Source organism: Sphingomonas sp. MA1305 (assembly GCF_016107325.1).
In the GTDB taxonomy this organism is placed as follows: domain Bacteria; phylum Pseudomonadota; class Alphaproteobacteria; order Sphingomonadales; family Sphingomonadaceae; genus Sphingomonas.
The window spans coordinates 1,343,542-1,457,263 of the sequence record NZ_RCVT01000001.1 but is presented as its reverse complement, the minus strand read 5'-3'; the positions used below and the strand labels follow the sequence as shown (position 1 = coordinate 1,457,263).

Genomic DNA, 113,722 nt, shown 5'->3' with positions numbered 1-113,722 from the left:
GGTGACGCTCGATCCCAATGCGCCGCTCGCACCGATGCCGGACATCGGCGTCGCCTGGCCCGATCTCGGTACCGCACCGGCAGTCTCCGCCAAGGGCGGCACGCATGCCGTGACCGACGCGGCGGCGGAGGCGCGCTACGCATGGCGCATCGATGGGATCGATGCGGTCGCGACGCCGCTGCTGCGCCGGCGTTTCGCCGAATTGTCGACGCTCGACGCCAATGACGGCCAGCCGGCCAATGCCGCGCAGCTCGACCGGCGCGCGCGCGAGGACGCCGATTTGCTCGTCACGCTGTTGCGCGGGGAAGGCTATTATGACGCGCGCGTGGCGACGCGGGTCGAGCCGGGCGCCAAGCCGCTGGTCGTGCTCGCCGCCGACCCCGGCGCGCTCTATCGGTTGAAGACGGTGACGGTGGACGGCCTGGCCGCCGCCGGAACGCAGGCGCCGGCGTTGCGCGACGCGCTCGGCGTGCGCCCCGAGGACGCCGCCAATGCCGACACGATCACCGCCGGCGAAGCGAAGCTGAAGGCGCAGATCGCACAGCGCGGCTTCCCCTTCGCCAAGGTCGGCGAGCCGGTGCTGACCGTCGATCATGCCACGCAAACCGCGACGCTCGACCTGGCGGTGCAGCCGGGCGGCGCCAAAAGGTTCGGCCAGGTCGTCGCGCTCCCCGGCAACCGCGTGTTCGACGCCGATCACGTCGCCGAGATCGCGCGCTTCTCGCCCGGCGACCCCTATAATGCCGCATCGGTCGACGACCTGCGGCGTGCGCTGATCCAGACCGGGCTGATCTCGTCGGTCGAGGTCAAGCCGGTGCCGGCCGCCGATCCCGACACGGTGGATATCGGCGTCAAGCTGGAGCCGGCGCCGCCGCACACGATCGCCGGCGAACTCGGCTATGGCACCGGCGAGGGCGCGCGGGCCGAGCTCAGCTGGACGCATCGCAACCTCTTCCCGCCGGAGGGCGGGCTGACCCTGCGCAGCGTGCTCGGCACCCAGGAACAGCTCGGCAGCGTCACCTTCCGCCGCAACAATTTCCAAGGCCGCGACCGCGTGCTCACCGCGCAGATCGCCGCCGCCCATACCGTCCGCGACGCCTACGAGGCGAAGACCTTCTCGCTTTCCGCCAATCTGGAGCGGCAGACGAATATCTTCTTCCAGAAGGCCTGGACCTGGTCGCTGGGCGGCGAGCTGCTGACCTCCGACGAACGCGACGTGATCGAGACCACGGGCCAGCCGCGCCGCCGCACCTTCTTCATCGGCGCCCTGCCGACCAGCCTCAACTACGACGGCTCGGACGATCTGCTCAATCCGACCCGTGGTTTCCGTCTCGGCGGCCGGATCAGCCCGGAACTGTCGCTGCAGGGTACCGCCTTCGGCTATACCCGCATCCAGCTCGACGGCAGCGCCTACCGCACCGTCGCGGACGGGGTCGTCCTCGCCGGTCGCGTCCGGCTCGGCTCGATCCTAGGTGCTCCGCGCGACCAGATCGCGCCGTCGCGGCGCTTCTATGCGGGCGGCGGCGCGTCGGTGCGCGGCTATGGCTATCAGGCGATCGGTCCGCGCGACGTTAACAACGATCCGATCGGCGGCCGCAGCCTGGCCGAATTCTCGATCGAGACGCGGGTCAAGGTGAAGGGCAATTTCGGGCTCGTGCCGTTCCTCGACGGCGGCAACATCTACACGGGCGCGCTGCCGACGCTGGGACGTTTCCAATATGGTGCGGGGGTCGGGGCCCGCTATTACTCGAATTTCGGCCCGATCCGGCTCGACGTCGGCACGCCGCTCAACCCGCAGGCGGGGGATAGCCGCATCGCCGTCTACGTCTCGCTGGGGCAGGCGTTTTGAAGCGGGTTTGGCGCTGGCTGGCGGGGGGCCTGATCGCGCTACTGCTGGTCTTCGGCCTCGCGCTGGCGGTGGTCGATACCGACGTCGGCCATCGCTGGGTGGCGCAACGAATCGGCGCGATCCGCACCGCCAACGGCCTGCGCTTCGCAGTCGGGCGGATCGACGGCTCGCTCTATGGCGCAGCCCGTTTGCGCGATGTGCGCGTCTACGACCTCGACGGGCTGCTGCTGCAGGCGCCGGCGGTGCAGCTGGACTGGCGACCGTGGCGCTGGGCGCGCAACACGCTCGACATCCGGACGATGGCGGTGCCGCAGGCGGTGCTGCTGCACGCGCCGCATACCCGGCCAAGCGGCCGGTCGGGGCCGCTGCTGCCCGATTTCGACATCCGCATCGGCCGCCTCGCGATCGATCGGCTGGTGCTGGCGCGGCCGGTGCTGGGCAGCGTCCGCGTCGCGTCGCTGGTCGCGCGGGCGGACGTGCGGCGAGGACGCGCGATGCTGGTCGCCGACGGCGCGGTCGCGGGCAGCGATCGGCTGGCGCTGCGGCTCGACGCGGAGCCCGACCGCGACCGTTTCGATCTGATGGTCAAGGCGGAGGGACGGACCGGCGGGGTGCTGGCGCGCGCGATCGGTCGCGGGCGGCCCGTGGCGATGGTGATCGACGGCCGGGGCAGCTGGAGCCGCTGGCATGGCCGCGCCCTTGCGCGTGCCAACGGTACCCCGATCGCCGATCTCGCCCTGACCGCACAAAGCGGCCGGTATCGCCTCAACGGCATGGCGGCGCCCGCGCCGCTGCTCACCGGCAAGGCGCAGCGGCTGACCCAGCCGCGTATCGCCCTCGACGGCGCCGCGACCTTCGTCGATCGCCGCCTCGCGGGGACAGTGGCGATGCGCAGCGCGGCACTGAGCGCGCAGGCGGAAGGCACCGTCGATTTCGCCGCCAACCGCTGGCAGGCCGTGCGCATCCGGGCACGCCTGCTGCGGCCGGCGGCGCTGTTCCCCAACATGTCCGGTCGCGACATCGTCGCGCGGGCGATTCTCGATGGGCCGTTCGCGCAGCCGCGCCTCGATTTCCGGGTCGCCGGGGCGCACGTGCAGTTCGACAACACCGGCTTCGATTATGCCCTGCTCACCGGCAGTGGCCGGCTCGGGGACGCGCCCTCGCGGCTGACCGCACGCTTCGCGGCGCGTCAGGTGACCGGCGTCGGTGCCGTCGCCGGCGGCATCCTGCGCAACCTGTCGGTCGACGGGCCGCTGCTGCTGATGCCCGGTCTATTGCGCGGTGAGGCGTTGCGGCTGCGGTCCGACCGGCTGCAGGGCCGGATCATGCTCGCGCTCGACCTGCGCACCGGACGCTACGAGGTCGGCCTTGCCGGGGCGCTGGGCCGCTATCTCATTCCGGGGCTTGGTATCGTCGACGTTCGTTCGACCCTGCGCGTCGTGCCGGGGCCGAACGGTCACGGCACGCGCGTCGTCGGGCGCGGTGAGGCGACGATGCTCCGCTTCGACAATGCCTTCCTCCGTTCGCTCGCCGGCGGTCTGCCGCGGCTCGCCACCGGGCTGGAGCGGACGCCGGACGGGATCCTCCACTTCACCGATTTGCGTCTCGTCGCGCCGGCGCTGCAGCTTCGCGGTAGTGGCTATCGCCGCCGCGACGGCAGCTTCCATATCGAGGCGGCGGGGCGGCAGGCGAAATACGGGCCGCTGACGATGATTCTCGACGGCCGGATCGAGCGGCCGACCATCGACCTCGTCCTTGCCAGCCCCGCGCCAGCATTGGGCCTGGCGAATGTGCGCGCCCATCTCGACCCGAATCCGGGCGGCTATGCCGTCACTGCCAACGGCGGATCACGCCTCGGCGCCTCCACCGCGACAGGGGCGATCCTGCTGCCGTCGGGGGGGCAGGCGGCGGTCGATATCGCCCGGCTGACGATCGGCGCGACGACCGCGCGCGGTCGGCTGGCGATCGTCCCGGCCGGCTTCGACGGGCAGCTGGCGGTACAAGGCGGTGGGATTGACGGGACGGTGACGCTCCGCCCGCTCGATACGGTGCAGCAGGTGGCGCTGGCCCTCAGCGCCGGCGATGCCCGCATCGCCGACACCACGCTGCGGCGTGGCCGGCTGGAGGCGACGATCGCTCTCGACCCCGCCGGCGCCACGATCGACGCAACCGCAACGGGCGCGGGCGTGCGCCGCGGCCGGCTGGTGCTGGCGCGCTTCGCCGGCAACCTGCGCTTGCGTGGCGGGACGGGTACGGCGCGGGTGGCTTTGTCAGGGTCGCGTGGCCGCGGTTTTGACATCCGGGCCGAAGCGGATATCGCCCCGGAACGGATCAGCGTCGCGGCGCAGGGCATGGTCGACCGGCGTCCGCTGCAACTGCTCTCCCCGGCCGTGTTCCACCGCGATGGCGATGGCTGGCGGCTCGCGCCCGCCCGGCTCAGCTTCGCCGGCGGGACGGCCGAGATCGGCGGCCGGTACGGCGGCGATGCGCTGCAGGTCGATGCGACGTTGGCCGCGATGCCGCTCGCCATCCTCGACATCGGCTATCCTGGGCTTGGACTGAGCGGCGTCGCGTCCGGGCGTTTCAGTTTCGCCGATACCGCCGACGCCATGCCGACCGGTCGGGCCGAACTGACCGTCCGCGGGCTGAGCCGCGCCGGGCTGGTGCTGCAATCCCGCCCGCTCGACGTCGGCATCGCCGCCGTGCTGACCGCCGACCGGCTCGGCATCCGGGCAGTGATGGCCGCCGACGGACGTACCGTCGGGCGTGCGCAGGCGCTGTTGAAGCCGCTCGGCGGTGGTGACCTGCCGACCCGGCTGGCGCAGGCGCCGCTGGTCGCGCAATTGCGCTATCAGGGACCGGCGGACACCCTGTGGCGCTTGACCGGCGTCGAGCTGTTCGACCTGTCGGGGCCGGTGGCGATCGGGGCCGATGTCGGCGGCCGCCTGTCCGCGCCCGCCATTCGCGGCATCGTCCGGGCGGATGGCGCGCGCATCGAAAGCGCGACCACCGGCACCGTGCTGACCGGCGTGACGGCGAGCGGCCAGTTCGCCGGATCGCGGTTGCGCATCGACCGGTTCGCCGCCGACGCGGGCAAGGGCGGTCGCGTCACTGGCACCGGCAGCTTCGATTTCGCCGCCGCGCATGGCGTTGGCCTCGATCTGTCCCTGCAGGCGGATCACGCGGTGATGATCAACCGCGACGACATCGGCGCGACCGTCACGGGGCCGCTGACCTTCGTGTCCGATGGCGGGGGCGGGCGGATCGCCGGCAACGTCGTGCTCAATCGCAGCCGCTATCGCCTCGGCCAGGCGAGCGCCGCCGCGGCCCTGCCCAAGCTCAACCTGCGCGAGATCAACCTGCCCGGCGGTGGCAGCGAGGACGAGATGCCGGCAACCCCCTGGTCTCTCGCCATCAAGGCACACGCGCCCGGCAACTTGCTGGTCAGCGGCCTCGGCCTGTCGAGTGAATGGTCGGCCGACCTCAATCTCGGCGGCCAGCCCAACAATCCCGCGATCAGCGGCCAAGCGACGCTGATCCGCGGCGACTATGAATTCGCCGGGCGCGAGTTCGAACTGCAGCGTGGCGTCATTCGCTTCGGCGGTGAGGTGCCGGCCAACCCCGCGCTCGACATTGCCGCCGATGCCAATACCACCGGGCTGAACGCGACGATCCGCGTCACCGGCACCGCGTTGAAGCCGGAGATCGGCTTCACCAGTACGCCGGCTCTGCCACAGGACGAGCTGTTGTCGCGCCTGTTGTTCGGCACCTCGATCACCAACCTGTCCGCGCCAGAGGCATTGCAGCTCGCCGCCGCGGTGGCGGCCTTGCAGAACGGCGGCAACGGCCTGAACCCGATCAACGCGGTGCGCCGTGCGGCGGGCCTTGATCGCTTGCGCATCCTACCGGCCGACCGGCAGACGGGGCAGGGAACCTCGATCGCGGCGGGCAAATACGTCACCCGGCGCCTGTATGCGGAGATCGTCACCGACGGGCAGGGCTATTCCGCCACCCAGGTCGAATTTCAGGTGACACGCTGGCTGTCGCTGTTGTCGAGCATCTCGACACTCGGCCGGCAAAGCGCCAACGTCCGCGTGTCCAAGGACTATTGATCGCCCACGTTGCCGGGAGGCATCGGCGCAACCGCCCTCGACCGATGGGCGTTTGCGCCGCGGCGTAAAGGAGACGGACATGGAACGGGTCGCACGCATCGAACGGACCGGCGGGCCTGAGGTGATCGAATGGGTCGACGTCGACCTGCCGCCGCCCGCCGCGGGCGAAGTGCGGATGCGCAACCGGGCGGTCGGGCTCAACTATATCGATACCTACCATCGCGCCGGCGTCTATCCGATCGATCTGCCCTCAGGCCTCGGCAGCGAGGCGGCTGGCGTCGTCGAGGCGGTGGGGGAGGGCGTGCACGGCTTTTCCGTCGGCGACCGTGTCGGTACCTTCGGGCCGCTGCGGGGGGCCTATGCGACCGCGCGCAACGTTCCGGCGGCGCAGCTCATCCACCTGCCCGACGAAGTCGATGCCCGTACCGCGGCGGCGCTCCTGTTGAAGGGCTGCACGACGGAATGCCTCGTCGAGCGCTGTGCCGAAGTTCGGCCGGGGCAGACCGTGCTCGTCTGGGCGGCGGCCGGCGGCGTCGGCCAGCTGCTGACCGGCTGGCTGAAGGCGATCGGCGCGCACGTCATCGGGACGGTCGGAACGGCGGAGAAGGCCGATCACGCGCGGGCCGCCGGGGCGGACCACGTCATCCGCTATCGCGACGAGGATGTCGCGGCCAAGGTCCGCGAACTCACCGATGGCGAGGGGGTGCCGGTGGTTTTCGACGGGGTCGGTATGGCCAGCTGGCAGGCTTCGCTCGATTCGGCGGCGCGGCGCGGACTGATCGTCAGCTACGGCAATGCCGGCGGTCCGGTGACGGGCGTGGCGCTCGGCACGCTGTCGGCCAAGGGATCGCTGTTCGTCACCCGGCCGACCCTGTTCGATTATTACACCGACCCGGCGGAACGCCGCCACGGTGTCGACCGGGTCTTCGCCATGCTCCGGAAGGGAGCGATCAAGCCACAGATCGGCCAGACCTTTCCGCTGCAACAGGCGGCGGAGGCGCATCGCGCGCTGGAAGCGGGAGAGACGCGCGGCAGTACAGTGCTGCTGCCCTAATGAATGACGGGGCGGTCGGCTGAACAACCGTCCTCGGTTTCGAAACGTTGCCGATCCTCATCGCAGTGACATTTTTGTCATGGCGGTGACTTGATCCTGCAACCGCGCTGCGGGCATGGGTACGCCCGGAGTTCTATCGATGTCGCAACGGCCCATTTTCTACGACGCCAGCGGACGGCGCAAACGCCGGTTCACCTTCGCGGTGGCGGCGTTCGTCCTGTTGCTGCTGCTCGCCCTCTCGGTATTCGCGGTGTCGATCGGCGCCGTGCCGGCGGCGCCGTTGCTCCCCGTCCAGGCCGAGCATCCGACCTTGCGCAAGCTGCCGCCGCCGCACGGCCTGATCGGTCGTACCGAACGCAGTCTCAATTATTACGCGCGCAAGCTGTTCGGCACCGCCAGCGCCAAGCCGAACGGCGGCATCAACAATCCGTCGCTGGCGATCGGCTTCTACACGCCCTGGGACTCGTCGAGCGCATCGAGCCTGTCGCGGCATATCGACCAGCTCGACTGGGTGATCCCCGGCTGGATTTCGGTGACCGGGGTCAACCACCAGATCACCGTCTTCCGCGATGTGGCGGGACGCGAGATCATCAATCGCGCGACGCGGCGACCGATCGTCACGCCGATGATCCAGAACGTGCTCAACGGACAATGGGACAGCCAGGGCATCGCCGCGCTGCTCGCCGATCCCAAGGCGCGGACCGCGTTCCTCGACAAGCTGACGCCCTGGCTGGCGCAGAACAACGCCAACGGCGCCTTCTTCGATTTCGAGGAACTGCCACCCAGCGCCCATGCCAATTACCGCACGTTCCTGGCGGAGGCGCAGCGCCGTTTCGCGCCGCGCGGCTGGACGGTGTCGATCGCCGCCCAGCTTGGCAATCCGGACTGGGATCTGCCGGCCTATGCGAAGGTGACCGACAAGGTCTTCCTGATGGCCTATGACGAGCACGAGAGCAGCGGCCCCGCCGGCCCGATCGCCTCGCAGCATTGGTTCGCCCAGGTCGTCGCCGAGGCCGCGCGGGGCATCCCGCCGTCGAAGCTCGTCGTCGCCTTCGGCTCCTACGCCTATGATTGGCACGACGGCACCGGCGATCCGGCGACGGTCGAGGAAGCGTGGCAGGACGCCGCCGACAGTTCGGCGATGCCGACCTATGACCGGACCAGCGGCAACACCGGCTTCGCCTATATGGAGGGCAGCAGCCGGCATGTGGTGTGGATGCTCGACGCCGCCTCCGCCTACAACCAGATCGGGCTGCTGCACCGCGCCGGCATCCGCAGCGTCGCCTTGTGGCGGCTGGGGTCGGAGGATCCCGGACTCTGGTCGATCTTCGGCCGCGATCACCGCCAGCTTCCGCCGCCGTCCGCGATCAACGCCATTCCCGCCGGCACCAATACCGACATCGAGGGTGCGGGCGAAATCCTGAAGATCTCGGCGGAGCCCGTCGCCGGGGCGCGGCGCGCGACCGCGAGCCCGGACGGGCTGCTCGCCAACGTCGTCTTCGATCGGCTCCCGTCGCCCTATGTCGTCGAGCGTACCGGCTATCGCCCCGGTCTGCTGGCGCTGACGTTCGACGACGGTCCCGACCCCAAATGGACGCCGCAGATCCTCGACGTGCTGAAACGCGAACATGCGCCCGGCACCTTCTTCATCGTCGGCGAGAATGCGCTGACGCAGCGGCCGCTGTTGCAGAGGATGGTGGCCGAGGGGCATGAGATCGGCAGCCACACCTATACCCACCCCAATCTTGCCACCGTCGGTCCGGCGCAGGTGCGGTTCGAACTTAACGCCACGCAGCGGCTGTTCCAGGCATTTACCGGCCGCTCGCTGCGTCTGTTCCGCGCGCCCTACTTCGGCGATGCCGAGCCGAGCACCGCGGACGAGATCCAGCCGGCGCTGATGGCGCAGAACCGCGGCTACATCTCGGTCGGCCTGCACGTCGACCCCGACGATTGGAAACGGCCCGGGGTGCAGGCGATCATCGACCGGACGATCGACAAGATCGTCAACGGTCCCAAGACGTGTGACGACCAGTCCGAGGCTAATTGCAGCCGCAACATCATCCTGCTTCACGATGCGGGCGGCAACCGCCAGGAGACCGTCGAGGCGCTGCCGGTGATCATCGAGCGGCTGCGGGCGCTCGGTTATCATTTCGTGCCGGTGTCGACGCTCGCCGGGCTCAGCCGCAACGCCTCGATGCCACCGATCTCGGCCAGCGACCAGCTCGCGGCGCGTGCCGATCTTGCGCTGTTCTCGCTGCTGGGCGGCATCGTTATCGCGATGCGCTGGCTGTTCGGCATCGCCATCACGGTCGGCATCCTGCGCGCCGTGGCGCTGTCGGCGCTCGCCCTGATCCAGGCGCGGCGCGAGGGACGGACCGTCTTCCCGCCGATCGACCCCGGCCGCTTCGTGACGGTGATGATCCCCGCCTACAACGAGGAACGCGTGATCGAGCGGGCGGTGCGCGGCGTGCTGGCGTCCACCGAGGTCGAGATCGAGGTGATCGTCATCGACGACGGGTCCAAGGACGCGACCAGTGCGATCGTGGCCCGTGCCTTTGCCGACGATCCCCGCGTTCGGCTGCTGACCCTGGAGAATGGCGGCAAGGCGCGCGCGCTCAATCGCGGGCTGGAGCTGGCGCGGGGCGAGATCGTCATCGCGCTCGACGCCGATACGCAGTTCGAGCCGCCGACGATCGCGCGCCTGGCCCGCTGGTTCGCCGACCCGACGCTCGGCGCCGTGGCCGGCAATGCCAAGGTCGGCAACCGCGTCAATCTGGTCACCAAATGGCAGGCGCTGGAATACATCACCGCGCAGAACCTCGAGCGGCGCGCCCTCGCGCGGCTGGATGCGATCACCGTCGTCCCGGGCGCGGTCGGCGCGTGGCGGCTGGCGGCGATCCGCAGCGTCGGCGGCTATCCCGACGACACGCTGGCCGAGGACCAGGATCTGACCATCGCGATCCAGCGTGCCGGCTGGAAGGTCCGCTACGACCAATATGCGATCGCCTGGACCGAGGCGCCGGAGACGTTCCGTGCGCTGGCCAAACAGCGTTTCCGCTGGGCGTTCGGCACGCTGCAATGCCTGTGGAAACACAGTGGCGCGATCGGCCGGTCGACCCCGCGTGGTCTTGGCTGGATCGGTCTGCCGCAGGCGATCGTCTTCCAGATCCTGCTCGCCGCCATCTCGCCGATCATCGATCTGGCGCTGCTGGTCAGCTTCGTCGTCACCTATCTCGACGTGCAGGCGCATGGCTGGGCGCAGACCAGCCACGACATCTATACCATGCTCGCTTTCTGGATCGTGTTCACGACGATCGACCTGCTGGCGGCGACGATCGCCTTTGCCCTGGAACGGCGGGAACAATGGCGGCTGTTGTGGCTGCTGATCCCGCAGCGGGTCGGCTATCGCCAGGTCATGTATTACGTCGTGCTCAAGGCGATCGCCCAGGCGCTGCGGGGGCCGATGGTCGGCTGGGGCAAGTTGCAACGCACGGGGCGCGTCCAGACGGCGGATAGGCCAGCTTCCTGACGCATCAAATGGAAAGTGGTTGTGCGGTTGCGCGCAATGACGCTACGGGCGCGCTCTGCTTACGGAGAAGGTCATGGGGTATCGGGTCGTCGTCGCGGGTGCGACGGGCAATGTCGGTCGCGAGATGGTCAACATCCTCGCCGAGCGTGAGTTTCCGGCGGACGAGATCGCGGTGCTCGCCTCGTCGCGCAGCCAGGGCGATGTGATCGACTATGGCGAGACCGGCAAGAAGCTGACCGTCAGAAACATCGAGCATTTCGACCCGACCGGCTGGGACATCGCGCTGTTCGCGATCGGCAGCGAGGCGACGCGCGTCTATGCGCCCAAGTTCGCCGCCGCCGGCTGCACGGTGATCGACAATTCGTCGCTGTACCGCATGGACCCGGACGTGCCGCTGATCGTACCGGAGGTGAATGCCGCCGCGATCGACGGCTACACCCGTAAGAACATCATCGCCAACCCGAACTGCTCGACCGCGCAGATGGTCGTCGCGCTGAAGCCGCTGCACGATGCGGCGACGATCAAGCGCGTCGTCGTCGCGACCTATCAATCGGTGTCGGGCGCCGGCAAGGTCGGCATGGACGAACTGTTCGAACAGAGCCGCAACATCTTCGTCGGCGATCCGGCTGAACCGAAGAAGTTCACCAAGCAGATCGCCTTCAACGTCATCCCGCACATCGACAGCTTCCTCGACGACGGTTCGACCAAGGAGGAATGGAAGATGGTGGTCGAGACCAAGAAGATCCTCGATCCCAAGATCAAGGTGACCGCGACCTGCGTGCGCGTGCCGGTGTTCGTCGGCCATTCGGAAGCGATCAACATCGAATTCGTCGACGAGATCAGCGCCGAACAGGCCAAGACGATCCTGCGCGAGGCGCCGGGGATCATGCTGATCGACAAGCATGAGGACGGCGGCTACGTCACCCCGATCGAGAGCGCGGGCGACGACGCCACCTTCGTCAGCCGGGTGCGCGAAGACCCGACCGTCGAGAACGGCCTGTCGCTCTGGTGCGTCAGCGACAATCTGCGCAAGGGTGCGGCGCTGAACGCGGTCCAGATCGCCGAACTGCTCGGCCGGCGCCACTTGAAGAAGGACGATACCGCCCTGGTCGACGCGCTGACCGACGAGGCCGACGACGCCTGATCGACGGCGGTAGGGAAATGAGCGTCGGGCGCCAGCGCCCGGCGGCTCAATGTCCGATGTACAGGCCCGGCCGGTGCCAGGTTACCAGCACCAGGCTCATCGCCGCCGCGCTGAGCGCTGACCAGGCAAGATGCGCCGCGCTGACCACGGGGATCGCGGCGGCGAGGATCACCACGTCGAACGCCGCTTGCGTCCGCCCGGCGTTCCAGCCGCGGCTTCGCTGCAGCCACAGCGTGACCACGCCGGTACCGCCGACACCGGCGCTATGCCGCGCCAGCGCCAGAATGCCCATGCCGATGACGGTGCCACCGAACACCGCGGCGAAGGCCGGATGGATGTCGACGACATGGAAGGAGGCGCGGGCGAGCATCGACAGCCCCGCGATACCGAGGTTGACGAGCAGCGATTTGATCGCAAAGCGGCTGCCCATCACCCGTTGCGCGAAGGCGAAGAAGGGGATGTTGATCAGCGTGAACAGCACGCCGACCGGCATCGGCACCAGATAGGACAGCAGCAGCGCGATCCCCGCCGTGCCGCCCGTCGTCAGCCCGGCCGATTTGAGCAGCACCAGGCCGAGGACGATCAGGATGCAGCCGATGACCAGGGCATAGGCGTCCTCGAGCAGGCTGTGCTGGCGACCGGTGAAGGCGGTTTGCGAAGGCGCTGGCATCGACTCTCGACAGATTGGGGGTGGCGCTCTCCTGTCCTGTCGCTCTGCTGGCGTGGGGCTGCTATACCCGAGCCTGTCATGGTTGGGAATGAACCTTTCGGAGAGGATGACGACGCCGCGACGATCATGGCCGGAGGCTGCCAATGCGGACGCATCCGCTATGCCCTGATCGTACGGGACGACGAGGCCTATCTTTGCCATTGCCGGATGTGCCAGCGCGCGACCGGCGGTGTCGCCGCTGCGCTGAAGGCGGTGGCGGCGGGCGATCTGCGCTGGGCGGGTGCGGAGCCGGACCGCTATCGTTCGTCGCCGTTCGCCCGGCGCGGTTTCTGCGCGGCCTGTGGCACGCCGCTGACCTACGAACCCGATGACGGCGAAGGCCTCGACGTGACCGTCGGCAGCCTCGACGATCCGTCGCGGTTCCGGCCGGTCGCCCATGCCGGCGTGGAAAGCTGGCACACGGCATGGCTGGACACGCGCGACCTGCCGACGCAACGCACGGATCAGAACAGCCGCATCACCAACAAATGGATCGACAGCCTTGGACGTATCCCCGACTGACCGTTTCGCCAGCTTCGACGGCACGCACATCGCCTGGCGGGAGGTCGGTGAGGGTCGCCCCGTGGTGCTGATCCACGGCTATTTTTCGACCGCGGAGGTGAATTGGATCAAATACGGCCATGCCGCCCGCATCGCAGAGCGGGGCTTTCGCGTGATCATGCCCGATCTTCGCGGTCACGGGGCCAGCGACAAGCCGCATGAGCCGGCCGCCTATCCCGCCGACGCGCTGATGCGCGACGGCTTCGCGCTGGTCGCGCATCTCGGCCTGAGTGACTACGATCTGGGTGGCTATTCGCTCGGCGGACGGACGGTGATGCGGATGCTCGCCAATGGCGCGACGCCGCGGCGGGCGGTGATCGCCGGCATGGGGCTCGACGGGATCGTGCGGACCGCCGGCCGCGGCGGCTATTTCCGCAACGTGCTGACCAGCCTCGGCAGTTTCGCGCGCGGGACGCCCGAATGGATGACGGAGGCCTTTCTGAAGACCACGGGGGGCGACCCGGTTGCGCTGCTCAACGTGCTCGAAACCTTCGTCGACACGCCGATCGACGCGGTGGAACGCATCATCGTTCCGATCGCGGTGGTCACCGGCGTCGATGACGACGACAACGGCTCCGGCGCGGCGCTGGCCGATGCCCTGCCACGGGCCGTCTACCGCGAGATCCCCGGCAACCACATGAGCGCGGTGACCAAGCCGGAACTGGGGCAGGCGATCGCCGACTTCCTGGCGGCTTGACCGCAGCGGCGGTCCGCGGCCATTCTCCCTCGCAACAATCGAACCGAGAGGGATTTTGATGTTGCGTACCGCCGTTTCGTTCCTTGCGCTGGCCGGGGCGCTGACCGCCGGGCCCGTGCTCGCGCAGACCGCCCCCGCCGCCGCCACGGCCGGCACGCCGACGGCGGCGCAGGCCGACGCCTGGGTCGCCGGTGTCGAGAAGGAGGCGGCGCAGCTCGGCGTTGACGCTGCCCGCGTCTCCTGGGTCAATGCCACCTACATTACCGACGATACCGATGCGCTGGCCGCCAAGTCCGGCGCGGAGATGACCGAAAAGGCGGTCGAATGGGCCAAGGGCGCGGCACGCTTCAACGGCACGCCGGGCCTGTCCTACGACACCAAGCGCAAGCTCGACCTGTTGCGCAACGGCGTCGGCCTGCCCGCGCCGACGACGCCCGGCGCGGCCGACGAACTGTCGACGCTGACCACGCGCATGTCGTCCAGCTACGGCAAGGGCAAGGGCAGCCTGAACGGCCAACCGATCAACGGCTCGGACATCGAGGCGGCGATGGGGACGGAGCGCGATCCTGCCAAGCTGAAGGAGATGTGGACCAGCTGGCACGACAATGTCGGCGCGCCGATGCGCAAGGATTATGCGCGGATGACCGCCATCTCCAACGCCGGCGCCAAGGAGCTCGGTTTCGCGGACGTCGGCGCGATGTGGCGGTCCGGCTATGACATGACGCCGGAGCAGTTCGCGGTGCTCACCGACAAGATCTGGGCGGAGGTCGAGCCGCTCTACAAGTCGCTGCACACCTATGTCCGCTGGAAGCTCAACGCGAAGTACGGCGATGCGGTGCAGCCCAAGACCGGACCGATCCGTTCCGATCTTCTCGGCAATATGTGGGCGCAGGAATGGGGCAACATCTACGACCTGGTCGCGCCGCCGGGCTCGGGCGATCTCGGCTATGACACCGGCGAATTGCTCAAGGCCAAGGGCTATGACCCGGTCCGCATGGTCAAACAGGGCGAGGCCTTCTACTCGTCGCTCGGCTTTGCGCCGCTGCCGCAGACCTTCTGGGAACGGTCGCAGATCACCAAGCCGCGCGACCGCGAGGTGATCTGCCATGCCAGCGCCTGGGATATCGACAATATGGACGATATCCGCATCAAGATGTGCACGAAGGTCAATGCCGACGATTTCGTCACCATCCACCACGAACTCGGCCATAATTACTATCAGCGCGCCTACAAGAACCAGCCGTTCCTCTACAAGAACGGCGCCAACGACGGCTTCCACGAAGCGATTGGGGATACCGTCGCGCTGTCGATCACGCCGGATTATCTCGTCAAGATCGGGCTGCTCGACCAGAGCAAGGTGCCGAGCGCGGACAAGGACATCGGCCTGTTGCTGCGGCAGGCGATGGACAAGGTCGCCTTCCTGCCGTTCGGCCTGCTGGTCGACAAATGGCGCTGGGGGGTCTTTTCCGGGCAAATCCCGGCCGGTCAGTACCAGGCCGGCTGGGATGCGCTGCGCCTGAAGTATCAGGGCGTCGTGCCGCCGGTCGCGCGTGACGAGAGCAAGTTCGATCCGGGCGCCAAATATCACATCCCGGCGACGGTGCCCTACACGCGCTACTTCCTGGCGCGGGTGCTGCAGTTCCAATTCTACAAGGCGGCGTGCCAGCAGGCCGGCTGGAAGGGGCCGCTGCACCGCTGCTCCTTCTACGGCAACAAGGCGGTCGGCGAGAAGCTCAACGCGATGCTGAGCATGGGCCAGTCCAAGCCCTGGCCGGATGCGCTGCAGGTCTTCACCGGCAGCCGCGAGATGTCGGGCAAGGCGATGATCGAATATTTCGCCCCGCTCAAGGCATGGCTGGACAAGCAGAACCAGGGCAAGCCGAGCGGCTGGTAGGTTCGGCAGGAGAACGTGGTGATGAAGCGGGTGGTGCTGACGATGCTGGCCATGCCGGCGGTGACCTCGGCGCAGACTACGCCCGTCACCACGTTACAGCCGGGCGAGACGTTGCTCGAGGTGCAGGCGGACGGGCAGGCCAAGTTCCGGCCCGATGCCGCCTTTGTCTCGATCGGCGTGGTGTCGACCGGCACGACCGCCCGCGAGGCGACGGACGCCAATGCGGCGCAGATGACCGCGGTGATCGCGGCGGTGAAGAAGGCCGGTGTCGACGGGCGCTACATCCGCACGCAGCAGATCAGCGTCGAGCCACGTTTCGCCCGCTCCGGGCAAAACGACTGGCAGGGGCTGGCGCAAATCACCGGCTATGTCGCGCGCAACAGCGTTGCGGTGACGGTGGTCAAGCTGGCGAGCGCCGGCGACGTCATCGCGGCGGCGTTCGGTGCGGGCGCCAATTCGGTGAACGGCCCCAACCTTGGATCCGAGGACCCGGCCAAGGGGCTCGCGGAAGCGCGCCGCGCCGCGATCGCCAACGCCCGCCACGAGGCGGACGACTATGCTGCCGGCCTGGGCATGCGGGTGTCCCGCGTCTTGCAGGTCAGCGAACGCGGCAGGCAGGCGCGCGTGGTCGACTATGTACGCCCGGACGGTATCGTGTTGACGCCGATAGCGGCACCGCCGGCGCCACCGCCACCGGTGGCGCCGGGAGAGATGGAGCGGACGGTCAGCATCTGGATTGATTACGCGCTGGTTCCGGCGCGCTGACGCGGCTCAGTCTCCCCAAAAACTTTGGCGCTCTGCTGCCCTCATCCAGTCCCGCCGGCCTCGGCCGGCGGGCCCGTCTCATCCGTTCGGGATCGAGTTTTCGTCGGCGATGCCGGCCTCGAACGATTTGGAGGCATCCTGTCCGTCCGGGCTGTGGGCGCCGCGGCCGTCGGTTGGTGCCTTGTCCTTGGGCGTGCTGCTCCGCAGGGACAGCAAGGCGGCGGCGGCGGCGGCACCGGCGGCCGCGACCCCGGCGCCGATCGCCGCGATCCCCCAGCCGGTCTTGCCCGCTGCGGCCGGCGCCGAGCCAGCCTTGCCGCCACGCTTGCGCTCGGTGCTGGGGCGCGGCGTCGCCCGCCGGGCAGCGCGCGGCTTGACCGCCTTGGCCGTCGACACGACCGCGCCCTCTGCGGTCGTCGCGGCGCTGCGCACGCGCCGGGCTGTGCGTTTCACCGTGTCGGCTGCGGCCGTCTCGACCTTCTCGACGGTGGTCGGCGCGCTCGCCTTGCTGGTGCTGCGGCGGCGCGCGGTCCCGGTCGCCGTCTTCGTCGCCGGGCTTTTCGCCGCGGTGGCACGCGTCGTCGTCGTCTTGCGCGGGGCGCGGCGCCGCGGCTTGGTGCCGGCGTCGGCTTTGGCGGTGTCGGTGTTCGGCGTCTCGGTGTCATCGGCCATGATGCGGCTCCCTGATGCGTTGGCCCCGCCGACCCGGCACGCTTCCGTACCAGGGTCGGTTCGCAACCGTAACGCATTATCGGCCGATGGTTTCCTACGCGTCGCTACGGCATAGGATTTGCCGAGCAGTCGTGGCGGCTTAGCGGAAGGGTGGTTCGTCGAACGCGCGCAGCTTGCGGCTGTGCAACCGGTCGCCCTCGCGGCGCAGCTGCTCGCACGTCTCGATGCCGATCCGCATATGCTCGCTGATCGCACGTTCGTAGAAGCGGTTGGCCTGCCCCGGCAGCTTGAGCTCGCCGTGCAGCGGCTTGTCCGACACGCAGAGCAGCGTGCCATAGGGGACGCGGAAGCGATAACCCTGCGCCGCGATCGTCGCCGATTCCATGTCGATGCCGACCGCGCGGCTCAGCGAAAAGCGCAAAGCCGACGCCAAATAGCGCAATTCCCAGTTGCGGTCGTCGGTGGTTACGATCGTCCCCGTCCGCAACCTTCTTTTCAACTCCTCGCCAGACTGGCCGGAAATGATCTCCGACGCCTTGGCGAGGGCCTGCTGCACCTCGGCGATCGCCGGCACCGGAATCTCCGGTGGCAAGACGTCATCCAGAACGTGGTCGTCGCGCAGATAGGCATGGGCGAGGACATAGTCGCCAATCCGCTGGCTGGGGCGCAGGCCGCCGCAATGGCCGATCATCAGCCACGCTTCCGGCCTCATCACCGCGAGATGGTCGCAAATCGTCTTGGCGTTCGACGGGCCAACGCCGATGTTGACCAGGGTGATGCCGGTGCCGTCCGCCGCCATCAGGTGATACGCGGGCATCTGGTGCCGGCGCCAGGCGCTGTCGGTGACGAGCTTGTCGACGTCCGCCGGGCTGGTGATGATGATATTGCCCGCGCCCGACAATGCGGTGAAGCGCGATCCCTCACCCAGCTGCGACGCGCCCCAGCGGACGAATTCGTCGACGTAGCGGTGGTAGTTGGTGAACAGCACGAACCGCTGCGTGTGCTCCGCGGGCGTGCCCATATAGTGGCGCAGGCGCGCGAGGCTGAAGTCGGTGCGCAGCGCGTCGAACAGGGCCAGCGGGCGCGCGTCGGCATCCGCGATCCACAGGCCGTCCGCGATCTCGTCGCCGATGTGCGACAATTCGGTGGCGGGGAAATGCCGGGCGAGTTCGGTCGCAGACACGGTGTCGAGGCTCAGCGCATGGCCGGGATCGAGCACATAGGGGAAGGGGATCTCCTGCCGTCCGGGCGCCGCCTCGACAGTGACGTCATAATCCTCGATCAGCAGGGTCAGCTGCTCGGTCAGATAATCGGCGAAGAGGCCCGGTTTGGTGACGCTGATTGTATACGTGCCAGGCGAGACGAGCCGGCCGAATGATCGCGGGGGCACCGGACGGTTGACATCGCCGGCATAGCGCAATCGGATGATGGGATAAGCGAACGAGCCGTCGTGGCGGCTTTCGGGCGCTGGCGGCGTACCGTCGGTAAGATAGGCGTTGAGCGCGGCCTGCAGGCGGTTGACGGAGGCGCGATAGAGGCGGTCGAGTTCGCTGACGATCTGGGATGCAGTTGACATTACGGATGGTTACGCGCCGTGCATGACGCTGGCAAGACGGCCCCGCCTATCCCCCGCTGGCGGGGAATAGGACTAGCGAAGCTGGCGGAGGGGGTATGCCGTATGCCTTGCAATACATGGAAGCCCTCCTCCGTCAGCGTTGGCGCGCTGCCACCTCTCGGCGCGCGGAGCGGATCGTTAAATCGCGGTGAGCAGATGCTCTGCGCTGCTGACCTTGAATTCGCCCGGCTGTTCGACGTGCAGCTGCTTCACCACGCCGTCTTCGACCAGCATCGCGTAGCGCGCCGAGCGGGTACCCATGCCAAACCGGCTGGCGTCGATTGCGAGGCCGATCGCGTCGGCGAAGGCAGCGTTGCCGTCGGCCAGCATCGTGATGCCCTCCGCGCCGGCGGACTTCGCCCAGGCGGCCATGACGAAGGCGTCGTTCACCGCGGTGCAGGCGATCTCGTCGACGCCCTTGGCGAGCAGTTCGTCCCTGCGCTCGACGAAGCCGGGGAGATGCTTGGCGGAACAGGTCGGGGTGAACGCACCCGGCACCGCGAACAGCGCGACGGTGCGGCCCGCGAAATAGTCTTGCGACTGGACCGTATCAGGACCGTCCGCGGTCACCTTGACGAGCGGGACGGACGGGATGGTGTCGCCGATGGAGATGGTCATGGTGGCAGGCCTCTGAGCGGAAGGGAGCGCGACTGGTCGGCGAAAGCGCGGACGATTTCAACCTTGGGTTTTGCGCGGGCGACGCCCTATGTTCGACGGCGATGAGCGATCCCACCTATCTCACCGGTCAGTTCCTGCTCGCCATGCCGGGCATGATCGATCCGCGCTTCGACCATGCCGTGATCGCCATGTGCTCTCACGATGCCGCCGGCGCGCTCGGCATCGGTATCGGTGCGACGATCGATGGACTGGGGCTGCACGATCTGCTCGACCAGTTCGAGATTCCGCACGGCGCCGCGCCCGACGTGCCGATCCATTTCGGTGGCCCGGTCGAGCCGCGGCGCGGCTTCGTGCTCCATTCCACCGACTGGGGCGGCCAGGATACGATCGACGTCGCCGGTCGCTGGGCGATGTCGAGCACGATCGACGTGCTGCGCGCGATCGCCGGCGGCGAGGGGCCGACCCGCTACGTCGTCGCGCTCGGCTATGCCGGCTGGGGCGAGGGGCAGCTCGACGGCGAACTGACCCGGCCGGGCTGGTTCAACGTCGCGGGCGACGACGGCCTGCTGTTCGCCACGGCCGCCGAAGACCGCTGGAACCGCGCCTTCGCCCTGGCGGGGATCGACCCGCGCCTGCTCGTCGCCGACACCGGGACCGCTTGAACCAACGAGATATAAAGATATCTTTATATTTGATCGGCGGCGGCAAGCGGGCTAAGGGCGCCCCATCCATCCTGTCTGAGGAGCCTGTCGCGTGGCCACCGCTATCGCCGTCGAGAACAACGATTACGTCATCAAGGATATCGGTCTGGCCGATTTCGGCCGCGCCGAGATCAAGATCGCCGAGACCGAGATGCCCGGCCTGATGGCCCTGCGCGACGAGTTCGGCGCATCGCAGCCGCTCAAGGGCGCTCGCATCACCGGCTCGCTGCACATGACGATCCAGACCGCGGTGCTGATCGAGACGCTGACCGCGCTCGGCGCCGACGTGCGCTGGGCGACCTGCAACATCTTCTCGACCCAGGACCATGCCGCCGCGGCGATCGCCGCCGCCGGCATCCCCGTCTTCGCCGTGAAGGGCGAGACGCTGGCCGAATATTGGGACTATGTCGGGTCGATCTTCGATTGGGACGACGGCAACGGCCAGACCGCCAACATCATCCTCGACGACGGCGGCGACGCGACGATGTTCGCGCTGTGGGGCGCCAAGCTTGAGGCCGGCCAGAGCTTCGGCGAGCCGGAGAATGAGGAAGAGGTTGAGTTCCAGCGTTCGGTCAAGGCGTTCATCGCCAAGAAGCCGGGCTATTTGACCGAGACCGTCAAGAACCTGAAGGGCGTGTCGGAAGAAACGACGACCGGCGTCCACCGCCTGTACGAGATCGCCAAGAAGGGCGAGCTGCCGTTCCCGGCGATCAACGTCAACGATTCGGTCACCAAGTCGAAGTTCGACAACCTCTATGGCTGCAAGGAATCTTTGGTCGACGCGATCCGCCGCGCCACCGACGTGATGCTGGCCGGCAAGGTCGCCACCGTCGCCGGCTTCGGCGACGTCGGCAAGGGTTCGGCCGCCAGCCTGCGCAACGGCGGCGCCCGCGTCCTGGTCACCGAGATCGACCCGATCTGCGCGCTGCAGGCGGCGATGGAGGGCTATGAGGTCGTGACGATGGAGGAAGCAGTGAAGCGCTCCGACATCTTCGTTACGGCGACCGGCAACGCCGACGTCATCACCGCCGATCACATGAAGGCGATGAAGCCGATGTCGATCGTCTGCAACATCGGCCACTTCGACAGCGAGATTCAGATCGCCGCTCTGTCCAACTACAAGTGGACCGAGGTGAAGCCGGGCACCGACCTGGTCGAGTTCCCGGACGGTAAGCAGATCATCGTCCTCGCCAAGGGCCGCCTGGTGAACCTGGGCTGCGCGACCGGCCACCCGTCGTTCGTGATGTCGGCGTCGTTCACCAACCAGACGCTCGCGCAGATCGAGCTGTGGACCAAGGGCGAGAACTACAAGAACGAGGTCTACGTCCTGCCCAAGCACCTCGACGAGAAGGTGGCGGCGCTGCACCTCGAGAAGCTGGGCGTCCAGCTGTCGAAGCTGACGCCGAAGCAGGCAGGCTATATCGGCGTGCCGGTCGAGGGTCCGTTCAAGCCGGATCACTATCGCTACTGATCGCCGACGCGATTGCAGCAACGGGGGGCGGCGCCGCGAGGTGCCGCCCTTTCCGTTTCCGGTCTTCAACGATTGCCGCAATCCGGCAATCCGTTCTACAGCTTGGCCCGGCGAGCGCCCGGTCGGGCAGGCGAGGGGTAAGCGTTGATCCAGCTTTCGGTGATGGCGGCGGTCGTGACGGGGGTGGTGCTCGCGCTGCTCGTCGGCGGCGGCAGCTACGCGCTCTACCTGGGTTGGCGGTGGCGGGGCGAAGCCGCCCAGGCCTTGGCGCGGGTGCGCGAGACGGAGGCGCTTCGTCAGGTATCCCCCGCCATGGCGACGCTGATCCGCGCCGACGGCCGCATCGAAATGCCGCCGCGTCTGGTCGACTGGTTTGGCCTGGCGGCGGCGCCGCGCTTTCTGCAGGACCTGACCGGCGACGGCGGTGGCCTTCCCCCGGACGAGGCGCAGGCCCTGGCGGCGGAGGTCAAGGCGGCGCAACGCGCCGGCCGTGGCTTCGTCCGGACGCTGCATCCCCAAGAATCGGGGCGCAGTTTCACCGTGCGCGGTGCGCGCGCACCCGGCGACCTGGGCGCCACCGGCGCCGTGGTGCTGTGGGCGATCGACGCGACCGAAGCGGAGGCGGAGACGGCGCGGTTGAGCGCCGAGGTCGACGAGCTATCGGTGGCGTTCGACGCACTGACCGGACTGATCGAGGCGGCGCCGCTGCCCATGTGGTACCGGGGACCCGATTTCCGGCTGGCGATGGTCAACACGGCCTATGTGCGGGCCGTGGAGGGCGTCGATGCGGCGGACGTGATCGCGCGGCAGCTCGAGCTGATCGAGGGGTCCGGGCGCGGTGGCCCCAATGCCGGCGCACGGACGGCGCGCGAATCGGGGCGTCCGCAAGCGGCGATCCTGCCCGCGACGATCGATGGCGCGCGCCGCGCCTTGCATATCCACGACGTGCCGCTGCCGACCGGCGGGGTTGCGGGCTTCGCGGTCGATGTCGAGGATCTCGAACAATCCCGCGCCGCCGCCAAGCGTTTCGCCGAGGCGCAGCGCGCGATGCTGGACCGCCTGTCGGCCGGCGTCGCGCAATTCGGCCCGGATCGCGGGCTGGTGTTCTGTAACCAGCCGTTTCGCCGCATGTTCGCGATGCGCGCCGAATGGCTTGCCGACCGGCCGGAGTTCGACCGCGTGCTGGAGCGGATGCGTGAGGCCAGCCGCCTGCCGGAGGTGCGAGACTTCCCGAGCTGGAAGGCGGAACGGCGCAGCTGGTTCGTCCCCGGCGAGGACGCGATCGAGGAGAATTGGCATCTGCCGGGCGGTACGCATCTGCGCGTCGTTGCGCAGCCGCTGCCGGATGGCGGCCTGCTCGTCATCTTCGAGGATCGCACCGAGCAGGTGCAGCTGGCTAGCGCGCGCGACACGCTGCTGCGGGTTCGCACTGCGACCTTCGACAATTTGTTCGAGGCGCTGGCGGTATTCGCCGCCGACGGCAAGCTGCAGCTGTGGAACAACCGGCTGCGCAGCGTCTGGGGCTTCGAGGAGGAATTCCTCGCCGGCCACCCCCGGGTCGACAGTTTCGCGGAGGCCGCGGCCTCGCGTCTGGCAACGCCGAACCGCGCCGTGCTGATCCCCGAACTGGTCCGCTCTGCGACCAGCGAGCGCCAGCAGCGCGGCGGACGCGTCGCCTTCGCCGACGGCCGCCATTTCGAATTCGCCGCGGTGCCGCTGCCGGACGGCAATGCGCTGCTGACGATGCTCGACATCACCGACAGCCGCCGCGCCGAACAGGCGTTGCGCGACCGGGCCAACGCGCTGGAGGCGGCGGACAAGGTCAAGACGCAGTTCGTCGCCAACATGAGCTACGAATTGCGCACGCCGCTGACCTCGATCAGCGGCTTCGCCGAGATGCTGCACGCGGGCTATGCCGGCGCGCTGAGCCCCGCGGGCGACCAATATGTGCAGGCGATCCTCGATTCGGTCGAGCGGCTCGGGCTGCTGATCGACGACGTGCTCGATCTGACCCAGGGCGGCGACGATACCGACGTCGAGCGGATCGACGTCGATCTGGCGGCGGTAGCGCGGCAGGCGGCGGAGACGATCCAGCCGGCGGCGAAGCGGCGCAAGCTCGACTTCGCGATCGAGCTGGCACGGTCCGCCGGGCGCGTCACCGGTGATCCCAAGCGGCTGAAGGAGGTGGTCGAGCATCTGCTGCGCCACGCGGTGGCGGCGACGCCGGAGGGCGGCCGCATCCTGCTGCACGCCGACGGCAATGCGACGCGGGCGCGGATCATCGTGTCGGACGACGGCTTCGGCATGGACGCGCAAGCGGTGGCGCATGCCTTCGACCGGTTCGCCGAACCCGGCATGCAACCGACCGGCGAACGTGCGCTCGGCCTCGGCCTGCCGCTCGCCCGCCAGTTTGTCGAGGCGCATGGCGGCACCATCGACCTCGTCTCCGAACCGGGGCAGGGGACGCTGGTGACGGTGGAGCTGCCGCGGCGATGACGGTCGTCGCCCTCGCCGATCCGGCCGCGACCGAGGCGTTCGGCGCTCGGCTGGCCGATCGGCTCGCCCCCGGCGACGTCATCGCCTTGCGCGGCGATCTCGGCATGGGCAAGACCAGCCTGGCGCGCGGACTGCTCGCCGCGCTCGGCCTGGCCGGCGAGGCGCCGAGCCCGAGCTTCGCGATCGTCCAGCCTTATGCGCCGCCCGACGTGCGGCTGCCGGTGCTCCATGTCGACCTTTATCGGATCGACGATCCCGCTGAGATCGACGAACTCGGCCTGGACGACGCGCTCTACGATTCCGCGCTGTTGATCGAATGGCCGGAGCGGGCCGGCGACCGATGGCCCGATGCACTCGTCCTGACGCTGGCGCCGGCCTCGGACGGCGGACGAATCTTGACAGCGGACGTCCCCGCGGCATGGAGGCGGCGATGGCCGATATGACCCCGCCAGGCGGCGCCGCCGCCTTTCTCGCACGCCACGGTTGGGCGGGGGAGATCGTCCCGCTCGCCGGCGACGCTTCCTTCCGTCGCTATTTCCGGGTGCATGCGGGCGAGCGGCGGGCGATCCTGATGGACGCACCGCCGCCGCACGAGGATCCGCGCCCGTTTCTCTCGGTCGCCGGCTGGCTCAGCGCGCACGGCTTCGCCGCGCCGGCGATCCATGCCGTTGATCTCGACCAGGGTCTCGTTCTGATCGAGGATTTCGGTGACGCCCGACTGCGCGAGACCGCGGATGCGGAAGGCGAGGCGGCGGTGCCGCTGTACGAGGCGGCGATCGACCTGCTCGTCGCGCTCGCCCGCCATCCCGCCGAGGGGCTGGCCCCCTATGACCGCCAGGTCCTGCACCGCGAGGCGGCGCTGTTCGTCGAATGGTATTGCCCGGCCGTGGGGCTGGCGGTCGACGTGGACGGCTATCGCGCCGCCTGGGACGTGGTGTTCGATCATGCCCTGACCGACGCGCCCGTTACCGTGCTGCGCGACTATCATGCCGAAAATCTGATGCTGGTTGGTGCGCAGCGGCAACTCGGCCTGCTCGACTTCCAGGACGCGCTCGCCGGCCATCCGGCCTATGATCTCGTCTCGCTGCTGCAGGATGCCCGCCGCGACGTCGAACCGTCGCTGGAGGACAGGATGCTGGCCCGCTATCGCGCCGCGACCGGGGCGGGCGACGCCTTCCTCGACGCCTATCACGTGCTCGGCGCGCAGCGGAACGCCAAGATCATCGGCATCTTCACCCGGCTGTGGCAGCGCGACGGCAAGCCGCGCTACCCGTCGCTCTGCCCGCGGGTCTGGGCCTATCTGGAGCGCGACCTGTCGCAGCCGGTGCTGCGCCCCGTCGCCGCCTGGTTCGACGCCAACGTGCCGCCGGAAAAGCGCGGCGATCCGCTGGTGATCGGCGCATGACCCGGCTGCGCTCGCTGCGCCCCGACCCCGGCGCCCGCGTGCCCGCGACCGCGATGGTGATGGCGGCGGGCCTCGGCAAGCGGATGCGCCCACTCACCGCGACGCGCCCCAAGCCGTTGGTCGAAGTCGCCGGCAAGCCGTTGATCGATCACGTCTTCGATCGGCTGCGCGCGGCCGGCGTGCAACGCGCAGTGGTCAACGTCCATTATCTCGGCGACGTACTGCAGGCGCATCTGACCGATCGCTACGACGATATCGAGGTGGTCTTCTCGGACGAGCGGGCTCAGCTGATGGAGACGGGCGGCGGCCTGGTGAAGGCGCGGCATCTGCTCGGCGACGATCCGGTGCTCGTCGTCAACAGCGACAATCTCTGGCTCGACGGGCCGGTGGACGCGCTGAAGCTGCTCGCCGCGCGCTGGGACGATGCGGACATGGACGCGCTGCTGCAGGTCGTTCCCTATGCGCGGGCGAACAACCACAAGGGACAGGGCGATTTCCGCCTCGGCCCCGACGGTCGCATCACCGGCCGCCGGCGGGAAGGCGCGACCGCGCCCTTCGTCTATACCGGGGTGCAGATCCTGCATCCGCGGCTGATCGTCGACTGGCCGGAGGGACCCTTTTCCACCAATCTGTTCTGGAACCGCGCGATCGAGGCGGGTCGCGCCTTCGGGCAGGTCCATCAGGGTCTGTGGTTCGACGTCGGCACGCCGCAGGCGATCCCCAAGACCGAGGCGCTGATCGCGGATGGCTGAGCCGCGCCGGCCGCAGCTGTTCACCATCCCCTCGCACAAGGCGTTTGCGGATACTTTGGTCGCGGGGCTGCTGCGCCGCGCCGGCGACGATCCGATGGCGTTGGCGCGCGGGCTCGTGCTGCTGCCCAACAATCGTGCCGTCGTCGCGGTCACCAACGCCTTCGTGCGGGCGAGCGGCGGCGGGCTGCTGCTGCCGCGGCTGGTGCCGCTCGGCAGTGCCGACCTCGGCGAGGCGGTCGGGGCGGCGCTGGACCCGGCCGACGACCTCGATCCGCCGCCGCCCGCGGTGGCACCGATGCAGCGGCGGATGATCCTTGCCCGGCTGGTGCAGGAGGAACGGGCACGAGCCGGCCAGCCCGTCGACGCCGCCGAAGCGGTGCGGCTGGCGGGCGACCTCTGCCATACGCTCGATCAGCTGCTGGTCGAGGAGGTGCCGCCGGCGGCGTTGCGCGTCATCGACCTGGCGCCGGAGCTCAGCGAGCATTGGCAGCGCGCGCTGTCGACCTTCGCCATCGTGCTCGAGCGCTGGCCAGCGGAGCTGGCACGGCTCGGCATGATCGACGCGGCGACGCGGCGGCGGATGCTGCTCGACCGGCTGGCAAGGCGCTGGCGGCAGGCGCCGCCGACAGGCTTCGTCTGTGCCGCGGGCATCACCGATCCGGCGCCCGCGGTGGCGCGGCTGCTGCGCTGCGTCGCGGAGGCGCCGGCGGGGATGACCGTCTTTGCCGGGCTCGATCTTGCCATGCCGGAGGCGGAATGGGACGCGCTGGGTCCCCATGCGCCGGACCCGGTCACCGGCCTCGTCCGGCGATCAATCGAGACGCATCCGCAATTCCACATGAAGCAGCTGATGGAGCGGATGGGCGTCGGCCGCGGCGAATTCGCCAATTGGCCGGGCACCGCTGGGCCCGACGCCGGCGCGATCCGTGGGCGCGCGGTCGCCAATGCCCTGGCGCCTGCCGCCTTCACCGGCAAATGGACCGCGCTGAAGGCGGAGGAGCGGCGGCTGACCGGGGTCACCGCCGCCGAGCTGGCGACGCCGGCGGAAGAGGCGCAGGCGATCGCGCTCGCGCTACGCGGCGCGCTGGAGGAGGGGGCGCGCACCGCAGCGCTCGTCACCCCCGATCGGGCGCTGGCGCGGCGCGTCGCGGCGCATCTGGAGCGCTGGGGCATCACCGCCAACGATTCGGCCGGCCGGCCGCTGTCGCTCTATGCGTCGGGCACGCTGCTGCTCGCGCTGGCGGAGGCGGCCGCGCAGCGGTTCGCGCCGCTCGCCTTGCTCGCGCTGCTTAAGCATCCGTTGGTGCGCACCGGCGAGCGGCGACTAGCGTGGCTCGACGGCGTGCGCCGGCTCGACCGCGCCTTGCGCGGCCCGCGGCCGGCGCCGGGGCTCGACGGCATCGCCGCGCATCTAGAACGCAACGGCCGCAAGCAGGCGCTGGCCTGGTGGCAGGAGGCGGCCGCGCTGCTGCGTCCGATCGAGCGGACGTTCGACGATGGCGCCCAGCCGATGGCGGCGATGCTCGCCTGTGTGCGGGAGACGGCGCAAAGTCTGTGCGGCGACGATCTCTGGGCGGGCCTGCCGGGGCGGGCGGCGGCGCAGTTCATCGACGATCTGGAGGCGGCCGCCGCCGCCGGGCCGCCGCGCGTCGATCCGGCCGGGCTCGCGCCCTTGCTGCGCGGGCTGCTCGACGAGGTGGCGGTCCGCCTGCCGAGCGGACGCAACCACCCGCGCATCGCCATCTACGGCCTGCTCGAGGCGCGATTGCAGACCGCGGACCTGATGGTGCTGGGCGGCCTCAACGAGGGCGTGTGGCCGGGGCGGCCGGCACCCGATCCCTGGCTGGCGCCGCGTATCCGCATGGCGCTGGGGCTGCCGGGTCTCGAATATGCGGTGGGCGTCGCAGCCCACGAATTCGGCCAGGCGCTGGGGGCGCCGGCGGCGCTGGTCACGCGGGCGCGGCGCGATGCAGCGGGGCCGACGCTGGCGTCGCGCCTATGGTTGCGGCTGCAGGCGATGGCGGGGGATCGCTTCACCCGCGCACACGATCTGGAACGCTGGGTCCATGCGCTCGACGCGCCGGGGGAATATCGTCCCGCCGACCGGCCCGCACCGGTGCCGCCCGCCGCGCTGCGGCCCAAGGCGATTTCGGTCACCGAGATCGACCGGCTGAAGGCGGACCCCTATGCCTTTTACGCCCGCCGGGTGCTGGCGCTGATGCCGCTCGACCCGGTCGATGCGGACCCGACGGCGGCATGGCGCGGTACCGAGGTGCACCGTATCCTGGAGGAATGGTGGCGGCAGGATCGCTGCGCACCGGCGACGCTGATCGCGCGGGCCGACGCGATGCTGGCTGACGAGCGCACCCATCCGATGATGCGGGCGCTGTGGCGGCCGCGGCTGATGGAGGCGATCGACTGGATCGCGCGCCAGGTCGAGGCGCAGGCGGCGGACGGGCGCCAGGTCGCCAGTGCGGAAGGGGCGGGCAAGGCGGAGATCGCCGGCATCGTGCTGACCGGCCGCTACGATCGCGTCGACCGGCTAGCCGACGGCAGCCTCGCGATCGTCGATTACAAGACGGGCAAGCCGCCCTCCGCCGCCGCGGTACGGGCAGGCTACAGCCTTCAGCTTGGCCTGCTCGGCGCGCTGGCGGAACGGGGCGGTTTCGCCGATGTCCGCGGCAAGGCGGCGGCGTTCGAATATTGGTCGCTTGGCAAGAAGCGCGACCAGTTCGGCTATATCGATACGCCGGTTCATCCCGACGGCCAGCGCGACCGGATCGTCACCGCCGACTTCACCACCATTGCCGTCGCCAATTTCGTCGAGGCGGCGGGGAATTGGCTGACCGGGGACGCCCCCTTCACGGCCAAGCTGGTGCCCGAATACGCCCCTTATGCCGAATTTGACCAATTGATGCGCCGGGACGAATGGTATGGCCGCGATTGACACGCTCGCCACCCTGCCGCGGCTGAAGGGTGCGCAGGCCGCCGCCAGCGATCCGCAGGCGCATGTCTGGCTGTCCGCCTCCGCCGGGACGGGCAAGACGCAGGTTCTGGCCGCGCGCGTCTTTCGCCTGTTGCTGCGCGACGTCCAGCCCTCGGCGATCCTCTGCCTGACCTTCACCAAGGCGGGCGCGGCGGAAATGGCGCAGCGGATCAACACTCGGCTTGCCGCCTGGGTGCGGATGGCGCCGACCCAGCTGGCCGCCGACCTGGAGGCGCTCGGCGAGCGGGCAACGCCGGCGTTGCAGGATCGCGCCCGTACCCTGTTCGCGCGCGTGCTCGACGCGCCGGGCGGCGGCCTGCGCATCCAGACGATCCACGGCTTCTGCCAGAGCCTGCTGGCCGCCTTCCCGGTCGAGGCGGCGCTGACCCCCGGCTTTCGCCCGTTGGAGGCGCGCGAGGAGGCGGTGCTGGCGCGCGAGACGCTCGCCCAGCTGCTCGCCGACGCGGAGCGCGAGGGGCGGCTGACCCCGATCGACACGATCGGCGCGCTGTCGCTGCGTCTCGGCGAGGGCGGGGCGGAAGCCTTCCTGCTCGCCTGCGCGCGGTCGCTGCCGGCGCTGGAGGTCTTGCCGAGCGGCATCCAGCCGTGGCTGCGCCGCGCACTCGACCTGCCCCAGGGCGACATCGGCGACGCGCTGGCCTCGGGCTGCGACCTGATCGACACAGGGGTGATCGAGCGGCTGGCGGCGGCGAACCGCGCCTGGGCGACGGCGACGGGGCTCGGCCATGCCGCGCGCTTCGATGCCTGGCTGGCGGCGTCGCCCGCATCTCGCGCGCAGACGCTGGAGGATTTGGCCGGTACGGTGTTGACCGGCAAGAACGAGCCCCGCAAGGCGTCGAAGAAGCTGGTCGATGCCGAGCCCGACTATGAGGATCTCGCCGCCGAGCTCGGCGCGCATTGCCTCGACCTGCTGTCGTTGACCAGCCGCGCCGCCTATGCCGATCTGCTCGCCGCAGGGCTGGCGGTCGGGCGCGACTATGCGCGCGCCTATGCGGCGGCGAAGCGGCGGATCGGCGCGGTCGATTTCGACGATCTGATCGCGGTCACCGTCCGGCTGCTCGAACAGCCCGGCATCGGCGAATGGGTGCGCTACAAGCTCGACCAGGGCACGGAACATGTGCTGATCGACGAGGCGCAGGACACCAACCTCAACCAGTGGCGGATCGTCACCGCGCTGGCGTCGGAGTTCTTCGTCGGCCGCGGCGTGTTCGCGCCGGCGACGCGGACGCTGTTCACCGTCGGCGACTATAAGCAGGCGATCTTCGGCTTCCAGGGCACCGATCCGATCAACTTCCGCTGGGCGGAGGGTCATTTCGCGCAGCGCGCCGCGGCGGTGGCGGGCGACCTCGACTGGCCGGAGCAGGAACGCGGCCTGCCGTTCAACCAATTGTCGTTGACCCATTCCTTCCGCTCGACCCGGCCGGTACTCGAATTCGTCGATGCGGCGGTGGCGGCGATCGGCGATCCCGGACTCGGCATCGCCGGCGATCTCGAACGCCACGCCAGCGAGGTCGCCGGCCCGGGCCGGGTCGACCTGTGGCCGCCGGTCGTCGCCGGCGGCAGCGAGGAGGACGAGGAAGCCTGGATCGACGATGCGGTGCGCGAACAGGCGGTCCGCATCGCGCGTGCGGTGCGCGACTGGCTGAAGGGCGGGCTGATGCTGGAAAGCAAGGGCCGGCCGCTGCGCCCCGAGGACGTCATGATCCTGGTCAAGCGCCGCGGCGACCTTGCCTCGCTGATCGTCGCGCGCCTCTACGCGGAAGGCGTGCCGGTCGCCGGCGTCGATCGGTTGCGGCTCAATGCGCCGCTCGCCGTGCAGGACCTGCTTGCCGCCATCCGCTTCGTGCTGCAGCCCGACGACGATCTGTCGCTCGCCAGCCTGCTCGTCTCGCCGCTGATCGGCTGGACGCAGGATGAGCTGATGGCGGCCGCTCCCCGCGCCGCGGGCAGCCTGTGGTCGCGGTTGACCGACACGCAGTCCGACGAGCGGCTCGCGCCGTTGCGCGCCATGCTCGGCCGCGCCGACATCGACACGCCCTATCAATTCCTCGAGGCGCTGCTGTCGGGGCCGCTCGATGGCCGGCGCAAGCTGATCCGCCGGCTGGGCGAGGAGGCGCGCGACCCGATCGAGGAATTGCTCAACGCCGCCCTGCTGTTCGAGACCAGTTCGACGCCGTCGCTGCAGCGGTTCCTTGATTGGTTCGACCGCGGCGACGTCGAGATCGTCCGCGATCCCTCGGCGCCACTCGATGCGGTGCGGGTGATGACCGCGCACGGCGCCAAGGGTCTGCAGGCGCCGCTCGTCATCCTTGCCGATGCCACGGTCGATCCCACCGCTGCGCCACGTACGCTGGTGCGCTGGTCGCCCGAGCCCGGTGCCCAGCCGATCCCGATCTTCCGCCCCCGCTCGGCCGAGCGGGGCGGGCCGCTCGACACGGCGATCAGCGAACTCGAACGGCGCGAGCTCGAAGAGCATTGGCGGCTGTTCTACGTCGCCGCGACACGCGCCGAGGAACGGCTGGTGATCAGCGGGGCACTCGGCCCGCGGGCCAAGGGCGTGCCGCCCGAGGCGAGCTGGTATGCCGCCGCCGCCCGCGCCTTCGACGCGCTCGGCGCCGTAGGGGAGGGCGCGCGCAGCTTCGCCGGCAGCGAGCCGCAACCGCCGGCCAAGCCGCGCCCGCCCGTGGTCAGCGAGGCGACCGAGCGTGCCGCGGTCCCGGCATGGGCACGCCGGGCCGCGCCGCAGGAAAGTCGACCGCCGCGCCCGCTCGCCCCATCCGCGCTCGGCGAGGACGAGGTCAGCGATCCGCCCCCCGCCGCCGCGATGCGCGCCGCGGCGGAGCGTGGCCGGCTCTACCATGCGCTGTTCGAACGATTGCCGGCGTTGGCGCCGTCGGACCGGGCGGGTGCCGCCGATCGCTGGCTGGCCGGCGCCGGCGGCCTCGCCGATCCGGTCGCGCGCGCGGAGATCGTCGATTGCGTGCTGTCGATCCTCGACGATCCGCGCTTCGCCGACCTGTTCGGTCCGGAGGCGCTGGCGGAGGCGCCGATCGCCGCGACGCTGGACGACGGCACCGTCGTGTCGGGCACCGTCGACCGGCTGCTGGTCACGGCAGAGGCGGTGCGCGTCGTCGACTTCAAGACCGGCCGCCGGCCGCCCGCGAACCATGACGAGATTCCCGCTTATCACCTCGCCCAGCTCGGCGCCTATGCCGCCGCGCTGGCGATCGTTTTCCCGGGGCGGCGGGTGGAGGCGGGGCTGCTCTATACCGCCGGGCCGCGGCTCTTCGACCTGCCGCCGGCGCTGCTCGCCGCGCACAAGCCAGGCTTGGCGCGGCCGGAGCAAAGCTAGCCCCCAAGCGGTTGAGCCGACACCCGCCCCATCCTAAATGGGGTGCAAAGGAGATTATCCATGGCGACCAAGACGATCACCGATTCCAGCTTCCAGAGCGACGTGCTCAATGCCGATGGCCCCGTGCTGGTCGATTTCTGGGCGGAATGGTGCGGACCGTGCAAGATGATCGGGCCGAGCCTGGAGGAACTCTCGGAGGAACTGGGCGAGAAGGTGACGATCGCCAAGCTCAACATCGACGACAATCCCGATGCGCCGGGCCGTTACGGCGTGCGTGGCATTCCGACGATGATCCTGTTCAAGGCCGGCGCGCCGGCGGCGACCAAGGTCGGTGCCGAGCCCAAGGGCCGGATCAAGGCCTGGCTGGAAGGCGAACTCGCCTGAGGTCTCGGGGGGCGTCCTACGCCCCCCTTCGTTTGACGGGCTGCGAGACACGGCTCAGGCCAGCACCGCTCGCGCGCGCTCCCACAATGCCGGCGATGCCGCCGCGATCATCCCGCTCCGGCCATCACCGATCCGATAGTCCGCCCCGTCCAGCCGCCGTACGACGCCACCGGCCTCGCGCAGGAATAGGCTGCCGGCGGCATGATCCCACGGCAATGTCCGGCGGAACAGCGCGGCGTCATCGGTGCCCAGCACCAGCCGGGGATATTGTTCCGCCGCACAACGTGGCATCGGCTTGATCTGCCAGTGGCCGGCGGCGCGCGCGTCGATGTCGGCCAATTCCTCGGCCGACAGGAAATAGGTCGCCACGCCCGCCACGGGCTGCGTGCCGCCCGTGCCGCGTGCGAAGACCCGCTCGCCGTCGACGTAGGCACCGCCATCGGCAACCGCATGGACCAGCCGGTCGCTCACCGGATCGAGGATCCAGCCCGCCTGCACCACGTCGTCTTCGGCAAGCGCGATCATGATGCCGAACGGGGTGCGGCCATTGGCATAATTGTTGGTCCCGTCGATCGGGTCGACGATCCAGACGCGGCCGCGGTCGATGCCGTCGAGGATCGTCGGATCGGCGGCCACCGCCTCCTCGCCGACGACCCGCGCGGTGGCGTCGATCGCCAGCAATCCTTCGGTCAGCGCCGCCTCGCTGGCGCGATCGGCGACGGTGACGAGATCGTCCGCTGCCTTCTCGATCACCTGATCGGGCGACAGGTTGCGGAAATGCGGCATCACGATCTCGGCCCCGACCCGGCGCATCAGCGCGACGACGGCGTCATGGTGCTTGTGGGTCATTTCGGCCTCTTCAGCTCCGATAATCGGCGTTGATCGCGATATAGCCGTGCGTCAGGTCGCACGTCCAAACCGTCGCGACGCCGTCACCAAGGCCGAGGTCTACGCCGATCTCGACCTCCTGCCCCTTCAGATGCGCGGCGACCGGCGCCTCGTCATAGCCCTCGACCGCGAGGCCGCCTTCGGCGACCTGCGTCGCACCGAAGCGGATCGACAATCTGTCGCGCTCGGCGGGCTCGCCGGCCTTGCCGACGGCCATCACGACGCGGCCCCAATTGGCGTCCTCGCCCGCGATCGCCGTCTTGACCAGCGGCGAATTGGCGATCGACATGGCGATGCGGTGCGCGCTGCGGTCGCTCTCCGCGCCCGCGACGGTGATCTGGATGAGCTTGCTCGCGCCCTCGCCGTCGCGCACGACCAGCAGCGCTAGCTGACGGCACAGATCGGCGAGCGCGGCGGCGAAGGCATCGGCACCGTCGCTGTCGGGCCCGGCGAGCGGCGTATTGCCGGCCGTGCCGGTGGCGAAGGCGAGCACCGTGTCGCTGGTCGACGTGTCGCCGTCGACGGTGATGCACGAGAAGGTGGTGGTGTTCGCGGCGTTGAGCGCCGCCTGCAGGAAGCCGGGCTCGACCGCCGCATCGGTGAAGATGAAGCCGAGCATCGTCGCCATGTCCGGCGCGATCATGCCCGACCCCTTGATGATGCCGACCAGGGTCACGGTCCGCCCATCGACGATCGCGGTGGTGGTCGCGCCCTTGGGATAGGTGTCGGTGGTGCCGATCGTCTCCGCCGCCGCCTGCCAGTCGCACGGTTCGGCGGCAAAGGCCGCGTCGAGCCCGGCCTCCGCCTTGTCGACCGGCAGCGGCACGCCGATCACGCCGGTCGAGGCGACAAATACGTCCGACGGCTGGCAGCCGATATGCTGGGCGGTTCGCGCCGCGATCGCCTCCACCGCGGTGCGGCCGCGATGGCCGGTGAAGGCGTTGGAGTTGCCGGCATTAACGACCAGCGCCCGCGCCTGCCCGAGCGTCAGCGCCTTGCGGCACCATTCCACCTCCGGCGACGGGCATTTGCTCTGCGTCAGCACGCCCGCGACGCTCGTCCCCGGCGCGAGCGCGACGAAGGTCAGGTCGCAGCGGTCCCAAGTTTTGTACCGCGCCCGCGCGACATGCGGCACGACGCCGGCGACCGGGGGCAGGGCGGGGAAGGCGGCGGGGGCTAGCGGCGAGCGCGCATGATCTGTCATGCTGCCGCTATGGAAGCAGTCGCGGCCCGTATCAACGACGGGATGATGACAGCGGGGTAGGGGGTAGGGCGATGATCGACATGACGATGGCGTTGGCGACGATCCTGGTGACGCAGGCGACGACGCCCGCGACCGCGCCGCAAGCCGATCCGCCCCGCGCCGCCTCGCCGGAGGGCTATGAACCGCCGGTGCCGATCGGCGACCAGGGTGACTGGTTTCCGGTTGACGCCTACCCGCCCGAGGCTCGTCGGGCCGGCGACCAAGGCAGAGTATCGATCAAGCTCATGCTCGATCCGCTCGGGAAGCCGTCGGCCTGCGTGATAACAGAGTCGAGTGGCTCTGCTGCACTCGATGCGAAGACGTGCGAATTGGCGATGCACAACGGTCGTTTCCGCCCCGCCCGCCAAAAGGGCAGGGCAATCGCTAGCACGTACCAACTGCGCGGCGTCCGATGGCAGTTGGACAGCGACCCAGGCAATGTCGAAGTCAATGCCGCCGGAACCGTCCTGACCGACACGATGATCGAGGTATCGATCGACACCACCGGTCAAGTCACGGCGTGCAAGGTCCTGACCAATTATCAGCGCGCAAGCGACCCATGCGTCGGCGCCGCGCAAAATGCGACTTCGCTGCCACGGATCATGAACGGCGGACGTCGGATCGCCGGCAAGGCGTTGATCGGATTCTCAATCACGCTGTTGCCGGATAAAACGGCGAGCAAGTGATCTTGAGATAGGGGCGCGCTTAGCCGGTGGACGCCCGCGGCGGCACGCTCTATGCCGGCTGCGCAATGAACCTGTTGCTGCTCTTTTCCGCGCTCTTGTCAGCCCTTACCGGGGTTGGCTCCGCGGCGCGTGCGCCCGCTGCGGCACAGGCGGTGAGCGCGCAGGTCGCCGCCGCCGCGGCCACCGTCGCCGCGATGCCCATCGCGCGACGCCCGCAGCAGGCGGTCGCTCGGTTGGTCGCCGTCGCCGTTGGATTGGCGCTGCCCATGCTCGCAGTCGCCGAAACCCCACTCTACGCCAGCCGCCGCCGCGAATAGCGCGCACGTCGTTTACAGCGAACTTTCCGACCGCTCCGGCCGTTCGCGCCACGACCCACGCCCTCTTCGGCGACGCTGCTCTACGTTGCGCGCGCGCCTTTCAATTTAGGACATATGCTTATGCTCGGCGGCCTCGCCAAATCCCTGTTCGGTTCATCCAACGACCGATACGTCAAATCCTTGAACCCGATCATCGCCAAGATCGCCGCCTTCGAGCCGCAGCTGCAGGCGCTGTCCGATGCCGATCTCGCCGGGCAGACCGCGAAGTTCCGCGAACAGCTGGCCAATGGCGCCAAACTCGACGACCTGCTGCCCGAGGCGTTCGCCACGGTGCGCGAGGCGGCGGTGCGCGTGCTCGGCATGCGCCATTTCGACGTGCAGATGATCGGCGGCATCGTCCTCCACCGCGGCGAGATCGCCGAGATGCGCACCGGCGAGGGCAAGACGCTGGTCGCAACGCTCGCCACCTATCTCAACGCGCTGCCGGGCGAGGGCGTCCACGTCATCACCGTCAACGACTATCTGGCGGCGCGCGACGCGGAATGGATGGGGCAGGTCTATCGCTTCCTCGGCCTGACCGTCGGCACGATCATCCCCAACCTCACCGACGAACAGCGTCGCGCCGCCTACAACAGCGACATCACCTACGGCACGAACAACGAGTTCGGCTTCGACTATCTGCGCGACAACATGAAGTATGAGCGGACCAGCATGGTCCAGCGTGCCTTCAGCATGGCGATTGTCGACGAGGTCGATTCGGTGCTGATCGACGAGGCGCGCACGCCGCTGATCATATCCGGTCCGACCGACGACAAGTCGGAGCTGTACATGGGCGTCGACGCGATCGTGAAACAGCTGACGGCCGACGATTACGAGAAGGACGAGAAGCAGAAGTCGATCATCCTGACCGAGGACGGCACCGAGCGCGCCGAGCGCCTGCTCGAGGCGGCCGGCCTGCTGCAGGGCGCCAACCTCTACGATTTCGAGAATACGCAGGTGGTCCACCACCTCAACCAGGCGCTGCGCGCCAACATGATGTTCAAGCGCGACACCGATTATATCGTCAAGGACGGCAAGGTCGTCATCATCGACGAATTCACCGGCCGCATGATGGACGGGCGGCGCTGGTCGGACGGCCTGCACCAGGCGGTCGAGGCCAAGGAAGGCGTGACGATCGAGCCCGAGAACCAGACCATGGCCTCGATCACCTTCCAGAACTATTTCCGCATGTACCCCAAGCTCGCCGGCATGACCGGCACCGCGGCGACGGAAGCGGCCGAGTTCTACGACATCTACAAGATGAACGTCGTCACCATCCCGACCAACGTGCCGGTGCAGCGGGTCGACGAGGAAGACGAATTCTACAAGGACACACACGACAAGTTCCGCGCAATTGCCAAAAAGATCCGCGAACATGCCGCCAAGGGGCAGCCGGTGCTGGTCGGCACCGTGTCGATCGAGAAGTCCGAACTGCTCAGCGAGTTCCTGGTACAGGAAGGCGTCGAACATAAGGTGCTGAACGCGCGCTATCACGAGATGGAGGCGCATATCGTCGCCCAGGCGGGCCGCAAGGCCGCGGTGACGATCGCGACCAACATGGCGGGCCGCGGCACCGACATCAAACTGGGCGGCAACCTCGAGTTCCGCATGCTCGACGAGCACCCGGACCTGGCCGAGGGCACGCCGGACTATGAGGCGGCGGCGGCGCGGATCCGAACCGAAATCGAGGCGGAGAAGCAGGAGGTGCTCGCCGCCGGCGGCCTGTTCGTGCTCGGCACCGAGCGGCACGAGAGCCGCCGCATCGACAACCAGCTGCGCGGCCGTTCGGGGCGCCAGGGCGATCCCGGCCTGTCGCGCTTCTACCTCAGCCTCGACGACGATCTGCTCCGTATCTTCGGGCCGGACACGTTGTTCGCGCGCATGATGCGGTCCAACATCGAGGATGGCGAGGCGATCGGGTCCAAGTGGCTGACGAAGGCGATCGAGACCGCGCAGAAGAAGGTCGAGGCGCGTAACTACGACATCCGCAAGCAGGTCGTCGAATATGACGACGTGATGAACGACCAGCGCAAGGTGATCTACGAGCAGCGCGCCGACATCATGGACGCCGAGACCGTGGGCGACGTGGTCAGCGACATGCGGGCCGAGACAGTAAACGTCATCGTCGGCGAGGCGTGCCCGGTCGGCTCCTATCCGGAGCAATGGGACGTCGCTGGCATGAAGACCCGCCTGGTCGAGACGCTCAACCTCGATATGCCGGTCGACGACTGGCTGAAGGAGAACGCGATCGATCCGGAAGTGGTCGAGGAGCGGGTGCGCGAGGCCGCCGACGCCATGGTCGCCGAAAAGGCCGCGCAGCTCGAGCCGGAGACGTGGCAGCAGGTCGAGAAGTCGATCCTGCTGCAGAATCTCGACCATCATTGGAAGGAGCATCTCGCGACGCTCGACGCGTTGCGGCAGGTCGTCCACCTGCGCGCCTATGCGCAGAAGACCCCGATCAACGAGTATAAGCAGGAGGCGTTCAGCCTGTTCCAGCGGATGCTCGACGCGATCCGCGAGGACGTGACGCGGACGATCGCCTTCGCCGAATTCCAGATCCAGGCGCCGCCGCCGCTGCCCGACCTGCCGGACTTCATCACCACGCATTTCGACCCGTTCACGGGCGAGGACAATTCGGCGGACATCGACGCCGGTACGCTTGGCCGCGTCACGCCGCAGCTTCCGCCGATGCAAATGGTGCAGCCCGAAGCACCCGACCTCGGCGACAATCCGGAACATTGGGAAGGCCGCGTCAACCGCAACGCACCGTGCCCGTGCGGTTCGGGACGCAAGTACAAGCACTGCCATGGGGCGGTGACCGTCTGAGCAATGCGGCGGCGCGGGTCGTACGACCCGGACCGCGGCAACAGAAAAGGGCCGGTCGCGATGGCGACCGGCCCTTTCTGCATTCCGGGCCGTTGAGACGGCTCAGTTCGTCTTGGGCAGCACCACGGTCGGCCCAATCGTGTCGACCACCGAACGGGCGTTGAACGCGCGCAGATTGTCGCGGGGGATCGGTCCCTTGCGCATGACGATCTCCGCCGTCGCCTCGTAGCGATCGATCTGACGGATATCGAAGCCATTGTCCCACGGGCCGAAGCCACCGAACCACGGGTCCCAGCTGCGCCAGCCGAAACCGCGGCCGTAATAGCGCCACGACGGTCCCCAATAGCCGCCGAAGCCGCCATAGCCGAAGCCGGGCGTCGTATAGGTGCGCGTCTGGCGATCGGTGTCGCGATTGGCCATCACGAAATAGTCATAGCCGTTCTGCAGCGTCAGTTCGGCGGCGCGGAACAGCAGATAGCGTTCGACGGTATCGCGCGACGTGACGCTGTTGCCGGCGAAGCTGACGATGAACCGGTCGGCTTCGACCTGACGATCGCTGTAGCCGGTACGATTGAAGCCCTGCCCGGTGGCGGGGCGATAGGTAGTCTCGGTCGCGCAGCCGGCGACCAGCAGCGTGCTCGCGGCCAATGCCGCAACCACAGCCTTGCGGCCTAGATGCATCATGTTTCCCTACTCCTTCGCGCGCGGATGCGGCGAACTCCCCGCATTTAGCGTCTTCCACCGGAACGAGCGATGAACGACTTGGCTCCCCCCGGGCACGGGTGAACGCGATTTCATCTCCCGGTTCATGCGCCGATCAGATGCAGGGCGATGCTGCGCCGATGCGGGCGGCTGCGATGCTCGAACAGATAGATGCCCTGCCAGGTGCCGAGCGCCAGCGCCCCGTCGATCAGCGGTATCGACAGCTGCACGCCGATCAGCGCCGTCTTGAGGTGCGCCGGCATGTCGTCCGGCCCCTCGTCGTCATGCTCGTACAGCGGCCCCTGCGGCGCGATCCGGTCGAAATAAGCCTCCATGTCGCGGCGGACCGCAGGCGCGGCATTTTCCTGAATGACCAGCGACGCAGAGGTATGACGGCAGAAGACGGTGAGCAGTCCCTCGGCCATTCCCTGCGCGGCGACCCAGCCGGTGACGCGCTCGGTGAATTCGACGAGGCCGGGGCGCCGCGTCTCGATCTGGATGATTGTGCTCGCCTGTCGCATCGTCGAATCGGTCCCGCATGCTATCCGGTCGATCCTACCCGCGACGGCGGCGCGCAGTTCCACCCGGGCGGAGCGGGCGGGCCCGTCGGACGTTGGCAAGGCCCTCAACCAGACGGGACGCGAACATCATGGCCGACCAGAATCCTCTTCACCGCGGCCCGCAACGCCAGGCGGTGCCGCGCATGGTGCTGTTCCTCATAGCGCTGGTCGTAATCGCGGTGGCGGTGCTGGTCTGGTATTCGCTGGGGCGCTAGCGCTGGGTTCGTTAGCCTATCAGTGCGCGACGAGCGCCGCGATCTGCGCGGCGTTGAGCGTCCGGCGAGCGTTCGGCTCCGGCCCCTCCAGCACCAGATAGGCATGGCAGCGGGCGGCCTCGTCGAGCCGCTGCCAGCGCGCCAGACACTCGTCGAGGCTGGCGCGAACCGGCTGGTGGATCGATGCGACCAGTTGCGCGGCATGGGGAAGCGGGGCGGGCGGGGAGTCGATACGGTCCACGGGGTGTTCCCAAGGCAAGGCGGTCAGAACCGCCAGCCATAGGCTTGTGGTATGGCAGATGCGTTAATCTGGATCGTGGCCGCAGCCCCGGCGGCAGCCTTTTAGCCCGGCAGCGTCTCGTCGGCGGTGTCGCGGCTCTTGCCGGTGACCGCCATCAGCACGGGGGCGGCGAGTACAGCGGCGGCCATGGCGCCGATCAGCACTTCCAGAATGATCATCAAGCCTCTCCAGCGGGCACGTTATGTGCCTCTGGCGCGGATGATGTCGATTCGCTGCCGGCTTGGCAACACTCTTGGTGAAAAGGGGGGAAGACACAGCGACAGGTAGGTCTGCTGCGCCCGGTGGCGCAGCGATGGCTCCCTGAGTTGGATTCGAACCAACGGCCGCTCGATTAACAGTCGAGAGCTCTACCGCTGAGCTATCAGGGACCGTTACCGTCGCTGTGTGGAGGGGGTCTATAGCCGGCATTTTCGGCAGCGCAACCCCGTTTCGCGGCGAATTTCACGAGATCGTCATGACGCAGCGCGCCCAGGGTGCACGTCGACGCCACCGGCCGGGTTCAGGCGATGAATTGCTCCATCGTGATCCGGTCGTCGAGCGCATGTTCGGGATCGAACAGCAGGGTCAGTTCGCGCGCGCGGTCGATGCAGACCGAAACTTCGGCGACGTCGCGAAATTCGCGCTGGTCGGCGACGGCGGACACCGGCCGCTTGCCCGCGTCGAGGATGCGCAGGGTAATCCGCGCCTTGTCGGGCAGGATCGCACCGCGCCAGCGGCGCGGGCGGAACGGACTGATCGGGGTCAGCGCGAGCAGGTTGGAGCCCAGCGGCAGGATCGGCCCCTGCGCGGATAGATTGTACGCCGTCGATCCGGCCGGCGTCGCCACCAGAATACCGTCGCAGGCCAATTCGGGCAGCACCACGCGGTCGTTGACCGTCACCTCGAGCTTCGCGGTCTGCCGCGTCTCGCGCAGCAGCGACACTTCGTTGATCGCCGGGGCCTGATGGATGCGGCCGTCGTTGGTGGTCACCGTCGCGGTCAGCGGCGTCACCTTGAACGGGCGCGCACGGGACAGCCGCTCCTCCAGATCGAATTGCCGCCACTCGTTCATCAGGAAGCCGACCGTCCCGAGGTTCATGCCGAACACCGGCACCGCCGGGCGACGCTGGTCGAGCTGGCTGTGCAGCGCCTGCAACAGGAAGCCGTCGCCGCCCAGCGCGATGATCACATCCGCCTCGGCCGGATCGACCCAGTCGAACGCGTCGGCCAGCTCGCGCGCCGCGGCCTGGGCGGGTGGCGTGGGCGAAGCGACGAGCGCGCGCCGTTCGAACACGTTCATCCGCCGGTGACGCTCATATGCCGGCTGGTCGCGGGCGCGGCGCCCCGGTCGATGCGGAAGTCGTGCCGCGCCGGTTTGCGCAACAGCGCGTCGTCGATCGCCGCATCGAGGGCGGCGATGCCACCCTCACGCAGCGCCGCCTTCAGATCGACGCGGTCCTCATGGCCGAGGCACATGTACAATGTCCCCTCGGTGGTCAGCCGCACGCGATTGCAGCCGTCGCAGAAATTGGCGGTGAGCGGGGAGATGAGTCCCAGCCGCGTTGTGCTGCCCTCGACCCGCCAATAGCGCGCCGGGCCGCCGGTGCGATGGCTGTCGCGGACCAGCGGGAACTCGCCCTGCAACCGCTCGAGCACGCGGGTCAGCGGCACGAACCGGTCGGTGCGATCCTCGTCGATCGCGCCGAGCGGCATCGTCTCGATCAGCGACAGATCGTGGCCCTGCTCAAGGCACCAGGCGAGCATCGGGCCGATCTCGTCCTCGTTGAGACCGGCCAGCGCGACCATGTTGATCTTGACCGCCAGCCCGGCCGCCTTGGCGGAGGCGATGCCGTCCAGCACCTGAGCGACGTCGCCGTGACGGGTGATGTAGCGGAAGGTGGCCGGGTTGAGACTGTCGAGGCTGACGTTGATCCGCCGGATACCCGCAGCGACCAGCGTCTCGGCATGGTCGGCGAGCCGCGTCGCATTGGTCGTCATGGTCAGTTCGTCGAGTCCGCCGTCCGGGCCGGTGGCGCCGACATGGCGTCCGAGCCGCCGCACCAGATCGCCGACGTCGCGGCGCACCAGGGGCTCGCCGCCCGACAGGCGGATCTTGGTCACCCCGCGCGCGATGAAGCGTTCGGCAATGATCGCGATCTCGTCGAGGCTCAGCAGCTTCGCACGCGGCAGGAACGTCATCTGCTCCGCCATGCAGTAGCGGCAGCGCAGGTCGCAGCGGTCGGTCACGGAAATGCGCAGGTAGCGGATCGCCCGCCCGTGCGCATCGACCAGCCGCCGGTCGGGAGAAGGAGAAGCGGTGGTCATGTCAGCGAGCTAAGCGGTCAACCCGCCGCGGACAAGTCCGTTCCGTCCCCGTAAAGTTCTGTGGCGATATACCGGGCGTATCGGCCGTCGCGCCAGCCGCTTTCACCGGCCCGGAACTGCCGCTAGGCACGGGATAATGGCAGCAGAAGCAAAGCACCTCACGTTGATGATCGTGTCGCCGCGGGATCACGACGCCCTCGCCGCGGTGGCGGCGGAGGACGGTTGGTTGGTGGCGGCTCCGGCGGCGGCCGACGTCCAGGCGGCGCTGGCCGAGCGCGTGCGGGTCGTCCTGGTCGACGGGCGTGGCGGGACGGATGCCGGCCTTGCCGCGAGCAAGGCGTTGGGCGGCTATATCGCCGCGACCGGCGGCGCATTGGTGGTGCTGCTCGACCGGCCTGATGGCGACGCGCTCGACGCGCATTTCGCTGCCGGCGCCACGCATTTTCTGGCGCCGCCGGGTGACGGCGAAAGTCTGCGCCAGACGCTGCGATTCGCGCAACGCCACGTCCGCCGTGCGGGCGGGCGCGATGATGGCGACCGGCGTCAGCCCGAAGCACGATTGGCGGAGGCCGAACACTGGATCGACGCCCATCTCGTCGCCGGCCGCCATGTCGGCGTGCTCAGGATCGCACTGTCGCGGCTCGACATCCTGAACGCGGCGCGGGGACGGGCTGCCGGCGACTCCCTGATCGCGGCGGCGCGTGCGCAGGTGCAGGCGATCGTCGCCGATCTGCTCGACACGTCCGGGCTCGTCGTCGCGCCGAGCGGCAGCGAGTTGGTCGTCACGGCGGCCGCCGATCCGGCGACGCTCGATGTGCTGGCGGCGCGGCTCGACGCGGCGCTGGCCCGGCCGTTCGGCGTCGGCGGGGGCGAAGCGGTGCTCGGCAGCCGCTGGGGCATGGCGGAGAGCGGGGCGGGAGACGACGCCCCGCGTCTGCTGCATCGTGCCGGCGAGGCGCTGGCGGCCGCAAAGAGCGGCGACAGCGGCATGGTACGGATCGCCGGCCCGCAAGGGGCGATGCCGCTCGATGCGCTGGCCGTCGACCTGCACCATGCGATCGAGCGCGGCGAGATCGACATCTTGTTCCAGCCGCAGGCACCGATCGACGGCGGCCCGATCATCGGGGTGGAGGCGCTGGCTCGTTGGCGGCACGGCCGGCTCGGCTCGCTCGGCGCGGACGCGCTGTTCGCCGCGGCGGAGCGCGCCGATCTTGGTCTCGCGCTGTCCGATCACATCCAGGGGCTGGTACTGCGGCGGATCGCCGGCTGGACCGGGACGCTGGCGGCGTTGCGCGTCTCGCTCAATCTGACCGCCGCCGACCTTGCCCGGCCGGGGTTCGCCGCATCCTTCCTCGCCCAGGCCGCTGCCACCGGGGTCGCGCCCGACCGATTGACCGTCGAGATCACCGAAACGGGTGCGGTTCGCGATCTGGACGCGGCGGCCGGCGTGCTGCGTGCGATCCGTGCCGCCGGCACCCGCGTCGCGCTCGACGATTTCGGCACCGGCTATTCCAGCCTGGCTTACCTCGCTGCTCTGCCGCTCGATTATCTCAAGCTCGACAAGGCACTGGCGGTAGGCGGTGCGGGGCAGCCGAGCGACGATCGCGGCGTGGTGCGCGCGGTGATGGCGCTGGCGCGGTCGCTCGACCTGCCCGTGATCGCCGAGGGGGTGGAGACGGAGGCGCAGCGCGCCTTGCTCGCCGCGGAGGGCTGTGCCTATGTTCAGGGCTTTCTGCTCGCGCCGCCGCTCGACGAGGCGGCGCTGATCCGATTGCTGGAGACGCCTCGATGATCGCGCTGCTGCTCGCTGCCGCCACCGCCGCCCCGGCGACCGATCCCCGCGCCGGCATCGAACGCGCGATGCAGGATAGTGCCACGGCCTGGACACGCGGCGACATCCCGCGGTTTCTCGCCGTCTACGCGGAGGATGCGGTGTTCGTCACCAAGACGGGGCTGGTGCGCGGCAAGCGGGCGATCGCGGCGCGCTACGATGCCGGCTACGGCAAGGACCCGCGCAAGCGCGGTGCGCTGTCGTTCCGCATGCTCGGCAGCCGGCCGATCGACCCGACCCACCAGATGCTCTGGGCGCGGTGGACGCTGACCTACCCCGGCGGCCGTACCGACAGCGGCATGACCTCGCTGGTCTTCGAGCGGCAGGCGGGCGGCTGGAAGATCATCGCCGACCACAGCAGCTGAGCCTGACCGGCGGACGGCTCAGCCCGCCGCCTTGGCCAGCCCCTTCGACAATTGCAACGCGCCGTGCAGCCGCGCCTTGGCGTCCGGCCAGGCGCGCTGCAGCACCAGCTTGCTGTCCGGCCTGAGCTTGGCGACGCCGTTGAGCCGCTCGACATAGGCGAGCAGGCCGCGGAAGTTCGGCGGCGTGTCGTTGTGGAAGGCGACCAGCACCCCGCGCGGGCCGACATCCATCTTGGCGATGCACGCCTTCTTCGCGTTGAGCTTGATCTCGATGACCCGGATCAGATTGTCGGTCGCGTCGGGCAGCGGGCCGAACCGGTCGATCATCTCTGCCGCGAACGCCTCGATCTCGCGGCTCTCGTCCAGCTCGTTGAGGCGCCGGTACAGGCCCATGCGCAGGTCGAGGTCGGGCACGTAATCGTCCGGGATCAGGATCGGCGCATCGACGGTGATCTGGGGCGAGAAGTCACGCGGGCGATCGCTGGCGAGGCCGCCGGCCTTGGCGTCCATGATCGCTTCTTCCAGCATCGACTGGTAGAGTTCGTAGCCGACCTCCTTGATATGACCGGACTGTTCGTCGCCGAGCAGATTGCCCGCGCCGCGGATGTCGAGGTCGTGGCTGGCGAGCTGGAACCCCGCGCCGAGCGAGTCGAGGTCGCTCAGCACCTTCAGCCGTTTCTCCGCCGTGTCGGTCATCTGCCGTTCGGGCGGGGTGACCAGATAGGCATAGGCGCGCGTCTTTGACCGGCCGACGCGCCCGCGCAACTGATAGAGCTGGGCGAGGCCGAAGCGATCGGCGCGGTTGACGATCATCGTGTTGGCGGAGGCGATGTCGATGCCGCTCTCGATGATCGTGGTGGAGATCAGCACCTCGAACTTCTTGTCGTAGAAGGCGCTCATCCGCTCCTCGACCTCGGTCGCGCTCATCTGGCCGTGGGCGATGACGTAGCGGATCTCCGGCACCTCGTTGCGCAGGAATTCCTCGAGATCGGGCAGGTCGGCGATGCGCGGCGTGACCAGGAAGCTTTGCCCGCCGCGATAATGTTCGCGCAGCAGCGCCTCGCGCAGCACCACCGGGTCCCACGGCATGACATAGGTGCGCACCGCGAGGCGATCGACCGGCGGCGTCTGGATCACCGATAGTTCGCGCAAGCCGGACATCGCCATCTGCAGCGTGCGCGGGATCGGCGTCGCGGTCAGCGTCAGCATGTGCACGTCGGCGCGCATCGCCTTCAGCCGTTCCTTGTGGGTGACGCCGAACCGCTGCTCCTCGTCGACGACGACCAGCCCGAGCCGCTTGAACTCGACGGTCTTGGCGAGCAGCGCGTGCGTGCCGATCACCACGTCGATCGATCCGTTGGCAAGGCCCTCCTTGGTCGCCTTCACCTCGCTCGCCGTGACCAGTCGCGACAGGCGGCCGATCTCGATCGGAAAGCCCTCGAACCGCGCGCAGAAATTGTTGAAATGCTGACGCGCGAGCAGGGTCGTCGGGCAGACCACCGCGACCTGCATGCCGGCCATCGCCGCAACGAAGGCGGCGCGCAGCGCGACCTCGGTCTTGCCGAAGCCGACGTCGCCGACGATCAGCCGGTCCATCGGCTTGCCCGCCGCCAGATCGCCGAGCACGTCGTCGATCGCGCGGTCCTGATCGTCCGTCTCCTCATAGGGGAAGCGGTCGACGAAGCTCGGATAGCCGCTGGGGTCTGGCTCGGCGATCTCGCCCGGGCGCAGCGCGCGTTCGGCGGCGGTGCGGATCAGCTCGCCGGCGATCTCGCGGATCCGCTCCTTCATCCGCGACTTGCGCCGCTGCCACGCCTCGCCGCCCAGCCGGTCGAGCGCGGTCGCCTCCTCGCTGCTGCCGTAGCGCGACAGCACTTCGAGATTCTCGACCGGCACGAACAATTTGTCGCCGCCGGCATATTCGACCGCGACGCAATCATGCGGGCTCTGGCCGACCGGGATCGAGGTCAGGCCGAGATATTTGCCGATGCCATGGTCGCTGTGGACGACGAGGTCGCCCGGCGTCAGCGTCGCCAGCTCGGCGAGGAAGGCGTCCGCCGATTTCTTGCGCTTCGCCCGCCGGATCAGCCGGTCGCCGAGCATGTCCTGTTCGGTCAGCACCGCGACGTCGGGCGCGGTGAAGCCGTGGTCGAGCGGCAGCACGACCAGCGCCACGCCGGCGCTCTTGCCGGTATCGGCGACGCCCAGCGCCTGCTGCCAGGTTTCCGCCGCCTTGGCGCCAGTCAGGCCATGATCCTTGAGCAGATTGCCCAGCCGCTCGCGCGCGCCGATCGAATAGCTGGCGAGGATCGGCTTCTTGCCGTCCTTGCGCAGACGGCCGATGTGCTGGACGACCGCCTCGTAGACGTTGGCGCCGCCCGAGCGTTCGGGCGCGAAGTCGCGCGCGCCGTCGACGCCGAAGTCGAGCACCGTTCTGCTCTCCGGCTCGTGGAACGGCGTCGTCACGTGCATGTGCCGCGCCTCGACCGTCTCGCGCCATTCGCGTTCGCCGAGGTAGAGCGCGGTCTGCCCAAGCGGCCGGTAGCTGCCCGGCTGCGCACCCTCCGCCCGCTGCCGGTTCTCGTAATAATCGGCGATCGCCTCCAGCCGGCCCTCGACCGCGCCCGCCACGCCCGCGTCGCGCACGATCACGTCGTCGGGCCCGAGATGGTCGAACAGCGTCGCCAATTTGTCCTCGAACAGCGGCAGCCAATGTTCCATGCCCGCCAGCCGTCGCCCGTCGCTGACCGCCTGATACAGCGGGTCCCCCGTCGCGGTGGCGCCGAACTTGTCGCGATAGCGGCTGCGGAAGCGCTTGATCGAATCCTCGTCGAGCAGCGCCTCGGATGCGGGCAGCAGCACGAAGCCGTCGATCCGGCCGGTGGTCCGCTGATCCTCCGGACTGAACGTCCGCACCGTCTCGATCTCGTCGCCGAAGAAGTCCAGGCGCAGTGCCTGTTCCTCGCCGCTCGGATAGAGGTCGACGATGCCGCCGCGCACCGCATATTCGCCGTGGTCGTGCACCGTGTCGGTACGGACATAGCCGTTCGCCTGAAGCAACTGCGCGAGCTTGTCGCGGTCGATCCGCTCGCCGGGCGCCAGCCGCGCCACCAGCTGCCGGATGCGGAACGGCGTCAGCACCCGCTGCGTCGCGGCATTGGCGGTGGTCAGCAGCAGCTGTGGCGTCTTCACCTGCCGCTGCAGCCGATGCAGCGCCGCGACCCGCTCCGCCATGATGCGCAGCGTCGGCGAGGCGCGATCATAGGGTAGGCAGTCCCATGCCGGCAGGCCCAGCACTTCGAGCTCGGGCGCGAAGAAGGCGGCGGTGCTGGCGATCGCCCGCATCTGCGCCTCGTCGGACGCGACGAACACGACGCGCCCGCCCTTCGCCGCTGCGGCGCGCGCCAGATCGGCGAGCACCGTGGGCTGGAAGCCATGCGGCACGCCCGACAGGGTCAGGATGGTCTTGGCGGTAAGGATCGTCTGAAGGTCGGGCATCGTATCTTTCGTCATGCCGGACTTGTTCCGGCATCCACGGTGCCGCGTAAGCCCAGCGCTGCGGCGCTAGCGGATCGGTGGACCCCGGAACGAGTCCGGGGTGACGACGGAAATCAGTGGTGCGTCAACGCGCCACCGGCACGTAGGTGATCGCGCGCATGCGATCCATCATCGGCCCCTGCCAACGGTTGGGGCAGGGCAGCGATCCGATCGCCCAGCCCATGATGTCGACGTCCTGCTCCTCGAGCAGCGCCTCGAACCAGTCGAGCTCCGCCGGCGAAAGGCTCGGCCCGTGCGCGTCGAAGAAGCCGCCGATCATCAGATCCGCCTCCTTGGTGCCGCGGTGCCAGGCGCGGAACTTCAGGCGTTTGAGGCGGGTGGCGTGATCCATGCAGCATTCCCAATGGCGTAACGCCCGGCGGGTGCTGGCGGCACACGTCGGGTCGGCTATAGCGGTCATGTAGTCATGCGCCCGCTCATCCTCAATCCGCTGTTCGCCGAAGTCACCGCGCTGAAGGGTGTCGGCCCCGCGCTCGCCAAGCCGCTCGAACGGCTCGGCCTCGCGCGCGTCGTCGACGTCGCCTTCCATCTGCCGAGCGGCTGGATCGACCGGGTGGCGCGCGACGAACTCGACGAGGCCGACGCCGGCCGCATCATCGCGATCCAGCTTACCCCGGTCGATTATCGGACCAGCAGCGGCCGCGGACCGACGCGGGTGCAGGCGGTCGATGCCCGCGGCAATTATGTCAGCCTCGTTTATTTCGGCGGCTCGTCCGGCTGGGTGAAGAAGCTGCTGCCGCTGGGCGAGCCGCGCCGCGTGTCGGGCAAGCTGGAGCAATATGGCCAGACCCTCCAGATCATCCACCCCGACCTGGCCGAAGCCGACGAGCCGTTTCGCGCCCGCGAGCCGATCTATCCCCTGTCCGAAGGGCTGACCTCGCGTCGCCTCGCCGCGCTGGCGCAGCAGGCGGTCGAGCGCGCGCCGGTGCTGGCCGAATGGATCGAACCCGGCCTGAAAGGGAAGCGCGGCTGGCCAGACTGGCGCGACGCTTTGGCCGCGATCCACGACGACCCCGCCGACAAGGTCGCGCGCGAGCGGCTCGCCTATGACGAGATCTTCGCCAATCAGCTGGCGATGACGCTGGTCCGCGCCGACACTCGCAAGCGCCGCGGCCGCGCGCTGCACGGCGACGGGCGGCTGCGCGACCTGCTCAAGCTGCCCTACACGCTGACGGGTGCGCAAAGCCGCACGATCGCGGAGATCGAGGGCGACCTCGCCCAGACCGCGCCGATGCTGCGGCTGTTGCAGGGTGACGTCGGCGCCGGCAAGACGTTGGTCGCGGCGATGGCGCTGCTGATCGCGGTGGAGGCGGGCGCGCAAGGCGCCATGCTCGCGCCGACCGAGATCCTCGCCCGCCAGCATTACGAGACGCTCCGCAAGACGCTCGCCGGCCTGCCGCTCAACGTCGCCGTGCTGACCGGCCGCGACAAGGGTCGCGCGCGCGAGGCGACCTTGATGGGTCTGGCGAGCGGCGAGATCGACATCCTCGTCGGCACGCACGCCATCTTCCAGGAGGCGGTCGCCTACAAGGACCTCGCGCTCGTCGTCGTCGACGAACAGCACCGCTTCGGCGTCGCCGAGCGGATGATGCTGCAGGCCAAGGGGCGCACGCCGCCGCACCTGCTGGCGATGACCGCGACGCCGATCCCGCGCACGCTGACGCTGGCGCAATATGGCGAGATGGACGTCAGCCGCCTCGACGAGATGCCGCCCGGCCGCCAGCCGATCGAGACGCGCGTGGTCAGCGAGGACCGGCTTGACGAAGTGGTCGAGGCGCTCGGGCGGCATATCGCGGATGGAGGCCAGGCCTATTGGGTCTGCCCGCTGGTCGAGGAAAGCGAGAAGAGCGACCTCGCCGCCGCGGAGATGCGCGCCGAACAGCTGCGGCTTCGCTTCGGTGAACGGGTCGGCGTCGTCCACGGCCGCATGAAAGGGCCGGAGAAGGACGCGGTGATGGAGGCGTTCGCCGGCAACCGCCTGTCCGTGCTGGTCGCGACGACGGTGATCGAGGTCGGTGTCGACGTGCCCAATGCGACGCTGATCGTCATCGAACATGCCGACCGTTTCGGCCTTGCCCAGCTTCACCAGCTGCGCGGCCGGGTTGGGCGGGGCGGGGGGCTGTCGCGGTGCCTGCTGTTACGCGGGTCGACGCTCAGCGAGACGTCGCGGGCACGGCTGGCGCTGATGCGCGACACCAACGACGGCTTCCGCATCGCCGAGGAGGATTTGCGCCTGCGCGGCAGCGGTGAATTGCTCGGGACGCGCCAGTCCGGCGAAATGGCCTTCCGCCTCGCCACGCCGGAGATGCTGACCGACCTGATGCAATGCGCGCAGGACGACGCGCGCCTGCTGATCGGCCGCGACGGCGGGCTGGAGGGCGCGCGCGGCGAGGCCGCCCGGATCGCCCTCTATTTGTTCGACCGCGATGCGGGCGTGGCGCTGCTGCGATCGGGGTGACAGGAGGAGGCGGGCGCCACCGGGTCCGCGCGACCGCAGCCGATCGACCCCCGCGTCACCGCGGAAGCGACCGCTTGCGGATGCGTAGGTCAGCCGAATGCCGCAATCGTACTGCCGCCATGATGGGTTTCGCGGTCGAACGCGACGTCATGCGACGCGATTATCGCCAGGGCGGCTTTGGCTGCGGCGCCTGCCTTGTCGCAGCCCGCGGTGTTGATGGCCTTGACGATGTCGTTGCGGTGATCCCAAGCGTAGCGGACATGCCCTTCCTCATGCGCGAGCAGGGATTTGCGGTACCGGTCGAATTGTTCCTGCACGGCCGGCGAAACCTTGGCGTCGGATAGCCGCGGAACCGTCACGGTGGCGGAAAAGGAGATGTCTTCCTGCGTCGTCGAACAATGTCCCCGCCCGTCATTCTGCCACCGCCAGCGGACGTTCCATCTCGATAGCCCGTCGACGCGCGTGCCATCGTTGGTGTCTGTCGGCCGCGCCGCGTCGATCGAATGTCGGATCGCCTTCGGTGTGCGACCGGCAACATCATAATCGACGATCGTGACGCCTGGAATGCCGTCGAAGGGACCTCGCGTCTCGTGCCCGATCGGCATCGCCTGAGCCGAAAGGACCAAGATGGCGGCGGCATGGAGCGCAAGCGACTGCAGGGGGCCTGATGTCAGCATAATCTGCATCATATCCGGACCGCGCCGATCGGCAACGGGTGGCAGGGCTGACTGCTGCCGGACGCGGCCGGTGTGCGGATGAGGGTAGACGCGGGTGCCGGAAACAGGGTCACATACCCGGTCGGCAATCTTGCCTCAGCTTGGCGATCGACAGCCCATCCGCCCCGGCGCGTTCCTTGACCGATGGCTCGCTTCGCATCAGCGCTTTGGCAATTGCCTTGAGCGCCATGCCCTTTTTGGCGAGCGTGTGCAGCTTCTGGACCACGTCGGGTTTCCGGGGCTAACCATGACGTTCGAAGCGTTCGGCCATGTCCCACGAAAGGGGAGTATCGCCGCCACGCCACCCGGCTTTGCGAGAACGTGGCGCGATGCCGCCATGGCCATCACCGGGCCGCAACGCTGTCCTACAGGAACAATGACTGCTAAGGTCCCTCGACGTTCTTTCTCATGGCCGGTCACACTGACGGCGATGGCGCGGCCGCGAGCGCGCCTGCCGCAGCGACGCGCAATGATATTTCGCGACAGGGATCGTTTCCGGCGCGTTCAGGCGTCAATTCTGTCAAGTCTCGTGGGCGTTCGCGCGGCGCTCAAGCCTTCATCGCACCCAGCACCGCGTGATACTGGCCGGCCGGGATCGGGCGTTCGAACTGGCAGCCGATCCGTCCGCCCAAGGCCCAGCGCACCGCGACCTGCATCTCGCCGACCAGCGGCAGCTGCACGCGGATCCATTCGCCGACGCTGACCGGCGCATCGCTGCGGATCATCAGACCGCCCGGGGACAGATTGACGACGAGCACCGTGACCGTACGGCGATCGGCGAGCAGCACGCGGCCCCGGAAATGGACCTCGTCGCGGGGTTCGGCCCGCCCGTCGTACGTCTGGTTCAACGCTCCGAGCACATGCTGGCGCCTCATCACGATCTGCCCATTCAGACCGTTGTGGACGTTTACTAAAGACGCACCCTTTACAGAGACTTACCGCAGCACTCGGTTCGTCGCATCAGCCGGCGATCAGCAGCCCGTGGTTCTTCTTGCCGGCCGACAGGCGGACCGGCTCGGGCCCGACGGCGATCACCTGCGCCTCGTCAGTGATCTTGTCGGTGCCGAGTCGGGCGCCGCCGCCGGCAATCAGCCGTCGCGCCTCGCCCTTCGACTTGGCGAAGCCAAGCGCGATCAGCGCGTCGACGACGCCGATCGACCCGCCGGCGACGGTAACGGTCGGCAGTGCCCCGCCGCTCGCGCCTTCCTCGAAGGTGCGGCGCGCGGTCTCCGCCGCCTCCTCCGCGGCGGCGCGACCGCGGCACATGGCGGTCGCCTCGTTGGCGAGCACCTTCTTCGCCTCGTTGATCTCGGCGCCCGGCAAGGCCTCGAGCAAGGCGATCTCGTCGAGGGGCAGGTCGGTGAACAGCCGCAGGAAACGGCCGACATCGCGATCGTCGGTGTTGCGCCAGAACTGCCAGTAATCGAAATGCGAGAGCTGGTCCTCGTGCAGCCAGACCGCGCCGGCCATCGTCTTGCCCATCTTGCCGCCGTCGGCGGTGGTGATCAGCGGCGTGGTGACGCCGAACACCTCGATCCCGTCCATCCGCCGGGCGAGCTCGATACCGTTGACGATATTGCCCCATTGGTCGCTGCCGCCCATCTGCAACCGGCAGCCGTGGCGATGCGCCAGCTCGCGGAAGTCATAGGCCTGCAGGATCATGTAGTTGAATTCGAGGAAGCTGAGCGATTGCTCCCGGTCGAGGCGCAGCTTGACCGAATCGAAGCTGAGCATGCGGTTGACGCTGAAATGCTGGCCGACCTCGCGCAGGAAGGGGATATATTCCAGCCGGTCGAGCCATTCGGCATTGTCGAGCATCACCGCGTCGGTCGGCCCGTCACCGAAGGTCAGGAAGCGTTCGAAGATGCGCTTGATGGAGGCGACGTTGGCCTTGATGCCGTCCTCGCCGAGCAGCTTGCGCGCCTCGTCCTTGAAGCTCGGATCGCCGATCTTGCCGGTGCCGCCGCCCATCAGCACGATCGGCTTGTGCCCGGTCTGCTGCAGCCGGCGCAGCAGCATGATCTGGACGAGGCTGCCGACGTGCAGCGACGGCGCGGTCGGGTCGAAGCCGATATAGCCCGGCACGACCCCCTTGGCGGCGAGCGCGTCGAGCGCATCGGCGTCGGTCAGCTGGTGGATGTAGCCGCGCGTCGAGAGCGTGTTGAGCAGGTCGGAGGCGTAGGTCATGCGCGCAGCCGTTACACAGCCGGTGCGGCCCCGTCACCTGTCGCGACGATCGCGCAAGGCGGCGGCTAGCGCCGCGGCAGCTGGCTTTGCGGATCGACCGGGGTGCGCCCCTTGCGCAGCTCGAAATGCAGCTCCGGCCGCTCGGCATAGCCGGTGTCGCCCGACAGCGCGATGGTCTGGCCGCGCTTGACGCTCTGGCCGCGCTGAACGAGCAGCTTACTGGCGTGGCCGTAAACGCTGGTCCAGCCGTCGCCGTGCTTGACAATGATCAGCCCGCCGAGCGCGGCGATGCCGTCGCCGGCATAAGCGACGACGCCGTCGGCGGCGGCACGCACCGGCGTGCCGATCGGCACGGCGATCTTGATGCCGTCGTTGCGCTCGCCGCTGCGGCCCGGACCGAAGCGGGTGACGACGGCGCCGTCGACCGGCCAGAGGAAGCCGCCGCGCGCAAGCTGTGCCGGGGCGGCGACGACGGCGGACGGCGGCAGGACGCGCCGCGGCGTCGCCACCGGCTTGGCGGCGGCCTGGCGCGGGGCGGGGGCGGGTTCGCCACCGGTCAGGATGTCGTCGATGTCGAGTTTGAAGGCGGCGGCGCGCTCGGCGGTGGAGGGCGCACGGCCGGGGTCGCCGGGGATCAGGATGCGCTGGCCGGCGGCGAGGATATAGGGTTCCTGCAGCGCATTGGCGGCGACGATCCGCGACCATTCGACGCCATAGGCGCGGGCGATGGCGATGCCGGTCTCGCCTTGGCGGACGAGGTGATAGCGGCCGCCTGGGATGACCAGCTGCTCGCCGGAACGCACCGGAAAGGGCGGGACGAGGCCGTTGGCGCGCGCGATCGCCGCCGCACCCGCACCGGTGCGCTCGGCGATGCGGCGCAGCGAGTCGCCGGGGGCGACGGTGTAGCGCTGGTCCGCGACGACCTTGGCGTCCGGCGTCACCGGCCGCGCCTCCCACGCCGGGCGGGCGGTGCGGGGCATGCTGACCGGCTGGTCGGCCTGACGCGACGGCAGGTCGTCGTCGTGCTCGACGGGAGGGGGGCGGTCGTCGGCCGGATAGGCCGGCGGCGGTGCCGGCTGGTAGGGACCGGACGGTGGCGCGTCAACGCTTGGAATGCAGCCGGCGAGCGCCAGCGTCAGCGAGGCCAGACTGGCGACGCCCGACCGCCGCATCATGTCAGCGCCGCGGCTCGAGACGGTTGCGGCCGCCCAGATAGGGCTGGAGCACGGTCGGCACCGCGACCGACCCGTCCTCCTGCTGGTAATTTTCGATCACCGCGACCAAAGTCCGCCCGACCGCGAGGCCGGAGCCGTTGAGCGTGTGGACGAACCGGTTCGCCTTCTCGCCCTCCGCCCGGTAGCGTGCGTTCATCCGCCGCGCCTGGAAGTCGGTGCAGGTCGAACAGCTCGAAATCTCGCGATACCGCGCCTGGCCGGGCAGCCAGACCTCGAGGTCGTAGGTGCGCGCCGCGGAGAAGCCCATGTCGCCGGCGCACAGCAGCATGCGCCGATAGGGCAGTTCGAGCGCATCGAGCACGCCCTCGGCACAGGCGGTCATCCGCTCGTGCTCGTCGTCCGACGCCTCGGGGGTGACGATCGACACCATCTCGACCTTGTCGAACTGATGCTGCCGGATGTAGCCGCGGGTGTCGCGCCCGGCGGCACCTGCCTCGGACCGGAAACAGGGGGTCAGCGCGGCGAAGCGCAGCGGCAGCTCCGCCTCGCTCAGGATCGCCTCGCGGACGATGTTGGTCAGCGACACCTCGGCGGTGGGGATCAGCCAGCGGCCATCGGTGGTGCGGAACAAATCCTCGGCGAATTTGGGAAGCTGACCGGTGCCGAACACCGCCTCGTCGCGGACGAGCAGCGGCGGCGCCACCTCCTCATAGCCATGGTCGCGGCTCAGCCGGTCGAGCATGAACTGACCGAGCGCACGCTGCAGCCGCGCCGCGTCGCCGCGGACCAACGTGAAGCGCGCGCCGGCGATCGCCACCCCCGTTTCGAAGTCGAGGCCGATCGCCGGGCCGATCGCGTCATGCTCGCGCGCCGGGAAGGGGAAGTCGCGCGGCGTGCCGCGGCTGTGCACCAGCACATTGTCATGCTCGTCGGCGCCGGCGGGCACGTCGGCGGCCGGGCGGTTGGGCAGGGCGGCGAGCGCGGTGTCGAGCGCCGCCGCGGCGTCCGCCTCGCGCGCCTCCAGGCCGGGCAGGGCGTCCTTGAGCGCGGCGACCTCGGCCATCAGCGCCTGGGCCCTGGCCTCGTCCTTCTGCGCCTTGGCTTGGCCGATGCCCTTCGACAGTTCGTTGCGGCGGGTCTGCGCGTCCTGCGCCGCGGCGATCGCGGCACGGCGTGCGTCGTCGAGCGCGACGAGTTGGTCGGCCTGTGGAGCGGCGCCGCGGCGGGCGAGATCGGCATCGAAGGCTGCGGGGGCTTCGCGGATGGCGCGGATGTCGTGCATGATGGCGACGGCTATGGCCGCGCCTCCTTTGCCGCGCAAGCCGGCAACCGTGCCCGGTCACCGGCGTTACCCTGTCGGTTCAACGATCAGGAGATGAGAGATGCAGGTCCCGCACAACGCCTTCGTGCTGGTCGCGGACGGGCGCAAGGCGCTGTTCTTCCGCAACGAAGGCGACAGCGATTATCCCAACCTCCAGGTCGAACATGCCGAGGAACATGCCAATCCGGCGGATCGCGACCAGAAGACCGACGCGGCCGGCGGCGCCAGCTCGACGCAGAGCGGAGCAGGCGCGCCGCCGGTAGCGCAGGGCGGATCGAACCACGCCAGCGGCGGCGGTGCGCAGTTTGCGCCGTCGCGCGGGTCGATGGGCGAGACCGACTTCCACCAGCAGGAAGAGGACCGCTTCGCCGCAGAGACGGCCGAGATGCTGAAGAAGCGGGCGTTGTCGAACGCCTTCGAGACGCTGATCATCGTCGCGCCGCCCAAGACGCTGGGCGAGCTGCGCAAGCATTACCATAAGGAGGTCAGCAACCGCCTCGCCGGCGAGCTGGCCAAGGATCTGACCGGCCACACGGTCGCGGACATTGAACAGGCGCTGCATAACGCCTGACACGGCGTCATCTGGATAAACGAAGGGGCCGCCGGACTATCGTCCGCGACCCCTTCGCCCCCTCGAAACGATCCCGCTCAGGCGGCGGCGGGCTTGGCCAGCTTGCGGCGCGCGACCAGGGCCGCGGCGGCGGCACCGAACAACAGCACCATCGGCGGCGCCGGCACCGGGGCGGGCGGGCCGCCCGACGATCCCGGCGGGCCCGGCGGCGGGCCGTGGTGGCCGCTCGACGTCCAGCCGCCGTTCGACGACCAGCCGCCGCTGGTGCTCCAGCCCTTCGAACTCGAACCGTAATTGTTCTGGCCCTGACCCTGACCCTGGCCCTGGCCCTGGCCCTGGCCCTGGCCCTGGCCCTGGTTCTGGTTCTGGTTCTGGTTCTGGTTCTGGTTCTGGTTCTGACCCTGGTTCTGGCTTTGCTCGTTGTTATTGGTGTTGGTGTTCTGATTGTTGTTGCTATTGTTGTTGGTGCTGGTGTTCTGGTTGCTGTTGTTATTGTTGTTGGTGCTGGTGCTGGTGCTGGTGCTGGTGTTCGAATTGTTGTTGCTGTTGTCGATGCCGATATCGATATTGGCACCGCCGGTCGAACTGGAGCTCGACGTCGAGCTGGACACGTTCCCCGAGGACGAACTCGACACGTTGCCCGACGACGACGAGCTGCTCGAGCTGCTGCTCGAGGTCGACCCGCCGCTGGAGGTCGAGGAGATGACGACGCTGCCGCTCGATCCCGACGAACTGCCCCCGCCGAAGAAGCCGCCGCCGAAGAAGCCGCCACCGCCACCGCCGCCGCCCCAGCCGCCGCTGCCGCCGACCACGACGGGGACGCCGCCACCGCCGCCGCTGACAAAGCCCTCACCGCGCGGCAGGGGCAGCGGCACCGGCGCCGCCTGGCTGGCGACGGTGACCACAGCAGGGGCGCAGCTCGCCGTTGTGGTGGTGACGATGCGGCGGCGGACAGCGCCGCTGCGCACCGCGACTTGGCGCCGCACCACGCGCTTGGCGACCGGATGTTTGACGTAGGTCAGTTTGCTCGGACGTTCCGCGACATGCACCGCGCCGCCACCGATCAGCGCTCCGCCGCATGCGCAGGCGCATAATTTTGCCAAGGCCATTCGCACGGACATGTCATTCTCTTTCGCTGCCGGCGCTGGAGCACCGTCCGTCCCGTCGTGACGATCGCTCGCCCATGCAGCAGCAAGTGCAAATCAAAGGTTTAAGTGCAAGTTCGTTAACCACCTTAGTGCGTGTCGAGACGGGATTCGCGCAGGGCCGCCAGCGGGTTAACGCGTTAATGTGCCAAGGCGAGACATCGGTCGGCGTCGGCGGATTGACGTCGCGACGGCCGGAAGCGCGGAGCATAGTCGCCTTGCGCCGCGCCAATCAGCACGATTTGCAATTAAATGTCGCGAAATGGCAGCAATCGGCAACTCTGCTCGCTTGTGGCCGAGGCCCGGCATGATTATAGGCGCGATCACCATTGGGGGCGGTCCCTGGGCACTCGGGGCCGGAGGGAGAGTGGTATGGTAGCGCAATTGCATCGCGTACACGACGATACGGCCAACCCATTGCCGGCAAACGATGCCGAGGACGGCTATCGGCCAAGCGCCGATGAGCCGTTCATGAGCCTGCGCCAGCAGGCCTATTTTCGCGCCAAGCTGATCCGCTGGAAGGAAGCGATCCTGCAGGACGCGGCCGGCACGCTCAATCAACTGCAGATCGACTCGCTGCGCGAGCCTGATCTGACCGATCGTGCGTCGAGCGAGACGGACTGGTCGATCGAGCTGCGCACCCGCGACCGCCAGCGCAAGCTGATCGCGAAGATCGATGCGGCGTTGCGCCGGATCGAGGAAGGCGAATACGGCTATTGCGAGGTGACCGGCGAGCCGATCAGCCTCGGCCGGCTCGAAGCCCGTCCGATCGCAACGATGACGCTGGAGGCGCAGGAGCGTCACGAGCGCAGCGAGAAAGTGTCACGCGAAGATTGAGCGGCGAAATGCCCCCGATCGGCGATCACGCGCCCTCGGCCGACGATCTCGCGAATCGTCGGGTCCTTCCGCGCGAGCCCGTGGCGTTGTCCGCTGCGGTGCAATTCGAAGGCGAGTCCCATCCGCATGACGTTATGGTCCGCAATCTATCGGCCGATGGCGCGATGATCCTGTGCCCTCGGGTGATGGAGATCGGGACGACGCTCACCCTGTCGCTGCCTGCGGTCGGCGAGGTGGCGGGTACCGTCGCCTGGTGCGCGGAACAGCGGATCGGCGTGGCATTCGCGGAACCGATCGATCCGTCTCAAGCTAGCGGCTGACCGATCGGACGGTGAAAGCCCCTCCCGCAGCGGGGGAGGGGCGCAACGGTCAGAGCTTCGACAGCTCTTCCTTGAGGCGCAGCTTCTGGCGCTTGAGATCGGTCAGGATCGCCGCGTCGGGCATCGGGCGGTGGACTTCGTCGGCGATGCGGCGATCGAGCGCGGCGTGCTTCGTTTCCAGGGCCTGTTGATGCGCGGTATGCATATCGGTGTACCTCCTGAATGCATCGTTGGGGGACGCAGTAAACCACTGTGGCGGCCAAATGTCCTCCCCTGATTCGGCCGAACGCGACGACCGGCGGCGACGATGCGGTGACCCGTCGGCGGCTGGAGGCGCGATGCGTATGCTTGCTGGCGGATGGTCCCGACCGTAGAGAAGAGGGGCAAGGGGGCATCATGGACGACGCGCAGATCATCGCCAGGCTGGACCTTCTCCGCACCGAGCATCGCGATCTCGACGCGGCCATTGCCGCGCTGGCGACGACGGCGACGCCGGATCAGCTGCAAATCGCCCGACTGAAGAAGCGCAAGCTGCGGCTGAAGGATCAGATCAGTGCCTTGGAAGACGAACTGATCCCGGACATTATCGCGTGACGACGGCCCGGATCGGCACAGATGGCGCGATCTTGATGCTGGGACGGAATGCCGGCCTATGCCACCGGTGACCGTATGACGATCCGTCGCCGCGAATCACCGATCCACACCCGCTTGCTCGACACGCTCTATACGGAGGCGATGCTGCTCGCCGACGAGGCGCGCGGTTATTTCGACGAAGACGGCCGTGCCGAGCGCGACGCGCTCGATCCACTGGTCCGGGTCGGATTCTCGTGCGAATCGCTGAAGGTGACGACCCGTCTGATGCACGTCATCGCCTGGCTGCTGACCCAGCGCGCGGTTGACGCGGGTGAAATGCGCGAGCGGGATGCGCTCGATCCGGCACGGCGGCTGGGTCATGCGCCGCAATTCGATGCCGACCTGTTGCAAGCGCTGCCGCCGCGTGCCCGCTCGCTGGTCGCGGCCAGCGCCGATCTCCACCGCCGCGTCGGCCTGCTCGATGCGGCACAGGATATGATGGCGGCACCGAGCCCGGTGCATGGCCTGCACGACCGGCTGGCGCAGGCGTTCTGACTATAGCGCGCCCGGCCCGATCATCGATCAGCGATGAAGCCGATCGCGGGCGGCGCGATATTCGTCGCTGAGTCGCGCGACGAGATCGGCGGCCGGCATCACGTGATCGACTACGCCGATGCCCTGACCGGCACCCCAGATGTCGCGCCACGCCTTGGCCTTGCTGCCGTTGCCGCCGCCGAAGTCCATCGTCTTGAGGTCGCCTTCGGGCAGATGGTCGGGATCGAGTCCCGCCGCCTCGATCGACGCACGCAGATAATTGCCGTGCACGCCGGTGAACAGGTTCGAATAGACGATGTCCGCCGCCCGCGCCGCGACCACCGCATCCTTATAGGCGGGAGCGGCATTGGCCTCTTCGGTCGCGATGAAGGGCGAGCCGATATAGGCGAGGTCGGCACCCATCGCCTGCGCGGCGAGGATCGCGCCGCCAGTGGCGATCGATCCGGACAGGGCGAGCGGGCCATTGAACCACTGGCGGATTTCCTGCACGATCGCGAAGGGCGACAGCCGGCCGGCATGGCCGCCGGCCCCGGCCGCCACGGCGATCAGGCCATCGGCGCCCTTTTCCACCGCCTTGCGCGCAAACCGGTCGTCGATGACGTCGTGCAGCGTGATGCCGCCCCAGCCATGCACCGCGGTGTTGAGATCCTCCCGCGCGCCGAGCGAGGTGATGACGATCGGCACCTGCCATTTGGCGCAGGTGGCGAGATCCGCTTCGAGCCGGTCGTTGGACTTATGGACGATCTGGTTGACCGCGAAGGGGGCCGCCGGCGCGTCGGGATGGTCGCGATTGTAGGCGGCCAGTTCCTCGGTGATCCGATGCAGCCATTCGTCGAGCAGCGTCTGTGGCCGCGCATTGAGCGCCGGAAACGAGCCCACGATCCCCGCCTTGCATTGCGCGATCACCAGGTCCGGATTGGAAATGATGAACAGCGGCGAGCCGATGACGGGCAGGCGCAGGCGATCGAGCGGGGCGGGCAGGGTCATGATCGGTTTTCTAGCGCAACGGATCACCCTGTCCAGCGCACGATGGCCGTGCCGAGCGCTTGCGAGGCGCCGGCAAAGGTGTAGGAACACGCTCATACACTGACTGAGGATGTCCGTCGCTCATGAAGCTCTCCGTCTCGAAGCTCTCCTTTGCTGCTGCACTCGCCTTTTCGGTTTCGGCCCCCGCCCTGGCGGCGGGTTCGCTGCCCAAGACGGTGGTGCCCGTGCTCTACGACATCACCGTCGCCCCCGATGCGCAGGCGATGACCTTCTCCGGCAGCGAGACGGTAACGGTCGACGTCAAGAGCGCGACGCGCACCATCGTGCTCAACGCCGCCAATCTGACCATCACCAACGCCACCGTCGATGGCAAGCCGGCGACCTATACGCTCAACCCGGAAGCGCAGCAGCTGACGCTGACGCTGCCCGCGGCGGCGGGCGTTGGCCGCCATCAGGTCGCGCTGCGCTGGACCGGGACGATCAACCAGTCGGCCTCCGGCCTGTTCGCGATCGACTATACCAATCAGGACGGGTCCAAGGCGCGGATGCTCGCGACCCAGTTCGAGGCGCCGGACGCGCGCCGCTTCGCGCCGATGTGGGACGAGCCCGCGTTCAAGGCGAAGTTCCGGCTGAAGGCGGTCGCGCCCAAGGGGCAGCTCGCCTTCTCCAACATGCCGGCGACCAACATCGCCAGCCAGGCGGACGGCAAGCAGCTGTACAGCTTCGCCGAGACGCCGGTCATGTCGAGCTATCTGCTGTTCCTCGGCATGGGCGATCTCGAGCGCAAGACGGTCAAGGCCGGCAACGTCGAGATCGGCGTGATCTCGCGCCGCGGCGTCGTCGATCAGGGCGATTACGCTTTGGCGTCCGCCAAGCGCCTGCTGACCTATTACAACGATTACTTCGGCACGCCCTATCCGCTGCCCAAGCTCGACATGATCGCCGGTCCGGGATTGAGCCAGTTCTTCAGCGCGATGGAGAATTGGGGCGCGATCTTCTATTTCGAGCCGGAGCTGCTGTTCGATCCCAAGCGGGCGACGGAAAGCGGTCGCCAGCGCATCTTCACCGTCGTCGCGCACGAGATGGCGCACCAGTGGTTCGGCGACCTCGTCACCATGGCCTGGTGGGACGATCTGTGGCTGAACGAGGGCTTCGCGTCGTGGATGGAGGGCAAGGCCTCCAACGACCTCAATCCGTCGTGGAATGCGGGTGCGGAAGAGGTCGCCGGCGCCCGCGAGGCGGCGATGGGCATCGATGCGACGGCGGCGACGCATCCGATCATCCGCAAGGTCGAGACGGTCGACCAGCTGGCCGAGGCCTTCGACGGCATCACCTATTCCAAGGGGCAGGCGGTGATCGGCATGCTCGAATCGACGCTCGGCCCCGACGCCTTCCGCAGCGGTATCCGCCGCTACATGGCGAAGTACAAATACGGCAACACGGTCACCGACCAGCTGTGGGAAGAGCTTTCGGCGGCGTCGGGCACGCCGATCGCCGGCATCGCGCATGACTTCACCTTGCAGGGCGGCGTGCCGCTGGTCAGCCTGACCACTGCGCGCTGCGTCAACGGCACCACCAGCGCGACGCTGGCGCAGGGGCGTTTCGGTCTCGACCAGCCGTCCAAGACGCCGCAGACCTGGCACGTGCCGCTCGTTGTGGGGACGGTCGGTGGGGGCGAGACCCGCGCCGTGGTCACCGGGCCGGCGACTACAATCACCGTGCCGGGTTGCGGGACGCTGATCCTCGACAAGGGCAAGGGTAGCTACACGCGGGTCCTCTACGATCAGGCCGGCCACGACGCGATCGTGCGCGACTATACCAAGCTGTCGCTGCGCGATCGGCTGGGCACGCTGGGCGACGATTATGCGCTCGCCGCCGGCGGCTATCAGGACCTGTCGCGCTTCTTCGACGTGATGGGGCAGGTGACGCCGGCCGCCGATCCGATGGAGCTGGAGGTGGTCGCCGGTCGGCTCGGCAGCCTCAGCGGGCTGTTCGCCAACACGCCGCTCGAACAGCCGCTGCGCGAGCGCACGGTCAAGGTGCTGGGACCGGTGCTGCAACGGGTCGGCTTCGCCGCCAAGCCCGGCGAAGCGGCACCGATCTCCAACCTGCGCGAAACGCTGGTCGGGCGGTTGGGCGCCAACGGCGATCCGGAAGTGACGGCACAGGCGCGGCGCTACGTCGCGCAGCTGGCGACCGATCCGACGGCGATCCCGCCCGCGATCCGCAGCCCGATCCTGTCGACCTTCGCGATCAACGCGACGCCGGCGGAATGGGACCAGCTGCTCAAGCTGACCATGGCGGAGACCAACCCGGTGGCGAAGAACCGCTACGTCGGGCTGCTTGGTTATACCCGCGACACGGCGGTCGCCCAGCGGGCGCTGGAACTGCTGCGCAGCAATCAATTGACCACGCCACAGAAGGCCTCGCTGCTGCGCAGCGTTTCGGCCTTCCACCCCGACATGGCGTTCGACTGGGCGGTGGCGAACCGTGACCTGGTCAACGGCTTCGTCGAGGAAAGCCAGCGTGCCGGCTATATCGTCGCGCTCGGCGGCGGATCGAACGACCCAGCGTTGCCCGGCAAGATCCAGGCCTATGCCGACCAATATATTCCGGAAGCCTCGCGCGGCGGCGTCAAGCGGACCTTGTCGAGCATCGCCGTCCGCAAGGCGGCGGCCGATCGCCTGCGTCCGGCGGTGGCACGCTGGCTGGGGCAGTGAGGCCGGCGCGCAAGCGCGAGTCTTGACAGAATTGACGCCTAGACGGGGATTCTCTCCTCCCGACGGCGGTCGATCGCGAAGGCAGTTGAACGGTGAGAAAGAGCGTCGGTGAGCCTAGGCACACCGACGCTCTGTAGGACAGTGGTTTCTTCGACCTTCCCGCCGGCGGTGGTGGCAGCGTGGCGGCGCCGACGGAGCGGAATTCCACGCGACGTCGCGTTTGCTAAGCCCGCTCCGCCGGCCCGTTCCCGTAAGCGGGAGAATATTCAGCCTAATTGAACCTCGCTCGAGGGTGCTGCGCGCGGGCGGGCGTTATCGCGCCGGCAGCCCCGTTACGCGCGCCATGCCGTCGTCGCCGAACGACACCAGCCAGTTGCTGCCATCCTCGCAGGTCGCGGCCCATGCGGGCAGGCCGTTGACACCCTGCGGCTGGCGGCGGGTGCCGGCCACGCCCTGACATTGGTGGCCGGCATCGCGGATCGCGCGCAGCATCACACCCTGGCGCTGACCTTCCGACAGTGCGACGACCTTGGCGGCGAAGCCACCCGGCTTGGGGGCTGCGGCAGCGGCTTGATTGCCGGCGGGTGCCGGCTCCGTCGAGTTGCAGGCGCTTGCGAGTAGCGCCAGCGCCATCGGCGCCAAGAGTCCGATCGTCCGGTTCGTCATCATCGTGCCTCCCTTTGCATACGATGCAACAACGCCTGTCCGAGCCAAAGGCCGCGTGTCGCCCCGCGGCGCTGACCCGCGCGCATGACACTATAGTGTCCGATTTATGAAGGCGACTGTCGCGTAAAGGTAGCCCAACTGACACGGACGGCTGCCACAGCGCTGAGGAAGATGTGACACGAATTGTGACGTGTGAAGGAGCATCTTCTTGTCAGTACAGATGAACACCGCCGGCGTCGCCAAGGCCTATGATCGTTGGGCGCCGGTCTACGACCTCGTCTTCGGCCCGGTGTTTCGCCAGGGCCGCGCCGCGGCAATCCGGGCGGCGGAAGGCGTCGGCAGGCGCATCCTGGAGGTCGGCGTCGGCACCGGCATCTCGCTGCCCGGCTATTCGGCGGATAGCCGCATCGTCGGCGTCGACATTTCCGAGGACATGCTGGGCAAGGCGCGTGATCGGGTCCGCCGCCTGAAGCTCGACAATGTCGAGGCGATCGAGGTCGGCGATGCCGAGGCGCTCCATTATCCGGACAACGCCTTCGACTGCGTGGTCGCGCAATATGTCGTGTCGGCGGTGCCGCACCCGGAGCGGGCGCTCGACGAATTCGCCCGTGTCTGCCGCCCCGGTGGGGAGATCGTCGTCACCACCCGCGTCAGCGCCAGCGGCGGGTTGCGCGGCAAAATCGAAAAGGGGCTGATGCCGATCACCAGCCGGCTCGGCTTCCGCACCGACTTTCCGTTTTCGCTCTATGAGGATTGGGCGGCGGGGCGTGCCGACGTGACGCTGATCGAGGCGCGGCCGATCCCGCCGCTCGGTCACTTCTCGCTCGTCCGTTTCGCCAAGACCGCCTCGGTACAGGATCAGGTGCAATGACCAATTTCCGCGCGCAGCTCGCCGAACAGCGGTGGGACGATCATCGCTATTATCATCACAGCCTGGTCAACCAGAGCCTTCACTTCGTCAGCGCCTGCACGTTCCTGACGGCCTATGCCTTGCTGTTCGTCGACACCGCGGTGGCGAGCCTGCTCGCCTGGGGGGTGGCGATGACGAGCCGCCAGGCGGGGCATTTCTTCTTCGAGCCCAAGGGCTACGACCATAAAAACGACGCGAGCCACGAGCATAAGGAAGAGATCAAGGTCGGTTACAATCTGGCGCGCAAGGTCGTGCTGATGAGCCTGTGGGCGGCGATCCCGGTGGCGCTGTTCCTGGCGCCGACGCTGGGCGGGCTGCTGGCCGCGCCGGACGGGTGGCAGACGACGCTGCGCCGCGTCGGGACCGCTTGGCTGTTCCTCGGCGCGGGGGCCATCGTCTTCCGCTCGGTGCAGCTGTTCTTCCAGCGCGACATCGAGACCGGGCTGGTCTGGGCGACGAAGATCGTCACCGACCCGTTCAACGATTTCAAGATGTACAAGAGTGCGCCCGGCCGATTGCTGCGCGGCGAGCGGTTCGACGACCCCGACGCGGTCGCACACGGCTGACGCGTCGGCATCGTGGCGGAGCGGGAGGGGCGGCGCCGCGGCCGCCCCTTCTCGTGTCAGCGGCGGCCCAGCCGCACGGCGATCGATTCGCGCAGCAGCCGCCGCCGCACCTGTTTGTTGGTGATGCCCTCGGGATGCCAGAACCAGCCATCCGCCTGCATCGCCCGTACCGCGGCGACGAAGCGTTCGACGATCTCCGCGAACAGCGTGTCGTCGATGTCGAGGCTGAAGATCAGCCGCCCGGTGCCGACCCAGCTCAGCGCCAGCCCCTCGGCGCGGAGGTAATATTGCAGCATCCAATTATAGGCCGATGGCGCGTCGTAGAGGACGGTCCAGATCGTCTGGAGATTGGCCACCCGCACCGGCAACTCCTCCGCGGCGAGCGCGGCGTTGAGTCGCGCCGCGCGGTCGTGCCAGCGTTCGTCCAGACCGTCGTACAGCGCCTGCCCCTCGGGCGTGTCGAGGTGCCGCAGGAAGGCGTTCATCGCGCCCATGACATAGGGATGGGCGTTGAACGTGCCGCGCGCGAAGCAGATGTCGACGGGGCGATCGTCGCGCCAGCGCTTCATCAGCGCGGCACGGCCGGCGAGTACGCCGACCGGCAGGCCGCCGCCGAGCGTCTTGCCATAGGTGACGAGATCCGGCGTGACCCCGAAATATTCCGCGGCACCGCCACGCGCGAGGCGGAAGCCGACGAACACCTCGTCGAGGATCAGCACGATGCCGTTGCCGCGGCACACCTCCGCCAGCCGGCGCAGCCAAGCGCCATAGGCCTCGCGATCGGCCGCCGCCGTGCGGCCGCCGTCGACCAGCTGGCCGTCGGATGGCGCGGCGCCATTGGGGTGCATCGCCTGCAGGGGGTTGACCAGCACGCAGGCGATGTCCTTGCGGCTGGCGAGCACGCGGAGCGTCTGCTCGGACTGATCCGCGAGCGTCAGCGTGCCGTCGGCGGGAACGGGGTTGCCGATCCCCGGCTGCACGTCGCCCCACCAGCCGTGATAGGCGCCGGCGAAGCGGACGATGCGGCGACGGCGGGTGTGATAGCGGGCGAGCCGCACCGCCTGCATCACCGCCTCCGTGCCGGACATATGGAACGAGACCTCGTCCATGCCGGATATCGCGCGAATGCGGGCGACATTGTCGGCCGTCACCGGGTGCAGCCCGCCAAGCACCGGACCCAATTGCTCGACCAGCGCCGCGCCCTCCCGGATCATCCGCTTGTACGCCTCATAACCGAGCAGGTTGACGCCGTAGGAGCCGGTCAGGTCGATCAGCCGGTTGTCGTCGAGATCGTAGACGCATGGCCCCTCGGAACGGGCGAGGAAGGCACCGGTGCCGAGCGACTCGCGCACGCGGCGGCTGAACTGGAAGGGCACGCGATAGACGCCGGTGAACTGCAGGTCGGACAGGCCGTCGCGGGTTTCGCGGGTAAGGGCGAGCGTCCTGGCGAAGCGCTCCGCGTACAGGGCGCCGAGCCGCTCGAAGCCGGCCTGGCGGCGGCTGGCGATCTCCTCGGGCGCGTCGTCGGCGCGGAAGAAGCGATCGGGGCCGTATTCGTAAAAGGGGATCAGGCCGGCGATACGCTTGGCCATGCGGACATGGCCGCCGAGCGAGCGATGCTTGGCGCGCGACAGCGCGAGACGCTGGCGGCCCTTGGTGGCGGCGAGCAGACCGGTGCCCGCGGCGATCGGATAGAGGAGGAGCGACATGACCGCGCTTGAGCGCATACGGGTGACGTCACGATGACAGCCCCGAAGGGCCTGATGCGGCTGCTGTTGCAGGAGGACATCAATTTCCTGCTCACCAACCGCCTGCCGCGGCGATTCGCCACCCGGATGGTCGGGCGGATCGCTGCGGTCGAGCACCCGCTGGTGGCGCGGCCGGCGCTGGCGCTGTGGCGCTTTTTCGGCGGGGTCGATCTGTCGGATGCGGCGACGACACGCTTCCGGTCCCTGCGCGATGGCTTCACGCGGGCGCTGCGGCCGGGCGCGCGGGTCTTCGATCCCGATCCGGCGACGATCGCCTCGCCCTGCGATGCGATCGTGGGTGCGCACGGGCGGATCGACGGCGATCGTCTGTATCAGGTCAAGGGCTTCCCCTACCGGCTCGGCGAGTTGATCCCCGATGCCGCGGTGGCGGACAGGTTCCGCGACGGCAGCTTCGTGACGCTGCGGCTGACCGCGGGCATGTACCACCGCTTCCACGCGCCGCACGGTTTGACCGTGGGGGGCGTGACCTATCTTTCGGGCGACTGCTGGAACGTCAATCCGATCGCGCTCAAGCGGGTCGAACGGCTGTTCTGCCGCAACGAGCGGGCGGTGATCGAGGCGCGGTTGGCGGACGGCACGCCGCTGCTGCTGGTGCCGGTTGCGGCGATCCTGGTGGCGAGCATCCGGCTGACCTTCCTCGACACCGAGCGATCGTTGCGGGACGTCGGCTCGGCGCGGGTGGCCTGTGACGCGCGCCTGAGCAAGGGCGACGAAATGGGCTGGTTCGAACATGGTTCGACCATCGTTGTCTTCCTGCCGGCCGGCGTCGCGCTGGCGCCGGGTCTGGTCGAGGGGCAGGCGATCCGGGCCGGCAAGGCGCTGGCGTCGCGCTAGCCGTTGCGCTCGCGGCGCAGCTGGTCCCAATAGTCGAGCCGTTCCTGCAGGCGCTTCTCGAAGCCGCGACCGCTCGGCGCGTAGAAGGTCTGCGGCGGCAATTCGGCCGGCCAGTAATTGGCGCCCGAGAAGCCGTCCGGCGCGTCATGGTCATAGGCGTAATCGGCGCCATAGCCGATCTGCTTCATCAGCTTGGTCGGGGCGTTGAGGATATTGTCCGGCGGCATCAGCGACCCCGTCTCCTTCGCCGTCCGCCACGCCTTCTTCTGCGCCATATAGGCGGCGTTCGATTTGGGCGCGGTGGCGAGGTAGAGGCAGGCCTGGGCGATCGCCAGCTCGCCCTCCGGCGAGCCGAGGAAGTCGTAGGTGTCCTTGGCGGCGATACACTGGACCAGCGCCTGCGGATCGGCGAGGCCGATGTCCTCGACCGCGGCACGGGTCAGGCGGCGGAGCACGTAGAGCGGCTCCTCGCCGGCGGTCAGCATGCGGGCGAGATAATAGAGCGCCGCCTGCGGATCGGAGCCGCGGATCGATTTGTGGAGCGCGCTGATCAGATTGTAATGGCCCTCACGGTCCTTGTCGTAGACCGCCACGCGCCGCTGCAGGAAGGCGGACAGGCCGGCGGGATCGAGCGGCGCAGACAGGTCGACGGAGAACAGGGTCTCCGCCTGGTTGAGCAGGAAACGGCCGTCGCCATCGGCTTGCGCGATCATCGCCGCGCGCGCCTCCTGGGTCAGCGGCAGGGGGCGGCCCTCCAGCGCCTCGGCGCGGTCGAGCAGCTTGCCGAGCGCCTCGGCACCCAGACGGTGGAGGATCAGCACCTGCGCGCGGCTGAGCACCGCGGCATTGAGTTCGAAGGACGGGTTTTCCGTGGTCGCGCCGACCAGGGTGACGGTGCCGTCCTCGACATAGGGCAGGAAACCATCCTGCTGCGCGCGATTGAAGCGGTGGATCTCGTCGACGAACAGCAACGTGCGCCGGCCGAGGCGGGCGTGGTCGCGGGCCTCGGCAAAGGCCTTCTTGAGGTCGGCGACGCCCGAGAAGACGGCGGAAATGGCGACGAAGCGCAGGGACACGGCGTCGGCGAGCAGGCGCGCGATGGTGGTCTTGCCGGTGCCCGGCGGACCCCAGAGGATCATCGACGACAGCCGCCCGGCGGCGACCATGCGGCCGATCGCGCCGTCGGGGCCGGTGAGATGCTCCTGCCCGACGACCTCGGCGAGCCGCTGCGGGCGCAGCCGGTCGGCGAGCGGGGCATCGGCCGCGGCCGGGGCGGGGGTCGGCTCCGGTTCGAGGCCGGTGAGCAGGTCTGCCATGGCGCCGAGATAGGGGGTGGCGGCGACGCCGTCACCTGGGCTGGCAGCCGGAAGTTCTCGAAAGTCTCGCGTATAGGCCATGGTTCCAGCATAGCGAGATATATCGCAGACGGTCTTGACTCTTTCGATCTGCGATATATCTTCGCGACAGGAACGACAGGAGACCATGATGTTCGGACACAGACACGAAGGACACCGCATGGGGCGGGGCCATGGCCATGGACGCGACCATGGCTTCGGGCCGCGCGGCGGCTGGGAGCAATGGGGCGAGCGGCTGGAGCAGGGCTTTGCCGAGCTGTTCGGCGAGCACGGCCGCGGTGGCGGCGGCGGGCGACGGCGGATGTTCGACGGCAGCGAATTGCGCCTTGTGCTGCTGAAGATGATCGCCGACACGCCGCGCCACGGCTACGAACTGATCAAGGCGGTCGAGGAGCTGACCGGCGGCGCCTATGCGCCGAGCCCCGGCGTGGTCTATCCCGCGCTGACCATGCTCAACGAGATGGAGCTGATCGAGGAGCAGGCAAGCGAGGGCGCGCGCAAGCGCTTCGCGGTGACCGAGGCGGGACGGGCGCATCTGGCGGAGCGGGCCGAGCTGGTCGCCGCGCTGATGGCCAGGCTGACCGGGCTGGGCGAGCATCGTGCGCGCACCGACCGCGTGCCGATCCGGCGGGCGATGCGCAACCTGCGCACCGTGCTGCAGAACCGGCTGGAGGCCAACGATCTGTCGGAAGAGGCCGCGCACGATGTCGCCGAGCTGATCGACGAGGTCGTCCGCAAGATCGAGCGGCTGAAATGAGCGTCTCGGTGGCACGGGTGCCGACCCATTCGGCCAGCCGCTATCTCCAGCAGCTCGCCAAGCATTGGAGCCATAAGATGGAGGTCCGCTATTCGGAGGAGGAGGGCGAGATCGCCTTTCCCAACGGATCGCGACTGCAGATGCGGGCGGACAGCGAAACGCTCGATGTCGTGCTGACCGTACCGGAGGGCGACGACGAGGCGCGGATGCGCGAGGTGGTGGCGCGCCACCTCGACCGCTTCGCCTTCCGCGAGGCGCCGCTGACCTTCGACTGGCGGGCGGGATAGGCGGACCTCGCATATCGTCGTGATTCCCGCGGAGGCGGGAATCCAGATTGGCTGACGCCAGCGATCGGTCCGAAACATCAGAGGTTCTGGATCCCCGCCTTCGCGGGGATGACGGCGTTGGGCGGGTTGATGCTCAATTGCCGTCGGAATGAGCCTTTTCGGCGCGAAGTTTCAGATAGGCGTCGAGCACCGCCTGGTTCGCCGTATCCCATTTGTAGCCGGCCGCGGCGGCGTGGCCGGCGTGGCCCATGTTGGTGCGGAGCACGGGGTCGCCGGCGATACGGGCGATCGCATCGGCATAGCCGGCGATGTCGCGGGGGCTAACCAGATAGCCGGTGACGCCGTCCTCGACGAGGTCGACCGCGCCGGTCGCGCGCGCGGCGACGACCGGCACGCCGGCGGCCATCGCCTCGGTGGTGACGTTGCCGAATGTCTCGGTGATGCTGGGATTGAAGAAGATGTCCATCGACGCGACCGCCCGGCCCAGCGCGTCGCCCGACTGGAAGCCGGCGAACACCGCACCCGGCGCGGCCTCGGCGAACCATGCCTCCGCCGGGCCCTTGCCGATCACCAGCGCCTTGTGGCGCACCCCGCGCCGGCGCAGTTCGGCGAGCACGTCGGCAAAGACGTCGAGGCCCTTTTCCTTGACCAGCCGGCCGAGGAAGCCGATCGCCACCTCGTCGTCGGCGATGCCGAGCGAGCGGCGCCAGTCGGGGCTGCGGCGGTCGGGGCGGAAGCGGTCGTGGTCGATGCCGCGCGACCACAGCGTCATCGGCGTGGTCACGCCCCATTCGCGCATCGTCGCGCCCATGCTGGGGCTGGGCGGCATGACCAGATCGACGCGATTGTAGAAGCGCGTCATGATCGCCTTGATCAGCGGTTCGATGAAGCCGATCTTGTAATAGCGGAAATAGGTTTCGAAGCGGGTGTGGAACGAGGCGACGACGGGCACGCCGTGTCGCCGTGCCCAGGTGACCGCGCCGTGGTTGAGGAATTCGGGCGCGGAGACGTGGACGATGTTGGGGGCAAAGGCTTCCAGATCGGCGCGCGTCGCCGCGGGCAGATATCGGCCCAGACGATATTCGGCGCGACCGCCCGGCATCGGGATCGCCGGCACCGAGACGATATCCCCGGTCGGCGGAAAGGCGGGCGGATCGATGGTCGGCGAATAGACGCGCACCGTCACGCCCTGGCGCAGCAGATGCCCGACCAGCAGGTTGAGCGCCTGATTGGCGCCGTCGCGCGTGTAATTGTAGTTGCCGCTGAACAGCGCGACGCGAAGATCCGACGGTTGCATGACGGCGTCGGCCATAGCGCGGCGATTGCGGCACGACTATGTCGGGGCGCAACCGACGAGGGAGTTGACGACCATGGCCGACCTATCCGCCTTTCCGATCACGCAGCGCTGGCCGGCGCAATATCCCGATCGCATCCAGCTCTACTCGCTGCCGACGCCCAATGGCGTCAAGGCGTCGATCATGCTCGAGGAGACCGGCCTGCCGTATGAGGCGCATCTGGTCGATTTCGCCAAGGACGACCAGAAGTCGGACGCCTTCGTCTCGCTCAACCCGAACGGCAAGATCCCGGCGATGATCGATCCGGAAGGGCCGGGCGGTGTGCCGCTGGCGCTGTTCGAAAGCGGTGCGATCCTGCTTTATCTGGCGGAGAAGACCGGCCAGCTGCTCGGCCAGGGGCCGGCGGACCGGTGGCAGGCGATCCAGTGGGTGATGTTCCAGATGGGCGGCGTCGGTCCGATGTTCGGCCAGCTCGGCTTCTTCAACAAATTCGCCGGCAAGGATTGGGAGGACAAGCGGCCGCGCGACCGCTACGTCGCGGAGGCGCAGCGGCTGCTCGGCGTGATGGACCGGGTGCTGGCCGATCGCAGCTGGTTCCTCGGCGACCATTATTCGATCGCGGACATTGCGATGCTCGGCTGGGTGCGCAACCTGATCACCTTCTACGAGGCGCGCGAGCTGGTCGGCTTCGACCAGTTCGGCAATGTCGCCGCCTGGCTGGAGCGGGGGCTGGCCCGGCCGGCGGTGCAGCGCGGCCTCAACATCCCGCCGCCGGGATAGGCCTGGCGGAAATCCTCCCCGCTCGCGGGGAGGGGGACCGCCGAAGGCGGTGGAGGGGGCTTTCCACGGACGTTGCGCTGCGTGGACGGCCCCCTCCGTCAGCGCTCACGCGCTGCCACGTCCCCGTGCCGGGGAGGATTGCTGTTCCCTAATCGTTCTCGCGTCGCTATATCCGCCGCCATGGCGAAGCCCCAGAAACGATATGTCTGCCAGGCCTGCGGATCGGTGTCGCACCGCTGGGCGGGGCAGTGCGCCGATTGCGCGGAATGGAACACCCTGGTCGAGGAAGCGCCCTCGGTCGTCACGCCGTTCCACGCCAAACATAATCTGCAGAGCGGCGGGCGGGCGGTGCAGCTGGTCGGGCTCGACGCGGACATCGCGCTGCCCGAACGGATGGCGACGGGGATCGCCGAGCTGGACCGGGCGCTCGGCGGCGGCTTCGTCGAGGGGTCGGCGACGCTGATCGGCGGCGATCCCGGCATCGGCAAGTCGACGTTGCTGCTGCAGGCGGCGGCGAAGCTGGCGAGCGCGGGGCGGGCCGTGGCCTATGTCTCCGGCGAGGAGGCGGCGGACCAGGTGCGGCTGCGGGCGCGGCGGCTGGGGCTGGGCGCAGCACCGGTGCAGCTGGCGGCGGCGACCTCGACCCGCGACATCCTCACCACCCTGTCGATGGGCGCGCCGCCGGCGCTGCTGGTGATCGATTCGATCCAGACGATGCATTCCGACACGATCGAGGGCGCGCCCGGCACGGTCAGCCAGGTGCGCGCCTCGGCGCAGGAGCTGATCCGCTTCGCCAAGGAGCGCGGCACCGCGCTGGTGCTCGTCGGCCATGTCACTAAGGACGGCAGCATCGCCGGGCCGCGCGTGCTGGAGCATATGGTCGACACCGTGCTCGCGTTCGAGGGCGAACGCAGTCACCAATATCGAATCCTGCGCGCGATCAAGAACCGCTTCGGCGGCACCGACGAGATCGGCGTGTTCGCGATGCAGAACGAGGGGCTGAGCGAGGTGTCCAACCCCTCGGCGCTGTTCCTGACCAACCGCGAGGAGGGGGTGACGGGGGCGACCGTCTTCCCGGCGCTGGAGGGGACGCGGCCGGTGCTGGTCGAGATCCAGGCGCTGACCGTCCGGCTGGCGAGCGGGGCGACGCCGCGTCGCGCGGTGGTCGGCTGGGACAGCGGCAGGCTGGCGATGATCCTCGCCGTGCTGGAGGCGCGCTGCGGCCTCTCCTTCTCCTCGGCGGAAGTCTATCTCAACGTCGCCGGCGGCTATCGCGTGCAGGACCCGGCGGCCGACGTCGCGGTGGCGGCGGCGTTGGTGTCCGCGCTATCTGAACGGCCGGTGCCGGTCGATGCGGTGGCGTTCGGCGAGATTTCCCTGTCGGGGGAGATCCGCCCGGTGGCGCATGGCGCGCTGCGGCTGAAGGAGGCGGCGAAGCTCGGCTTCGAGAGGGCACTGGTGCCGGTGGCGATGACCAAGGGTGGCGAGGACAGCGGGCTGAAGCTGGCGGGATTCCGCACGCTGGCGCAGTTCGTCGACCATATGCTCGGCCGGGGATGAGGCGACGGGGCGGGCGGCTGGGCCGCGCCGCCCCGCCGGGCGTTTCGATACGGCCGCTATTCCTTGAAATGCGGCGGGCCGAGATCGTCCGGTGCCTGCTCGACCGTACCGGCACGGCCGGTCAGCGGATAGCCGTCGCCGCCGCCGGCGTCGCTGTTGAGATCGTCGCCGGGATTGCCGCCGCCGGCGGACGATCCGCTGCCGTGCACCTCGCCGGTCTCCGGGTCGAAATAGGCGCGGCGGCCGTTGTCGGCGGGCAGGTTCGGATCGCGCGGCGGCGGTGAGTCGCCGGGGCGCGCGCCGACCGTGCCGCTGGGGTTGTCGCGGCCCATCGCGGCCTCGCGGTCGCGATTATAGTCCTGGCCGAAGGTGCCCTGATCGGCGTCGAACGGGCCGCGGTCGCCGCGCTCGGGATCGACCTTGCTGTCGTTCATCATCGTCTCCTCGGGTCTGCCGGGATCAACGTCCCGCAGGGTCAGGAATATCCCTGGGCCGGGCAGGGGGACGGCGAGCGGGGTGCCGGGGCCTTTCCTTTTCGCGCCGGCGATATATATACCGATCGATATGGAAAGTGATCTGGCCCTGGCGCCGGCCCCCGCGTCCAAGGGGCGGCCGCGCGAATTCTGCACCGATGCCGCGCTCGCCGCGGCGCTGCGCGTCTTCTGGAGCAAGGGCTATGAGGCGGCCTCGCTCACCGACCTGACCGAGGCGATGGGGATCACCCGGCCGAGCCTCTATGCCGCCTTCGGCAACAAGGAGGCGCTGTTCCACAAGGCGCTCGACCTCTACGAGCAGGAGAAGCTGGCCTATACCCGCCGGGCGCTGGAACAGCCGAGCGCGCGGGCGGTGGCGGAGCATATCCTGCGCGGCGCGCTGGCGGCGCAGATGGCGCGCGACGAGCCGCACGGCTGCCTCGGCGTGATCCACTCCATGGCCTGCGGCGACGAGGCGCAGGCGATCAAGGCGGCGGTCATCGCCCGGCGCCAGTCGTCGCAGCAGGCGCTGGTCGACCGCTTCGCCCAGGCGCAGCGCGACGGCGACCTGCCCGCGACGATCGATGCGACGGGCCTGACCCATTTTCTCTACGCGCTGCTGCAGGGGATGGCGGTGCAGGCGTCGTCAGGCGCGACGCGCGCCGATCTGGAGCGGGTGGTCGATACCGCGCTGCAGATCTGGCCGGGCCGCTGAGCGAAGCGCCAGACGGGCGAAAATCTTTTTCTACCGACCGGTACATAATGCTTGACCGATGGTGAACGGGCTTCTATACCGATCAGTATAGAAGATCGGTAGCAAGCGAAGCGAACCGCCGGTCGGCTTTCGGCAAGATGACAGGTTGACCGCGGCACGCGCGCCCCTCCCGACGGGAGCGGCGGGGTCGGCGCGCAACCGGCGAAGAGGGAGGTACACATGGCCTATCTGGCATTCGCGGAGCCCGGCATGGCAGGCTATGCCCGCGTCGAGGCGGTGCGGCGGCTGACGCTGGTCGAGGACCGGCCGAGCCTGAGCGAATTGGAGCGGTCGGTGATCGCGCTGGCACGGCGCGACGGACCGTCGAGCCTGCGCGCGCCGGGCGTGCTGTCGCGGCTGCTCGAATGGGTGTTCGGCATCAAGGCGAGCACGCAGCTCGCCGATCCGAAGCTGGAGGCGCTGCGCCGCATCGCGGTGCTGAGCTGGCGGCGCGGCTATTCGGTGCCGTCGGCCGAGGTGCGGGCCTTCATCGCCTCGGGCTATTCGCCGGCGGAATACGAGCTGGTCGTCGACGGCATCGCCGCGGCGCGCGAGGCGGAGGCGCACCGCCGCGCCTGAGCCGACCGGCTGTCGTACCCCCTCACTGCGATCGCGTCCGCGCCACGGCGCGGCGCCATCCCTCGACCAGGCGCGCGCGCTGCGCGTCCGCCATCCCCGGCATGAACCGCTGCCCCCGCCGCCAGGTCGCGGCCAGCGCGGCGAGATCGGGCCAGACGCCGGTCGCCAGCCCCGCCAGAAAGGCGGCGCCGCGCGCGGTGGTTTCGAGATGCTCCGGCCGCTCGACCGGCACCTCCAAAAGATCGGCGAGGAACTGGCAGAGCCAGTCGTTCGCCGCCATGCCGCCGTCGACGCGCAGCGCGGCGGGCGCATCGCCGCCGTCGTCGGCCATCGCCTGCATCAGGTCGCGCGTCTGATAGCCGACCGCCTCCAGCGCCGCGCGGGCGAGATGCGCCTGGGTCGCGCCCAGCGTCAGGCCGAAGATCGCGCCGCGCGCCTCCGGGTCCCAATAGGGCGCGCCGAGTCCGACGAAGGCGGGGACCATATAGACGCCATGGCTGTCGGGGACGGTGGTGGCGAGGTCGTTGGTCTGACTGGCATGGGTGATGACGCCAATGCCGTCGCGCAGCCATTTGACCGCGGCGCCGGCGACGAAGATCGATCCCTCCAGCGCATAGGTGGTGCGGCCGTCGAGCCGCCAGGCCGGCGTGGTGAGCAGGCGGTTGCCCGACGCGACCGCCTCGTCGCCGGTGTTGAGCAGCAGGAAGCAGCCGGTGCCATAGGTCGACTTTGCCATGCCGGCCTCGAAACAGGCCTGGCCGAACAGCGCCGCCTGCTGGTCACCGGCGATGCCGGCGATCGGGATCGCCGCGTCGAACAGGCCGGCGGCGGTGTCGCCGAAGACATGGGCATTGTCATGGACCTCGGGCAGCAGCGCCATCGGCACCCCGAACAGGCGGCAGAGATCCGCGTCCCAGGCGCCGGCGTGGATGTCGAACAGCAGGGTGCGGCCGGCGTTGGTGACGTCGGTCGCATGCACCGCGCCGCCGGTCAGCCGCCAGAGCAGGAAGCTGTCGATGGTGCCGAAGGCGAGCTCGCCGCGCTCCGCCCGCGCCCGCACGCCGGGCAGCGTGTCGAGCATCCAGGCGAGCTTGGTGGCGGAGAAATAGGGGTCGAGCAGCAGGCCGGTCCGAGCGCGGACCATGTCCTCATGCCCCTCGGCGCGCAGCCGGGCGCAGACATCGGCGGTGCGGCGATCCTGCCACACGATCGCGCGATGGACCGGCGCGCCGGTTGCGCGGTCCCACAGCACCACCGTCTCGCGCTGGTTGGTGATGCCGATGCCGGCGATGCCGGCCGCACCGACGCCGCTGTCCGCGATCGCGCGCCGGGCGACGGCGAGCGTGTCGCGCCAGATGTCGTCCGGATCGTGCTCGACCCAGCCGGGCTGCGGATAATGTTGCGCGAATTCGACCTGCGCGGTGGCGACGGGGTGCGCGCGCGCATCGAAGACGATCGCGCGCGTCGAGGTGGTGCCCTGATCGATCGCGAGGATATGCTGCGGCGGTGCCACGCGGGCCTCTCCCTGTCGGCTTTGCGGTTGACCGGGCCTGTGTCATGCTGGCGGGCGTGAGCGTCAATCGAAAGCTGGCGGCCGCTGCGCCGGACACGGTCGACCTGCTGGTCGTCGGCGGCGGCATCAACGGCGTCGCGATCGCACGCGATGCGGCCGGACGCGGCCTGTCCGTCCTGCTGGTCGAGCAGGACGATCTGGCCAGCCATACCTCGTCTGCGTCGACCAAGCTGATCCACGGCGGCCTGCGCTATCTGGAATATGGCGAGATACGGCTGGTGCGCGAGGCGCTGATCGAGCGCGAGACGTTGTGGGGCATGGCGCCGCACATCATCTGGCCGCTGCGCTTCGTGCTGCCGCAGATCCATTCGCCCCGGCCGGCATGGATGGTGCGCGCCGGGCTGTTCCTCTACGACCATCTCGGCGGGCGACGGCGGCTGCCGGCGACCGAGACGATCCGGCTCGACCGCGATCCGCGCGGTGCCGGATTGAAGGATGGCGGCCGCGCCTTCGTCTATTCGGATTGCTGGGTGGAAGACAGCCGGCTGGTGGTGCTGACCGCGCGCGATGCGGCGGATCGCGGCGCGACGGTGCTGACGCGGACGCGGTTCGAGGGGGCATCGCGCGACGGCGACGGCTGGCAGGCGCGGATCGCGGGCCGGGCGGCACCGGTGCGCGCGCGTGCGCTGGTCAATGCGGCGGGGCCATGGGTGGCGGAGGTGCTCGGTCGCCTGCCGCACGGCCCAAGCGATCGCGGCGTCCGGCTGATCAAGGGCAGCCATATCGTCGTGCCGCGCCTGTACGAGGGCGAACACGCCTTCCTGCTGCAGAACCCGGACGGGCGGGTGGTGTTCGCCATCCCCTATGAGGGGCGGTTCACTTTGGTCGGCACGACCGACGTCGCGTGGAGCGGCGCGCCGGGGCCGGCGGCGATCGATGCCGACGAGACGGCCTATCTGCTCGCGACGATCGCGCGCTATTTCACCGGTGCGACACCTGCGGTGGTGTGGAGCTATGCCGGCATCCGGCCGCTGTACGACGATCATGCGGCGAACGCCTCGGCGGTAACGCGCGACTATGTGCTCGATCTCGACGGGGACGCGACGAGCCCGCCGTTGCTCAGCGTGTTCGGCGGCAAGATCACCACGCACCGCCGGCTGGCGGAACAGGCGATGGACCGGCTGGCCGGCTGGTTTCCGAATGCGGGACCGGCCTGGACGCGGGGCGCCGTCTTGCCGGGCGGCGACTTCGCCGCCTTCTACCCCTTGGTGGCCGCGCTCGCGGCCCGCTATCCGCGGTTCGAGGCGGGCTTCCTCAGGCGGCTGGCGCGTGCCTATGGTACCGGGGCCGAGGCGATATTGGACGGCGCAGAGATGCCGGCCGATCTCGGCGAGGACCTGGGCGGCGGGCTGTGGACGCGCGAGGTCGATTACCTTGTCGTGCACGAATGGGCGCGGACGGCGGAGGACGTGCTGTTCCGTCGCAGCAAGCTCGGCCTGCACGTGCCGGAAGGCACGGCGGATCGGCTGTCGGCCTATCTGGCCGCCGTGATCCGCAGTTGACGCGCAGGCATCGCTCCCGCAACCGGGACTGCAATACAGACCCATCCCCAGGGAGAGAATCATGACCTCGCGAGGCTTCACACCCTTCGCCTGCCGGCGCGCCGCGCTGCTGCTGACGCTCGCGCCGATCGCGCTGCTGCCGGGAGCCGCGATCGCGCAGGCGGCCGCGCCGGCCGTCGCCACGGCCGCGGTGGTGACTGCGCAGCCCGACGGCGTCGCAGTGCGATTGGGGGCAGAGACGATCCGCGTCGTCGCGCTGACCGACGCCATCCTGCGCGTCCGCATCGGCCAGAACGGCGCCATGCCGGAGGATGCGAGCTGGGCGGTCGACGCCGCGGTCCGCAAGCAGCGGGCGCGGGTGACACCGACCGCCGACGGCTTCACCACCGCCGCGTTGCGCGTCGCCTTTGCCGCAGACGGGCGGATGACGGTGACCGATCCGGCCGGCAAGGTCATCTCCGCCGACGCCGCGCCCTTTCGCCGCGACGGCAAGGGCTTCGGCTTCGCCAAGGCGATGCCACAGGGCGAGCATTATTTCGGGCTGGGCGACAAGACCGGTGGGCTCGACCGGCGCGGCAAGAGCTTCGTCGACTGGAACACCGACGCCTTCGGCTTCACCAGCGCGGAAGATCCGATCTACAAGTCGATCCCCTTCTTCATCGGCGTCGGCGGCGACGGCGGCAGCTACGGCATCTTCCTCGACAACAGCTGGCGGACCTGGTTCGACTTCGGCCATCGCGACGACGGGGTGCTGGCGTTCGGCGCGCCAGACGGGCCGGCGGATTATTATCTGATCGCCGGGCCGACCACCGCCGAGGTGACGCGGCGCTATACCGATCTGACCGGCAAGGCGCCGCTGGTGCCGCAATGGGCGCTCGGCTACCAGCAGTCGCGCTACAGCTACATGACCGCCGACGAGCTGAAGCAGGTGGCGGCACGGCTGCGCCAGGAGCGCGTGCCGACCGACGTGCTGTGGCTCGACATCGACTTCCAGGATCGCAACCGCCCGTTCACCGTCAATACCCAGGCCTTCCCCGACATGAAGGGGATGATCCGCGACCTGGGCAAGGACGGTTTCAAGGTCGTGACCATCACCGACCTGCATGTCGCGCACGCGCCCGACCAGGGCTATGCGCCCTATGACAGCGGCACCAAGCAGGATCGGTTCGTGCATCGCGCCGACGGATCGGTCTATGTCGCGCCGGTGTGGCCGGGCCCGTCGGTCTTTCCCGATTTCACCCAGACGGCGACCCGTGACTGGTGGGGCGGCCTGTTCGCCAAGCAGGTATCAGACGGCGTCGCGGGCGCGTGGAACGACATGAACGAGCCGGCGATCTTCGAGACGCCGACCAAGACCATGCCGGCCGATGTCCGCCACCGCATCGCCAGCGACGATTTCGCCAGCCGCATCGCGACCCATGCCGAGATCCACAACGTCTATGGCATGGAGAATACGCGCGCGACCTATGACGGGCTGCGCAAGCTGGCGCCGAACGAGCGCGCCTTCGTGATGACGCGGGCGAGCTATGCCGGCGGACAGCGTTATGCGGTGACCTGGACCGGCGACAATCTGGCGACCTGGGACCATCTGAAACTGTCGGTGCAGCAGATCATCAACCTTGGCCTGTCCGGTTTCTCCTATGGCGCGGCGGACGTCACCGGCTTCGCCGGCGGGCCGAGCCCGGAACTGTCGACCCGCTGGTTCGAGATCGGCGCCTTCTATCCGGTGTTCCGCGACCATTCGGCCAAGGGCACGCCGCGCGTCGAGCCCTGGGTCGACGGGCCGGAGCATCTGGCGATCCGCCGGCGTTTCATCGAGGAACGCTATCGGCTGATGCCCTATCTCTATGCCTTGGCCGACCAGAACAGTCGGCTGGGCGACCCGATCCTGCGGCCGGTCTTCTACGACTATCCGTCGGCGTTGCGCATGTCGTGCGACCAGAGCTGGGCGTTCACCGTCGGCCGCTCGCTGCTCGTCGCGCCGCCGCCGCGGCCGGACCAGCCGGTCGCCTATGACGTCTGCCTGCCGGCGGGCGGCTGGTACGATTATTGGACCGGACGGCGCGCGGGCACGCCCGAGACGCAGGAAGCGGGGCAGATCCAGTCGGCCAGCCAGGCGACCGGCGAGGCGACCGCCCGCGGCGACCGCGTCACGGTGACGCCGCGGCTCGATTACCTGCCGGTCTTCGTCCGGGCCGGCACGATCCTGCCGCGCCAGCCTTTGGTGCAGAGCACAAGCGAAACGCCGAACGGGCCATTGCAGCTCGACGTCTATCCGGGCGACGATTGCCGCGGCGGCCTTTATGCCGACGACGGCCATTCGATGGACTTCCGTAAGGGCGTCTATCTGCGCCAGGCGGTGCGCTGCGCGGTGACGCCCGATGGGCTGACGCTCAGTTTCGCCGCGCGCGAGGGGCGGTTCAAGCCGTGGTGGTCGGCGATCACCGTCGTCGTCCACGGCTGGCAGGGCGAGGGCGTGGTGACCGGTGCCCGCGGCGTGACGGCGGCCGCGGATGCGGTGAGCCAGACGCTGCGCTTCACCCTGCCCGATCAGCGCCGGCCGGCCGATCTGGTCATCGCACGGCGCTGATCGGCCACGGCGTGCCGCGTCGCCGCTCGACAGCGGCGGGCGGCGCGGGCAGTCAGGTGGGGAAGGGGATGCCATGCTCGCGATCGGTTTGATGTCCGGAACGTCGCTCGACGGGATCGATGCGGCGCTGATCGAGACGGACGGCGAGGCGGAGGTGCGCGCCATCGCCTTCCGCGGCGAGCCCTATTCGGATGCCGCGCGCGAGCAGCTGGCGGCGGCGACGGCGCTGGCGCTGACCTTCGACCGGCCGCGGCAGAGCCCCGATATCGTCGCGGCGGGCGAGTTGATCGACCGTGCGCATGCGCTCGCCGTCCACAAATTGCTGCGCGACGCGGGGGTGGCGGCGGCCGACGTCGCGGTGATCGGCTATCATGGCCAGACCATCGCGCACCGGCCCGACCGCGGCTGGACCTGGCAGATCGGCAGCGGCGACACGCTGGCGCGGGCGACCGGCATCACCACGGTCAGCGACCTGCGCAGTGCCGATGTCGCCGCGGGCGGGCAGGGGGCGCCGCTGCTGCCCGTCTATCATGCCGCTTTGGTGGCGGACCTGGCCAAGCCGGTCGCGGTGCTCAACCTCGGCGGGGTCGGCAACATCACCTATGTCGGTGCGGACGGGTCGTTGATCGCGTTCGACACCGGGCCGGCAAACGGGCTGATCGACAGTTGGGTTGAGGCGGAGAGCGGCGCGCGCTACGACGCGGAGGGTGCGCTGGCGGCGGCGGGGCGGGTCGACGAGACGGTGCTGACCGCGATGCTTGACCATCCCTATTTTGATGCGCCACCGCCCAAATCGCTCGATCGGAACGACTTCATCATCCAGCCGGCACGTGGCCTGGCGGCGGCGGACGGGGCGGCGACGCTGACCGCCTTTACCGCGGCGACGGTCGCGGAGGCGCTGACCCTGCTGCCCGAACGGCCGCGGCAGCTGATCGTCGCGGGCGGCGGCCGGCACAATCCGACGCTGCTGCGGATGATCGGCGAGCGCACCGGATTGACGCCGGTGGCGAGCGACACGCTCGGCTGGAACGGCGATGCGATGGAGGCGGAGGGCTTCGCCTATATGGCGGTGCGGACGCTGAAGGGCCTGCCGATCAGTTTCCCCGGCACGACCGGCGTGCCGGCGGCGATGCCGGGCGGGGTGGTGAGCCGGATTTAGGCGGCGCCTTCGTCGGCCGTTATTTCCTGGGCCGCGGGATGCCTTCGTTCGTCTCCTTTCGCAGCGATGGCAGTGCTATCGACCATCGTCATTCCCGCGCAGGCGGGAATCCAGAAACGTGACGGCCGCGCCTCTTGCACTGAGGTCAGCGTGTCTGGATCCCCGCCTGCGCGGGGATGACGGTATAGGTGCGGGGGCATCTGCCGCTCTGGAGGAGGGCAGCGGGCGCGGAGCCCGGCTGCCCTACCGCTTCGGCATCTCGCGGACGGCGACATTCTGTGGGCAGCCGTCGATCTCGCGCAGCACGGTGTAGAAGGGTTTGGCCGGTGGCATCTCGCCGAGCTTGCGGGGCTTCGCCTTGGGCGTGCCGAAGCCGACCTGCGAGGCCTGGGGGCGTTCGCACTGGCGGGACTGCGGCTTGGCGGGCTTGGCGGACTGCGCCAGGGCGGGCGGCGCGACGAGCAGGACGAGGGGGAGCAGAACGCGAATCGGAAACCTCCTGTCCCGCGATTCTAACACGTCCGATCCGGTCCGACTAGCGTTTGCGGGTCAGCTCGCGCATCGCATCGTCGAGGCCGGCGAGGGTGAGCGGATACATGCGGTCGGTCATCAGCCGCCGGATCAGCCCGATCGACGGCGTATAGCCCCATTGCGCTTCGGGAATCGGGTTGAGCCAGACCGCGGCGGGGTAGGTCGCCGCCAGCCGCTGCAGCCAGGTCGCCCCCGCCTCCTCGTTGAAATGCTCGACCGATCCGCCCGGCTGGGTGATCTCATAGGGGCTCATCGACGCGTCGCCGACGAAGACCAGCTTATAATCGTGGCCGAATTTATGAAGCAGGTCGGCGGTCGCGGTGCGTTCCTGGAAACGGCGGCGATTGTCCTTCCACACGCCCTCATAGGGGCAATTGTGGAAATAGAAGAATTCGAGGTTCTTGAACTCCGCGGTCGCGGCGCTGAACAGCTCCTCGCAGAGCCGCACCCACGGGTCCATCGAGCCGCCGACGTCGAGGAACAGCAGCACCTTGACCGCATTGCGCCGCTCGGGCCGCATGCGCACGTCGAGCCAGCCCTGGCGGGCGGTGCCCTGGATCGTGCCGTCGATGTCGAGTTCGTCCGCCGCGCCCTCGCGCGCGAAGCGGCGCAGGCGGCGTAGCGCGACCTTGATGTTGCGGGTGCCGAGCTCGCGGGTGTTGTCGAGGTTGCGGAAGTCGCGCTGTTCCCAGACCTTGACCGCGCGCTTGTGGACACTCTCGCCGCCGATGCGCACGCCTTCGGGATTGTAGCCGCTGTTGCCGAACGGGCTGGTGCCGCCGGTGCCGATCCATTTGCTGCCGCCCTGGTGGCGGCCCTCCTGCTCGGCGAGTCGCTGCTGCAGCGTCGCCATCAGCTCGTCCCACGAGCCGAGCGCCTCGATCCTGGCCATCTCCTCCGGGCTGAGATAGCGCTGCGCCACCGCCTTCAGCCAGTCGGCGGGCAGCTCGGCGGGGGCGGTGCCGTAGCTCGCCTCCAGGCCGCGGAAGACGTGCGCGAAGACCTGGTCGAAGCGGTCGAGCAGGCCCTCGTCCTTCACATAGGTGGCGCGGGCGAGATAGTAGAAGGCGTCGGGGCTCGGCTCGATCACCTCCGCCTCCAGCGCCTCGAGCAGCAGCAGATGCTCCTTGAGGCTCGCCGGGATGCCGGCGCTGCGCAGCGCGTCGAGGAAGGTCAGGAACATGGCCGACGGTCTAGCGGCTTTGCCGATCGTCGCGCCAGCCCCGCCGGCGGATCGGCATGGCCGCTATTTCGCCGCCACCACCGGCAGTTCGATCGCGCTGCCGTGCGCGCCGCCGTAATCCACCGTGATCGTCGCCTTGCGGTAATCGCCCGGCCGGGCGTTCATGATGCTCGGCACGAAGGTCTGCGGGTTGCGGTCATAGAGCGGGAACCAGCTCGACTGGACCTGCACCATGATCCGATGACCCGGCAGGAAGACGTGGTTGGCGTGCGGCAAGACGATGCGATAGCGCAGCGCCTGATTGGGCGCGATCGGCTTCGCCGTCACAAAGCCCTCGCGATAGCGGCCGCGCAAGATGTCCATCGCGACCGGCAGCTGATAGCCGCCCATTTCCGGCTTGTCGGTATATTCGGCCGGATAGACGTCGATCAGCTTGGCGACGAAATCGCCGTCGCTGCCGGTGGTGCTGGCGAGCAGATCGACGACCGCCGCGCCGGAGATCGCCACCGGCCGGGTCAGCGCCGGGGTCTGCCAGACGAGCACGTCGGTACGATCGGAGAAGGGGCGCTGATCGTCGACCAGCCACTGCCGCCAGGTCGATCCGGTCGCATAGGTCGGCCGGATCGGGCGCAGGCGATAGGGGATCGGCTTGGCCGGATCGGAGACGTAGCTGTCGCGCCCGTTCGCCGTCGCCGCATTCCAGTCGAGCGTGCCATTGCCGGCGAAATAGAGCTTGGTCATCGGCGCGGTGCAGGTCGCGTCGCAGGCGAGCGGCCAGGTCGGCAGCGTCTGCCAGCGGTTGCTGCCGGTCTGGAAGGCGGTGACCGGCGCCAGCGTGTCGGCGGCGCCGTCGCTCTTCAGATGCGCGTCGAGGAAGGGCAGCAGCACCTCGCGCCGGAACCAAAGGCCGGTGTCCGAATCGAAGCGGATCGCGCCCAGCGTCGATCCGTCGCCATTGGCGCCGCCATGCGCCCAGGGGCCGAGAACGAGATGGTTGACGTGGTTCGGATCGACGTTGCTGACCGCGCGATAGGCGGCGATGGCGCCGTAGATATCCTCCTGGTCCCATTGCGAGGCGACCCAAAGCGTCGGCACGGTCTGCGGCTGCTTGGGCAGGATGTCCTCCAGCGCCTGCGCCTGCCAGAAGGCGTCATAGGCAGGATGGGCGAGCATCCGGTTGACCCAGGGCAATTGCTGCAGGCCGTGACTGCGGACGAAATCGCTCGCCGAGCCGGCGCGCAGAAAGACGTCGTAGTCGTCATAGGCATCGCGCCACAGGTCGCCGGCATTGCCCTTCGCTGCGTCCTGCCCGTAATAATAATCGAAGCCGATCAGGCGGAAGGCCCCACCGTGGAAATCGTCGTCGTTCATCCAGGTGTTGATCACCGGGTTCATCGGCACCGACGCCTTCAACGCCGGATGCGGCTTCACCAGCGCCATCGCCGCCATCATGCCGTCATAGCTGGTGCCGATGATGCCGACGCGGCCGTTGCTGTTCTTCAGGTTCTTCACCAGCCAGTCGATCGTGTCATAGGCGTCGGTGCTGTGATCGACCTTGGTGCCGTTGAGCGGCCCGATCAGCGGGCGTTCGTTGACGTAATCGCCCTCCGACCCGTATTTGCCGCGCACGTCCTCGTAGACGCGGATGTAGCCGGCATCGAGCAGCATCGCATCGGAGGCGCGCACGGTCATCGCGCCGTGCGACGAGCTTTCCCGCTGCGTCGCGCTTTCCGCGCCATAGGGGGTGCGCTGCAGCACGATCGGCGCGTCGGTCAGCCCCTTGCGCTGGACGATCACCGCGTGAAGCTTGACCCCGTCGCGCATCGGAATGTCGACGCTACGCCGCTCGAAATCGAACGCGCCGTCGACCGGCTTGAACGTCTTGGGGATGTCGGAGCCGAGTTGCTGCGCCTGGCCGCCGGCCGCGAGTGCCGCAGCGAGCAGGGGGGCGGCGAGCAGGGACAGGGTAAGGGCGCGGCGCATCGGCAGGTCCTGTAAGCTTTTGTTGCTACAGGGATGACACAGGCGCGACGGGCGTGGAAGCGGCTAATCCATGTCGGTCGCACGAGCGCCCGTGGCGAAGCGGACTTAGCGCCGGCCGGCACCGGGGACATAGGCGTCGATCAGGGCGCCGACATAGTCAGGGTTGCGCGCCGACAGGCCGGCGGCGGCGCGTCCCTCGCCGTAGATGAAGCCCTTGATCGCGTAGATGCTGCCGCCGAGCCCGTCATTGTCGCGGAACCAGACCTTGACCTCGCTCCAGTCGTTGCCGGGCGAGACGTCGTACAGCGTGACGTCCTGTTCGGCACGGCCGCGCTCGCCATTCTGGCGCGACCAATTGGCGTGAGTGAGCATCAGCACGCGCCGCTCGACGATCCGGCTGACCACCGCGACATGGCCGAGCGGCAGGCGCGCCGTCTTGGCGAAGACGATAACCGAACCGACCGCGGGGCGATGACCACGCTCGTAGCGGCCTTCGGCCTGGTCCCACCAGGTCCAGGCATCGCCGTAGATCTGGATGCCGGAGGCGGCGCGGGCGAAGGGGACGCATTGGCCGACATAGTCGAGCAAGCTGCTCGCCATCGCGGCAGGCATGGTCGCCACCGCCACGATCGCTGCCACGGCCGAGATGCCGCATTTGGGAAGAATGCCCCGCATGACGCCTGCCATAGTCCGGCGGAGGTGACTGGCGGGTTGGCAGTTATGGTTAACGTGACTCCAGAACGACCGGATCGAGGTCGGTCACGGAGCAACGTCTTGCGCTCCAGACGTTACGAAAGCGTAATGGGATCAGTGGCGTTTGGCGGTATGGGGCACTTTAAAAGCGGAGTGCCGTGCCAATGCCGCACCGATGCCACTGCGCCGCGCCTGCCGTTCAGCGTCCCTGCCGCTTCGCCATGAAGGCGAGCCGCTCGAACAGCATCACGTCCGCCTCGTTCTTCAGCAGCGCGCCATGCAGCGGCGGGATCGCCTTGGTCGGATCGCGGTTCTGCAGCACCTCGAGCGGCATGTCCTCGTGCAGCAGCAGCTTGAGCCAGTCGAGCAATTCGCTGGTCGACGGCTTTTTCTTGAGCCCGGGGACGTCGCGCACCTCGTAGAAGAGATCGAGGGCGCGGCTGACCAGCAGCTTCTGGATGCCCGGGAAATGGACGTCGACGATCGCCTGCATCGTGTCGCGGTCCGGGAAGCGAATGTAGTGGAAGAAGCAGCGCCGCAGGAAGGCGTCGGGCAGCTCCTTTTCGTTGTTCGAGGTGATGACCACGACCGGCCGTTCGGTGGCGCGCACCGTCTCGCCGGTTTCGTAGACGTGGAATTCCATGCGATCGAGTTCGTGGAGCAGGTCGTTGGGGAATTCGATGTCCGCCTTGTCGATCTCGTCGATCAGCAGGACGGGCGGCGTCGGATGGGTGAAGGCCTCCCACAATTTGCCGCGCCGGATGTAATTGCCGATGTCGTGGACGCGTGGATCGCCGAGCTGGCCGTCGCGCAGCCGTGCAACCGCATCATATTCGTACAGGCCCTGATTCGCCTTGGTGGTCGACTTGACGGTCCATTCGATCAGCGGCGCGCCGATCGCCTGCGCGATCTCATAGGCGAGGACGGTCTTGCCGGTGCCGGGCTCGCCCTTGACCAGCAACGGGCGACGCAGCGTCACCGCGGCATTGACCGCAACCTTCAGATCGTCGGTCGCGACATAGCTCTGGGTGCCCTCGAAACGCTGCATGCCCGGTCCTTCTGGAAGATCGGGTATGGCGATAGGCGCGATGGCGGGGCGACGCAAATCCCGTCGGCCGGGGTGGTCAGCCCTCGCGGGCGCTGGCCCGGGCCTCCAACAGATTCCACAGCGCGCGATGCTGCGCGAATAATTGCTGCGCGCCGAAGCAGACGGCGCGTTCCGTCGCTGGCGAGGCACCGAGTTCCGCAACCCGCGCGGCGGTGACCGTTTCCGGCGGAAAGCCGAGCGCCGGTGCCTCGATGCCGAAGCGGCTCGCGGCCTGATCCAGCAGCGCGCGGATCACCGCCCAATCGACGACGAGCGCGGCGACGGCACCGGTGGCGCAGCCCCGCCGTTCCGATCGGGCGAGCATCTCGATGGCGTGGCGGCTGGTGAGCAAAGCGGTTTCGCTTTCCGCCTGACCGGGGGTCGAGGGCAGGGGGCCGGCGGCGGCGGCGAGATGCGCAATATAGCTGCGCTCGCCGACGAAGGCCTGCGCGATCGATTCGAGCCAGTCGCATGCATCGGGCTGCGCGCAGGCGTTGCGTGCGTCGGCCGCGAGACCGGGATGGTGGCCGTGCACCGCACAGAGCGCGTGCACCGCATCCGACAGGTCGCGCGCTGGCGGCGATTGTCCCAGCAAATGGGTCACATAGGGATGACAGGCGCTGCCATCGGTTGCGGACAGGCGGAGGACGGCTGTCCAAGCGCTCGTGTGCCAGGCCGTTCGTGCCGTGTCCAACATGCTACCCCGATGCGAGCATTGCGGCGGGCACCGTTGCCCGACCCGTCGCTTGTCGACTTCCGACCTATACGAAGCAAGTAAAGACGCGGTTGATGACGCGCTAACCAAAGCCCAAGAAAGCTTTACCACGGCGAGCCGTGGCGTATGAACGCCGTCACGAGGGGTGGGGCGACAGGGATGCGGGCATGGTTGGTGGGAGTGGCATGGGCAACGGCGGGGCTGATCGTGGTGAACGCTGATGCCCAGGTCCGCGCGCCCGTCGCGGCGGACGCCGACGTTGGCGCGCTGACGCTGCGGCGCGTCTTCGCCAGCCCCGACCTATCGGGGGCGCAGCCAAGCGAATTGCGCCTGTCGCCGGACGGCAGCCTGCTCACCTTCCTGCGACCGCGCGCCGACGAGAAGGAGCGCAGCGACCTATGGGCGCGCGACACCCGCACCGGTGCCGAGCGGATGCTGGTCGACAGCAAGACGGTCGGCAGCGGCGCCGCGTTGAGCGAGGCCGAGAAGATGCAGCGCGAGCGCGCGCGGATCGGCGGGGCCAAGGGGATCGTCACTTATGACTTCGCGCCCGACGGCCGGTCGATCCTGGTACCGATCGACGGCGATCTCTACCTGGCATCGCTCGACGGCGGCGTTCGTCGGCTGACCGACCGGCCGGGCGGCCAGCTCAACCCGGTGATCTCCCCCAAGGGCGCCTTCGTCAGCTTCGTGCGCGACCAGAATGTCTTCGTCCAGCCGCTCGACGGCCGTGCGGCGCGCGCGCTGACCACGGCGGGCGGCGGCACCGTCCACTTCGGCGAGGCGGAATTCGTCGCGCAGGAGGAAATGGACCGCCGCACCGGCTATTGGTGGAGCCCCGACGAACGCTACGTCGCCGTCGAACGGTTCGACGAAGCGCCGGTCCATGTGGCGACGCGCGCGTCGATCGGCGCGACCGGGACCAAGACCTACGATCAGCGCTATCCGGCGGCGGGCACGCCCAACGTGCTGGTCGAGCTGCATGTAATGCGGCCGGACGGCTCGGGCCAGGTCAAGGTCGACCTTGGCGCCGATCCCGACATCTATCTGGCGCGGGTCGACTGGACGCCCGACGGCACGACGCTTCTGGTCCAGCGTCAGAGCCGCGACCAGAAGACGCTCGACATGCTTGCCGTCGACCCGACCACGGGCCGCTCGCACGTGCTGTTCACCGAACGCGCGCCCGCGAAGAGCTGGCTTCACCTCAGTGACAGCTACCGGCCGCTCGGCGACGGCAGCCTGATCTGGCGCTCCGAGCGCGACGGCTATGGCCATCTCTACCGCTGGCGGCCGGACGGCCGCTGGACCCAGCTGACCGAAGGGCCGTGGGTCGTCACCGGGTTGGTCGGCGTCGACGAGCGTGCCGGGCGCCTCTACTTCATGGCCAACAAGGATGACGTGCTGGAGCAGCATCTCTATGCCGTCGATCTCGCCAGGCCGAAGATCGTCACCCGGCTGACCGAGGCCGGCTGGACCCATGCCGCGACGATGGACGCGGCGGCCAGCCGCTTCATCGTCCGGCGGTCCAATCCGGCGCAGCCGACGCAGGTCTATCTGGCCGATACATCGGGCACGCGCGTCGCCTGGATCAACGAGAATGCGATCCGGCCCGGCCATCCTTATCATCCCTTTGTCGCCAGTCACCGGCCGACGCAGTTCGGCACGATCAGGGCCGCCGACGGCTCGGTGCTGCACTGGGAGATGATCACCCCGCCGCTCGAGCCGGGCAAACGCTACCCGGTCTTTTTCCAACATTATGGCGGCCCGGGCAGCCAGACGGTGACGCGCGGCTGGCAGGGGGCGCTGCCGCAATGGCTGGTCGATCAGGGCTATATCTTCTTCCAGATCGACAATCGCGGCTCGCCCAATCGCGGCCGGGCGTTCGAGAACCAGATCTACCACGCGATAGGCACGGTCGAGGTCGCCGACCAGAAGGCGGGGGCGGACTATCTGAAGACGCTGCCGTTCGTCGATCCGGCCCGGATCGCCACTTATGGCTGGTCGTACGGCGGCTATCTGTCGCTGAAGATGCTGGAAAAGACGCCGGGCGTCTATGCCGCGGCGGTGGCCGGGGCGCCGGTCACCGACTGGCAGCTGTACGACACGCATTACACCGAACGCTATCTCGGCGATCCCGCCAAGGATCCGCAGGGCTATGCCGAATCGGCGGCGGTGACGGATGCGTCCAAGATCCGCGAGCCGCTGCTGCTGATCCACGGCATGGCCGACGACAATGTCTTCTTCGACAATTCGACGCGCTTCGCCGCGACGATGCAGGGAAGCGATACGCCGTTCGAGATGATGTTCTATCCCGGCCAGACGCATCGCGTCGGCGGACCGGGGATCAGCGAGCATCTATGGCGAACGATCCTCGACTTCCTCGACCGCAACGTGAAGAACGCTCCCGCGCCTGCCGCGGCGCATTGACCGGAGCCCCGCCATGCCGCTGATCGCCCTTGCCCTGCTCGCCGCCGCGCCGGCGACCTGTTCGCTGACCCAGCCCGACGCCTGCCTGACCACGGCCGAGCTGCTCGCGGCGCCTGGGGCGACCGACGCCATCCGTGCGGTGGTCGGCGGCCAGCGCGCCAATCTGCTCAGCGATGGCCTGCCCCCGGTCGCCGACCAAGCGCTGGCGGTGCTGGGCGGGGAGGCGGACAAGCCGCAGCGGATCGGCGGCGCCTGGCTGTTCACCGCCTGCCGCCAAGATGCCTGTGGCGAAAAGGGCGCCGTGGTGGTCGATGCAGCCGGCAAGATCGCCGCGGTCGGCGTGGTTCATGGTGCCTGCGGCGTCGAGGTGCAGAAACCCGGCTGCGGCCGCCGGCTGTCGTTGTCGCTCTACGGCGGCGATGCCATGGTCCGGTACCGCCGTGCCATCGTGGAATGGGCGGAAAAGGTCAGCGATGCGGGACGGCTCGACGTCTATGAGGATGGCATCAACGAGCCGGTGATCGCGATCGAGGGCGAGTTCGACGGCGACCGGCTGCCCGATCGCGCCGCCGTGGTCGCCAATGCCGGCGGGCAGGGATATCGTCTGGAGGTGGTGCGCGGCGCCGACCCGCGGCATCGTGCGCTGATCACGGCGGTCTCCGACCCCAACGGCTTCAAATTGGCGCAGGGCAACCATGGTACGTTGCGCTTCGGCCCGGACGCGGCGATGCAGGCGCGGTGGGCCGGCGACCATTATGTGACCGGCAAGTGATGAACCGGCGCCGCCGCTGCGCGGTCGGATGCGCGAAGGCAGCTAAGCAAGGAGCATGGCGATGCTGAAGGCAATGACCCGGCGCGCGCTGCTGGTCGCGATCGGGGCGGCGATCGCCGTGCCGGCGGCGGCGCAGCGCCGGCCGCCGCTGGTCCTGGCCGCGGCCAGTCTGCAAGGATCGCTCGACGCGGTCGCCGACGCCTGGGCCCGCCAGGGCCATCCTCGTCCGGTCATCTCTTATGCGGCCTCCTCGGCCCTGGCCCGGCAGGTCGAGGCTGGCGGGTCGGCGGACCTGTTCCTCTCCGCGGACCAGGCGTGGATGGATGCCCTCGCCGCCAAGCGGCTGATCGTGCCGGCGAGCCGCGCGACCCTGTTGGGCAATCGTCTGGTCATCGTCGCGCCGGCGACGCGTGACGTCCGCATCCCGCTCGCGCCGGCGGCCCTGGCGCGGGCGCTGTCGGCCGGGCCGCTGGCCATGGCCGATGCGCCGGTGCCGGCGGGTCGCTATGGCGAGGCGGCGCTGCGCGCGCTCGGCGTGTGGCAGCAGGTCGCACCGCATGTCGTGCGCGGCGACAGCGTCCGCGCGGCGTTGACGCTGGTCGAGCGCGGCGCGGCCCCGCTCGGGATCGTCTACGCCACCGATGCGCAGGCGTCGCCTCGAGTCCGTATCGCCGGCGTCTTTCCGGCGCGCAGCCATCCGCCGATCACCTATCCGGTCGCGCGGCTGGCCACGTCGAGCAATCCGGAGGCGGAGGCATTCCGCCGCTATCTGCTCGGCGGGACGGCACAGGCGATCTTTCGCCGCTATGGCTTCACCGCGGCCCGTTAGAGCGTGCTGACGTCACAGGAATGGGCGGTCGTGGCGCTGTCGCTCAAGGTCGGCGGCACCGCCATCCTGGCGACGCTGCCCGCCGCCTTCGGCCTTGCCTGGCTGCTCGCCCGCGCGCGTTTTCCCGGCAAGCTGCTGCTCGATGCGGTCGTACACCTGCCGCTGGTGGTGCCGCCGGTGGTCACCGGCTGGGTGCTGCTGCTCGCCTTCGCACCGGCGGGGCCGATCGGTGCGCCGTTGCATAGCTGGTTCGGCGCCAGCGTGCTGTTCCGCTGGACGGGCGCGGCGATCGCCGCGGCGGTGATGGCGCTGCCGCTGATGGTGCGCGCCATGCGGCTGTCGATCGAGGCCGTCGATCGGCGACTGGAAAGCGCCGCTCGAACCCTGGGGGCGACGCCGGCGCGCGTGTTCTGGACGATCACGCTGCCGCTCAGCCTGCCCGGCGTGCTCGCCGGCGCGGTGTTGGGCTTTGCCCGTTCGATCGGCGAATTCGGCGCGACGATCACCTTCGTCTCCAACGTGCCGGGGCAGACGCAGACTCTGCCGCTCGCGATCTACTCCGCACTGCAACAGCCAGGGGCGGAGACGATGGTGTGGCGGCTGTCGGGGATCGCGGTGGCGCTCAGTCTGATTGCCCTGCTGGTCTCCGAGCTGCTCGCGCGGCGTGTGCGGCGGGGCCTGCATGTCCTTTGAGATCGACGTCGCGCGGCGGCTGGGCGAAGTGGAGGTGGCGCTGTCGCTGGTCGCGGGGCCGGGGCTGACGGTGCTGTTCGGTCCGTCGGGGGTCGGCAAGACCAGCGTGCTCAACATGGTCGCCGGTCTGCTGCGCCCGGACCGTGGCCGGATCGTGGTCAACGGGCGGGTGCTGTTCGACGCCGCGACCAGGATCGATCTGTCCCCGGAGGCGCGGCGCGCTGGCTATGTCTTTCAGGAGCCTCGGCTGTTCCCGCACCGGCGGGTTCGCGGCAATCTGCTGTATGGCGCATCGGACGAGTACGGCCTGGCGCCGGTGGCGGCGATGCTGGGGATCGGCCATCTGCTCGACCGCTGGCCGCGGACGCTGTCGGGGGGCGAGGCGCGACGGGTGGCGATCGGCCGCGCATTGCTGCGCGATCCGGCATTCCTTTTGCTCGACGAGCCGCTGTCGTCGCTCGATCGGGCGCGGCGGGACGAGATCATGGCGGCGATCGAGCGCGTGCGTGACGCCGCCGGGCTGCCCATCCTGATGGTGACGCACGATCCGGAAGAAGCGGAAAGACTCGCGACCCGTATCATTCGGGTGTGATATTAGGTCAGAGGTCGCACCGTTTAAACAGCTGTGACGACGATCAGCAATTGCCGGGTTTGCTCATCGTGCCCTGTCGAGCAAGACGGATCGGTTGCGATCATCGCTATGTACTTCCCTTGAGTCGCTCTCACAATTTTCCACCGCCTGAAGCCACCGGGGGTGTCGGGACGAGTTCTTCACGCTGTCCAGCTTGGCCACGTCATCCATTGAGCGCTTGTTGCAGATCGCTTTTCCCGCAATGCGCTGAGGTGGCCGGAAGGGGCATGCCGCTGCCGGCCGGTCGCTTGCAGTGAGCCGAAGCTCGGCCGCGCGGATCGAGCTCTGATCGCGATCCGTCGCCCCCGATCAGCGGCGCATGGACGCGATCGCGAGCCCACCACCCATGACCAGCGCGTCCTCGACGAAGCCGGTCGCAGTCTGGCCCCAGCGCTTCATCGCTGCCTTCCGCAATGCAATGCCCGCATAGGAGGCGCCGATCGCCGTGACCGCGGCCAGTGCCGCTGCCGCCGCGCGTTGATGCTTCGGCGCGAAGGCCGCACCGGCATAGGCCGCGGTCAGCGTCCGGCCGATCAGCCCGGCGGGCACCGTACGGTCTGGCGCGGTCTTCATCTTGTCGCCGGCCATCTCGCTCGCCGCGGCGACGATCGCTCCCGAGGTGCCGAGCGGCCCGCGAAGCAAGGCGCGTCCCGGCGCGTCGGCGGGCAATGTGTCACGCTGGGCGGCGGTGGCGACCGCCGCCAGTGGGGTCATCGCGCGCTGACCCGCGACGAGGCCGATGAGAAACGAGCGGAGCATGGCGGGACCTTTGGGTAGGGAATGACGGCCGGCTCAACTCGCGACGGACGCCGTGGTTTCCCGCTCACGCGGCGCGCCATGCTCCCTTCGGTGCGAGCAGGACGGCCAGCAGGTAGAGTCCGCCGGTGATCAGCAGCAGATTGTTGTAGCCGGTGAACAGCGAGGCATATTCCAGACAGCCGCCGACGATCGTGCCGAGCAGGTTGATGGCGAGCGCCGCCTGTGAATCGCCGGCGTCGCGGAAGCGCTTGGCGAAGGCGACATTGGCAAGGAAGATCGGCAGGAAGGCGAGCACCGTGGCGGCGATCAGGCGCGGCGCATAGGGGAGCGGCAGTAGCCATTCGGGACGGATCACCCAGGCGAGCGCTAGTGACGCGGCGATACCGGCGAACACCACCGGCAGGCGCGGCGTACGAACACGGCGGGTCGTCTCGATCGCGGCCAGCACGACCAGCAGCACTCCGGCAAAGACCAGTGCGTTGACCAGCCAGGTCGTGCCGAACAGCAGCGCGAAGGTCGCGACGTTCTTGGTCTCGAGCAGCAGGAATGCCGCGCCGAGGAAGAACAGGTCGGCATAGGGTCGCATCTGGCCGAGCGGTCCGCCAAGCAGCCTAACGGCGACGAGCGACGTCAGCAGGATGGCGATCAGTGTGACGGCGTAGAAGGGTGGGAAGGCATCGCCGCGGAAGTAGAGGAACGGCCGATCGTCGGTCGCGGGTGCGACCACCGTGGCGTCGTGCGGGCGCCAGCGACCGGCGCACCGTTGGCGCGCGGGATCGACCGCCACGCTGATCACCGCCTGTGCATCGCCGAAGGTGTCGACGCAGGGCGCATGGCTGAAGGCGGCTGCGGCGGTCCCCGCGAGGCGGTTGATCAACCAGGGTTCTCGATAATAATTGTACATCGCGAACGCGCCGCCAGGTTTCAGGTGGCGGCGCACCGAGGCCATCGCCTCTTGCGTGAACAGGAACGATTCGAGGCGGATCTGCGAGGCACCGCTGACCAGGGTCAGCGAATCGGGCAGTGCGAACAGGATCAGATCGTAGCGTTTGTCGGTGCTCTCCAGGAACGCGCGGCCGTCATTGGTATGACGCACGACCTTGGGATCGGCATAGGGCCGGTCGATGTTCCGTTCCGCCCCGATCGCCAGGATGCGCGGGTCGATGTCGACGGCGTCGACGTGTGCCGCGCCCTGGCTCAGCGCGATCGCGACGTCCGAACCCGATCCGGCGCCGACGATCAGCACGTCGTTCATCGGATTGCCCGGCAGGCGCAGGTACGGCGACTGGTAGATCCGCTCGCCATGGTCCAGCTTCCAGCGGGCCGGCGCCATCAGTTGGTGGGGAACGCCATTGACGTTGATCTGCAGGAAGCCGGGGCCGTGGTTCGGCTGCTCCTCGGTCGTTACCTTGTAATAAGGCGACCAGCTGGTGCCGGGCGTGAAGGTTTCGACGCCGAGCACGAGGACGATCGTCGCCGCAGCGACACCTGCGACGAGCCGGTTGCCGGGCTGCGTCAGCACCAGCGCGGTGCCGGCGGCGATGATGCCCCAGGCGAGCGATGGCGCGTGAGCGACGCTGAGCAGCGTGAACACCGCAATGCCGACCAGCGACCCCATGATATCGTAGCGATAGGCGGTCAGTGGATCGAGGCGCGCGAAACAGCGCCCGACCAGCTCCGCGGGACCGGCCAGGATCGTCGCGGTAAGCGCGAACAGGATCGGCAGCACCAGCCACGCCGGCGGCCCATGCAGCTTGAGTGAGGTGAAATAGATGATGTCCGACCCGCTCCGTTCGATCGTAACCGGAAAGGTCAGCACGCCGAGCACCAACAGCGCGAGCAGCGGCAGCGTCAGCGGCCATACGGACCAAGGTTTACGCGAGATCAGGAAGCCCGCTCCGACGCCCAGGAACGAGCCGAGCAGGATGAAATTGGAAAAATAGGACAGGTGGACGACGTTGGCGCCGAGCCAGCGGATCAGCGCGAGTTCCAGAAACAACATCAGCGCGCTGGCGGCCACCAGCCGACGCGCAACGCCGCTGGTGCCGTCGCTCGCCGGAGCGGCCCGCCGGTTGCCTGTGATGCTCATGTCGCCGAAGGTCGTGTCCACGCGTTCCCCCCTGTAATCAGCAGCCAGCCTAGAACCGGGTGGTTAACGACGCGCTAAAGATGTCCGCCTGCTGCTGGACATGGCCAAACGAAAAGGGGCGGCCCGTTGCCGGACCGCCCCTTTGTTCGCGAAAGATGCAGGACGCGTGTGGCCGAGCCACCCGCGCGATCCGTCGTGCTTAGCGCTTCGAAAACTGGAAGCTGCGACGCGCCTTGGCGCGGCCGTACTTCTTACGCTCGACGGTGCGGCTGTCGCGGGTCAGGAAGCCCGCCCGCTTCACCGGGGTGCGCAGCGCCGGCTCATACTTGGTCAGCGCCTGGCTGATGCCATGCTTGACCGCGCCGGCCTGGCCCGACAGGCCGCCGCCCTTGACGGTGCAGACGACGTCATACTGGCCCTCGCGCTCGGTGATGCCGAACACCTGGTTGATCACGAGGCGCAGCGTCGGACGCGCGAAATAGATTTCCTGGTCACGACCGTTGATCGTGATCTTGCCGGTGCCGGGCTTCAGCCAGACGCGGGCGACCGCATCCTTGCGGCGACCGGTGGCATAGGCGCGGCCCTGCTTGTCGAGCTCCTGCGCGCGCAGCGGCGCGGTCTGCGTCGGCTCGTTCAGCTCGCCGGCGAGATAGGCGTCGGCGCGGGTGTCGGAATCGGCCTGCGCGGCCTCGCGCTGCTGGTTGAGCGCGGCGCCGAGATCGGAAAGGGACTGGCGGTTGTCGGACATTATGCGCCCACCTTGTTCTTGCGGTTCATGCCCGCGATGTCGAGGACCTCGGGGTTCTGCGCGTCGTGCGGATGCTCCGACCCCTTTCCCGACGGATGGGGCGCCGGATGTGCGCGAGATCCATGGCGCGCGACCGCGGCCGATGCGTCACGTCCCTGGCCGCCCCAGGAAGGTCGGCAGGCATCATGCATAGCTCGGCTTCGGGTCGGGCATCCAAATCTCATTTCATGTCCGAAACGGATGCAGTGCATGGCGGCGGCTCGTCAATGGGGGACGGCAGCTTTGCACCGGCGCAGCCGGCAAGCGCGGGCGTCGGGGCGTCCCGTGGCGCACAGCAAACGGGGGCAGAATGCGAAATTGGAATGTACAACGTGTCTTGGCAATGACGGCGTTGCCGCTGGTCACGATGGCACCGGCCAGTGGCTGGGCGCAGGGCGGCCCAGAGGTCCGGTCCGTGAACCTCGCCGCTATGCCCCTCGATCGAGCCCTGGAGGCGATCGCGACCGAGACCGGGCAGTCCATCGGCTTTGATCGCGCGGCGCTGACCGGGCTGGTCAGCCGGCCGGTGCGCGAGGCGCGGTCGGTGCGGGATGCGGTGGGACAGGCGATCGCGGGTCTGCCGGTCTCGCTGGCCGTGGGCGATGACGGCGGGGTAATCGTGACATCGGAGATCGTCGTGTCGGCGCGTCGCGACGAGGCGGAAACGCAGGTGCTGGTGCGCCAAACGTCCACGTCCGATCGCACCGGGCAGGCCTTGCGCGATCAGCCGCGCAACACGGAGGTGATCTCCGCCAGGCTGATCGAGCAGCAACAGGATGTGTCCGTCAGCGAGGCGCTGCGTAACGCCGGCGGCGTCGTCAGCATCGCACCGGGCCGTGGCGGCAGTAGCTTCACTGTGCGGGGGTTCACCGCCGAAGCGATGGCGAACGGCCTGCCCGGCGCGAGCGCGGTCGGCGCGCAGGCGGGAACCCCAGCCTCCCTTGCCGCGGTTGAGCGGATCGAGGTGCTGAAGGGGCCGGTGGCGATCCTCGCCGGTTCCGAGAATCTCGGCGGCACGATCAACATCGTCTCGAAGAAGCCGAGTGCGGAACGGCTGATCCGCCTGCAGGGCGATATCGGATCCTATCGGCTCGGCCGGACGCTTCTCGACGCGAACGGACGGTTGACCGACGACGGCCGGCTTTCCGCCCGACTGATCGCGAGCGCATCGGCGCAGCGCAATGCGGCCGGCTATCGCGGCAGCGGCGACTATCTGATCCTGCCCGAATTGCGGTTCAAGGACGCCGCGACCGACATTCTCTTCAGCGTCCAGGCGCAACGAACGGCGATCGGGGTGCCGCCCTTTGCGATCGTCAATCCGCAGACCAACAGCCTGTACGACGTCCCGCGCGACCGGCCGTTGTTCCATGGCGACCAGGGCAGCGAGGTCAAGGAAGGGCGCATCTTCCTGAGCGGCGACCATCGGTTCGGTGCCCACCTGTCGATCGCCGGCCGCTACCAGCATCAGGACAGCAGCGCCGTGCTTGCTTCGCCAAGCCTGACGGGGATCATCGATCCGAAGGGCGTGGCGCGCGCGTCCAACGGCGAAAGCCGGCTGACCGGGGCGCGGGACGCGATCGACGGCTTCGCCCGTGTGCGGTTCGGCACGATCGGCCTGCGCCATCAGCTGGTCCTCGGCCATATGCGCAGCTGGGGCAACAACGCCTCCTATACGGCCAGCCGGTCGTCGTGGAATCTGCGCTACGCCTTCCTCGACGCGCCCGCCGTGGTGCCGATCGCCGTCGCCGACACGCTGTCCTATCGCGGCACCAACCTCCATACGGCTTTGTATGCGCAGGATCTCGCCGAGGCCGGGCCGCTGCATCTGCTGGTCGCGGTCCGGCGCAGCACCTATGCCAGCCATGGGCTCTCGTCGCCGTCCGGGAGATATAGGGATTCGCACAAGACCGCGCTGACGCCGAGCTATGGCGCCGTCGTCGACGTGACGCGCGAGGTGTCGGTGTTCGTCAATTCCATGAAAGGCTTCAGTCCGACGACGTCCCGCGACTTCAACGGGGACGAATTGCCCAACATCGAGACGCGCAATGCGGAGGCGGGGATCAAGCTCGACCTGCTGCACCGAGGTTTGCTGGTGAACGCCTCGTATTTCGATCTCTTCCAAAGCAACATCATGATCCCCGATCCGCTGCACCGCGGCTATGCGATCAGCGGTCCGGGGCAGATCGGGCGCGGGATCGACGTCAATGCCAGCGGAACGCTCGCCCGCGGGCTGACGGCGCAGGCGACGTTCACCGAGGCGCATTATACGTTCGCGGATACCCGCTACGGACCCATCGTCCCGGCCGCGCCCGCGACGCAGTTCAGCCTCTTCGGCGCCTATGAGCGACGCGTGACCGGCGATACCACAGTGGGCGTGGCGACTGGGCTCTACGGTCGGTCCCGGGCGGCGGTCGACCGGTTCGGGCGGTTCTCCGTGCCGCCCTCGCTCCAGATGGACCTTAACATGATCGTGCGCCGCGGGCCGGTGGACCTCAACCTCGGTATCCGGAACCTGTTCGACCGCAGGAACTTCGGAGCGAGCTACGGGACGATGTTCATCCCCTATGGCGAGGCGCGCAATTGGCGTCTGTCCGCCGGCTACCGTTTCGGGTGAACCGGGCGAATACGAAAAAGGCGGCCCGTCGCCGGACCGCCCCTCCGTATATAGCGGATCGCCGCGCGATCCGTCGTGCTTAGCGCTTCGAGAACTGGAAGCTGCGACGCGCCTTGGCGCGGCCGTACTTCTTACGCTCGACGGTGCGGCTGTCGCGGGTCAGGAAGCCCGCCCGCTTCACCGGGGTGCGCAGCGCCGGCTCATACTTGGTCAGCGCCTGGCTGATGCCATGCTTGACCGCGCCGGCCTGGCCCGACAGGCCGCCGCCCTTGACGGTGCAGACGACGTCATACTGACCTTCGCGTTCGGTGATGCCGAACACCTGGTTGATGACGAGGCGCAGCGTCGGACGCGCGAAATAGATTTCCTGGTCACGACCGTTGATCGTGATCTTGCCGGTGCCGGGCTTCAGCCAGACACGGGCGACCGCATCCTTGCGGCGACCGGTGGCATAGGCGCGGCCCTGCTTGTCGAGCTCCTGCGCGCGCAGCGGCGCGGTCTGCGTCGGCTCGTTCAGCTCGCCGGCGAGATAGGCGTCGGCGCGGGTGTCGGAATCGGCCTGCGCGGCCTCGCGCTGCTGGTTGAGCGCGGCGCCGAGATCGGAAAGGGACTGGCGGTTGTCGGACATTATGCGCCCACCTTGTTCTTGCGGTTCATGCCCGCGATGTCGAGGACCTCGGGGTTCTGCGCGTCGTGCGGATGCTCCGAGCCGGCGAAGATGCGCAGGTTGCGCATCTGCTGGCGACCCAGCGGGCCGCGCGGGATCATGCGCTCGACGGCCTTTTCCAGCACGCGCTCGGGGAAGCGTCCTTCCAGCACCTTGGCGGCGGTGACGCCCTTGATGCCGCCGGCATAGCCGGTGTGCTTGTAATAGACCTTCTGCGCGGCCTTGTTGCCGGTGAAGCGGATCTTGTCGGCGTTGATGACGATGACGTTGTCACCGCAATCGACGTGCGGGGTGAAGCTCGGCTTGTGCTTGCCGCGCAGCACGTTGGCGATGATCGTCGCCGCACGGCCGACCACCAGGTCGGTGGCGTCGACGATGTGCCACTTCTTCTCCACCTCGTGCGGCTTGGCCGCCTTGGTGGTCTTCATGAGCGCCTTCATGGCGGGACCTTTCCGGTTCGAAACGAGACGCGCCGCCTGTGACGGGCGGCGCGAACGACCGGGCTATTGCTGGAAGGGCATCGGAAAGTCAAGCAAAGTGCGGCTTTGCTGACGGGTAAAATGATACCCGAATGGGTTATGGGCGACGGGCGGCGCCGTCAGCCGGTCAGGCAATCCCTGACCCAGGCGGCGCCTGCCTCGTTGGTCTCGACCGTCCAATATTCGATCGCGGGCAGGGTATAGCTGTGCAGGTCGGCGATCCGCGCCACGACCGCATCCACCCGCTCGGGCAGCGTCTTGAACTGGGCGAGGGCCTCATGCCCGCTCTCCACCGCATCTTGCCAGCGATAGAGCGACAGGCAGGGCGCGAGGATGTTGGTACAGGCGACCAGCCGTTCCACGACCAGCCGGCCGCCGATCGCGCCCGCCTCGTCCAGATCGGCGAAGGTCGCCTGGACCAGCGCGATCGCCGTCACGCCAGGCGCAACGCGGGCCGCCGCCCGACCGCATGGGCGGCAGTGACCGCGGCGATCAGCAGCAGTGCGGCATTCGCCTGATGCGCAACCGCGACGACGATCTGGACGCCGCTGGCAAGCGTCGCGATGCCGAGCAGGATCTGCAGCGTGACCAATGCGATGACGACGAAGCCGGCGCGCGAGCCGGCGCGGGTCGCGGCGACCGACAGCCAGACCAGCCCCGCCGCGGCGACGAACGCCCACCAGCGGTGGATGAACTGGACGACGACCGGATTGTCGACGGCATTCTGCCAGGCCGGGCTGACCATCGGCACGCCGCTCGGGAACAGGCTGTCGCCCATCAGCGGCCAGCTGGAGAAGGCATAGCCGGCATCGAGGCCGGCGGTGAACGCACCCCAGCAGATCTGCACGAACAGCAAGGCCAGCGCCGCGATGCCGACCGTCGTCAGCCGCGCCGGCGCCGCCAGCGGATCGCGATCGCGCGCCGCAAGATCCAGCCCCGTCCAGACGATGCCGGCCAGCAAGGTGAGCGCGGTCAGCAGATGGATGGCGAGGCGAACGTGGCTGACATCCGTTCGCACCGACAGGCCGCTCGCCACCATCCACCAGCCGATCGCCCCCTGCAGCCCGCCGAGCGCGAGGATCGCGGTAAGTCGCCAGCCATAGCCGGAGGGGATGCGCCGGCGGATCGCGAACCAGATCAGCGGCAGCGCGAAGGCAAGGCCGATGACGCGACCGAGCAGGCGATGCGCATATTCCCAGAAGAAGATCGCCTTGAACCCGGCCAGCGTCATGCCCTGATTGAAGGCGGCATATTCGGGGATGCGCTTGTAGCCAGCGAATTCCGCCTGCCATTGCGCCTCGGTCAGCGGCGGGATGATGCCGCTGATCGGTTTCCACTGGGTGATCGACAGGCCCGACTCGGTCAGCCGGGTGATCCCGCCCACCACCACCATCGCGACGATCAGGCCGGCGACGATGAACAGCCAGAGGGCGAGGGCACGGGGCCGGGTGCGCGAGAGGAAGGCGGCGCTGGGCTGAAGCATGGCGCCGCCATACGCCCATTTCGCCGTCCTCACCAGCGATCGCGGCGCACCCGGCACGATTATCCGCCGAACGATGTCGCGCCCGACCGAAACGCGGTCGGCGCTTGCTATAGTGAGGGCGGCATCGGGAGAAACACAGTTGAGCTTGGCCCAGAAGTGCCGCCTTGGCGGCCTCGTCATCCTGACAACCGTTTTTCTGGCAGCCCTTATCGCCGGATTTGGCGTCAATGCCATTCGTGTCGGCGGTCCGAGTGGCATGCGCATCCAACAGGTGAATGATCTGCAGGCGGAAATTCTGCCGCCGCCGGCCTATATCATCGAACCGTATCTGGTCGCGACGCTGCTCATCCAGCAGCCGGAGACGCTGGCGGCACGCCGGGTGGAGCTCGGCCGGTTGGAGGCCGCCTATCGCGGCAGCGTCGCACGCTGGCGCGCTGCCTCGCTCGATCCGCGGCTCGCCAATTTGCTGTTTCGTGGCGTCGTGCCGTCGGCGGACCGCTTCTGGCGCGAGCTCCGTCTGGAGATGCTCCCCGCGATAGAGCGGGGCGACAGGGTTGCGGCGCAAGCCAGCTATGCCCGGCTGACCACCGCCTATCAGCGCCACCGTCAAGGCGTCGACCGGCTCGCGGCCGCGGCGGGTGCGGCGCACGGCATGATCATGGCGAATACCCATGCGACCCTGCGCACCATGATTGGCATGCTGCTCGCGCTCGGCGTGCTCGTGACGGCGCTGCTGGTGGCGGCCGTCGCCTATGTGATTGGCAAGGTGCTGCGCCCGATCGGCGAGACGGCGGTGGCGATGCAGACGATGGCGGCGGGCAATCTGCGGCTGACCCTGGTCGGCAGCGATCGTCAGGACGAGATCGGCGCGATGGTAAAGGCGACCGAGGTCTTCCGCGCCGCCGCCCAGGCGCAGGTCGATCATGGTACGGCCCAGAAGGCGGTGGTCAGCGCCCTGGCGACGGCGTTGCAGCGGCTGGGCGAGGGCGACGTCACCCATCGCGTCGGCGACGGCCTGCCCCAGGAGTATCACGATCTGGCGCGCTCGTTCGATACGGCGATGGAGCAGCTTTCCGATACGCTCCGGCGCGTCGAGGCGTCGGCCGTCGCGGTCCGCACCTCTGCCGGTGAGGTCAATATTGCGGCGGGCGATCTGTCGCAGCGGACCGAGCAGCAGGCCGCCTCGCTGAAGCAGACCGCGGCGACGATGGACGAGATCACCGGCGCGGTGCGCGAGACGGCGTCGGGGGCGAACCGGGTCAGCGAGATCATGCATCTGGCGCGGGAAGAGACCGAGCGTTCCGGACTGGTCGTCCGGCAGGCGACCGAGGCGATGGGGGCGATCGAGCGGTCCGCGCACCAGATCTCGCAGATCATCGGCGTCATCGACGCCATCGCCTTCCAGACCAATTTGCTTGCGCTCAACGCCGGGGTGGAGGCCGCGCGTGCCGGCGATGCAGGCCGGGGTTTCGCCGTCGTCGCGTCCGAGGTACGGGCGCTCGCCGGCCGGTCCGCCGACGCGGCCAAGGAGGTGAAACAGCTGATCGGCGCGTCGAGCCAGCAGGTCGGAGTCGGCGTCGATCTGGTCGGCGAGACGGGCCGCGCCCTGGCCGCACTGGTGATGCGCGTCGCGGAAGTCACCGATCTCACCGCCGAGATCGCCGCGTCGGCCGAACGCCAGTCGACCAGCCTGCAACAGATCAACATCGCGGTCGCGGAGATGGACGGCACGACGCAGGAGAATGCCGCCATGGTCGAGGAGGCAACGGCGGCGGCCACCCATCTCGCCGGCGAGGCCGAGCGGCTGACGCAGGAGGTCGGCCGCTTCCGGCTCGACACCCGGCCGCGGCCGCCGGGGCTTCCGATTGCCACAAGCCCCGAGCAACGGCCGCCGGCCGGGCGGCGTCGCGTCGCGCTCCGGGCGGTGTGACGCGAGCCTGATCCGCCCGGCCGCCTGCTCCGCATGACCGCAGACCGGCAAAGAAAACACGACGCCAGCATCGATGTGATGTTGTAACCTGGCGCGGCTAAGCCTAGATGGTCGCACACGATGACGACCATTCTTCATCCGCGCCGCTGGGGGCTTGGGCTGGATCGCATGGCGATCGCGCTGTCGGGCCTTTGCGTCGTGCATTGCGTCGCCAGTGCGGTGCTGCTCGCAATGCTGTCGGCGGCGGGTGGTCTGCTCCTCAACCCGATCTTCCACGAAGTCGGGCTGGTCTTCGCAATTCTGCTCGGTGCGATCGCGCTCGGCCGCGGGATCGCCGAGCATGGCTATTGGATGCCCGCCGCGATGGGCGCGTTCGGCCTCGGCATCATGGCGGGGGCGATGAGCCTGCCGCACGACGGCGGCGGTGCCGAGACGCTGTGGACCGTGATCGGCGTCGGCCTGCTCGCGTTCGGCCACGATCTCAATCGCCGCGCCACCGCCTGAGGCGGGCGAGGGTAGCTTGCCCCGACCCGGCCGCATCCCTAAATCGCCGCCATGGCGCACACCCATCACGAACCGCAAGGCGAAGAATTGGCCGACGTCGCGCGTGCGACGCTGGAACGCGCCGGCGAACAGTGGACGCAGATGCGCGCCGCGGTGTTCGGCGCGCTCGCCGGTTTCGACAAGCCGGCCAGCGCCTATGATCTGGCCGAGGCCGTGTCGGCCGATCAGGGACGTCGCGTCGCGGCGAACAGCGTCTATCGCATCCTCGACGTCTTCGTCGCCGCCAATCTCGCGCGCAAGGTGGAGAGTGCCAACGCCTATGTCGCCAACGCCCATCCCGATTGCGTCCACGATTGCATCTTCCTGGTGTGCGATTCCTGTGGGCAGATCGTGCACCTTGACGACGATTCGCTGACCCGCGGCGTCCGCTCCGCGGCGCAAGATGCCGGATTCACGCCGGTTCGCCCGGTGATCGAGGTACGCGGCACCTGCGCCGCCTGTCGTCGCGCGGCGTGACCGGGATCAGACCGGCAATCGACACTCTCCGCCATTACGAGTAAGCGGGTCCGATGGCCGACCTTCCTGACACGCCGCTGCTCGATACCGTCAATACCCCGGACGACCTTCGCCAGCTGAAGCCCGACCAATTGCGGCAGCTCGCCGACGAATTGCGCGCGGAGACGATCTCGGCGGTGGGTACCACCGGTGGCCACCTCGGTTCGGGGCTGGGCGTCGTCGAGCTGACCGTCGCCATCCACTACGTGTTCGATACGCCGACCGACCGTCTGATCTGGGACGTCGGTCACCAATGCTATCCGCACAAGATCCTGACCGGCCGCCGCGACCGCATCCGCACGTTGCGCCAGGGCGGCGGCCTGTCCGGCTTCACCAAGCGGACGGAGAGCGAATATGATCCGTTCGGCGCGGCGCACAGCTCGACCTCGATCTCGGCGGCGCTCGGCTTCGCCACCGCCAACCGCCTGACCGGCTCGCCCGCCAAGGCGATCGCGGTGATCGGCGACGGTTCGATGTCGGCCGGCATGGCCTATGAAGCGATGAACAACGCCGAGGCCGCCGGCAATCGCCTGATCGTCATCCTCAACGACAACGACATGTCGATCGCGCCGCCGGTCGGCGGCCTGTCCGCCTATCTGTCGCGGATCGTGTCGAGCCGCGAGTTCCTCGGCGTCCGCGACGTGCTGCGCAAGCTCGCCCGGCGCCTGCCGCGGCCGCTGCACAAGGCGGCGCGCAAGACCGACGAATATGCGCGCGGGTTGACCATGGGCGGCACGCTGTTCGAGGAATTGGGCTTCTACTATGTCGGGCCGATCGACGGCCACAATCTCGAGCATCTTATCCCGGTGCTGGAGAATGTCCGTGACGCGCCGGAGGGGCCGATCCTCGTCCATGTCGTCACCAAGAAGGGCAAGGGCTATGCCCCGGCCGAGGCGGCGGCGGACAAATATCACGGCGTGCAGAAGTTCGACGTGATCACCGGCGCGCAGGCCAAGGCGCCGCCGGGGCCGCCGGCCTATCAGAATGTCTTCGGTGACCAGCTGGTCAAGGAGGCCGAACGCGATCCGACGATCGTCGCGATCACCGCGGCGATGCCGTCGGGCACCGGCGTCGACCGTTTCGCCAAGGCCTTTCCCGACCGCACCTTCGACGTCGGCATCGCCGAACAGCATGCGGTGACCTTCGCGGCGGGCCTTGCCGCGCAGGGGATGCGGCCGTTCTGCGCGATCTATTCGACCTTCCTGCAGCGCGCCTACGATCAGGTCGTCCACGATGTGGCGATCCAGAACCTGCCGGTGCGCTTCGCGATCGACCGGGCCGGCCTGGTCGGCGCCGACGGCGCGACCCATGCCGGCAGCTTCGACGTCACCTATCTGGCGACCCTGCCCAATTTCGTCGTCATGGCCGCGGCGGACGAGGCGGAGCTGGTTCACATGACCCATACCGCCGCCTGTCACGACACCGGCCCGATCGCGGTCCGCTATCCGCGCGGCAACGGCACCGGCGTGGCGCTGCCCGAGGTGCCGGAGCGTCTGGAGATCGGCAAGGGCCGGCTGATCCGCGAGGGCAAGACGGTGGCCATCCTGTCGCTCGGCACCCGCCTCGGCGAGGCGCTGAGGGCGGCGGACGTGCTGGAGGCCAAGGGACTGTCGACCAGCGTCGCCGACCTGCGCTTCGCCAAGCCGCTCGACGAGGCGCTGATCCGCCGCCTGCTCACCACGCACGAGGTCGCCGTGACGATCGAGGAAAATGCGGTCGGTGGCCTCGGCGCGCACGTATTGACGATGGCGAGCGACGCCGGGCTGATCGACGGCGGCCTGCGTCTGCGGACGATGCGCCTGCCCGATGTGTTCCAGGATCAGGACAAGCCCGAGAAGCAATATGCCGAGGCCGGCCTGGACGCCGATCATATCGTCGAGACGGTGCTGAAGGCGTTGCGCCACAATAGCGCCGCCGTGCCCGAGGGCGCGCGCGCCTGAGCCGGCGCGCTGTCCCGCGATCGGAGCGGGACGGCGCGACCGTCACCCGCCTAACGTAACTCCGGGCACGACGGCCGCGGCCAGGCCGTTGCGGCGCGGTCGCGCCGCAGGTCGGCGCCGCTGCGCGCCGTCGGCTCCGGTCCGTCGCCGAGGCCGCGCCACAGCGCCGCGTTGAAGGCGGCGGTGTCGAGATGATCCTCGGTGCGGAAGTTCTGGCCGCGCATCGCCGCCGTCCACCAGTCGGCGTTGCGCCCCGGGCAGCCGACGGTCGCGGCGACGCGCGGCGCGAAGCGATCGGCGGGGATCGGCAGCTGCGTCGTATGGAGCACGTCGGCCGCCTCGGCCCGGTAGGTCCAGTCCGCCTGCGCCGGGTCGAACAGATCGGCCATCGGCATCGCCAGTCCGTCGTTGAGGCCGAGCGGCTTCAGCCCCAACACCGCCTCGATCGTGCGGAGCACGTTGACCGTGGTGTAGCGCGTCGACACCAGTGCCTGCTGGCGGACGTAGGGGCCGACGACATAGGCGATGCTGCGCCGTGCATCGACATGATCGGCGCCGTTCTGCGCATCGTCCTCGATGACGAAGATCAGGGTCGAACCGGCGGCGCGGCTGTGCGCGATCCGCTCGACGACCAAGCCCAGCGCATAGTCGTTGTCCGCCATCTGCGTTTCGACCGTGTTGACCCCGTCGATCGCGCTGTCGAAATCGCCGAAATGATCGTGGCTGAGCCGCAGCAGCGTCAACGCCGGCAGCGTACCGGCCGCATCCGCGGCGTCGAACTCCCGCTGCCATTCGCGCACCCGCCAGAAGTCGGCGAGCTTCTGGTCGAAACCGCGGAAATACGGGTCGCTGCGGCTGGCGAGCAGGCGATCGCCCGGCGTGTAGATGCGCCGGTGCGTCGTCCACGGCTCGCGGATCACCGGCACCGCCCCGGGTTCGCCCGTGTCGTAGATCGAGGCGTCGGAGAAACCGTAGTTGCGCACCGACAGCCCGGCGCGGATCGCCGCATCCCACAGGAAGCCCTGGCCGGGCTTGTCGTCGTCGTCCGGGTCCGGCGCGGTCAGCAGCGCCGGCCCGGGCATCAGGTCCGGGTCGGTCGACAGCTTCGGGTTGGTGGCATGGCGCTCGGCCGCGGTCTGCTGAGTATAGACGAAGCGATCCGCTTCCTCCGCCTCATAGGCGAGGCCGCGCTTGGCATAGTTCACGGGCGCGGTCTTCTCCAGCAGGTCCGGCGCGCGTGCCGCGGTCGACCAGGTCCAGCCGGTGCTCGATTGCTCGCCCGAGTCATAGAAATTGTCGAGCGTGACGAACTGGCGCGCCAGTCGGTGATGGTTGGGCGACAGCGCCCGGCCGAGGATGGCGAGATGCGGATCGCCATTGCCGATCTCTAGGTCGCCGAGCACCTGGTCGTAGGTGCGGTTCTCCTTGATGATGAACACGACGTGCTGGATGCGGGCGCGGATCGCGGCCATGCTCGCGTCCGCGGCGGCGCGCGCCGCCGCGTCGGGCAGGCCGATGTTGCGGGCGACCTGCAGCGTGGTCGCGGCGAGGGCGGCGTCGCCGGGCATGGGCAGTTCGAGCAGCCCGGCCTTTTCGAGCTGGAAGATATATTGGTTCGCCGCGCCGCAGGCGTCGGGCTGGCCGCGATAGATGGCGAGCCGCGGTGCGCAGCCCTGCGGATTGGGGCCGGGCGGGCTCTTGCGATTGACGACGAAGACGCGGCGGCCCGCCGTGCCGGTGGCGACGGCGCTGGGATACCAGCCGGTCGGGATCAGCCCGGTCACCGTGCCGCCCCCCGGCGCCGGCGCGACGACCGCTACGGCGTTGATCCCGCCCAACGTCACCAGCAATCGCCCGTCGGGCAGCTGCGCAAGCCCGTTCGGATTGAGGCCCTTGCCGACCGGGACGGCGGAAAGTCCCTCCGGCAGCGTCAGCCTGGGTTCGGCCGCGAGCCGTGCGCTGGCAAGGTCGACGATGGCAAGGCGGTCGGCATTGTCCTCCGTCGCGAACAGCCGCTGCTGGCGCGTATCGACCAGCAACGCCGTCGGTTCGCCAAGGGTGGAGACGCGACCCGTCACCCGCACGCCGCCCTCGTCGATCGCCAGCGCGACGAGTTGACGATCGCGCGGGGCGGATACCCAGGCATGGCCGGCGTCGGTCCAGAGAATCGCAAAGGGATTCTCGCCGCCCGCGACGCCGCTTTGGCGGGGATCGATCTTGCCGGGGCGAAGATCCTGTTCCGCCAGCACGCGCCGCTCCGCCAGATCGACCAAGGTGACGGAGTCGTTGTAATAATTGGCGACCAGCGCGCGTCGGCCATCGGGGCTGATGGCGACGCCCGCCGCCTGTGGCTTGACGTCCGCGCCCAGTCCTGCCGCATGGCCGAGCGGGATCGATCCGGCCGCAGCGAATTGCTGGCCGCGGCGCGCGAACAGATAGATCCGGTCATCGACGCCGCCGCCGACGGCGAAGCCCCGCCCGTTTGGCGTCCAGGCGATGCCGCCGAAGCTGTTGGGTACCTGCAGCGTCTGGATCAATCGACTGCCGCGACCGTCGATCCGGTAGCGGAAGACATATTGCGTCGACCGGGCGGCGGCGATCTTGCCGTCGGCACCGTTGAAGCGGTTGAAGCCGCTGGTCAGCACCAGCATCTCGCGCCCGTCCGGGCTGACCGCGATGGCGGCCGCGCCATCGACCATCGTCGCAGAGCCAGAGCCGGCGCCGACCGCGAGCGGCGCGAAGCGGGCGCCGGGTGCGGCCGTCGGCGTCAAGACTTGGCCCGTCGGCAGGGCTTGTCCCTGCGCTTCCGGTTGCACTTGGCCGGCGGCAGCGGGACCGGCGACGAGAACGGCAACGGCAACGGCATAGAGCAGGCGCAACGGAAACCTCCGGATGGCAATGCGCTTTGCTATCGCGGTTTTGTGACAGCTTAAATCGTCCGTCGCCGGGGAATGCGACGCGACGGTCGGCGGATGTCGCCGGCGCGGCGACGGAACCAGCCGAGGCAAACTGCGCTGTATCGCAATGCAGCAGGACGATGACAGCGCCGCGGCCCGGCACCGCGCAGTACCGAGCGGACGGGTGGCGCGCCTCGGCGCCTTCGGGCGGCTGGCCGGTGGCGTCGCGGGCGGGATGCTCGCCGAGGGCGCCAGGCGGCTGGCGAGCGGCGAACGACCGCGGATGAGCGACCTCGTCCTGACGCCGGCCAATGCCGCAAGGGTCGCCGACCGACTGTCGCATCTGCGCGGCGCGGCGATGAAGCTGGGCCAGATGATCTCGATGGACGCCGGCGACGTGCTGCCGGCGGAATTGTCGGCGATCCTCGCCCGGTTGCGGGACCAGGGCTATCGCATGCCCCCGCAGCAGCTCGACCGGGTGCTGGCGCAGGAATGGGGGCGGGACTGGCGGCGGCGTTTCCAGCGCTTCGACGCGACGCCGATCGCCGCCGCCTCGATCGGCCAGGTGCATCGGGCGACGTTGCCCGATGGCCGCGTGCTGGCGATCAAGGTGCAATATCCCGGGGTGGCGGACAGTATCGGCTCCGACGTCGACAATGTCGCGACGCTGCTCCGCGTCTCCGGCGTGCTGCCGGCCAGCCTCGACCTGTCGCCGTTGCTCGCCGAGGCGAAGCGCCAGCTCGCCGAGGAAGCGGATTACGTCCGCGAGGGCGAACAGATGCGCGTCTATGGCGAGCGGCTGGCCGGCGACGCCCGCTATGTCGTGCCAGACCTGGAGCCGACACTCACGACCAAGCGCGTGCTGGCGATGCGCTTCGTCGAGGGGCGGCCGATCGAAACGCTGGCGGATGCCCCGCAGGAGCGGCGCGATGCGGTGATGACGGCGCTGATCACGTTGGTGCTGCGCGAGCTGTTCGCGTTCGGCACGATGCAGACCGATCCCAATTTCGCCAATTACCGGTGGCAGCCGGAAACGGGCGCGCTGGTGCTGCTCGACTTCGGTGCGACCCGCGCGGTGCCGGCGGAGACGGCCGGGGCCTATCGGCGGCTGATCGAGGCCGGGCTGGCGCGCGATCGCGACCTGATCCGCGACGTGGCGGTGGAAACCGGCTTCATCGGCCGTGCCGCCGCGGACGGACACCGTCCGGCGATCGACCGGATCATCGCGGCGATCGACGACGCGCTCAACCGGCCGGGCCCGTTTGACTTCGGCGACCGCGCCTTCGTGCCGGTGGTGCGCGAGGAGGCGCGGGCGATGATCGCCGACCGGGCCACCTGGCACGTGCCGCACGTCGAGACGCTGTTCGTCCAGCGCAAGGTCAGCGGCACGGCGTTGCTGGCGGCGCGGCTGAAGGCGCGGGTCGACGTGCGCGGGCTGGCGGCGGCGGCGGTCGCCTGACGATATCGCGGCGCCGGCCGATGAAGGGCCGGCGCTAGCGCGCCTCCAGCGCGATCCCCGCCAGATTCTGCGTCCGCCGGAGATAGCGGAGACGCCATCGTCCCGGCGGCTTGGGCGCGGCGCGGAATGTCGCCAGATGGTGTGCGCACGAGGGCGGGCACCGCGCATTGCCGTTCGCCTGCGCGATCACCGCCGCCGCGTCGCCGAGCAGCACGACGTCCGCCGCGCCGCTCGCCACCGCCGCCTGCAGGGCCGCGATCAGCGCCAGCCATTCCGCCTCCATGCTGCTGCCGATGCCGAGATCGCGCCGCACCGTCGCGACGCCGCGCACGACGACGGCGATCGCCATGCCGGCGGGGGCCGGCCGGCTGCTGCCGTCGAAAAAGACCTTCACCCCAGCCGCCATGTGCCCGGCGCCA

General features: G+C 68.9%; 99 protein-coding genes, 1 tRNA gene and 1 pseudogene (2 of these 101 running past the window's edge). 55 read left to right on the top strand and 46 right to left on the bottom strand.

Features of this window, described 5'->3' with window-relative positions:
- The 5 genes from D9601_RS07275 to D9601_RS07255 form a co-directional block, all read left to right on the top strand.
- A protein-coding gene (locus D9601_RS07275; protein WP_198353161.1) for an autotransporter assembly complex protein TamA crosses the window boundary here: on the top strand, positions 1-1,849 show its 3' portion. 128 nt of this gene lie to the left of the window's left edge; the window shows 1,849 of its 1,977 coding nt (coding positions 129-1,977); the start codon falls outside the window, past its left edge; its stop codon occupies positions 1,847-1,849.
- Positions 1,846-5,961, top strand: coding sequence for a translocation/assembly module TamB domain-containing protein (locus D9601_RS07270; protein WP_198353160.1), 4,116 nt, complete (start codon positions 1,846-1,848; stop codon positions 5,959-5,961). Before D9601_RS07275 ends, D9601_RS07270 begins: the two co-directional genes overlap by 4 nt.
- Before the next feature lie 79 nt (positions 5,962-6,040).
- Positions 6,041-7,015: a quinone oxidoreductase family protein gene (locus tag D9601_RS07265; RefSeq protein ID WP_198353159.1), complete on the top strand. Its 975-nt coding sequence runs from the start codon at positions 6,041-6,043 to the stop codon at positions 7,013-7,015.
- Between the two features lie 139 nt (positions 7,016-7,154).
- On the top strand, positions 7,155-10,544 hold the full coding sequence (locus D9601_RS07260) for a glycosyltransferase (protein WP_198353158.1): 3,390 nt from the start codon (positions 7,155-7,157) through the stop codon (positions 10,542-10,544).
- 73 nt (positions 10,545-10,617) lie between these two features.
- Positions 10,618-11,688 (top strand): aspartate-semialdehyde dehydrogenase, encoded by a 1,071-nt coding sequence (locus D9601_RS07255; protein WP_198353157.1) that lies wholly within the window; start codon positions 10,618-10,620, stop codon positions 11,686-11,688.
- 46 nt (positions 11,689-11,734) lie between these two features.
- On the opposite strand, the gene D9601_RS07250 is transcribed toward D9601_RS07255, so the two are convergent.
- Positions 11,735-12,358, bottom strand: coding sequence for a YitT family protein (locus D9601_RS07250; RefSeq protein WP_198353156.1), 624 nt, complete (start codon positions 12,356-12,358; stop codon positions 11,735-11,737).
- 78 nt (positions 12,359-12,436) lie between these two features.
- Between D9601_RS07250 and D9601_RS19765 the strand changes: the two genes are divergently transcribed.
- Genes D9601_RS19765 through D9601_RS07235 form a run of 4 tightly spaced genes read left to right on the top strand, consistent with a single transcriptional unit; the run spans position 12,437 to position 16,314 of the window.
- On the top strand, positions 12,437-12,919 hold the full coding sequence (locus D9601_RS19765) for a GFA family protein (RefSeq protein WP_232473855.1): 483 nt from the start codon (positions 12,437-12,439) through the stop codon (positions 12,917-12,919).
- The gene (locus D9601_RS07245) at positions 12,900-13,655 is read left to right on the top strand and encodes an alpha/beta fold hydrolase (RefSeq protein WP_232473854.1); all 756 of its coding nucleotides are present in this window, start codon (positions 12,900-12,902) and stop codon (positions 13,653-13,655) included. Before D9601_RS19765 ends, D9601_RS07245 begins: the two co-directional genes overlap by 20 nt.
- A gap of 58 nt (positions 13,656-13,713) precedes the next feature.
- Positions 13,714-15,549 (top strand): M2 family metallopeptidase, encoded by a 1,836-nt coding sequence (locus D9601_RS07240; RefSeq protein ID WP_198353154.1) that lies wholly within the window; start codon positions 13,714-13,716, stop codon positions 15,547-15,549.
- Positions 15,550-15,570: 21 nt separating this feature from the next.
- Complete coding sequence (locus D9601_RS07235) at positions 15,571-16,314, top strand: SIMPL domain-containing protein (protein WP_232473996.1); 744 nt, start codon at positions 15,571-15,573, stop codon at positions 16,312-16,314.
- Between the two features lie 78 nt (positions 16,315-16,392).
- On the opposite strand, the gene D9601_RS07230 is transcribed toward D9601_RS07235, so the two are convergent.
- The 3 genes from D9601_RS07230 to D9601_RS07220 form a co-directional block, all read right to left on the bottom strand.
- On the bottom strand, positions 16,393-16,986 hold the full coding sequence (locus tag D9601_RS07230) for a hypothetical protein (protein WP_198353152.1): 594 nt from the start codon (positions 16,984-16,986) through the stop codon (positions 16,393-16,395).
- A 139-nt stretch (positions 16,987-17,125) separates the two neighbouring features.
- Positions 17,126-18,562 carry an AMP nucleosidase gene (locus D9601_RS07225; protein ID WP_198353151.1) on the bottom strand — a complete coding sequence of 479 codons (1,437 nt, stop codon included), beginning with the start codon at positions 18,560-18,562 and terminating at the stop codon, positions 17,126-17,128.
- Positions 18,563-18,739: 177 nt separating this feature from the next.
- Positions 18,740-19,219 carry a peroxiredoxin gene (locus D9601_RS07220; protein WP_198353150.1) on the bottom strand — a complete coding sequence of 160 codons (480 nt, stop codon included), beginning with the start codon at positions 19,217-19,219 and terminating at the stop codon, positions 18,740-18,742.
- A 101-nt stretch (positions 19,220-19,320) separates the two neighbouring features.
- Between D9601_RS07220 and D9601_RS07215 the strand changes: the two genes are divergently transcribed.
- The 9 genes from D9601_RS07215 (at position 19,321) to trxA (ending at position 32,787) form a co-directional block, all read left to right on the top strand.
- Entirely contained in the window at positions 19,321-19,881 is a 561-nt protein-coding gene (locus D9601_RS07215; RefSeq protein WP_198353149.1) for a YqgE/AlgH family protein, read from the top strand.
- A 91-nt stretch (positions 19,882-19,972) separates the two neighbouring features.
- A complete protein-coding gene (ahcY, locus tag D9601_RS07210; protein ID WP_198353148.1) occupies positions 19,973-21,391 on the top strand; it encodes an adenosylhomocysteinase in 1,419 nt (472 codons plus the stop codon).
- Positions 21,392-21,553: 162 nt separating this feature from the next.
- Positions 21,554-23,887, top strand: a complete 2,334-nt coding sequence (locus D9601_RS07205) for a sensor histidine kinase (protein ID WP_198353443.1) — start codon at positions 21,554-21,556, stop codon at positions 23,885-23,887.
- Positions 23,884-24,330, top strand: coding sequence for a tRNA (adenosine(37)-N6)-threonylcarbamoyltransferase complex ATPase subunit type 1 TsaE (tsaE, locus tag D9601_RS07200; protein ID WP_198353147.1), 447 nt, complete (start codon positions 23,884-23,886; stop codon positions 24,328-24,330). The genes D9601_RS07205 and tsaE overlap by 4 nt, the downstream gene beginning before the upstream one ends.
- Positions 24,327-25,292 carry an aminoglycoside phosphotransferase family protein gene (locus tag D9601_RS07195; RefSeq protein WP_198353442.1) on the top strand — a complete coding sequence of 322 codons (966 nt, stop codon included), beginning with the start codon at positions 24,327-24,329 and terminating at the stop codon, positions 25,290-25,292. The genes tsaE and D9601_RS07195 overlap by 4 nt, the downstream gene beginning before the upstream one ends.
- Complete coding sequence (locus D9601_RS07190) at positions 25,289-26,044, top strand: nucleotidyltransferase family protein (RefSeq protein ID WP_198353146.1); 756 nt, start codon at positions 25,289-25,291, stop codon at positions 26,042-26,044. Before D9601_RS07195 ends, D9601_RS07190 begins: the two co-directional genes overlap by 4 nt.
- Positions 26,037-28,991: a double-strand break repair protein AddB gene (gene addB, locus D9601_RS07185; RefSeq protein ID WP_198353145.1), complete on the top strand. Its 2,955-nt coding sequence runs from the start codon at positions 26,037-26,039 to the stop codon at positions 28,989-28,991. The genes D9601_RS07190 and addB overlap by 8 nt, the downstream gene beginning before the upstream one ends.
- Positions 28,978-32,403, top strand: a complete 3,426-nt coding sequence (gene addA, locus D9601_RS07180) for a double-strand break repair helicase AddA (protein ID WP_198353144.1) — start codon at positions 28,978-28,980, stop codon at positions 32,401-32,403. Before addB ends, addA begins: the two co-directional genes overlap by 14 nt.
- A gap of 60 nt (positions 32,404-32,463) precedes the next feature.
- Positions 32,464-32,787: a thioredoxin TrxA gene (gene trxA, locus D9601_RS07175; protein WP_198353143.1), complete on the top strand. Its 324-nt coding sequence runs from the start codon at positions 32,464-32,466 to the stop codon at positions 32,785-32,787.
- A gap of 54 nt (positions 32,788-32,841) precedes the next feature.
- Here the strand turns inward: trxA and D9601_RS07170 are convergent, their stop codons facing one another.
- A complete protein-coding gene (locus D9601_RS07170) occupies positions 32,842-33,636 on the bottom strand; it encodes an inositol monophosphatase family protein (protein WP_198353142.1) in 795 nt (264 codons plus the stop codon).
- Between the two features lie 10 nt (positions 33,637-33,646).
- Positions 33,647-34,879 (bottom strand): bifunctional glutamate N-acetyltransferase/amino-acid acetyltransferase ArgJ, encoded by a 1,233-nt coding sequence (gene argJ / locus D9601_RS07165; protein WP_198353141.1) that lies wholly within the window; start codon positions 34,877-34,879, stop codon positions 33,647-33,649.
- 71 nt (positions 34,880-34,950) lie between these two features.
- Here argJ and D9601_RS07160 point away from each other — a divergent pair, with 71 nt between their 5' ends.
- From D9601_RS07160 to secA, 3 genes are all read left to right on the top strand, one after another.
- Entirely contained in the window at positions 34,951-35,604 is a 654-nt protein-coding gene (locus D9601_RS07160; RefSeq protein WP_198353140.1) for an energy transducer TonB, read from the top strand.
- 65 nt (positions 35,605-35,669) lie between these two features.
- A complete protein-coding gene (locus D9601_RS07155; RefSeq protein ID WP_198353139.1) occupies positions 35,670-35,921 on the top strand; it encodes a hypothetical protein in 252 nt (83 codons plus the stop codon).
- Between the two features lie 120 nt (positions 35,922-36,041).
- Positions 36,042-38,786, top strand: coding sequence for a preprotein translocase subunit SecA (gene secA / locus D9601_RS07150; protein ID WP_198353138.1), 2,745 nt, complete (start codon positions 36,042-36,044; stop codon positions 38,784-38,786).
- Positions 38,787-38,888: 102 nt separating this feature from the next.
- Here secA and D9601_RS07145 read toward each other — a convergent pair whose 3' ends face one another.
- Positions 38,889-39,470, bottom strand: a complete 582-nt coding sequence (locus D9601_RS07145; protein WP_198353137.1) for a CC0125/CC1285 family lipoprotein — start codon at positions 39,468-39,470, stop codon at positions 38,889-38,891.
- A gap of 122 nt (positions 39,471-39,592) precedes the next feature.
- Entirely contained in the window at positions 39,593-40,009 is a 417-nt protein-coding gene (locus D9601_RS07140) for a secondary thiamine-phosphate synthase enzyme YjbQ (protein WP_198353136.1), read from the bottom strand.
- 128 nt (positions 40,010-40,137) lie between these two features.
- On the opposite strand from D9601_RS07140, the gene D9601_RS20015 reads away from it, so the two are divergent.
- A complete protein-coding gene (locus tag D9601_RS20015; protein WP_269769647.1) occupies positions 40,138-40,263 on the top strand; it encodes a hypothetical protein in 126 nt (41 codons plus the stop codon).
- A gap of 19 nt (positions 40,264-40,282) precedes the next feature.
- Here the strand turns inward: D9601_RS20015 and D9601_RS07135 are convergent, their stop codons facing one another.
- The 4 genes from D9601_RS07135 to moaA all read right to left on the bottom strand — a co-directional run bounded on the left by D9601_RS07135 (position 40,283) and on the right by moaA (position 42,868).
- Positions 40,283-40,504, bottom strand: a complete 222-nt coding sequence (locus D9601_RS07135; protein ID WP_198353135.1) for a hypothetical protein — start codon at positions 40,502-40,504, stop codon at positions 40,283-40,285.
- 353 nt (positions 40,505-40,857) lie between these two features.
- Positions 40,858-40,932: transfer RNA gene (locus tag D9601_RS07130), tRNA-Asn, on the bottom strand.
- A 131-nt stretch (positions 40,933-41,063) separates the two neighbouring features.
- Positions 41,064-41,843, bottom strand: coding sequence for an NAD kinase (locus D9601_RS07125; RefSeq protein ID WP_198353134.1), 780 nt, complete (start codon positions 41,841-41,843; stop codon positions 41,064-41,066).
- Positions 41,840-42,868: a GTP 3',8-cyclase MoaA gene (moaA, locus tag D9601_RS07120; protein ID WP_198353133.1), complete on the bottom strand. Its 1,029-nt coding sequence runs from the start codon at positions 42,866-42,868 to the stop codon at positions 41,840-41,842. Before moaA ends, D9601_RS07125 begins: the two co-directional genes overlap by 4 nt.
- Before the next feature lie 136 nt (positions 42,869-43,004).
- Between moaA and D9601_RS07115 the strand changes: the two genes are divergently transcribed.
- Together D9601_RS07115 and D9601_RS07110 are read left to right on the top strand one after the other, a co-directional pair.
- On the top strand, positions 43,005-44,660 hold the full coding sequence (locus D9601_RS07115) for a GGDEF domain-containing phosphodiesterase (RefSeq protein WP_198353132.1): 1,656 nt from the start codon (positions 43,005-43,007) through the stop codon (positions 44,658-44,660).
- Entirely contained in the window at positions 44,657-45,064 is a 408-nt protein-coding gene (locus D9601_RS07110; protein ID WP_198353131.1) for a YybH family protein, read from the top strand. Before D9601_RS07115 ends, D9601_RS07110 begins: the two co-directional genes overlap by 4 nt.
- 18 nt (positions 45,065-45,082) lie before the next feature.
- On the opposite strand, the gene mfd is transcribed toward D9601_RS07110, so the two are convergent.
- Together mfd and D9601_RS07100 are read right to left on the bottom strand one after the other, a co-directional pair.
- Positions 45,083-48,562 carry a transcription-repair coupling factor gene (gene mfd / locus D9601_RS07105; protein ID WP_198353441.1) on the bottom strand — a complete coding sequence of 1,160 codons (3,480 nt, stop codon included), beginning with the start codon at positions 48,560-48,562 and terminating at the stop codon, positions 45,083-45,085.
- Between the two features lie 124 nt (positions 48,563-48,686).
- Positions 48,687-48,953 (bottom strand): FAD assembly factor SdhE, encoded by a 267-nt coding sequence (locus tag D9601_RS07100; protein ID WP_198353440.1) that lies wholly within the window; start codon positions 48,951-48,953, stop codon positions 48,687-48,689.
- A 75-nt stretch (positions 48,954-49,028) separates the two neighbouring features.
- Here D9601_RS07100 and recG point away from each other — a divergent pair, with 75 nt between their 5' ends.
- Positions 49,029-51,080, top strand: a complete 2,052-nt coding sequence (gene recG / locus D9601_RS07095) for an ATP-dependent DNA helicase RecG (protein WP_198353130.1) — start codon at positions 49,029-49,031, stop codon at positions 51,078-51,080.
- Between the two features lie 89 nt (positions 51,081-51,169).
- On the opposite strand, the gene D9601_RS07090 is transcribed toward recG, so the two are convergent.
- The 6 genes from D9601_RS07090 to serS all read right to left on the bottom strand — a co-directional run bounded on the left by D9601_RS07090 (position 51,170) and on the right by serS (position 56,440).
- Entirely contained in the window at positions 51,170-51,769 is a 600-nt protein-coding gene (locus D9601_RS07090) for a DUF922 domain-containing protein (RefSeq protein WP_232473852.1), read from the bottom strand.
- A gap of 97 nt (positions 51,770-51,866) precedes the next feature.
- Positions 51,867-52,022, bottom strand: a complete 156-nt coding sequence (locus D9601_RS07085) for a hypothetical protein (protein WP_332837932.1) — start codon at positions 52,020-52,022, stop codon at positions 51,867-51,869.
- A 322-nt stretch (positions 52,023-52,344) separates the two neighbouring features.
- Positions 52,345-52,671: a PilZ domain-containing protein gene (locus tag D9601_RS07080; protein WP_232473851.1), complete on the bottom strand. Its 327-nt coding sequence runs from the start codon at positions 52,669-52,671 to the stop codon at positions 52,345-52,347.
- Between the two features lie 85 nt (positions 52,672-52,756).
- Positions 52,757-53,983: a tyrosine--tRNA ligase gene (tyrS, locus tag D9601_RS07075; RefSeq protein WP_198353128.1), complete on the bottom strand. Its 1,227-nt coding sequence runs from the start codon at positions 53,981-53,983 to the stop codon at positions 52,757-52,759.
- A 65-nt stretch (positions 53,984-54,048) separates the two neighbouring features.
- A complete protein-coding gene (locus D9601_RS07070; protein ID WP_443024706.1) occupies positions 54,049-55,158 on the bottom strand; it encodes a peptidoglycan DD-metalloendopeptidase family protein in 1,110 nt (369 codons plus the stop codon).
- Position 55,159: 1 nt separating this feature from the next.
- Complete coding sequence (gene serS, locus D9601_RS07065; RefSeq protein ID WP_198353127.1) at positions 55,160-56,440, bottom strand: serine--tRNA ligase; 1,281 nt, start codon at positions 56,438-56,440, stop codon at positions 55,160-55,162.
- Positions 56,441-56,540: 100 nt separating this feature from the next.
- Between serS and D9601_RS07060 the strand changes: the two genes are divergently transcribed.
- The gene (locus tag D9601_RS07060) at positions 56,541-57,050 is read left to right on the top strand and encodes a host attachment family protein (protein WP_198353126.1); all 510 of its coding nucleotides are present in this window, start codon (positions 56,541-56,543) and stop codon (positions 57,048-57,050) included.
- Positions 57,051-57,127: 77 nt separating this feature from the next.
- Here D9601_RS07060 and D9601_RS07055 read toward each other — a convergent pair whose 3' ends face one another.
- Positions 57,128-58,171: a hypothetical protein gene (locus tag D9601_RS07055; RefSeq protein ID WP_232473850.1), complete on the bottom strand. Its 1,044-nt coding sequence runs from the start codon at positions 58,169-58,171 to the stop codon at positions 57,128-57,130.
- Positions 58,172-58,233: 62 nt separating this feature from the next.
- On the opposite strand from D9601_RS07055, the gene D9601_RS07050 reads away from it, so the two are divergent.
- From D9601_RS07050 to D9601_RS07040, 3 genes are all read left to right on the top strand, one after another.
- On the top strand, positions 58,234-58,506 hold the full coding sequence (locus D9601_RS07050; RefSeq protein ID WP_198353125.1) for a hypothetical protein: 273 nt from the start codon (positions 58,234-58,236) through the stop codon (positions 58,504-58,506).
- Between the two features lie 61 nt (positions 58,507-58,567).
- Positions 58,568-59,032 carry an RNA polymerase-binding protein DksA gene (gene dksA / locus D9601_RS07045; RefSeq protein ID WP_198353124.1) on the top strand — a complete coding sequence of 155 codons (465 nt, stop codon included), beginning with the start codon at positions 58,568-58,570 and terminating at the stop codon, positions 59,030-59,032.
- Between the two features lie 8 nt (positions 59,033-59,040).
- Positions 59,041-59,352 (top strand): PilZ domain-containing protein, encoded by a 312-nt coding sequence (locus tag D9601_RS07040; RefSeq protein ID WP_198353123.1) that lies wholly within the window; start codon positions 59,041-59,043, stop codon positions 59,350-59,352.
- Positions 59,353-59,401: 49 nt separating this feature from the next.
- On the opposite strand, the gene D9601_RS07035 is transcribed toward D9601_RS07040, so the two are convergent.
- The gene (locus D9601_RS07035; RefSeq protein WP_198353122.1) at positions 59,402-59,557 is read right to left on the bottom strand and encodes a YdcH family protein; all 156 of its coding nucleotides are present in this window, start codon (positions 59,555-59,557) and stop codon (positions 59,402-59,404) included.
- Between the two features lie 191 nt (positions 59,558-59,748).
- On the opposite strand from D9601_RS07035, the gene D9601_RS07030 reads away from it, so the two are divergent.
- Both D9601_RS07030 and D9601_RS07025 read left to right on the top strand, forming a co-directional pair.
- The gene (locus tag D9601_RS07030) at positions 59,749-59,946 is read left to right on the top strand and encodes a DUF465 domain-containing protein (RefSeq protein WP_198353121.1); all 198 of its coding nucleotides are present in this window, start codon (positions 59,749-59,751) and stop codon (positions 59,944-59,946) included.
- Between the two features lie 75 nt (positions 59,947-60,021).
- Complete coding sequence (locus D9601_RS07025; RefSeq protein ID WP_232473849.1) at positions 60,022-60,480, top strand: DUF1465 family protein; 459 nt, start codon at positions 60,022-60,024, stop codon at positions 60,478-60,480.
- Between the two features lie 27 nt (positions 60,481-60,507).
- Here the strand turns inward: D9601_RS07025 and D9601_RS07020 are convergent, their stop codons facing one another.
- Complete coding sequence (locus D9601_RS07020) at positions 60,508-61,467, bottom strand: NAD(P)H-dependent flavin oxidoreductase (RefSeq protein WP_198353119.1); 960 nt, start codon at positions 61,465-61,467, stop codon at positions 60,508-60,510.
- Between the two features lie 122 nt (positions 61,468-61,589).
- Here D9601_RS07020 and D9601_RS07015 point away from each other — a divergent pair, with 122 nt between their 5' ends.
- Complete coding sequence (locus tag D9601_RS07015; protein WP_198353118.1) at positions 61,590-64,187, top strand: M1 family metallopeptidase; 2,598 nt, start codon at positions 61,590-61,592, stop codon at positions 64,185-64,187.
- Between the two features lie 312 nt (positions 64,188-64,499).
- Here D9601_RS07015 and D9601_RS07010 read toward each other — a convergent pair whose 3' ends face one another.
- Positions 64,500-64,856, bottom strand: a complete 357-nt coding sequence (locus tag D9601_RS07010) for a hypothetical protein (protein ID WP_198353117.1) — start codon at positions 64,854-64,856, stop codon at positions 64,500-64,502.
- A 205-nt stretch (positions 64,857-65,061) separates the two neighbouring features.
- Between D9601_RS07010 and D9601_RS07005 the strand changes: the two genes are divergently transcribed.
- Both D9601_RS07005 and D9601_RS07000 read left to right on the top strand, forming a co-directional pair.
- Positions 65,062-65,724: a class I SAM-dependent methyltransferase gene (locus D9601_RS07005; protein ID WP_198353116.1), complete on the top strand. Its 663-nt coding sequence runs from the start codon at positions 65,062-65,064 to the stop codon at positions 65,722-65,724.
- Positions 65,721-66,329 (top strand): hypothetical protein, encoded by a 609-nt coding sequence (locus tag D9601_RS07000; RefSeq protein WP_198353115.1) that lies wholly within the window; start codon positions 65,721-65,723, stop codon positions 66,327-66,329. The genes D9601_RS07005 and D9601_RS07000 overlap by 4 nt, the downstream gene beginning before the upstream one ends.
- A 56-nt stretch (positions 66,330-66,385) precedes the next feature.
- On the opposite strand, the gene D9601_RS06995 is transcribed toward D9601_RS07000, so the two are convergent.
- Positions 66,386-68,038 carry an aminotransferase class III-fold pyridoxal phosphate-dependent enzyme gene (locus D9601_RS06995; RefSeq protein ID WP_198353114.1) on the bottom strand — a complete coding sequence of 551 codons (1,653 nt, stop codon included), beginning with the start codon at positions 68,036-68,038 and terminating at the stop codon, positions 66,386-66,388.
- A gap of 33 nt (positions 68,039-68,071) precedes the next feature.
- Here D9601_RS06995 and asd point away from each other — a divergent pair, with 33 nt between their 5' ends.
- Entirely contained in the window at positions 68,072-68,932 is an 861-nt protein-coding gene (gene asd / locus D9601_RS06990; RefSeq protein ID WP_232473848.1) for an archaetidylserine decarboxylase, read from the top strand.
- Here asd and D9601_RS06985 read toward each other — a convergent pair.
- Positions 68,929-70,248 (bottom strand): replication-associated recombination protein A, encoded by a 1,320-nt coding sequence (locus tag D9601_RS06985; protein ID WP_198353113.1) that lies wholly within the window; start codon positions 70,246-70,248, stop codon positions 68,929-68,931. The genes asd and D9601_RS06985 overlap by 4 nt on opposite strands.
- A gap of 169 nt (positions 70,249-70,417) precedes the next feature.
- On the opposite strand from D9601_RS06985, the gene D9601_RS06980 reads away from it, so the two are divergent.
- On the top strand, positions 70,418-71,044 hold the full coding sequence (locus D9601_RS06980; protein ID WP_198353112.1) for a PadR family transcriptional regulator: 627 nt from the start codon (positions 70,418-70,420) through the stop codon (positions 71,042-71,044).
- The gene (locus D9601_RS06975) at positions 71,041-71,331 is read left to right on the top strand and encodes a DUF2218 domain-containing protein (protein WP_198353111.1); all 291 of its coding nucleotides are present in this window, start codon (positions 71,041-71,043) and stop codon (positions 71,329-71,331) included. Before D9601_RS06980 ends, D9601_RS06975 begins: the two co-directional genes overlap by 4 nt.
- Positions 71,332-71,464: 133 nt before the next feature.
- On the opposite strand, the gene D9601_RS06970 is transcribed toward D9601_RS06975, so the two are convergent.
- The gene (locus tag D9601_RS06970; RefSeq protein WP_198353435.1) at positions 71,465-72,628 is read right to left on the bottom strand and encodes a glycosyltransferase family 4 protein; all 1,164 of its coding nucleotides are present in this window, start codon (positions 72,626-72,628) and stop codon (positions 71,465-71,467) included.
- A gap of 73 nt (positions 72,629-72,701) precedes the next feature.
- On the opposite strand from D9601_RS06970, the gene D9601_RS06965 reads away from it, so the two are divergent.
- Together D9601_RS06965 and radA are read left to right on the top strand one after the other, a co-directional pair.
- The gene (locus D9601_RS06965) at positions 72,702-73,406 is read left to right on the top strand and encodes a glutathione S-transferase family protein (RefSeq protein ID WP_198353110.1); all 705 of its coding nucleotides are present in this window, start codon (positions 72,702-72,704) and stop codon (positions 73,404-73,406) included.
- Positions 73,407-73,586: 180 nt separating this feature from the next.
- Entirely contained in the window at positions 73,587-74,966 is a 1,380-nt protein-coding gene (gene radA / locus D9601_RS06960; protein WP_198353109.1) for a DNA repair protein RadA, read from the top strand.
- A gap of 56 nt (positions 74,967-75,022) precedes the next feature.
- Here the strand turns inward: radA and D9601_RS06955 are convergent, their stop codons facing one another.
- Positions 75,023-75,400 (bottom strand): hypothetical protein, encoded by a 378-nt coding sequence (locus D9601_RS06955; RefSeq protein ID WP_232473847.1) that lies wholly within the window; start codon positions 75,398-75,400, stop codon positions 75,023-75,025.
- A 130-nt stretch (positions 75,401-75,530) separates the two neighbouring features.
- Here D9601_RS06955 and D9601_RS06950 point away from each other — a divergent pair, with 130 nt between their 5' ends.
- Together D9601_RS06950 and D9601_RS06945 are read left to right on the top strand one after the other, a co-directional pair.
- The gene (locus D9601_RS06950; RefSeq protein WP_198353107.1) at positions 75,531-76,154 is read left to right on the top strand and encodes a TetR/AcrR family transcriptional regulator; all 624 of its coding nucleotides are present in this window, start codon (positions 75,531-75,533) and stop codon (positions 76,152-76,154) included.
- Between the two features lie 219 nt (positions 76,155-76,373).
- Entirely contained in the window at positions 76,374-76,772 is a 399-nt protein-coding gene (locus D9601_RS06945) for a hypothetical protein (RefSeq protein WP_198353106.1), read from the top strand.
- Positions 76,773-76,794: 22 nt separating this feature from the next.
- On the opposite strand, the gene glpK is transcribed toward D9601_RS06945, so the two are convergent.
- Positions 76,795-78,285 (bottom strand): glycerol kinase GlpK, encoded by a 1,491-nt coding sequence (gene glpK, locus D9601_RS06940; RefSeq protein WP_198353105.1) that lies wholly within the window; start codon positions 78,283-78,285, stop codon positions 76,795-76,797.
- Positions 78,286-78,341: 56 nt separating this feature from the next.
- Between glpK and D9601_RS06935 the strand changes: the two genes are divergently transcribed.
- The 3 genes from D9601_RS06935 to D9601_RS06925 all read left to right on the top strand — a co-directional run bounded on the left by D9601_RS06935 (position 78,342) and on the right by D9601_RS06925 (position 83,596).
- A complete protein-coding gene (locus tag D9601_RS06935) occupies positions 78,342-79,847 on the top strand; it encodes a glycerol-3-phosphate dehydrogenase (RefSeq protein WP_332837930.1) in 1,506 nt (501 codons plus the stop codon).
- Between the two features lie 61 nt (positions 79,848-79,908).
- Positions 79,909-82,437 carry a glycoside hydrolase family 31 protein gene (locus D9601_RS06930; RefSeq protein ID WP_198353103.1) on the top strand — a complete coding sequence of 843 codons (2,529 nt, stop codon included), beginning with the start codon at positions 79,909-79,911 and terminating at the stop codon, positions 82,435-82,437.
- A 73-nt stretch (positions 82,438-82,510) separates the two neighbouring features.
- On the top strand, positions 82,511-83,596 hold the full coding sequence (locus D9601_RS06925; RefSeq protein WP_198353102.1) for an anhydro-N-acetylmuramic acid kinase: 1,086 nt from the start codon (positions 82,511-82,513) through the stop codon (positions 83,594-83,596).
- A 243-nt stretch (positions 83,597-83,839) separates the two neighbouring features.
- On the opposite strand, the gene D9601_RS06920 is transcribed toward D9601_RS06925, so the two are convergent.
- The 6 genes from D9601_RS06920 to D9601_RS06895 all read right to left on the bottom strand — a co-directional run bounded on the left by D9601_RS06920 (position 83,840) and on the right by D9601_RS06895 (position 89,770).
- A complete protein-coding gene (locus D9601_RS06920; RefSeq protein ID WP_198353101.1) occupies positions 83,840-84,115 on the bottom strand; it encodes a hypothetical protein in 276 nt (91 codons plus the stop codon).
- Positions 84,116-84,131: 16 nt separating this feature from the next.
- Entirely contained in the window at positions 84,132-85,310 is a 1,179-nt protein-coding gene (locus D9601_RS06915) for a vWA domain-containing protein (RefSeq protein WP_198353100.1), read from the bottom strand.
- A 63-nt stretch (positions 85,311-85,373) separates the two neighbouring features.
- Positions 85,374-87,293 (bottom strand): CocE/NonD family hydrolase, encoded by a 1,920-nt coding sequence (locus D9601_RS06910; RefSeq protein ID WP_198353099.1) that lies wholly within the window; start codon positions 87,291-87,293, stop codon positions 85,374-85,376.
- Between the two features lie 105 nt (positions 87,294-87,398).
- A complete protein-coding gene (locus tag D9601_RS06905; RefSeq protein WP_198353098.1) occupies positions 87,399-87,968 on the bottom strand; it encodes a CHAP domain-containing protein in 570 nt (189 codons plus the stop codon).
- 217 nt (positions 87,969-88,185) lie between these two features.
- Positions 88,186-89,034, bottom strand: a complete 849-nt coding sequence (locus D9601_RS06900; RefSeq protein ID WP_198353097.1) for an AAA family ATPase — start codon at positions 89,032-89,034, stop codon at positions 88,186-88,188.
- Between the two features lie 76 nt (positions 89,035-89,110).
- Positions 89,111-89,770, bottom strand: coding sequence for a DUF6975 family protein (locus tag D9601_RS06895; RefSeq protein WP_198353096.1), 660 nt, complete (start codon positions 89,768-89,770; stop codon positions 89,111-89,113).
- Positions 89,771-89,947: 177 nt separating this feature from the next.
- Here D9601_RS06895 and D9601_RS06890 point away from each other — a divergent pair, with 177 nt between their 5' ends.
- The 5 genes from D9601_RS06890 to D9601_RS06870 all read left to right on the top strand — a co-directional run bounded on the left by D9601_RS06890 (position 89,948) and on the right by D9601_RS06870 (position 95,101).
- Positions 89,948-92,215: a S9 family peptidase gene (locus tag D9601_RS06890; RefSeq protein ID WP_198353095.1), complete on the top strand. Its 2,268-nt coding sequence runs from the start codon at positions 89,948-89,950 to the stop codon at positions 92,213-92,215.
- A gap of 13 nt (positions 92,216-92,228) precedes the next feature.
- Positions 92,229-92,987, top strand: coding sequence for a hypothetical protein (locus D9601_RS06885; protein ID WP_198353094.1), 759 nt, complete (start codon positions 92,229-92,231; stop codon positions 92,985-92,987).
- A gap of 61 nt (positions 92,988-93,048) precedes the next feature.
- On the top strand, positions 93,049-93,816 hold the full coding sequence (modA, locus tag D9601_RS06880; protein ID WP_232473846.1) for a molybdate ABC transporter substrate-binding protein: 768 nt from the start codon (positions 93,049-93,051) through the stop codon (positions 93,814-93,816).
- A 3-nt stretch (positions 93,817-93,819) separates the two neighbouring features.
- A complete protein-coding gene (gene modB, locus D9601_RS06875) occupies positions 93,820-94,509 on the top strand; it encodes a molybdate ABC transporter permease subunit (protein ID WP_198353093.1) in 690 nt (229 codons plus the stop codon).
- On the top strand, positions 94,499-95,101 hold the full coding sequence (locus tag D9601_RS06870) for an ATP-binding cassette domain-containing protein (protein ID WP_198353092.1): 603 nt from the start codon (positions 94,499-94,501) through the stop codon (positions 95,099-95,101). The genes modB and D9601_RS06870 overlap by 11 nt, the downstream gene beginning before the upstream one ends.
- Before the next feature lie 348 nt (positions 95,102-95,449).
- On the opposite strand, the gene D9601_RS06865 is transcribed toward D9601_RS06870, so the two are convergent.
- The 4 genes and pseudogenes from D9601_RS06865 to D9601_RS06850 form a co-directional block, all read right to left on the bottom strand.
- On the bottom strand, positions 95,450-95,899 hold the full coding sequence (locus D9601_RS06865) for a DUF4126 domain-containing protein (protein WP_198353091.1): 450 nt from the start codon (positions 95,897-95,899) through the stop codon (positions 95,450-95,452).
- A gap of 64 nt (positions 95,900-95,963) precedes the next feature.
- Complete coding sequence (locus D9601_RS06860; RefSeq protein WP_198353090.1) at positions 95,964-97,988, bottom strand: spermidine synthase; 2,025 nt, start codon at positions 97,986-97,988, stop codon at positions 95,964-95,966.
- 199 nt (positions 97,989-98,187) lie between these two features.
- Positions 98,188-98,736, bottom strand: a complete 549-nt coding sequence (rpsI, locus tag D9601_RS06855; RefSeq protein WP_198353088.1) for a 30S ribosomal protein S9 — start codon at positions 98,734-98,736, stop codon at positions 98,188-98,190.
- A pseudogene (locus D9601_RS06850) lies at positions 98,736-98,819 on the bottom strand (50S ribosomal protein L13); the annotation flags it as partial. The pseudogene D9601_RS06850 and the gene rpsI (D9601_RS06855), both read right to left, overlap by 1 nt.
- A gap of 299 nt (positions 98,820-99,118) precedes the next feature.
- Here D9601_RS06850 and D9601_RS06845 point away from each other — a divergent pair.
- Positions 99,119-101,389 (top strand): TonB-dependent siderophore receptor, encoded by a 2,271-nt coding sequence (locus D9601_RS06845; RefSeq protein ID WP_198353089.1) that lies wholly within the window; start codon positions 99,119-99,121, stop codon positions 101,387-101,389.
- Positions 101,390-101,468: 79 nt separating this feature from the next.
- Here the strand turns inward: D9601_RS06845 and rpsI (D9601_RS06840) are convergent, their stop codons facing one another.
- The 4 genes from rpsI (D9601_RS06840) to D9601_RS06825 all read right to left on the bottom strand — a co-directional run bounded on the left by rpsI (D9601_RS06840) (position 101,469) and on the right by D9601_RS06825 (position 104,018).
- Entirely contained in the window at positions 101,469-102,017 is a 549-nt protein-coding gene (gene rpsI / locus D9601_RS06840) for a 30S ribosomal protein S9 (protein WP_198353088.1), read from the bottom strand.
- A complete protein-coding gene (gene rplM, locus D9601_RS06835; protein WP_198353087.1) occupies positions 102,017-102,496 on the bottom strand; it encodes a 50S ribosomal protein L13 in 480 nt (159 codons plus the stop codon). Before rplM ends, rpsI (D9601_RS06840) begins: the two co-directional genes overlap by 1 nt.
- Positions 102,497-102,654: 158 nt before the next feature.
- The gene (gene cutA, locus D9601_RS06830; RefSeq protein ID WP_198353086.1) at positions 102,655-102,972 is read right to left on the bottom strand and encodes a divalent-cation tolerance protein CutA; all 318 of its coding nucleotides are present in this window, start codon (positions 102,970-102,972) and stop codon (positions 102,655-102,657) included.
- The gene (locus tag D9601_RS06825; RefSeq protein WP_198353085.1) at positions 102,969-104,018 is read right to left on the bottom strand and encodes a COX15/CtaA family protein; all 1,050 of its coding nucleotides are present in this window, start codon (positions 104,016-104,018) and stop codon (positions 102,969-102,971) included. The genes cutA and D9601_RS06825 overlap by 4 nt, the downstream gene beginning before the upstream one ends.
- 256 nt (positions 104,019-104,274) lie before the next feature.
- On the opposite strand from D9601_RS06825, the gene D9601_RS06820 reads away from it, so the two are divergent.
- From D9601_RS06820 to dxs, 4 genes are all read left to right on the top strand, one after another.
- Positions 104,275-105,948: a methyl-accepting chemotaxis protein gene (locus D9601_RS06820; RefSeq protein ID WP_198353084.1), complete on the top strand. Its 1,674-nt coding sequence runs from the start codon at positions 104,275-104,277 to the stop codon at positions 105,946-105,948.
- A gap of 120 nt (positions 105,949-106,068) precedes the next feature.
- Entirely contained in the window at positions 106,069-106,452 is a 384-nt protein-coding gene (locus tag D9601_RS06815; RefSeq protein ID WP_198353083.1) for a MerC domain-containing protein, read from the top strand.
- A gap of 51 nt (positions 106,453-106,503) precedes the next feature.
- Positions 106,504-106,968 (top strand): Fur family transcriptional regulator, encoded by a 465-nt coding sequence (locus D9601_RS06810; RefSeq protein ID WP_198353082.1) that lies wholly within the window; start codon positions 106,504-106,506, stop codon positions 106,966-106,968.
- A 53-nt stretch (positions 106,969-107,021) separates the two neighbouring features.
- Positions 107,022-108,947, top strand: a complete 1,926-nt coding sequence (dxs, locus tag D9601_RS06805; RefSeq protein WP_198353081.1) for a 1-deoxy-D-xylulose-5-phosphate synthase — start codon at positions 107,022-107,024, stop codon at positions 108,945-108,947.
- Positions 108,948-108,997: 50 nt separating this feature from the next.
- Here the strand turns inward: dxs and D9601_RS06800 are convergent, their stop codons facing one another.
- Entirely contained in the window at positions 108,998-111,826 is a 2,829-nt protein-coding gene (locus tag D9601_RS06800) for a bifunctional YncE family protein/alkaline phosphatase family protein (RefSeq protein ID WP_232473845.1), read from the bottom strand.
- A 145-nt stretch (positions 111,827-111,971) separates the two neighbouring features.
- Here D9601_RS06800 and D9601_RS06795 point away from each other — a divergent pair, with 145 nt between their 5' ends.
- Positions 111,972-113,303, top strand: coding sequence for an ABC1 kinase family protein (locus D9601_RS06795; RefSeq protein WP_198353080.1), 1,332 nt, complete (start codon positions 111,972-111,974; stop codon positions 113,301-113,303).
- A 34-nt stretch (positions 113,304-113,337) separates the two neighbouring features.
- Here the strand turns inward: D9601_RS06795 and D9601_RS06790 are convergent, their stop codons facing one another.
- Together D9601_RS06790 and D9601_RS06785 are read right to left on the bottom strand one after the other, a co-directional pair.
- Positions 113,338-113,709 (bottom strand): reverse transcriptase-like protein, encoded by a 372-nt coding sequence (locus D9601_RS06790; protein WP_198353079.1) that lies wholly within the window; start codon positions 113,707-113,709, stop codon positions 113,338-113,340.
- Positions 113,694-113,722: the 3' portion of a pseudouridine synthase gene (locus D9601_RS06785; protein ID WP_198353078.1), read on the bottom strand. The gene runs 514 nt beyond the window's last position; the window shows 29 of its 543 coding nt (coding positions 515-543); its start codon lies off the right edge, out of view — the gene reads right to left on this strand; its stop codon occupies positions 113,694-113,696. Before D9601_RS06785 ends, D9601_RS06790 begins: the two co-directional genes overlap by 16 nt.

Excerpts from the sequence above, each read along its gene's own strand:
- D9601_RS07265 (WP_198353159.1), top strand. The coding sequence starts at position 6,041 with ATGGAACGGGTCGCACGCATCGAACGGACCGGCGGGCCTGAGGTGATC.
- D9601_RS07260 (WP_198353158.1), top strand. The coding sequence starts at position 7,155 with ATGTCGCAACGGCCCATTTTCTACGACGCCAGCGGACGGCGCAAACGC.
- D9601_RS07255 (WP_198353157.1), top strand. The coding sequence starts at position 10,618 with ATGGGGTATCGGGTCGTCGTCGCGGGTGCGACGGGCAATGTCGGTCGC.
- D9601_RS07250 (WP_198353156.1), bottom strand. The coding sequence starts at position 12,358 with ATGCCAGCGCCTTCGCAAACCGCCTTCACCGGTCGCCAGCACAGCCTG.
- D9601_RS19765 (WP_232473855.1), top strand. The coding sequence starts at position 12,437 with ATGGTTGGGAATGAACCTTTCGGAGAGGATGACGACGCCGCGACGATC.
- D9601_RS07240 (WP_198353154.1), top strand. The coding sequence starts at position 13,714 with ATGTTGCGTACCGCCGTTTCGTTCCTTGCGCTGGCCGGGGCGCTGACC.
- D9601_RS07235 (WP_232473996.1), top strand. The coding sequence starts at position 15,571 with ATGAAGCGGGTGGTGCTGACGATGCTGGCCATGCCGGCGGTGACCTCG.
- D9601_RS07230 (WP_198353152.1), bottom strand. The coding sequence starts at position 16,986 with ATGGCCGATGACACCGAGACGCCGAACACCGACACCGCCAAAGCCGAC.
- D9601_RS07225 (WP_198353151.1), bottom strand. The coding sequence starts at position 18,562 with ATGTCAACTGCATCCCAGATCGTCAGCGAACTCGACCGCCTCTATCGC.
- D9601_RS07220 (WP_198353150.1), bottom strand. The coding sequence starts at position 19,219 with ATGACCATCTCCATCGGCGACACCATCCCGTCCGTCCCGCTCGTCAAG.
- D9601_RS07215 (WP_198353149.1), top strand. The coding sequence starts at position 19,321 with ATGAGCGATCCCACCTATCTCACCGGTCAGTTCCTGCTCGCCATGCCG.
- D9601_RS07205 (WP_198353443.1), top strand. The coding sequence starts at position 21,554 with ATGGCGGCGGTCGTGACGGGGGTGGTGCTCGCGCTGCTCGTCGGCGGC.
- tsaE (WP_198353147.1), top strand. The coding sequence starts at position 23,884 with ATGACGGTCGTCGCCCTCGCCGATCCGGCCGCGACCGAGGCGTTCGGC.
- D9601_RS07195 (WP_198353442.1), top strand. The coding sequence starts at position 24,327 with ATGACCCCGCCAGGCGGCGCCGCCGCCTTTCTCGCACGCCACGGTTGG.
- D9601_RS07190 (WP_198353146.1), top strand. The coding sequence starts at position 25,289 with ATGACCCGGCTGCGCTCGCTGCGCCCCGACCCCGGCGCCCGCGTGCCC.
- addB (WP_198353145.1), top strand. The coding sequence starts at position 26,037 with ATGGCTGAGCCGCGCCGGCCGCAGCTGTTCACCATCCCCTCGCACAAG.
- addA (WP_198353144.1), top strand. The coding sequence starts at position 28,978 with ATGGCCGCGATTGACACGCTCGCCACCCTGCCGCGGCTGAAGGGTGCG.
- trxA (WP_198353143.1), top strand. The coding sequence starts at position 32,464 with ATGGCGACCAAGACGATCACCGATTCCAGCTTCCAGAGCGACGTGCTC.
- D9601_RS07170 (WP_198353142.1), bottom strand. The coding sequence starts at position 33,636 with ATGACCCACAAGCACCATGACGCCGTCGTCGCGCTGATGCGCCGGGTC.
- argJ (WP_198353141.1), bottom strand. The coding sequence starts at position 34,879 with ATGACAGATCATGCGCGCTCGCCGCTAGCCCCCGCCGCCTTCCCCGCC.
- D9601_RS07160 (WP_198353140.1), top strand. The coding sequence starts at position 34,951 with ATGATCGACATGACGATGGCGTTGGCGACGATCCTGGTGACGCAGGCG.
- D9601_RS07155 (WP_198353139.1), top strand. The coding sequence starts at position 35,670 with ATGAACCTGTTGCTGCTCTTTTCCGCGCTCTTGTCAGCCCTTACCGGG.
- secA (WP_198353138.1), top strand. The coding sequence starts at position 36,042 with ATGCTCGGCGGCCTCGCCAAATCCCTGTTCGGTTCATCCAACGACCGA.
- D9601_RS07145 (WP_198353137.1), bottom strand. The coding sequence starts at position 39,470 with ATGATGCATCTAGGCCGCAAGGCTGTGGTTGCGGCATTGGCCGCGAGC.
- D9601_RS07140 (WP_198353136.1), bottom strand. The coding sequence starts at position 40,009 with ATGCGACAGGCGAGCACAATCATCCAGATCGAGACGCGGCGCCCCGGC.
- D9601_RS20015 (WP_269769647.1), top strand. The coding sequence starts at position 40,138 with ATGGCCGACCAGAATCCTCTTCACCGCGGCCCGCAACGCCAGGCGGTG.
- D9601_RS07125 (WP_198353134.1), bottom strand. The coding sequence starts at position 41,843 with ATGAACGTGTTCGAACGGCGCGCGCTCGTCGCTTCGCCCACGCCACCC.
- moaA (WP_198353133.1), bottom strand. The coding sequence starts at position 42,868 with ATGACCACCGCTTCTCCTTCTCCCGACCGGCGGCTGGTCGATGCGCAC.
- D9601_RS07115 (WP_198353132.1), top strand. The coding sequence starts at position 43,005 with ATGGCAGCAGAAGCAAAGCACCTCACGTTGATGATCGTGTCGCCGCGG.
- D9601_RS07110 (WP_198353131.1), top strand. The coding sequence starts at position 44,657 with ATGATCGCGCTGCTGCTCGCTGCCGCCACCGCCGCCCCGGCGACCGAT.
- mfd (WP_198353441.1), bottom strand. The coding sequence starts at position 48,562 with ATGCCCGACCTTCAGACGATCCTTACCGCCAAGACCATCCTGACCCTG.
- D9601_RS07100 (WP_198353440.1), bottom strand. The coding sequence starts at position 48,953 with ATGGATCACGCCACCCGCCTCAAACGCCTGAAGTTCCGCGCCTGGCAC.
- recG (WP_198353130.1), top strand. The coding sequence starts at position 49,029 with ATGCGCCCGCTCATCCTCAATCCGCTGTTCGCCGAAGTCACCGCGCTG.
- D9601_RS07090 (WP_232473852.1), bottom strand. The coding sequence starts at position 51,769 with ATGATGCAGATTATGCTGACATCAGGCCCCCTGCAGTCGCTTGCGCTC.
- D9601_RS07080 (WP_232473851.1), bottom strand. The coding sequence starts at position 52,671 with ATGAGGCGCCAGCATGTGCTCGGAGCGTTGAACCAGACGTACGACGGG.
- tyrS (WP_198353128.1), bottom strand. The coding sequence starts at position 53,983 with ATGACCTACGCCTCCGACCTGCTCAACACGCTCTCGACGCGCGGCTAC.
- D9601_RS07070 (WP_443024706.1), bottom strand. The coding sequence starts at position 55,158 with ATGATGCGGCGGTCGGGCGTCGCCAGTCTGGCCTCGCTGACGCTGGCG.
- serS (WP_198353127.1), bottom strand. The coding sequence starts at position 56,440 with ATGCACGACATCCGCGCCATCCGCGAAGCCCCCGCAGCCTTCGATGCC.
- D9601_RS07060 (WP_198353126.1), top strand. The coding sequence starts at position 56,541 with ATGCAGGTCCCGCACAACGCCTTCGTGCTGGTCGCGGACGGGCGCAAG.
- D9601_RS07055 (WP_232473850.1), bottom strand. The coding sequence starts at position 58,171 with ATGTCCGTGCGAATGGCCTTGGCAAAATTATGCGCCTGCGCATGCGGC.
- D9601_RS07050 (WP_198353125.1), top strand. The coding sequence starts at position 58,234 with ATGCAGCAGCAAGTGCAAATCAAAGGTTTAAGTGCAAGTTCGTTAACC.
- dksA (WP_198353124.1), top strand. The coding sequence starts at position 58,568 with ATGGTAGCGCAATTGCATCGCGTACACGACGATACGGCCAACCCATTG.
- D9601_RS07040 (WP_198353123.1), top strand. The coding sequence starts at position 59,041 with ATGCCCCCGATCGGCGATCACGCGCCCTCGGCCGACGATCTCGCGAAT.
- D9601_RS07035 (WP_198353122.1), bottom strand. The coding sequence starts at position 59,557 with ATGCATACCGCGCATCAACAGGCCCTGGAAACGAAGCACGCCGCGCTC.
- D9601_RS07030 (WP_198353121.1), top strand. The coding sequence starts at position 59,749 with ATGGACGACGCGCAGATCATCGCCAGGCTGGACCTTCTCCGCACCGAG.
- D9601_RS07025 (WP_232473849.1), top strand. The coding sequence starts at position 60,022 with ATGACGATCCGTCGCCGCGAATCACCGATCCACACCCGCTTGCTCGAC.
- D9601_RS07020 (WP_198353119.1), bottom strand. The coding sequence starts at position 61,467 with ATGACCCTGCCCGCCCCGCTCGATCGCCTGCGCCTGCCCGTCATCGGC.
- D9601_RS07015 (WP_198353118.1), top strand. The coding sequence starts at position 61,590 with ATGAAGCTCTCCGTCTCGAAGCTCTCCTTTGCTGCTGCACTCGCCTTT.
- D9601_RS07010 (WP_198353117.1), bottom strand. The coding sequence starts at position 64,856 with ATGATGACGAACCGGACGATCGGACTCTTGGCGCCGATGGCGCTGGCG.
- D9601_RS07000 (WP_198353115.1), top strand. The coding sequence starts at position 65,721 with ATGACCAATTTCCGCGCGCAGCTCGCCGAACAGCGGTGGGACGATCAT.
- D9601_RS06995 (WP_198353114.1), bottom strand. The coding sequence starts at position 68,038 with ATGTCGCTCCTCCTCTATCCGATCGCCGCGGGCACCGGTCTGCTCGCC.
- asd (WP_232473848.1), top strand. The coding sequence starts at position 68,072 with ATGACAGCCCCGAAGGGCCTGATGCGGCTGCTGTTGCAGGAGGACATC.
- D9601_RS06985 (WP_198353113.1), bottom strand. The coding sequence starts at position 70,248 with ATGGCAGACCTGCTCACCGGCCTCGAACCGGAGCCGACCCCCGCCCCG.
- D9601_RS06980 (WP_198353112.1), top strand. The coding sequence starts at position 70,418 with ATGTTCGGACACAGACACGAAGGACACCGCATGGGGCGGGGCCATGGC.
- D9601_RS06975 (WP_198353111.1), top strand. The coding sequence starts at position 71,041 with ATGAGCGTCTCGGTGGCACGGGTGCCGACCCATTCGGCCAGCCGCTAT.
- D9601_RS06970 (WP_198353435.1), bottom strand. The coding sequence starts at position 72,628 with ATGCAACCGTCGGATCTTCGCGTCGCGCTGTTCAGCGGCAACTACAAT.
- D9601_RS06965 (WP_198353110.1), top strand. The coding sequence starts at position 72,702 with ATGGCCGACCTATCCGCCTTTCCGATCACGCAGCGCTGGCCGGCGCAA.
- radA (WP_198353109.1), top strand. The coding sequence starts at position 73,587 with ATGGCGAAGCCCCAGAAACGATATGTCTGCCAGGCCTGCGGATCGGTG.
- D9601_RS06955 (WP_232473847.1), bottom strand. The coding sequence starts at position 75,400 with ATGAACGACAGCAAGGTCGATCCCGAGCGCGGCGACCGCGGCCCGTTC.
- D9601_RS06950 (WP_198353107.1), top strand. The coding sequence starts at position 75,531 with ATGGAAAGTGATCTGGCCCTGGCGCCGGCCCCCGCGTCCAAGGGGCGG.
- D9601_RS06945 (WP_198353106.1), top strand. The coding sequence starts at position 76,374 with ATGGCCTATCTGGCATTCGCGGAGCCCGGCATGGCAGGCTATGCCCGC.
- D9601_RS06930 (WP_198353103.1), top strand. The coding sequence starts at position 79,909 with ATGACCTCGCGAGGCTTCACACCCTTCGCCTGCCGGCGCGCCGCGCTG.
- D9601_RS06925 (WP_198353102.1), top strand. The coding sequence starts at position 82,511 with ATGCTCGCGATCGGTTTGATGTCCGGAACGTCGCTCGACGGGATCGAT.
- D9601_RS06915 (WP_198353100.1), bottom strand. The coding sequence starts at position 85,310 with ATGTTCCTGACCTTCCTCGACGCGCTGCGCAGCGCCGGCATCCCGGCG.
- D9601_RS06910 (WP_198353099.1), bottom strand. The coding sequence starts at position 87,293 with ATGCGCCGCGCCCTTACCCTGTCCCTGCTCGCCGCCCCCCTGCTCGCT.
- D9601_RS06905 (WP_198353098.1), bottom strand. The coding sequence starts at position 87,968 with ATGCGGGGCATTCTTCCCAAATGCGGCATCTCGGCCGTGGCAGCGATC.
- D9601_RS06900 (WP_198353097.1), bottom strand. The coding sequence starts at position 89,034 with ATGCAGCGTTTCGAGGGCACCCAGAGCTATGTCGCGACCGACGATCTG.
- D9601_RS06895 (WP_198353096.1), bottom strand. The coding sequence starts at position 89,770 with ATGTTGGACACGGCACGAACGGCCTGGCACACGAGCGCTTGGACAGCC.
- D9601_RS06890 (WP_198353095.1), top strand. The coding sequence starts at position 89,948 with ATGCGGGCATGGTTGGTGGGAGTGGCATGGGCAACGGCGGGGCTGATC.
- D9601_RS06885 (WP_198353094.1), top strand. The coding sequence starts at position 92,229 with ATGCCGCTGATCGCCCTTGCCCTGCTCGCCGCCGCGCCGGCGACCTGT.
- modA (WP_232473846.1), top strand. The coding sequence starts at position 93,049 with ATGCTGAAGGCAATGACCCGGCGCGCGCTGCTGGTCGCGATCGGGGCG.
- D9601_RS06870 (WP_198353092.1), top strand. The coding sequence starts at position 94,499 with ATGTCCTTTGAGATCGACGTCGCGCGGCGGCTGGGCGAAGTGGAGGTG.
- D9601_RS06865 (WP_198353091.1), bottom strand. The coding sequence starts at position 95,899 with ATGCTCCGCTCGTTTCTCATCGGCCTCGTCGCGGGTCAGCGCGCGATG.
- D9601_RS06860 (WP_198353090.1), bottom strand. The coding sequence starts at position 97,988 with ATGAGCATCACAGGCAACCGGCGGGCCGCTCCGGCGAGCGACGGCACC.
- rpsI (WP_198353088.1), bottom strand. The coding sequence starts at position 98,736 with ATGTCCGACAACCGCCAGTCCCTTTCCGATCTCGGCGCCGCGCTCAAC.
- D9601_RS06845 (WP_198353089.1), top strand. The coding sequence starts at position 99,119 with ATGACGGCGTTGCCGCTGGTCACGATGGCACCGGCCAGTGGCTGGGCG.
- rpsI (WP_198353088.1), bottom strand. The coding sequence starts at position 102,017 with ATGTCCGACAACCGCCAGTCCCTTTCCGATCTCGGCGCCGCGCTCAAC.
- rplM (WP_198353087.1), bottom strand. The coding sequence starts at position 102,496 with ATGAAGGCGCTCATGAAGACCACCAAGGCGGCCAAGCCGCACGAGGTG.
- D9601_RS06825 (WP_198353085.1), bottom strand. The coding sequence starts at position 104,018 with ATGCTTCAGCCCAGCGCCGCCTTCCTCTCGCGCACCCGGCCCCGTGCC.
- D9601_RS06820 (WP_198353084.1), top strand. The coding sequence starts at position 104,275 with ATGCGCATCCAACAGGTGAATGATCTGCAGGCGGAAATTCTGCCGCCG.
- D9601_RS06815 (WP_198353083.1), top strand. The coding sequence starts at position 106,069 with ATGACGACCATTCTTCATCCGCGCCGCTGGGGGCTTGGGCTGGATCGC.
- D9601_RS06810 (WP_198353082.1), top strand. The coding sequence starts at position 106,504 with ATGGCGCACACCCATCACGAACCGCAAGGCGAAGAATTGGCCGACGTC.
- dxs (WP_198353081.1), top strand. The coding sequence starts at position 107,022 with ATGGCCGACCTTCCTGACACGCCGCTGCTCGATACCGTCAATACCCCG.
- D9601_RS06795 (WP_198353080.1), top strand. The coding sequence starts at position 111,972 with ATGCAGCAGGACGATGACAGCGCCGCGGCCCGGCACCGCGCAGTACCG.
- D9601_RS06790 (WP_198353079.1), bottom strand. The coding sequence starts at position 113,709 with ATGGCGGCTGGGGTGAAGGTCTTTTTCGACGGCAGCAGCCGGCCGGCC.